This window comes from Pedobacter cryoconitis, assembly GCF_014200605.1.
GTDB classification, from domain to species: Bacteria; Bacteroidota; Bacteroidia; order Sphingobacteriales; family Sphingobacteriaceae; genus Pedobacter; species Pedobacter cryoconitis_B.
The window spans coordinates 346,029-461,371 of record NZ_JACHCE010000001.1 but is presented as its reverse complement, the minus strand read 5'-3'; the positions used below and the strand labels follow the sequence as shown (position 1 = coordinate 461,371).

At 38.3% G+C, this 115,343-nt stretch carries 101 protein-coding genes (1 of these 101 only partly in view); 28 read left to right on the top strand and 73 right to left on the bottom strand.

Going from position 1 to position 115,343, the window contains the following annotated elements:
* Positions 1 to 293 precede the first annotated feature (293 nt).
* The 4 genes from HDE68_RS02185 to HDE68_RS02170 all read left to right on the top strand — a co-directional run bounded on the left by HDE68_RS02185 (position 294) and on the right by HDE68_RS02170 (position 7,299).
* The gene (locus HDE68_RS02185; protein WP_183878458.1) at positions 294 to 1,028 is read left to right on the top strand and encodes a GntR family transcriptional regulator; all 735 of its coding nucleotides are present in this window, start codon (positions 294 to 296) and stop codon (positions 1,026 to 1,028) included.
* 87 nt (positions 1,029 to 1,115) lie between these two features.
* A complete protein-coding gene (locus HDE68_RS02180) occupies positions 1,116 to 2,924 on the top strand; it encodes a class I mannose-6-phosphate isomerase (RefSeq protein WP_183878456.1) in 1,809 nt (602 codons plus the stop codon).
* Between the two features lie 17 nt (positions 2,925 to 2,941).
* Positions 2,942 to 5,872 carry a glycoside hydrolase family 38 C-terminal domain-containing protein gene (locus HDE68_RS02175; protein WP_183878454.1) on the top strand — a complete coding sequence of 977 codons (2,931 nt, stop codon included), beginning with the start codon at positions 2,942 to 2,944 and terminating at the stop codon, positions 5,870 to 5,872.
* Between the two features lie 17 nt (positions 5,873 to 5,889).
* Positions 5,890 to 7,299, top strand: coding sequence for a sugar porter family MFS transporter (locus tag HDE68_RS02170; protein WP_183878453.1), 1,410 nt, complete (start codon positions 5,890 to 5,892; stop codon positions 7,297 to 7,299).
* An 89-nt stretch (positions 7,300 to 7,388) separates the two neighbouring features.
* Here the strand turns inward: HDE68_RS02170 and HDE68_RS02165 are convergent, their stop codons facing one another.
* On the bottom strand, positions 7,389 to 8,756 hold the full coding sequence (locus HDE68_RS02165) for an alpha-L-fucosidase (protein ID WP_260171582.1): 1,368 nt from the start codon (positions 8,754 to 8,756) through the stop codon (positions 7,389 to 7,391).
* 124 nt (positions 8,757 to 8,880) lie between these two features.
* On the opposite strand from HDE68_RS02165, the gene HDE68_RS02160 reads away from it, so the two are divergent.
* Positions 8,881 to 9,465 (top strand): GyrI-like domain-containing protein, encoded by a 585-nt coding sequence (locus HDE68_RS02160; RefSeq protein ID WP_183878451.1) that lies wholly within the window; start codon positions 8,881 to 8,883, stop codon positions 9,463 to 9,465.
* Between the two features lie 4 nt (positions 9,466 to 9,469).
* Here the strand turns inward: HDE68_RS02160 and HDE68_RS02155 are convergent, their stop codons facing one another.
* The 6 genes from HDE68_RS02155 to HDE68_RS02130 all read right to left on the bottom strand — a co-directional run bounded on the left by HDE68_RS02155 (position 9,470) and on the right by HDE68_RS02130 (position 18,218).
* Entirely contained in the window at positions 9,470 to 9,709 is a 240-nt protein-coding gene (locus tag HDE68_RS02155; protein WP_183878449.1) for a hypothetical protein, read from the bottom strand.
* Positions 9,710 to 9,932: 223 nt separating this feature from the next.
* Positions 9,933 to 10,853, bottom strand: coding sequence for a response regulator transcription factor (locus HDE68_RS02150; RefSeq protein ID WP_183878447.1), 921 nt, complete (start codon positions 10,851 to 10,853; stop codon positions 9,933 to 9,935).
* Between the two features lie 31 nt (positions 10,854 to 10,884).
* Positions 10,885 to 11,976 (bottom strand): Gfo/Idh/MocA family protein, encoded by a 1,092-nt coding sequence (locus tag HDE68_RS02145; RefSeq protein WP_183878445.1) that lies wholly within the window; start codon positions 11,974 to 11,976, stop codon positions 10,885 to 10,887.
* 10 nt (positions 11,977 to 11,986) lie between these two features.
* A complete protein-coding gene (locus HDE68_RS02140; protein WP_183878443.1) occupies positions 11,987 to 13,444 on the bottom strand; it encodes a Gfo/Idh/MocA family protein in 1,458 nt (485 codons plus the stop codon).
* A 39-nt stretch (positions 13,445 to 13,483) separates the two neighbouring features.
* Positions 13,484 to 16,903: a family 16 glycoside hydrolase gene (locus HDE68_RS02135; protein WP_183878441.1), complete on the bottom strand. Its 3,420-nt coding sequence runs from the start codon at positions 16,901 to 16,903 to the stop codon at positions 13,484 to 13,486.
* Positions 16,904 to 16,946: 43 nt separating this feature from the next.
* Entirely contained in the window at positions 16,947 to 18,218 is a 1,272-nt protein-coding gene (locus HDE68_RS02130) for a Gfo/Idh/MocA family oxidoreductase (RefSeq protein ID WP_183878439.1), read from the bottom strand.
* A 322-nt stretch (positions 18,219 to 18,540) separates the two neighbouring features.
* Between HDE68_RS02130 and HDE68_RS02125 the strand changes: the two genes are divergently transcribed.
* Positions 18,541 to 18,987, top strand: a complete 447-nt coding sequence (locus HDE68_RS02125; RefSeq protein ID WP_183878436.1) for a DUF2059 domain-containing protein — start codon at positions 18,541 to 18,543, stop codon at positions 18,985 to 18,987.
* Here HDE68_RS02125 and HDE68_RS02120 read toward each other — a convergent pair whose 3' ends face one another.
* Positions 18,988 to 19,524, bottom strand: a complete 537-nt coding sequence (locus HDE68_RS02120) for a hypothetical protein (RefSeq protein ID WP_183878434.1) — start codon at positions 19,522 to 19,524, stop codon at positions 18,988 to 18,990.
* Between the two features lie 118 nt (positions 19,525 to 19,642).
* Here HDE68_RS02120 and HDE68_RS02115 point away from each other — a divergent pair, with 118 nt between their 5' ends.
* The 3 genes from HDE68_RS02115 (at position 19,643) to HDE68_RS02105 (ending at position 21,844) form a co-directional block, all read left to right on the top strand.
* Entirely contained in the window at positions 19,643 to 20,080 is a 438-nt protein-coding gene (locus HDE68_RS02115) for a MarR family winged helix-turn-helix transcriptional regulator (protein ID WP_183878432.1), read from the top strand.
* Positions 20,081 to 20,156: 76 nt separating this feature from the next.
* The gene (locus HDE68_RS02110; RefSeq protein WP_183879907.1) at positions 20,157 to 21,152 is read left to right on the top strand and encodes an MDR family NADP-dependent oxidoreductase; all 996 of its coding nucleotides are present in this window, start codon (positions 20,157 to 20,159) and stop codon (positions 21,150 to 21,152) included.
* 11 nt (positions 21,153 to 21,163) lie between these two features.
* Positions 21,164 to 21,844 carry a type 1 glutamine amidotransferase domain-containing protein gene (locus HDE68_RS02105; protein WP_183878431.1) on the top strand — a complete coding sequence of 227 codons (681 nt, stop codon included), beginning with the start codon at positions 21,164 to 21,166 and terminating at the stop codon, positions 21,842 to 21,844.
* Positions 21,845 to 21,932: 88 nt separating this feature from the next.
* On the opposite strand, the gene HDE68_RS02100 is transcribed toward HDE68_RS02105, so the two are convergent.
* Positions 21,933 to 24,884, bottom strand: a complete 2,952-nt coding sequence (locus HDE68_RS02100) for a VIT domain-containing protein (RefSeq protein WP_183878429.1) — start codon at positions 24,882 to 24,884, stop codon at positions 21,933 to 21,935.
* A gap of 204 nt (positions 24,885 to 25,088) precedes the next feature.
* Here HDE68_RS02100 and HDE68_RS02095 point away from each other — a divergent pair, with 204 nt between their 5' ends.
* Positions 25,089 to 25,295 carry a YtxH domain-containing protein gene (locus tag HDE68_RS02095; RefSeq protein WP_183878427.1) on the top strand — a complete coding sequence of 69 codons (207 nt, stop codon included), beginning with the start codon at positions 25,089 to 25,091 and terminating at the stop codon, positions 25,293 to 25,295.
* Between the two features lie 72 nt (positions 25,296 to 25,367).
* Here the strand turns inward: HDE68_RS02095 and HDE68_RS02090 are convergent, their stop codons facing one another.
* The 6 genes from HDE68_RS02090 to HDE68_RS02065 form a co-directional block, all read right to left on the bottom strand.
* Positions 25,368 to 26,111 carry a M949_RS01915 family surface polysaccharide biosynthesis protein gene (locus HDE68_RS02090; protein ID WP_183878425.1) on the bottom strand — a complete coding sequence of 248 codons (744 nt, stop codon included), beginning with the start codon at positions 26,109 to 26,111 and terminating at the stop codon, positions 25,368 to 25,370.
* Between the two features lie 83 nt (positions 26,112 to 26,194).
* Positions 26,195 to 28,723: an outer membrane beta-barrel family protein gene (locus tag HDE68_RS02085; protein WP_183878423.1), complete on the bottom strand. Its 2,529-nt coding sequence runs from the start codon at positions 28,721 to 28,723 to the stop codon at positions 26,195 to 26,197.
* A gap of 3 nt (positions 28,724 to 28,726) precedes the next feature.
* A complete protein-coding gene (locus tag HDE68_RS02080; protein WP_183878421.1) occupies positions 28,727 to 29,755 on the bottom strand; it encodes a FecR family protein in 1,029 nt (342 codons plus the stop codon).
* Between the two features lie 93 nt (positions 29,756 to 29,848).
* Positions 29,849 to 30,463, bottom strand: coding sequence for an RNA polymerase sigma factor (locus HDE68_RS02075; protein WP_183878420.1), 615 nt, complete (start codon positions 30,461 to 30,463; stop codon positions 29,849 to 29,851).
* Between the two features lie 235 nt (positions 30,464 to 30,698).
* Positions 30,699 to 30,950: a hypothetical protein gene (locus HDE68_RS02070; protein WP_183878419.1), complete on the bottom strand. Its 252-nt coding sequence runs from the start codon at positions 30,948 to 30,950 to the stop codon at positions 30,699 to 30,701.
* 130 nt (positions 30,951 to 31,080) lie between these two features.
* Complete coding sequence (locus tag HDE68_RS02065) at positions 31,081 to 32,103, bottom strand: alpha/beta hydrolase (RefSeq protein WP_183878418.1); 1,023 nt, start codon at positions 32,101 to 32,103, stop codon at positions 31,081 to 31,083.
* 109 nt (positions 32,104 to 32,212) lie between these two features.
* Here HDE68_RS02065 and yiaA point away from each other — a divergent pair, with 109 nt between their 5' ends.
* Entirely contained in the window at positions 32,213 to 32,632 is a 420-nt protein-coding gene (yiaA, locus tag HDE68_RS02060; RefSeq protein ID WP_183878416.1) for an inner membrane protein YiaA, read from the top strand.
* 91 nt (positions 32,633 to 32,723) lie between these two features.
* Here yiaA and HDE68_RS02055 read toward each other — a convergent pair whose 3' ends face one another.
* The 7 genes from HDE68_RS02055 to HDE68_RS02025 form a co-directional block, all read right to left on the bottom strand.
* Positions 32,724 to 33,191, bottom strand: coding sequence for a DUF1572 family protein (locus HDE68_RS02055; protein WP_183878414.1), 468 nt, complete (start codon positions 33,189 to 33,191; stop codon positions 32,724 to 32,726).
* A gap of 11 nt (positions 33,192 to 33,202) precedes the next feature.
* Positions 33,203 to 33,484, bottom strand: a complete 282-nt coding sequence (locus HDE68_RS02050; RefSeq protein ID WP_183878412.1) for a GNAT family N-acetyltransferase — start codon at positions 33,482 to 33,484, stop codon at positions 33,203 to 33,205.
* A 39-nt stretch (positions 33,485 to 33,523) separates the two neighbouring features.
* The gene (locus tag HDE68_RS02045) at positions 33,524 to 34,411 is read right to left on the bottom strand and encodes a pirin family protein (RefSeq protein WP_183878409.1); all 888 of its coding nucleotides are present in this window, start codon (positions 34,409 to 34,411) and stop codon (positions 33,524 to 33,526) included.
* A gap of 118 nt (positions 34,412 to 34,529) precedes the next feature.
* The gene (locus tag HDE68_RS02040) at positions 34,530 to 35,099 is read right to left on the bottom strand and encodes a Crp/Fnr family transcriptional regulator (protein ID WP_183878407.1); all 570 of its coding nucleotides are present in this window, start codon (positions 35,097 to 35,099) and stop codon (positions 34,530 to 34,532) included.
* A gap of 42 nt (positions 35,100 to 35,141) precedes the next feature.
* Positions 35,142 to 35,612, bottom strand: coding sequence for a RidA family protein (locus HDE68_RS02035; protein ID WP_221300648.1), 471 nt, complete (start codon positions 35,610 to 35,612; stop codon positions 35,142 to 35,144).
* A 36-nt stretch (positions 35,613 to 35,648) separates the two neighbouring features.
* Positions 35,649 to 36,464, bottom strand: coding sequence for an alpha/beta hydrolase (locus HDE68_RS02030; RefSeq protein WP_183878405.1), 816 nt, complete (start codon positions 36,462 to 36,464; stop codon positions 35,649 to 35,651).
* A gap of 122 nt (positions 36,465 to 36,586) precedes the next feature.
* Entirely contained in the window at positions 36,587 to 36,997 is a 411-nt protein-coding gene (locus HDE68_RS02025) for a hypothetical protein (RefSeq protein ID WP_183878403.1), read from the bottom strand.
* A gap of 331 nt (positions 36,998 to 37,328) precedes the next feature.
* Between HDE68_RS02025 and HDE68_RS02020 the strand changes: the two genes are divergently transcribed.
* A complete protein-coding gene (locus HDE68_RS02020; RefSeq protein ID WP_183878401.1) occupies positions 37,329 to 38,207 on the top strand; it encodes a lysophospholipid acyltransferase family protein in 879 nt (292 codons plus the stop codon).
* A 2-nt stretch (positions 38,208 to 38,209) separates the two neighbouring features.
* On the opposite strand, the gene HDE68_RS02015 is transcribed toward HDE68_RS02020, so the two are convergent.
* From HDE68_RS02015 to HDE68_RS02000, 4 genes are all read right to left on the bottom strand, one after another.
* Positions 38,210 to 39,592, bottom strand: a complete 1,383-nt coding sequence (locus tag HDE68_RS02015; protein WP_183878400.1) for an efflux transporter outer membrane subunit — start codon at positions 39,590 to 39,592, stop codon at positions 38,210 to 38,212.
* Positions 39,593 to 39,615: 23 nt separating this feature from the next.
* The gene (locus HDE68_RS02010) at positions 39,616 to 42,735 is read right to left on the bottom strand and encodes an efflux RND transporter permease subunit (RefSeq protein ID WP_183878398.1); all 3,120 of its coding nucleotides are present in this window, start codon (positions 42,733 to 42,735) and stop codon (positions 39,616 to 39,618) included.
* A 37-nt stretch (positions 42,736 to 42,772) separates the two neighbouring features.
* Entirely contained in the window at positions 42,773 to 43,936 is a 1,164-nt protein-coding gene (locus HDE68_RS02005) for an efflux RND transporter periplasmic adaptor subunit (protein WP_260171579.1), read from the bottom strand.
* Between the two features lie 105 nt (positions 43,937 to 44,041).
* A complete protein-coding gene (locus HDE68_RS02000) occupies positions 44,042 to 44,395 on the bottom strand; it encodes a hypothetical protein (RefSeq protein ID WP_183878396.1) in 354 nt (117 codons plus the stop codon).
* Positions 44,396 to 44,599: 204 nt separating this feature from the next.
* Here HDE68_RS02000 and HDE68_RS01995 point away from each other — a divergent pair, with 204 nt between their 5' ends.
* The gene (locus tag HDE68_RS01995; protein WP_183878394.1) at positions 44,600 to 44,977 is read left to right on the top strand and encodes a DoxX family protein; all 378 of its coding nucleotides are present in this window, start codon (positions 44,600 to 44,602) and stop codon (positions 44,975 to 44,977) included.
* A gap of 56 nt (positions 44,978 to 45,033) precedes the next feature.
* Here HDE68_RS01995 and HDE68_RS01990 read toward each other — a convergent pair whose 3' ends face one another.
* On the bottom strand, positions 45,034 to 45,522 hold the full coding sequence (locus tag HDE68_RS01990; RefSeq protein WP_183878392.1) for an Lrp/AsnC family transcriptional regulator: 489 nt from the start codon (positions 45,520 to 45,522) through the stop codon (positions 45,034 to 45,036).
* A gap of 127 nt (positions 45,523 to 45,649) precedes the next feature.
* On the opposite strand from HDE68_RS01990, the gene HDE68_RS01985 reads away from it, so the two are divergent.
* Entirely contained in the window at positions 45,650 to 47,035 is a 1,386-nt protein-coding gene (locus tag HDE68_RS01985; RefSeq protein WP_183878390.1) for an MFS transporter, read from the top strand.
* A gap of 1,054 nt (positions 47,036 to 48,089) precedes the next feature.
* Here HDE68_RS01985 and HDE68_RS01980 read toward each other — a convergent pair.
* The 3 genes from HDE68_RS01980 to HDE68_RS01970 all read right to left on the bottom strand — a co-directional run bounded on the left by HDE68_RS01980 (position 48,090) and on the right by HDE68_RS01970 (position 49,937).
* Entirely contained in the window at positions 48,090 to 48,845 is a 756-nt protein-coding gene (locus tag HDE68_RS01980; RefSeq protein WP_183878388.1) for a M57 family metalloprotease, read from the bottom strand.
* 160 nt (positions 48,846 to 49,005) lie between these two features.
* Positions 49,006 to 49,545, bottom strand: coding sequence for a hypothetical protein (locus HDE68_RS01975; protein WP_183878386.1), 540 nt, complete (start codon positions 49,543 to 49,545; stop codon positions 49,006 to 49,008).
* A 53-nt stretch (positions 49,546 to 49,598) separates the two neighbouring features.
* Positions 49,599 to 49,937: a winged helix-turn-helix transcriptional regulator gene (locus HDE68_RS01970; RefSeq protein ID WP_183878384.1), complete on the bottom strand. Its 339-nt coding sequence runs from the start codon at positions 49,935 to 49,937 to the stop codon at positions 49,599 to 49,601.
* 124 nt (positions 49,938 to 50,061) lie between these two features.
* Here HDE68_RS01970 and HDE68_RS01965 point away from each other — a divergent pair, with 124 nt between their 5' ends.
* Positions 50,062 to 51,033 carry an NADP-dependent oxidoreductase gene (locus tag HDE68_RS01965; RefSeq protein WP_183878383.1) on the top strand — a complete coding sequence of 324 codons (972 nt, stop codon included), beginning with the start codon at positions 50,062 to 50,064 and terminating at the stop codon, positions 51,031 to 51,033.
* Between the two features lie 16 nt (positions 51,034 to 51,049).
* On the opposite strand, the gene HDE68_RS01960 is transcribed toward HDE68_RS01965, so the two are convergent.
* The 3 genes from HDE68_RS01960 to HDE68_RS01950 form a co-directional block, all read right to left on the bottom strand.
* Entirely contained in the window at positions 51,050 to 51,991 is a 942-nt protein-coding gene (locus HDE68_RS01960; RefSeq protein WP_183878381.1) for an ion channel, read from the bottom strand.
* A 328-nt stretch (positions 51,992 to 52,319) separates the two neighbouring features.
* On the bottom strand, positions 52,320 to 52,811 hold the full coding sequence (locus HDE68_RS01955) for an FKBP-type peptidyl-prolyl cis-trans isomerase (protein ID WP_183878379.1): 492 nt from the start codon (positions 52,809 to 52,811) through the stop codon (positions 52,320 to 52,322).
* A gap of 83 nt (positions 52,812 to 52,894) precedes the next feature.
* Positions 52,895 to 53,467, bottom strand: coding sequence for a GNAT family N-acetyltransferase (locus tag HDE68_RS01950; RefSeq protein ID WP_183878377.1), 573 nt, complete (start codon positions 53,465 to 53,467; stop codon positions 52,895 to 52,897).
* A gap of 89 nt (positions 53,468 to 53,556) precedes the next feature.
* On the opposite strand from HDE68_RS01950, the gene HDE68_RS01945 reads away from it, so the two are divergent.
* Positions 53,557 to 54,981 (top strand): PLP-dependent aminotransferase family protein, encoded by a 1,425-nt coding sequence (locus HDE68_RS01945; RefSeq protein ID WP_183878375.1) that lies wholly within the window; start codon positions 53,557 to 53,559, stop codon positions 54,979 to 54,981.
* A 13-nt stretch (positions 54,982 to 54,994) separates the two neighbouring features.
* Here the strand turns inward: HDE68_RS01945 and HDE68_RS01940 are convergent, their stop codons facing one another.
* The 3 genes from HDE68_RS01940 to HDE68_RS01930 all read right to left on the bottom strand — a co-directional run bounded on the left by HDE68_RS01940 (position 54,995) and on the right by HDE68_RS01930 (position 57,341).
* On the bottom strand, positions 54,995 to 55,531 hold the full coding sequence (locus HDE68_RS01940) for a GNAT family N-acetyltransferase (RefSeq protein WP_183878373.1): 537 nt from the start codon (positions 55,529 to 55,531) through the stop codon (positions 54,995 to 54,997).
* A gap of 30 nt (positions 55,532 to 55,561) precedes the next feature.
* Positions 55,562 to 56,104 carry a hypothetical protein gene (locus HDE68_RS01935; protein WP_183878371.1) on the bottom strand — a complete coding sequence of 181 codons (543 nt, stop codon included), beginning with the start codon at positions 56,102 to 56,104 and terminating at the stop codon, positions 55,562 to 55,564.
* Positions 56,105 to 56,351: 247 nt separating this feature from the next.
* Positions 56,352 to 57,341, bottom strand: a complete 990-nt coding sequence (locus HDE68_RS01930; protein ID WP_183878369.1) for an alpha/beta fold hydrolase — start codon at positions 57,339 to 57,341, stop codon at positions 56,352 to 56,354.
* Positions 57,342 to 57,549: 208 nt separating this feature from the next.
* On the opposite strand from HDE68_RS01930, the gene HDE68_RS01925 reads away from it, so the two are divergent.
* From HDE68_RS01925 to HDE68_RS01910, 4 genes are all read left to right on the top strand, one after another.
* A complete protein-coding gene (locus tag HDE68_RS01925) occupies positions 57,550 to 60,396 on the top strand; it encodes a TonB-dependent receptor domain-containing protein (protein WP_183878367.1) in 2,847 nt (948 codons plus the stop codon).
* A 37-nt stretch (positions 60,397 to 60,433) separates the two neighbouring features.
* Positions 60,434 to 61,672, top strand: coding sequence for a hypothetical protein (locus tag HDE68_RS01920; RefSeq protein WP_183878365.1), 1,239 nt, complete (start codon positions 60,434 to 60,436; stop codon positions 61,670 to 61,672).
* Between the two features lie 151 nt (positions 61,673 to 61,823).
* A complete protein-coding gene (locus tag HDE68_RS01915; protein ID WP_183878364.1) occupies positions 61,824 to 62,663 on the top strand; it encodes a siderophore-interacting protein in 840 nt (279 codons plus the stop codon).
* 109 nt (positions 62,664 to 62,772) lie between these two features.
* Positions 62,773 to 63,969 carry an alginate lyase family protein gene (locus HDE68_RS01910; RefSeq protein ID WP_183878362.1) on the top strand — a complete coding sequence of 399 codons (1,197 nt, stop codon included), beginning with the start codon at positions 62,773 to 62,775 and terminating at the stop codon, positions 63,967 to 63,969.
* A gap of 81 nt (positions 63,970 to 64,050) precedes the next feature.
* On the opposite strand, the gene HDE68_RS01905 is transcribed toward HDE68_RS01910, so the two are convergent.
* From HDE68_RS01905 to HDE68_RS01875, 7 genes are all read right to left on the bottom strand, one after another.
* A complete protein-coding gene (locus HDE68_RS01905) occupies positions 64,051 to 65,301 on the bottom strand; it encodes a DUF2264 domain-containing protein (protein ID WP_183878360.1) in 1,251 nt (416 codons plus the stop codon).
* 46 nt (positions 65,302 to 65,347) lie between these two features.
* The gene (locus tag HDE68_RS01900; protein WP_260171576.1) at positions 65,348 to 66,553 is read right to left on the bottom strand and encodes a glycoside hydrolase family 88 protein; all 1,206 of its coding nucleotides are present in this window, start codon (positions 66,551 to 66,553) and stop codon (positions 65,348 to 65,350) included.
* A 69-nt stretch (positions 66,554 to 66,622) separates the two neighbouring features.
* Positions 66,623 to 68,749 carry a polysaccharide lyase family 8 super-sandwich domain-containing protein gene (locus HDE68_RS01895; RefSeq protein ID WP_183878358.1) on the bottom strand — a complete coding sequence of 709 codons (2,127 nt, stop codon included), beginning with the start codon at positions 68,747 to 68,749 and terminating at the stop codon, positions 66,623 to 66,625.
* Positions 68,730 to 69,512, bottom strand: coding sequence for a family 16 glycosylhydrolase (locus tag HDE68_RS01890; protein WP_183878356.1), 783 nt, complete (start codon positions 69,510 to 69,512; stop codon positions 68,730 to 68,732). The genes HDE68_RS01895 and HDE68_RS01890 overlap by 20 nt, the downstream gene beginning before the upstream one ends.
* Complete coding sequence (locus tag HDE68_RS01885; RefSeq protein WP_183878354.1) at positions 69,513 to 71,273, bottom strand: RagB/SusD family nutrient uptake outer membrane protein; 1,761 nt, start codon at positions 71,271 to 71,273, stop codon at positions 69,513 to 69,515.
* 11 nt (positions 71,274 to 71,284) lie between these two features.
* Complete coding sequence (locus HDE68_RS01880) at positions 71,285 to 74,602, bottom strand: SusC/RagA family TonB-linked outer membrane protein (protein WP_260171575.1); 3,318 nt, start codon at positions 74,600 to 74,602, stop codon at positions 71,285 to 71,287.
* A 143-nt stretch (positions 74,603 to 74,745) separates the two neighbouring features.
* Positions 74,746 to 74,895, bottom strand: coding sequence for a hypothetical protein (locus tag HDE68_RS01875; protein WP_183878352.1), 150 nt, complete (start codon positions 74,893 to 74,895; stop codon positions 74,746 to 74,748).
* On the opposite strand from HDE68_RS01875, the gene HDE68_RS01870 reads away from it, so the two are divergent.
* Positions 74,884 to 78,948, top strand: coding sequence for a hybrid sensor histidine kinase/response regulator transcription factor (locus HDE68_RS01870; protein WP_183878350.1), 4,065 nt, complete (start codon positions 74,884 to 74,886; stop codon positions 78,946 to 78,948). The two genes, HDE68_RS01875 and HDE68_RS01870, sit on opposite strands and share 12 nt — an antisense overlap.
* Here HDE68_RS01870 and HDE68_RS01865 read toward each other — a convergent pair whose 3' ends face one another.
* The 6 genes from HDE68_RS01865 to HDE68_RS01840 form a co-directional block, all read right to left on the bottom strand.
* Complete coding sequence (locus HDE68_RS01865; protein ID WP_183878348.1) at positions 78,949 to 80,322, bottom strand: MFS transporter; 1,374 nt, start codon at positions 80,320 to 80,322, stop codon at positions 78,949 to 78,951.
* A gap of 87 nt (positions 80,323 to 80,409) precedes the next feature.
* Complete coding sequence (locus HDE68_RS01860; RefSeq protein ID WP_183878346.1) at positions 80,410 to 81,069, bottom strand: bifunctional 4-hydroxy-2-oxoglutarate aldolase/2-dehydro-3-deoxy-phosphogluconate aldolase; 660 nt, start codon at positions 81,067 to 81,069, stop codon at positions 80,410 to 80,412.
* Positions 81,059 to 82,081, bottom strand: coding sequence for a sugar kinase (locus HDE68_RS01855; RefSeq protein ID WP_183878344.1), 1,023 nt, complete (start codon positions 82,079 to 82,081; stop codon positions 81,059 to 81,061). Before HDE68_RS01855 ends, HDE68_RS01860 begins: the two co-directional genes overlap by 11 nt.
* Positions 82,082 to 82,103: 22 nt before the next feature.
* Positions 82,104 to 82,919, bottom strand: coding sequence for an SDR family oxidoreductase (locus tag HDE68_RS01850; protein WP_183878342.1), 816 nt, complete (start codon positions 82,917 to 82,919; stop codon positions 82,104 to 82,106).
* Entirely contained in the window at positions 82,919 to 83,749 is an 831-nt protein-coding gene (kduI, locus tag HDE68_RS01845; protein WP_183878340.1) for a 5-dehydro-4-deoxy-D-glucuronate isomerase, read from the bottom strand. The genes HDE68_RS01850 and kduI overlap by 1 nt, the downstream gene beginning before the upstream one ends.
* 68 nt (positions 83,750 to 83,817) lie before the next feature.
* On the bottom strand, positions 83,818 to 84,633 hold the full coding sequence (locus tag HDE68_RS01840) for a DUF4350 domain-containing protein (RefSeq protein WP_183878338.1): 816 nt from the start codon (positions 84,631 to 84,633) through the stop codon (positions 83,818 to 83,820).
* Between the two features lie 158 nt (positions 84,634 to 84,791).
* Here HDE68_RS01840 and HDE68_RS01835 point away from each other — a divergent pair, with 158 nt between their 5' ends.
* The gene (locus HDE68_RS01835) at positions 84,792 to 85,808 is read left to right on the top strand and encodes a LacI family DNA-binding transcriptional regulator (RefSeq protein ID WP_183878336.1); all 1,017 of its coding nucleotides are present in this window, start codon (positions 84,792 to 84,794) and stop codon (positions 85,806 to 85,808) included.
* 31 nt (positions 85,809 to 85,839) lie between these two features.
* Here the strand turns inward: HDE68_RS01835 and HDE68_RS01830 are convergent, their stop codons facing one another.
* Complete coding sequence (locus HDE68_RS01830) at positions 85,840 to 86,286, bottom strand: nuclear transport factor 2 family protein (protein WP_183878335.1); 447 nt, start codon at positions 86,284 to 86,286, stop codon at positions 85,840 to 85,842.
* A 131-nt stretch (positions 86,287 to 86,417) separates the two neighbouring features.
* Between HDE68_RS01830 and HDE68_RS01825 the strand changes: the two genes are divergently transcribed.
* A complete protein-coding gene (locus HDE68_RS01825; protein ID WP_183878333.1) occupies positions 86,418 to 86,804 on the top strand; it encodes a hypothetical protein in 387 nt (128 codons plus the stop codon).
* Between the two features lie 79 nt (positions 86,805 to 86,883).
* On the opposite strand, the gene HDE68_RS01820 is transcribed toward HDE68_RS01825, so the two are convergent.
* The 7 genes from HDE68_RS01820 to HDE68_RS01790 all read right to left on the bottom strand — a co-directional run bounded on the left by HDE68_RS01820 (position 86,884) and on the right by HDE68_RS01790 (position 96,509).
* Positions 86,884 to 87,624 (bottom strand): GLPGLI family protein, encoded by a 741-nt coding sequence (locus HDE68_RS01820; RefSeq protein WP_183878331.1) that lies wholly within the window; start codon positions 87,622 to 87,624, stop codon positions 86,884 to 86,886.
* A 15-nt stretch (positions 87,625 to 87,639) separates the two neighbouring features.
* The gene (locus HDE68_RS01815; RefSeq protein ID WP_183878329.1) at positions 87,640 to 90,204 is read right to left on the bottom strand and encodes a carboxypeptidase-like regulatory domain-containing protein; all 2,565 of its coding nucleotides are present in this window, start codon (positions 90,202 to 90,204) and stop codon (positions 87,640 to 87,642) included.
* A 47-nt stretch (positions 90,205 to 90,251) separates the two neighbouring features.
* Positions 90,252 to 90,821, bottom strand: a complete 570-nt coding sequence (locus HDE68_RS01810; protein WP_183878327.1) for a hypothetical protein — start codon at positions 90,819 to 90,821, stop codon at positions 90,252 to 90,254.
* A 39-nt stretch (positions 90,822 to 90,860) separates the two neighbouring features.
* Entirely contained in the window at positions 90,861 to 91,190 is a 330-nt protein-coding gene (locus tag HDE68_RS01805; RefSeq protein ID WP_183878325.1) for a PadR family transcriptional regulator, read from the bottom strand.
* Between the two features lie 387 nt (positions 91,191 to 91,577).
* Positions 91,578 to 94,694 carry a lantibiotic dehydratase gene (locus HDE68_RS01800; RefSeq protein ID WP_183878323.1) on the bottom strand — a complete coding sequence of 1,039 codons (3,117 nt, stop codon included), beginning with the start codon at positions 94,692 to 94,694 and terminating at the stop codon, positions 91,578 to 91,580.
* A 44-nt stretch (positions 94,695 to 94,738) separates the two neighbouring features.
* Complete coding sequence (locus tag HDE68_RS01795; protein ID WP_183878321.1) at positions 94,739 to 95,464, bottom strand: LytR/AlgR family response regulator transcription factor; 726 nt, start codon at positions 95,462 to 95,464, stop codon at positions 94,739 to 94,741.
* 4 nt (positions 95,465 to 95,468) lie between these two features.
* Entirely contained in the window at positions 95,469 to 96,509 is a 1,041-nt protein-coding gene (locus HDE68_RS01790) for a sensor histidine kinase (protein WP_183878319.1), read from the bottom strand.
* Positions 96,510 to 96,959: 450 nt separating this feature from the next.
* Between HDE68_RS01790 and HDE68_RS01785 the strand changes: the two genes are divergently transcribed.
* Positions 96,960 to 98,114, top strand: a complete 1,155-nt coding sequence (locus HDE68_RS01785) for a lanthionine synthetase LanC family protein (protein ID WP_183878317.1) — start codon at positions 96,960 to 96,962, stop codon at positions 98,112 to 98,114.
* A 73-nt stretch (positions 98,115 to 98,187) separates the two neighbouring features.
* Here the strand turns inward: HDE68_RS01785 and HDE68_RS01780 are convergent, their stop codons facing one another.
* The 11 genes from HDE68_RS01780 to HDE68_RS01730 all read right to left on the bottom strand — a co-directional run bounded on the left by HDE68_RS01780 (position 98,188) and on the right by HDE68_RS01730 (position 104,890).
* Positions 98,188 to 99,972, bottom strand: coding sequence for an ABC transporter ATP-binding protein (locus HDE68_RS01780; RefSeq protein ID WP_183878315.1), 1,785 nt, complete (start codon positions 99,970 to 99,972; stop codon positions 98,188 to 98,190).
* Positions 99,969 to 101,045 carry a M48 family metallopeptidase gene (locus HDE68_RS01775; RefSeq protein WP_183878313.1) on the bottom strand — a complete coding sequence of 359 codons (1,077 nt, stop codon included), beginning with the start codon at positions 101,043 to 101,045 and terminating at the stop codon, positions 99,969 to 99,971. Before HDE68_RS01775 ends, HDE68_RS01780 begins: the two co-directional genes overlap by 4 nt.
* Positions 101,029 to 101,817: a hypothetical protein gene (locus HDE68_RS01770; RefSeq protein WP_183878311.1), complete on the bottom strand. Its 789-nt coding sequence runs from the start codon at positions 101,815 to 101,817 to the stop codon at positions 101,029 to 101,031. The genes HDE68_RS01775 and HDE68_RS01770 overlap by 17 nt, the downstream gene beginning before the upstream one ends.
* A gap of 1 nt (position 101,818) precedes the next feature.
* Positions 101,819 to 102,763: a DUF6895 family protein gene (locus HDE68_RS01765; RefSeq protein WP_183878309.1), complete on the bottom strand. Its 945-nt coding sequence runs from the start codon at positions 102,761 to 102,763 to the stop codon at positions 101,819 to 101,821.
* Between the two features lie 48 nt (positions 102,764 to 102,811).
* On the bottom strand, positions 102,812 to 102,982 hold the full coding sequence (locus tag HDE68_RS01760) for a hypothetical protein (RefSeq protein WP_183878307.1): 171 nt from the start codon (positions 102,980 to 102,982) through the stop codon (positions 102,812 to 102,814).
* A gap of 85 nt (positions 102,983 to 103,067) precedes the next feature.
* Positions 103,068 to 103,217 (bottom strand): hypothetical protein, encoded by a 150-nt coding sequence (locus HDE68_RS01755; RefSeq protein ID WP_183878305.1) that lies wholly within the window; start codon positions 103,215 to 103,217, stop codon positions 103,068 to 103,070.
* Between the two features lie 50 nt (positions 103,218 to 103,267).
* Positions 103,268 to 103,417 carry a hypothetical protein gene (locus tag HDE68_RS01750; protein ID WP_183878303.1) on the bottom strand — a complete coding sequence of 50 codons (150 nt, stop codon included), beginning with the start codon at positions 103,415 to 103,417 and terminating at the stop codon, positions 103,268 to 103,270.
* Positions 103,418 to 103,468: 51 nt separating this feature from the next.
* Positions 103,469 to 103,618 (bottom strand): hypothetical protein, encoded by a 150-nt coding sequence (locus tag HDE68_RS01745; RefSeq protein ID WP_183878301.1) that lies wholly within the window; start codon positions 103,616 to 103,618, stop codon positions 103,469 to 103,471.
* A gap of 51 nt (positions 103,619 to 103,669) precedes the next feature.
* Positions 103,670 to 103,819, bottom strand: a complete 150-nt coding sequence (locus HDE68_RS01740) for a hypothetical protein (protein WP_183878299.1) — start codon at positions 103,817 to 103,819, stop codon at positions 103,670 to 103,672.
* Between the two features lie 55 nt (positions 103,820 to 103,874).
* Entirely contained in the window at positions 103,875 to 104,024 is a 150-nt protein-coding gene (locus tag HDE68_RS01735; RefSeq protein WP_183878297.1) for a hypothetical protein, read from the bottom strand.
* Positions 104,025 to 104,308: 284 nt separating this feature from the next.
* On the bottom strand, positions 104,309 to 104,890 hold the full coding sequence (locus tag HDE68_RS01730) for a tRNA-(ms[2]io[6]A)-hydroxylase (protein WP_183878295.1): 582 nt from the start codon (positions 104,888 to 104,890) through the stop codon (positions 104,309 to 104,311).
* Between the two features lie 118 nt (positions 104,891 to 105,008).
* Between HDE68_RS01730 and HDE68_RS01725 the strand changes: the two genes are divergently transcribed.
* Positions 105,009 to 106,235, top strand: coding sequence for a glycosyltransferase (locus HDE68_RS01725; protein ID WP_183878293.1), 1,227 nt, complete (start codon positions 105,009 to 105,011; stop codon positions 106,233 to 106,235).
* A gap of 38 nt (positions 106,236 to 106,273) precedes the next feature.
* On the opposite strand, the gene HDE68_RS01720 is transcribed toward HDE68_RS01725, so the two are convergent.
* Positions 106,274 to 107,278: a zinc-dependent alcohol dehydrogenase family protein gene (locus HDE68_RS01720; protein ID WP_221300647.1), complete on the bottom strand. Its 1,005-nt coding sequence runs from the start codon at positions 107,276 to 107,278 to the stop codon at positions 106,274 to 106,276.
* Between the two features lie 92 nt (positions 107,279 to 107,370).
* On the opposite strand from HDE68_RS01720, the gene HDE68_RS01715 reads away from it, so the two are divergent.
* Positions 107,371 to 108,222, top strand: a complete 852-nt coding sequence (locus HDE68_RS01715; protein ID WP_183878291.1) for an AraC family transcriptional regulator — start codon at positions 107,371 to 107,373, stop codon at positions 108,220 to 108,222.
* On the opposite strand, the gene HDE68_RS01710 is transcribed toward HDE68_RS01715, so the two are convergent.
* Complete coding sequence (locus HDE68_RS01710; protein ID WP_183878289.1) at positions 108,203 to 108,568, bottom strand: winged helix-turn-helix transcriptional regulator; 366 nt, start codon at positions 108,566 to 108,568, stop codon at positions 108,203 to 108,205. The genes HDE68_RS01715 and HDE68_RS01710 overlap by 20 nt on opposite strands.
* Before the next feature lie 127 nt (positions 108,569 to 108,695).
* Between HDE68_RS01710 and HDE68_RS01705 the strand changes: the two genes are divergently transcribed.
* Positions 108,696 to 109,478 carry an SDR family oxidoreductase gene (locus HDE68_RS01705; protein ID WP_183878287.1) on the top strand — a complete coding sequence of 261 codons (783 nt, stop codon included), beginning with the start codon at positions 108,696 to 108,698 and terminating at the stop codon, positions 109,476 to 109,478.
* A 106-nt stretch (positions 109,479 to 109,584) separates the two neighbouring features.
* On the opposite strand, the gene HDE68_RS01700 is transcribed toward HDE68_RS01705, so the two are convergent.
* From HDE68_RS01700 to HDE68_RS01690, 3 genes are all read right to left on the bottom strand, one after another.
* On the bottom strand, positions 109,585 to 109,851 hold the full coding sequence (locus HDE68_RS01700) for a hypothetical protein (protein ID WP_183878285.1): 267 nt from the start codon (positions 109,849 to 109,851) through the stop codon (positions 109,585 to 109,587).
* A 214-nt stretch (positions 109,852 to 110,065) separates the two neighbouring features.
* Positions 110,066 to 111,436 carry a RagB/SusD family nutrient uptake outer membrane protein gene (locus tag HDE68_RS01695; RefSeq protein WP_183878283.1) on the bottom strand — a complete coding sequence of 457 codons (1,371 nt, stop codon included), beginning with the start codon at positions 111,434 to 111,436 and terminating at the stop codon, positions 110,066 to 110,068.
* A gap of 21 nt (positions 111,437 to 111,457) precedes the next feature.
* Positions 111,458 to 114,718 carry a SusC/RagA family TonB-linked outer membrane protein gene (locus HDE68_RS01690; RefSeq protein ID WP_183878281.1) on the bottom strand — a complete coding sequence of 1,087 codons (3,261 nt, stop codon included), beginning with the start codon at positions 114,716 to 114,718 and terminating at the stop codon, positions 111,458 to 111,460.
* Between the two features lie 347 nt (positions 114,719 to 115,065).
* Here HDE68_RS01690 and HDE68_RS01685 point away from each other — a divergent pair, with 347 nt between their 5' ends.
* Positions 115,066 to 115,343, top strand: partial view of a DUF6268 family outer membrane beta-barrel protein gene (locus HDE68_RS01685; protein ID WP_183878279.1) — the beginning only. 622 nt of this gene lie beyond the right edge of the window; only the first 278 of its 900 coding nucleotides appear in the window; it begins with the start codon at positions 115,066 to 115,068; its stop codon lies beyond the right edge, outside the window.

Here is a 115,343-nt window from a genome sequence, read left to right as displayed (position 1 = left end):
TCTAGTTATTTCCAAATTTTAAATGACATTTTTTTGATGTGGTAAAACGATTATTCTTTATAGCTATTTTTTGATTTTTATCTATTATTCAAATAATAGCCGACAAAACAATTCACATCACACACATTTTTTCGTTCATGTAACATTTCTGTTCATTAGTATTAATTCAGGGTCAATCTCAAATCTGAAGGTATGCAAATCATCTAAACATATATACCTACATTCCTATTTGCTATGTATGTACTAAAAAGCGTATTTTTGTCTTCGATAATCGAATAATTATTAAATCCATCATGAATATTTCTATTGACCATAAAAGTCATATCCCACTGCATATACAGGCTGAACTACTGCTTAGAGAACTCATCAAAGACCCGGCTTACCAGGCTGGTAAATTGCTGCCTAATGAAGTGGAGCTTGCAAAGAAACTAGCCATCTCCAGAACTACACTAAGACAGGCATTGAACAAATTGGTATACGAGGAATTACTGGTTAGAAAAAAAGGCTATGGAACAAAGGTAGCCCCCTCTAAAATAAGCTCTAAATCAATGAATTGGTTAAGTTTTTCGCAAGAAATGAAAGCTAGGGGAATACCTGTAAAAAATTATGAGCTGCATGTAAGCTGGGTATATCCCGATGAACACATTGCCAATTTTTTTGATATAAAAACAGATAAAAAGATCCTGAAACTAGAGCGTTTACGTGGTGGATCTGAAGGTGCTTTTGTGTATTTCATCTCTTATTTCCATCCCCGGATCGGGCTTACAGGAGAAGAAGATTTTAAACAGCCTTTATACGAAATGCTGGAAACAGAACATTCTGTGATAGCCAATTTATCTAAAGAAGAGATCAGCGCAATAACTGCAAGTAAATTCATTGCCGGCAAATTAGAAGTAGAAACCGGGAGCCCTATCCTGTCCAGAAAAAGATTTGTATATGACCAGGGAGACCGTGCAATGGAGTATAATCTAGGTTATTACAAAGCTGAAAGCTTTATTTACACCGTAGAAAGCCGTAGAAACAGTTAAATTTTAACAGCATCATTAAAAGGTCTTTGAATATTTAAATGAAATGTCATATGTTTGGACATTATAACATATAACTAATCAAATTTCATGACTGCCTACAACAAAGACGGAATCAATACAGACATCACTAAGCTGAGAAATACAGCACAGTTTATTATTCCAGAAAAAAGAGTACCAACAACTCAGCAGGGATATGATATCTACCCTGCTTTTAAAATTAAAGGAACTATTCATCATGACTTCAATAGTCTGGCTAAATGGATCACTGATCAGAAAAAAGATGTAGTAATTGATGGTTATTCTGGTGTTTACTGGGATCAGTTTATTTCAAAGCTCGATCAGCATTTAACTGCAAATGGCCAACAGGTAAACTGGATTGCTATTGATGCTGCCTTAAAACCAGCAATTGTTATTGATGAAATGATACAGGATCACCTCCGGCAGCATGATCCTGTATTTGGCAAACAATATCAGGGGCAGCTGAAAGACTTTTTCGATTCCGGGAAACTCGACTTCATTGGCCAGGGTATACATCAGGAATTCACTATTTTCTATGGCTGCGGGGCTGCACTGGCAAAACCGGATGCAAAGCTCATTTATATTGATGTCCCGAAAAATGAGATTCAATTTCGTTCAAGGGCCGGTCTTCTTTTTAATCTTGGCGCCGCAAATTTTTCCGATCCTAAAACCCAATATAAACGCTTCTATTTTATTGACTGGCCTGTTTTAAACAAACATAAACAACAGTTATTAGCACGCATCGATATCATCATCGATGAACAAAGGGTTACGGAAATCTCCTGGATCAGTGGCCAGGACCTTCGTACTGCATTAAATGAAATGTCAAAACATGCTTTTAGGGCAAGACCGTGGTTTGAGCCTGGTGTTTGGGGAGGACAATGGATTAAAAACAACATCAGTGGCTTAAACCAGGAAGTAGTCAACTATGCCTGGTCATTCGAACTGATCACTCCGGAAAACGGGATTATCTTAGAAAACGAAGGCAGCATGCTGGAGGTTTCCTTTGATCTGCTTCTTTTTCATAATAATAAAGCTATTCTGGGTAAAGCCGCTGAACGCTTCGGTTATAATTTCCCTATACGCTTTGATTTTCTGGATACGATGGATGGCGGTAAATTATCGCTGCAATGCCATCCTTCTGTAGCTTATACTAAAGAACATTTTGGTGAGGATTTTACGCAGGATGAGACTTATTATATCCTGGATCATCAAAAGGATGCGAAGGTATACCTGGGTTTTCAGGAAAACATTGACAGAGAAGAATTTAAACAGGTAATAGAAGATAGTTTTAAACATCAAATCCCTGTAGTTGTAGAAGACTATGTACAGACATTTAAATCTAAAAAACATGACTTGTTTTTGATTCCCAATGGTACAGTTCACAGCTCTGGTAAAAATAATCTGGTGCTGGAAATCAGTGCAACCCCTTATATCTTCACCTTTAAAATGTACGACTGGTTACGTCCTGATTTAAACGGGAAACCCCGTCCGTTAAATATTGAACGCGCTTTTGCCAACCTGAACTTTGAAAGAAAGGGCAAAACAGTGCTTGATACGCTGATTGCTAAACAGACTGTAATAGAACAGGGTACTGACTGGCAGCTGATTAACCTGGCTACCCATCCTGATCATTTTTATGCTGTACAGCGTTTTGAATTTGATACCGTCATCAAAGCAGCTACAAATGGCCAGTGTCATATCCTCAGCCTGGTAGAAGGTGATTGTATCATTGTTAAAACGGGTGAGCTGGAACTGGAGATCCATTATGCAGAAACCCTGATCATTCCGGCAGATGCCATCCGATATGAACTGATCAATCAAAGTAAAAACCGTGCAAAAGTTATTGCTGCTTTTGTAAAAGAAGAATGTTGTTAATTAATTATCCCCCGCTCATGAAAATGACTCCTAACAGGTACTTTAATGCTCTTTTGCTCCTTTTGCTGAGCAGTATCAGTTTGAACACGCTGGCTCAGAAAAATGGAACCGCCTTTAATGATGTACAACTTCAACCTACTATAGCTTATCTGAAATATCATGGAGAAAGCAGAAGAATGGTCCGGCTGATTTTTATAAATGGTAAGAATTATCAGCAGACAAAAATCGCCGTCTCCTTCAATGGCCTGGAAGAGAATAGTGTCATTCCGGCTAATAAAAATGGGATTGAAACACTTGAAATTCCTTTACCAGGCCCTGCTGTGACTAAAGCGACTCAGTTAACTGTTTCTATTTTAACCGGTAACCAAACCTATAAAACACGTTGTATTGTCGAACCTGCAAGAACATGGACCATCTATGTCCTGCCACATTCGCATGTGGATATTGGCTATACCAATACGCAGGCTAAAGTTCTCCAATTACATGAAGATAATATTGATGAGTCAATTGCTCTTGCAGAAAAGACACAGTATTACCCTGAGGCTGCCCGTTTTAAATGGACTACAGAAGCGATATGGGTAGTTGATAATTATCTTGCTACTGCCAGCCAGCAGAAGAAAGACAGGTTCTGGAATGCAGTAAAAAAAGGATGGATTAACCTGGATGGGGCTTACGGCAATATCAATACCAGCCTGACGGATTCCAGACAGTTAATGCAAATGTTTTCCAAATCTCAAAAACTGGCTAAAGAACAGGGAATTGAGATCAATACACTTTTTCAGGGGGATGTACCGGGAGCGTCCTGGGGTTTAGCTGCGCAGGTTGAACAAACAGGCATCAGATATTTTTTATCAGGCCCGAATGCTTCTGACCGGATAGGTAATTTAGCGCAATGGCAGGATAAACCTTTTTACTGGCTTTCGCCTTCCGGCAAACAAAAATTACTTTTCTGGCAATGCCAGCCTTATTCTCTTGGTTACCAGTTAAAAGGGGATAAAATACCTAATTTTTTCACGATAGATGAGCCGAAGCCTTTTTATACAGGCCATCCTTCTCAAAATTTCCTGAACCCTTATTTGTTTGGGTACCTGGATGAACTGGCACAAAAAGGTTTTCCCTATAATATGTCCATATTGACCTGGGCGATGAGTGATAATGCCCCGATTGACCCGGAGTTACCGGATGCAGTTAAAGCATGGAATGAGAAATATGCTTCACCTCAACTGGTGATCACCTCAACTCAACAGTTTTTTACTGATTTTGAGAAAAAGTATGCAGATAAAATCCCTTCTTTTGCAGGAGATTATACAGAATACTGGACGGATGGTGTATCGTCTGCAGCCAGAGAAACCGCTTTGAGCCGCAGGTTATCAGATCAGCTGAAGCAAGCTGACGCGGTTTGGGCTATCCGTAACAAAACAGCTTACCCTGTCAAAGCTTTTGAGGAAAGCTGGAAAAACTTATTGCTGTTTAATGAACATACCTGGGGCGCATTCAATAGTGTTTCTCATCCTGATGATGAAAAGGTAAAAAGTGAATGGGCAGTGAAACAATCTTATGTATGGAAAGCTAAAGAGCTTGTCGATAATTTAACTGCCGAATCTTTACAGCAACCTGTTGAGCAAGATAATGCGGCAAAGAATAGTAATCAGATAGCTGTTTACAATACGGTTTCCTGGCCGCGTACAGATGTCGTTTATGTGCCTGCTGCTTTAAGTAAAGCTGGTGACCTGGTGAAAGATCCTGCAGGCAAGCCTGTTCCTTCTCAGCGTTTAAGTACCGGTGAACTCGCTTTTATAGCAGAACAAATCCCACAGATGGGGAAAAGTACTTTTAGCATTCATCAGGGGAAAGCTTATACGAAAGGACAGGTTAAAGGCCCGGCCCAAATTTCTGCAAATTCACTGAGCAACGGGATTTATAAATTAGAGATTTCCTCAAAAACAGGGAATATTAAGAAATTAATTAAGATAGCGGCCAACAGGGATTATGTGAACGCAGATTCTGCCGGTCTTAACCAATATTTGTATATGCCTGGCGATTCTATTGAGAAAATCCAGACCAGTACGGATGCCCGGATTATAATTAAAGAAAAAGGCCCATTGGTAGTCAGTCTGTTAGTTAGCTCTGCCGCGCCTGGTACAGCGGGATTAACCAGGGAAATACGTCTGGTCAATGGTCTTGATAAAATTGAACTGATCAATACCATTGATAAAAAGGCGATCAGAAAAAAGGAAAGTGTTCATTTCGCATTTCCATTTCATGTACCGGATGCAAAGGTGCGTTATAGTATTCCCTGGGCAAGTGCAGCTGCAGAAACTGATCAGTTACCTTATGCAAACAGAAACTGGTATACGATGCAGCGATGGGTAGATTTATCCAATAGTTCTTACGGGATTACCTGGTCAAGCCCGGATGCGCCACTATTTGAAATCGGAAAGATCACTACAGCCAATTTACTTGGAGGATTGCCCCATGCACCGCTTTGGTTAGCATTTACGCCCCAATCTTCCCATATTTATTCGTGGGTGATGAATAATTTATGGCATACTAATTTCAGGGCCGATCAGCAGGGGCAGGTCACTTTTCACTATTTTATACAGACGCATGAGCATGGATACAATAGTTTCCAGGCTAACCAGTCTGGATTGAATACGCATCAGCCATTGCTTGTCGCCAGAGCTGTACCAGATGAAAAGGGCTTACCCTTTACTATCCAGGGAGAGAATGTCTATGTCGAAACATTCAAAAAAGCCGATGACGGAAAAAGCACGATAGTACAACTGGTAAATTGTGGTGATCAGGATAGTAAAATGACGGTCAACCCGAAAGATAATTCATCCTTAAAAATCTGGGAAAGTGATCTTTTAGAAACACACAAAAAACCATTAGAGAACCACTTTAACCTTCCTGCAAAAGGGATAATGACTATTTGTATTGAAAACTAAATCAACCTTAAGCAATCATGAACCTAAAAAATAAACCACTGGCACCTCCGTCTCAATCAAAGCTTTTCCTCATAGCGATTACCATAGTTGCCACCTTAGGCGGTTTGCTTTTTGGTTTTGATATGGCTGTCATTTCAGGTGTATTACCTTTTGTAAAACAGCAGTTTAGCTTATCCCCGGCAGCAGAAGGCTGGTTTGTTTCTTCTGCCCTGGTCGGCTGTATTATCGGGGTTGCCTTTGCCGGCGAACTAAGCGACCGCTTTGGAAGAAAAAAGATGCTGATGTTATCAGCTATGCTGTTTTTATGCTCTGCCATTGGTACGGCTGCTGCTGCTGATTATACCTTATTGATTTTAGCAAGAATGCTGGGTGGCATGGGTGTCGGTGTGGCGTCCATTGTCGCCCCCTTGTATATCTCTGAGATCGCACCGGCTTCAATCCGCGGCCGCCTGGTTACTTTTTATCAATTAGCGATTACCGCAGGGATACTGATCGCTTACCTGACCAATGCTGGTTTGCTGAACTTGTCTTTTACCTATCATCATCAATCACTGGGCAGTCTTTTAGATTATATACTGATCAAAGAGGTCTGGAGAGCCATGCTTGGTCTTGGTTTTGTCCCTTCATTATTATTTTTAACTGGTTTGTTGTTTGTGCCGGAAAGCCCAAGATGGTTAATTCAACAAGGCAAAGAGCAGGAAGGGATCAAAATCTTAAACAGGATCAATGGTACTGCAAGCACAAATGAAGAGTTGCACCTGATCAGCAAAACATCAGGACAGGAATCAGGTTCCTATAAAGATTTGTTCGCAAAAGAGATGAGAAGACCGTTATTGATAGGTTTACTATTGCCTCTGTTCTCTCAGTTTAGCGGCATCAACGCAATTATTTATTATGGTCCCCGTATTTTAAATGACGCAGGGATCAACATCAGCAATGCGCTCTTAAGTCAGGTTATTTTTGGACTGGCCAATTTTCTTTTCACCTTGATTGCAGTCTGGAAAGTTGACAAAATGGGGCGCAGACCACTTTATATTATCGGTTCAATTGGTGCTACGATAGCCTTGTTTTTCACAGGCTGGTGCTTTTACAGTGGTGCAACAAATAATATGGGACTGGTGATCAGTATTATTTTGTTTCTAGCCTGTTTTGCTTTTTCTATCGGGCCTCTGAAATTTGTCATCGCAGCAGAGATTTTCCCAACAAGGATCCGTGGAAGAGCCATGGGTTTAAGTATCATGGTCATGTGGATTGCGGATACTATTGTAGGGCAGCTGACCCCTGTGTTATTAGGTTCTGCCGGACCAGCACTTACCTTCTGTTTTTTTGCTTCCTGCTGCCTGATTTCGTTCTTTGTGGTTTTCAAAATGGTTCCTGAGACCAAAGGTAAATCATTGGAAGAGGTCCAGGATATCTTTGTACATTAAGCAGTTAATATAATTTACACCCCAATATATTTATACAAAGATATATTGAGGTGTAAATATATTGATATCTATAAATATTTATCATAAGGCTATTTCAACCCACCCTGCCCCTGATACAGACTAACAGGTTTATCCAGTTCCAATGCCAGTACAGACATATATTCATCCTGTGTATCTGCAGGAACATCAATAAATACCAAACCTGGAACCGGGCTCCATGAAATTTTACCAACAACCTTTGGTTCGATAGTTGTGGAAGTACCAACAACACGGATTTTTTTGATTGTATTCTTCAGCCCTTTGACTACAATATTTCCAGAGACCTTTCCTGGCAGAAATAAATAAAGCACAGTAGAGTCTTTTGATAAAGTAGTAGGTCCATAAAAATGACCTTGCGGTAAACCGCCTACCGTATTAAATATAGCTTCTGCATGTTTCTTATTCCATTTGCCCAGTTCTTTTAAAAGATGAACTTCCTGCGCTGGAATTGTTCCATCTTCTTTTGGACCAATATCCAAAAGCATATTGCCACCATTGCTGATCGCATCTGCAAAAATAGAGATGATCTCAACCGGTGTTTTCCATGCGGTATCCTGAGGCTGATATCCCCAGTTATTATTGATCGTCATACAAAGTTCCCACCAATTGAATTTAGGTCTGCTTACCGGAAAATTTTGCTCGGGTGTATCATAATCACCATAACCCTGTAAACGTCCGTTCAGGATAGCATCTGGTTTTAAACTTAAAATATTTTTACGGATTGAAGGTGCTTTCCATTCTTCAGCAGAATGCTCCCAATCTCCGTCAAACCACCATAAATCGGGTTTGAAAGATTTATTCAGTTCATCAATCTGTGCCTGGTTAAAGGTAAGGAAACGCTGCCAGCGGGCTGGATCTTCACTAATTTTATAACGGGTACTGTCTTTTGTAAAAGCCGGATAATCCACAGAACTCCAGTCTATTAAAGAATAATAAGCACCGCGCTTAATCCCCTGTTTATCTAAAGCGGCGTAAAAAGGAGTCAGCAGATCCCGCTTTGCAGGTGTATTTTTAACTACATTATAATGTTTCTGCCTGGTATTCCAAAGGGCTACACCATCATGATGTTTTGTGGTCATTACTGCATATTTAGCCCCGCTCTCTTTGATTAGTGCTGCCCACTCTTCTGGATTATACCCGGAGGCAGTAAACCCTTTTAGCTGTTTCATGTAATCAGCATGGCTAATCTTTTTATTATAAAAACTCCAGCTTTCGTCGATTCCGTTGACCGAATAGATACCCCAATGAATGAATATACCCAGTTTTGCATCAGCAAACCATTGCATTTTAGTCTTAATGGAGTCAGGATTAATCTTTGATTGCGCATTTGCTGTATGAACCAGCAAAACAGCAGTTATAAAAATATAACTTAATTTAAAAAGGAACCGTTTGATCATATTATTTATTATTTGGTTCATAAACTTAAGCTTATCTATGTTTTTAACTGCATCTCTTTCAAAAAAATTACCTTAAAAAATTCTCTCTCCTGCTGACATAGGGTTGTCACTACCGATCTGTTTCTTAGCAATTCAAAAAAATAACATGGAAAAATTAGATCTGACAAAACTGTTTAAAACTTATTATTCTGCTGGTAAAGCACCTGCGCTATTGGGTATGGGACGTGCAAAATACATAGCAATTTCAGGCATAGGAGATCCAAATGAACAACATTTTGCCGATAAGGTTCAAGCCTTATATGCAACGGCTTTTACCATTAAATTTTTACATAAATCAATCAGGCAGGACTTTGTTGTGTCAAAATTAGAGGGGCTTTGGGAGATGGATGAATCCGCTCCGCGCAATCAATGGAAATACAGATTATTAATCCGTATACCTGAATATATTAAGCAGGAATCATTATGTACTGCAATTGAACATGTAGTATCAGGAAAACAATTGCTTTTAGCCAAAGAAGTCGAGCTATACACTATGCTGGAGAAAGATGTAGTCCAGGTCATGCATACCGGCCCTTTTAGTACAGAGACAAAAACTATTAAACAACTGCATGATTTTATAGCTCAAAAAGGATTACAGAAAACCGGGCTGCACCATGAAATTTATCTGAGTGATTTCCGTACAACCCCACCCGAAAAATTTAAAACCATATTACGGCAGCCAGTAGAGTGAGTTATCAGGATTCTATCAGTTCAGGCTTTATATCTTCTACCTGATGGGCAATGAGCCAGCTTCTGAAACGGTTAGTATCTGCTGCCCTGTAATGAACAATTTTACCATCTTGAAGTAAAATGGTGAAGATGTCTACCGCACATATAAATTTACGTAATAGGTGTACTGGATATTCAAATCCCGGATAGCTGTCTATAGCCTTACTTCCCCGTCTCTCTATTTCCGAAACTAAACTTTTTATCATCTTATAAATAGTCAATTGATTAAATATAAATACAGGTTTTAATTATAAAAGCTATAAGCAGCTATAATCAAACCTGTATTCTAAAACACACCCGGGAGGTTAATACCCTATTCACAAAACTCGTCACATCACAGCGTAAACCCAATACGTAAAAACAAGTAAATTGAATACGTAAAACAACGTATTTTATAGATTTATGCCCTTTAAACAGGGTTTTTAAATTTTACTCATTGAGTTTATTGATCAGCTCAACTTTATTAGAGACACCAACTTTTATAAAAATATTCTGGACATGTTTGGATACTGTTCTCTCAGAAATAAAGAGTTCTTCGGCGATAGATTTATATTTTAATCCCTTATCGATTAATTTTACGATTCCGGTTTCTCTTGTGGTCAGATTATAAAACTTACAATTCTGCTCATACCTTTCCTCCTGTATAAGATTGGCCTTGTTCATTTCCTGTAATAATTTGTATTCAGCTTTTGATTCTATGATAGACTGCCTGATAAAAATGATAGTCATTATACAGAAGCCGGTATTACAGACCAGGACCTCTATGGTCTGGCTGCTATCCATATAAACTACAACAGGTAAAATTGACCAGGGTAAAACAGCACAGCAAACAATGACGGTACTAATTATATTTTCACTGTTTATATTTTCACGGAGCTTCTTAAATAATTCTTTAAAAATGGCAAAGACAAAATATGCCCCGTATAACATCGGTATAAAAAGTCCGCGCTCACTGGCTTTGTCTATATCTCCATCAAGAGAATAACCAATCAGAAAAAAGGCTACAAATGGCAATGCGACAAATAAAAGTACCCCATAAAGTGCAAGAAAACGCAGTTTTTGCAAATTATAAACTTTATAAAAGTAATAGGGAAGATAACAAGCCATCAAAAAACCACTGCTGTAAGCAATTATATTCTGAAAAATGATTGGTAAAGGAATGTGCTGATCAGGAAAAATGTTAGCACCAACATTATAAAACAGCAATAAAAACAGTAATATTAAATACAACAGTCTTTTTTTATCCTGCGGCCTGCACAAATAATAGATAAACTGAAAAAAGAATATCAGACATTCGAATAACACAAAAATGAAGGTGATCAGCTCCATTTCTGTACCAAAGACAAGCATATAAAAAACGGATTTATGTAATAAATTTTAGCTAAGCTAATGAAAGCATTATCATTTTTCCAGTTTTTACTGATTCATCGCATGCAAAAGCAATTTTAAGACTATTTATCGCATCATTTGTAGAATTAGCCAGATCAATATTTTCCCGGATTGATTTCAGGAAATAACGTTGTTCACGGTTACAGAGTTCCTGATGATCGGGCTCATCCGTCAGATCAACCCAGGTGTCTTGTTTTGCAAAACGGTCATGACTATCTAAATCGGCATAATGTACTTTAATAGATTCCGTTTTTGTATGTGCAGCTATAGAATCAGATTTACCTGCACTGCCAGCATCCTTAGCCACAATTGATACAGATCCCTTTGGTCCGATCACATCTTTGATAAAAAAGGCGGTTTCACTAATCATAGGGCCCCAGCCAGACTCATACCAGCCTACTGAGCCATCTTCAAAACGGATTTGCAGCTGTCCGTAATTATAGCTGTCCCTGTGAATATCATCCGTAAGCCTTGCCCCTATAGCACTGACCTGAACAGGCTTTGACCGGGTCATCTGACACATGACATCGATATAATGCACACCACAATCCACTATGGGGCTTAAACTCTTCAGCAAATTACGGTGGACTGTCCATTTAGCACCCTGACTTTGCTGATTTAAATTCATCCGCATCACTAATGGTTTACCCATTTGGGCAGAGAGTTCTATAAATTTCTGCCATGAAGGGTGATAGCGTAAAATATAACCTATTAACAATTTCTTCCCAAACTTCTTTGCTGCCTCCGCAACCCGTTCCGCGCCTTCAATAGAATCTGCCAGTGGCTTTTCTATAAAGACATGACAGCCATGCTCCATTGCTCTAATTGCAAAAGCCTCATGGGTATCAGGATAAGTCGAGATACAGACCGCATCCGGAGCAGTTGTTTTCAGTGCCTGTTCATAGTCACTGAAAAGTGGATAATTACCACCCAGTTTTTCATTCAATACGACTTTGCTGTTACCGGTTGAAACCAGACCACATATTTCAAAACCGTCCAGGGTATGGTAAGCGGTAGCATGGGAAGACCCCATGTTACCGCAACCTACTACAAGGACCCGCAGATTCTTTTTTTCTAAATACATTTCTTATAAATTATACGCCTAAACTCCACCCTTTACGATATTCTCTTTTCACATACTGGTTGACTTCATCAAAATTTGTAACTCTTAAATTTTGTTTGTCCCATACTAATTTAATATCCCTTCCCGGATAATCAAAACCATTTCCGCCTGCTTTTGCTTTCTGTATTTCTGTACCCCTGATAGCCAGGTTTGCGATCAAAAGTGTTTCAGTCAGTGGGCCTGCAATATCAAATGGAGAGCTTAACTGTATTTTACCATAACCAGCAATGGCGGCTTCCACCCATTGCCAGTAGTGCCCGTCTACCCCACCTTTTACTCTCTCTATTCTCTGTTTGGTATGCACTTCGTTATTTCGGGATAAAGGTAAAAGCCTTGGATTAGATCCATAAACATCGCACATCATTTTCCCTTTCGTCCCTTCAAATAAAACGCCATTGGTTCCAAAGCTTTCATTTGCACCGAGCTCTTCGGGACGTGCAGGTTTAATCCCCCCGTCCATCCAGTGTATCTGCAAATTGTCTTTTGTTTTCTTCGTTTTTTCAAAGGTCATAATTACATGACTTGAAGGAGGACAGCTATCCGGGAAGTATCCGCGTTTGAATTCATCTACATAAACACTCCCAACACTGCATTGCACATCAATTGGTGTACTTAACCCTAAAACCCGGAATGGAGGTTCAACCAAATGACAGCCCATATCCCCGATTGCACCTGTCCCAAAATCCCACCAGCCTCTCCAGTTAAAAGGAACCAGTTTTTCAATATAGGGTTTGTTTTGGGCACTGCCTAACCAAAGGTCCCAGTCCAGTTCTTTTGGGACTATCCCCCCATTAGCCGGCCAGGGAATTCCCTGAGGCCATATCGGACGGTCAGTCCAGCAATAAACTTTCTGTACTTTACCAATAACACCATCATCACACCAGTCCTGTAATTGTCTCACTCCATCACCCGAAGCACCCTGATTACCCATTTGTGTAACTACGCGGTAACGGCTTGCGGCCTCTGTTAACTGGCGTGCCTCATAAATATCATGTGACAAAGGTTTCTCTACATAAACATGTTTTCCTAATTGCATGGCAGCCATTGCAATCATTGCATGGTTATGATCTGGTGTAGAAACTACTACCCCATCAATGTTTTTCCCTTCTTTATCGAGCATTTCACGATAATCTTTATAGTATTTTGCCTTAGGAAAGTTTTTTACTGAAACCGCAGCACGCCTGTCATCCACATCGCACAGGAAAGCAATATCTGCTTTGCCTCCTTTGTATATATTATATAGGTTACTCTCTCCTTTTCCGCCAACACCAACACCTGCAACCATTAAACGGTCACTCGGTGCTAAAAATCCTTTTCCTCCTAAAACATACCGCGGTACGATCATAAATGCAGCCGCAGCAATAGCAGAATTTTTAATAAAGTCTCTTCTTGAATTATCAGGAGCTGAGTCTTTTTTTTCTTCGATCATAAATTATCCTTTTAAATGTCTTTTGAAACAGACTGTTAATTATTTTCCTAAATCTTTGATTCTTATATTTCTGAACTGTACCGGAGAGCCATGTCCAAGAAAACCAATATGACCGCTATCACGCATTAAACCGGGATGTTTCTGCCCATCGGCAGCCCCATTTTTACGGGCATCTGTGAGATCAGCATCTAAAATTGATGTACCATTCAGGATCACTTTAACTTTTGGCCCTTTCACAATTACTTCTTCATAGTTCCATTCTCCAACAGGCTTCAGAAAACCTCTTTTTGCTGGTATAGTTCCATAAATTGATCCATGATACTGATATACATGCAGATCTTTATAAATTGGTGCATCGTCATCCAGGATTTGTAATTCCATCCCTTCATAAGCAGCATCACCGGTAAGCGGTGCCCTGATGCCCAACCCATTGTTTGCACCCGGAGTCAGCTGAAACTCAAAACGGAATATGAAATTGCTGTATTCATCTTTAGTGAATAAATTACCTCCTGAACCTTTTCCTGGTTTCGGACGGATAGCAATATTTCCATCTTCAATCACATAATCAGTGGTATTTCCCATCCAGTTATACATATTAGTACCATCGAACAGAACTTTAAACCCTTCCTTTTTCTCTGCTGCACTTAATTCAAATGGTTTTGCACGGGGGATTTCTCTGATATAAACATCACGGTAAGCCACCGGAGATCCATGTGCCTGCAATTCAATCTGTTCTTCTGAGAATATTGGCAGCTTTCTATCCCAGTAATTTTCAAGAATTACATTGTCAGTAACCAGTTCTCCGTTCAGATGAACCGTTACCCGGTCTCCTTTCATTAAAATACGGAAGGTATTCCACTCATCAAGTTTATTGTCAGCAACTTTTAAAGGTTTGCTTTCATTAACCTGGTTGTTATACAAGCCACCGGAGCCAACCTGTGCACCATCACTTATACGTGCATTATCCCAAATCTGAACCTGTGGTGAGCCACGCAAATAAATCCCGGCATCCCCTTTTTGTTTATGATCATCAATAATTTTCCAGTCTACCAGCATCTCAAAATCACCATATTTTTTAATCGTAGCCAGGTTATTTCCATGACTCATAAACAGCAGCTCACCATTTACTACATGCCAGCTATCCAGCATTTCGATATTTGCTTTTTCCTGTGCTGCCGCTAAAGCTTTCGGGTCCATTTTAGACCTTTTGATTGGATCTTCAACTAAACCCTGCCAGCCAGTCAGATCTTTACCATTAAACATGGTCACAAAACCTTCTTCTTTTGGCATCTCTGCAAGATATTTTCTGATCGCCTGTTTCTGATACTCACCGTCTGCCCCTTTTAGCTTAAGCATGGTCTTATCCAATAAACTCTTTACCAGTGTCCCATGATAAGATTTATCTGCTAATGCAATATTCATCACAGTATTCGCGGCAGTGGCCTGTAATGCCGGATCATCCAGATATTTCCCGGCAAAAATCAATGAATTAAATGATTTCGCATTTTCCAGATCTTTTAAGATTTCCTGTTGCTGTGCAGTTGTTTTTGCCAGGCTCATCGCCTCACGCAATAACAGTAATTTCTGCTCCGCAGGATAATCAGCTTTTCTGATTAAGCCCAGATAGCCTTCAATAGCCTGGTTAGCAAAGTCACTATTTTTTGTTTGTCCTGCCAGCTGAATCAGCGGTCTGGCTGCTTCGCTGTCAGTCCAAAAAGCCAGTGCTGCTATTGCAGCTTTCTGATTGAGCTCATTTCCTGTCTTGAAACCATTCTGAACTGCTTCTAATGACTTTTTACCTCCCAGACCAGCCAGCATTTTATAAAACAAAGGCTTTTTATCTTCAGTTGCAGTGCTCATTTGTTGTAATAACTGATCTGCCTGCTGATCTCTGTTCGCTGTCCCTTTATTCGCAGCAATAATTGCATCCTGTACAGCGGTTAAAGAAGTCTGATCGCTGGTCGTATTTAATAATGTAAATAACTGCGGAAGATCGGCACTGGTTACCAGCTGTTTTAAGGAAGCAAAAGCTGCCTGTCTGACCTTCTCATTCTTACTTTTAAGTAAAACAGACACTGCAGCAAGCTGATCATTTGCTGCGCGGCAGGCCAGTAAGTCAACTAAAGCAATCTGAAAAGCAGGATTTGCCTTCGGTATAGCCTGTGCTAAAGTGGCAGGGATACCCTCACCTTTCATTCTTTGAATTGCGCCTGAGACCACTTCTGCAGTCTTTGCATCGCCTTTACCCATCACCTGCAAAAGTTCATTCAAAACCTGGCTCTGACCAATATTTGCAGCTGCAACGATAGCCCCAAATTTAACCTGCTCATCTTTGCTGTTCAATAATTTAAGTATAGCAGGCAAAGCTTCTTTTGTTCGGTTTGCCCCTAACATAGTTACGATTTCTGCTTTAATGACCGCGTCAGATTTCTCCATTTTATCAATCCAGAGTGCTGCAGAAGCAGGGTTCAGATAGGGAGCTGAAAATTTTAATGCAGCAGCACGGTACTGGATATTTTTATCGCCGGCTGCAGTAATCAGAATGTTTGAGCTTTCATTTTTACGGCTATCCACCAATATTTTCAGTGCAGCAGAACGAATACCTACCTGGTTATCTGCCGTAGCTTGTTTTAAAAAGGATTCAGCAATCTGACCAGACAAGGTGTTGTTCCCGTCTTTAAGCAACATTTCTGTATAAAGTAATGCAGACGCAGTTGCGTTCGTATTTTCATATTGAAAGCCACTTTTTTCGGCTTCTGCAGTCATTATTTTTTCGGACGAAGGATCAGCAATATTCGCCAGTGCATATAAAGCTACTTTTTTCAAATCCTGATCTGCTGTAGCGACCAAAGCATTAACAGGCCCTGCAGCTTCTTTTAAACGGCTATCACCTAAGGCATTTACAATTGCCTGTTGCGCCTGGCCGTTTGCTTTACCTAAACCATTTAATAAAGCACTTTTTGAAGCCGGGGAATTGATTTTCACTAAAGCCCTTGCTGCAGGATCTGCCAGCTGAACATCGGTCAGAAATCCTTGTAGACAGGAAATAGCACTATCATCGCCAACTAATTCCAGCTGACTGATAATAAATGATTTATTCTGGTTATCAGATAATTTACCTAAAGCTTTACAATAGGCATTAATACTCATTTTTTTCGCCTCTTCACGGCCTGCTTTACTCACATAAGCTGAGTAACCGCCTACTGCATATTCCAGTAAAGCATTATTCCCTTTACCTTCGGCAGCCATACCACCGATCATAGTCGCATAACCATCTTCTCCCATACTGGAGATTTCCTTCATCCCTGCGTTTAACAGTTCAGAATTCTGAGCTGGTAATTGCGCATACAGATCAGCTATTCGGGTTGTAATGGTACGCTGGTCGGCCTTTTCCTGAGCAGAAATGCTATTTTGTAACAGGACGGCAGCCAGCAGTATAAAAAATATCTTTTTTATCATCAGATGAAATAATTAGGAAGTTTGTTAAGAAAGAATGAATTCGTTAAATAGTCCAGGGTGCACGTAAAACAGGGTTCAGCAACCTGTTAGCTGCATCATCGTCTATAAACACCTGTTTTACGGGATCAAACTTTAAAGAGCGCCCCAATCGCAAAGCAACCAATCCCATATTAATGATATTGCATGATCTGTAACCGTTCTGCTCATTTAAAGCAAATTGCTGTCTGGTTTTAACCGCTTGTGAAAAATCGGTTACCTGCGGTGCAGGCTCAGGGAAACCAGCCAGTTTCCTATCCAGATCAGGGATATCCGACTTAAATCCCGGATATAATTTGCCTTTTGGCCCCTCTATATAAGGTACATTCGTATCTTTTCCTTCACCATCTAAAATGATCTGGCATCCATCTTCATAAGTATAAGTAATTCTCCTCCAGGCACCAACGGCATCACTATGTTGTTGTGGTGCATCTATTTCGACCGAAACGGGATTGGTATCATCCTTACCTAAAAAGTATTGAATCGGGTCAATATAGTGTTGCCCCATATCACTTAACCCACCCCCATCATAATCCCAGTAACCACGGAAAGTCTGATGTACACGGTGTGCACTGTATGGTTTATATTGTGCCGGCCCCAGCCATGCTTCATAATCTAATTCTGCAGGTACAGATTCAACAGGTAAATTGTCTTTTCCTACCCAGTAAAATTTCCAGTCAAATCCAGTATGCTTTCCTACGGTAACCTTTAAAGGCCAGCCCAGCAATCCGCTATCAACCAGTTTTTTAATAGGTTTCACAGGTGTACCCATTCCATAGAAGTCATCTTTAAACCTAAACCAGGTATTGAGACGAAAGATCCTTCCATGCTGCTGTACTGCCTCCATTACCCTTTTCCCCTCACCGATACTATGGGTCATTGGCTTTTCACACCAGATATCTTTACCAGCATTTGCAGCATCCACAGACATAATACCATGCCAGTGCGGTGGCGTAGCAATATGCACGATATCTACTTCAGGAAGTTTAATCAGTTCTCTGTAATCACTAAAAGTTTTAACCCCTTTATCCAGCATAGGCAAAGCCAGCGCCAGATGTCTTTTATCCACGTCGCAAATCGCAACTACCTGTGTACCATCATAAGGAAAATGGTTCCGGCCCATTCCACCGACACCGATAACAGCTTTAGTTAATTTGTCACTTGGTGCTATAAATCCGTTTCCACCAAGGACATACCTAGGGACAATAGAAAATACGGCCAGTCCCACAGCCGTTTTTTTAATGAAGTTTCTTCTTGAATTTGGTTCTTCAGGTTGCATATATATATTATTTGGTTAGGTTTCATATATAATTGTATAGGTATTAATTTTCAGTTTTTTTATTTAATACGTTTCCCACCAACCTTCTAAACAGCGTCTTACTCTATTCCAAATATAATATTATTGCTGAAATACAGATGTATCATTATTGATAAAAAAATATTATTAACATAAAATTAAACCCAATTACAGCCCTTATACAGCAATGGTATCAACAAGGACCTTCATATAACCTATTGGGCGCTTACTATTTTTTCGTTAACATTGCATCAACTAATTACTTCATTAAATACATAGACGAAACAATTAAATATTACCTGAAATGAAGACCATCATCCTGTTATTTTCTCTGATCTTACTTACAGCCACTTTATCATTTGGCCAGGACAATACCGCCTACAGGGAAAGTGTTAAGCAAATGATGATTGCCAATGGAACCGAGAATACATTTAAAGCTATTATCAGCCAGATGATGACCACCTTTAAAGCCCAAAAGACAGAGGTAAAAGCAGAGGTCTGGACTGAGTTTGAAACAAGCTTTCAGAAAGTCGGAATAGAAGATTTACTGGACCTGCTTTCCCCGATCTATCAAAAGCATTTATCAAAGGAAGATATTGATAGTATTACCGCTTTCTATAAAACTCCGGCGGGAAAGAAATTTGCCGAAAAGACACCAGTTATTATGCAAGAGTCGATGCAGGCAGGAAGGATGTGGGGTGAAAAAATCGGAGCGGATATTATGAACAGGCTCACGGAAAAAGGATATTAATTAATTTGCGCAGATCTTAGTTTTGTTGAAATCAAAATTCACCTTATTCAGGTATAACAGACTCAGCATATAACTAATCATCTCTGCCTGTTCGACACGGACGGGCAAAGAAAATTCATATACATTTTCGGGTACGTTGTTTACATTACAAGCCTCGAATACGATATTAACCATTCTTACCTTCCCCTGTCCATATAGCTCATAAGGAACTACTGTTAATCTTTTCCCGATTCTTTTGGTATGCAGATGAGTTTTAAAAAAAAGACAGCTGTGGCTATAGCTTACCAATCTCTTATTGATGGTCAGTTTTTCCCTGCCATACAAATTCCATAAGGTATATCTTAAAGAAAACAATAAAAGCATCACAATGGCTAAAGTAAACGCGGGCATAGACAAAACTATAGCGAGTATAATCATCCCTGCTAAAACTAAATTAGAGCTGATCAGAAAAATCCGGAATATTAAACTCACCTTGCTTTTAATGGTAATACAGACATTATTCCCATCATAATCTAGATTTAAATCATTTAGGCCCATCTTTTTTAATTCCTCTTTTGATCTCTAAATTAGTTATTTGGCCTGCCCTTAACATCAATAAAATGTAAAAAACAGAAGATTTCTGAAAATTACCATCCATGGAATATATATTTGCAGTATGAAAATAGAAGATGAATTACAGCATCAGTTTTTAACCCCTCAGCAAAGAGTAAGTACCAACATTATTTTTACTGCGAACTGGATTTCAAACAAAATTGCTGTTTCTTTAAAACCTACCGGACTGTCATTACAGCAGTTTAATGTTTTAAGCATCTTGAATGGGCAACCTCAGCATACAGCTACTGTTAACTTAATCAAAGACCGTTTAATTGACCGGATGCCAAATGTATCACGCCTGCTCAATAAACTTATGGAAAAAGGATTAATTCAAAAGGAACGAAACCTTTCTGATCAGCGTGTTGTTTATGTTAAACTTACTCCCGAAGGAGAAAGATTAAGAATACAGGGCAGAAAAATTTTAAATCAGATCCCTGTTCAAATGAATGACGAACAAGCTAATTTATTAAATGATCTTTTAGATAAAATGAGAGATTAAAAAAATTTGACTAAATATAATCCATGGACTATAAATCCAGGGAAATAACAAGGATTACTTATAAAAACAATTAATGATGAATAATATAATCACCTTAGATAGCAGGCCTGTTGGAAAACCACAGCTTAGCAACTTTAAATTTATCACTGAGGTTATGCCTCAGGCTGGCGAAAATGAAGTTTTACTTAAAACACTATATGTGTCTGTTGATCCTTATCTGAGAGGAAGAATGAATGATTCAAAATCATATATACCCCCCTTTCAATTACATGAGCCCATACAATCTGGCATCATTGCCGAAGTCATTGAATCTAACCATCCAAAATTCAGTAAAGGCGATTTTGTTTCCGGAGGTTTACAATGGAAAGAATATCAAACTTCAAATGGAACAGGACTTTCCATAGTGGATGCAAAAGCGGCTCCGCTTAGTGCTTACCTGGGTGCATTAGGCATGACTGGTTTGACTGCTTACCTGGGTTTAACAGAAATAGGTAAACCAAAAGCAGGCGAGACTATTGTTGTTTCGGGGGCAGCAGGTGCTGTAGGGAGTATTGTTGGCCAGATTGGCAAGATTCTGGGTTGCCGTGTAGTAGGGATTGCTGGTACTGACGAAAAAACAGAACTTCTGAAAAACCGCTTTGGGTTTGATGAAGCTATCAATTATAAAACAACTAAGAATATGAAAGAAGCCATCAAGGAGGCTTGTCCTGATGGTGTTGACGTCTATTTTGATAACGTTGGCGGTGATATTTCTGATGCGGTTATGTTAAACCTGAACAGATATGCACGTGTACCAGTTTGTGGTGCAATCTCTTTATACAATAATACAGAAGCACAGAAAGGTATGAGATTAGATACTATACTGGTTACAAAAAGTGTATTAATGCGCGGGTTTATTGTATCAGAATTTGCAGCTAAAGCTCCTGAAGCACTTGCACAATTAACCAGCTGGCTTAAAGAGGACAAATTAAATTATTCGGAAACTATAGTCGATGGCTTCAATAATATCCCGGCAGCATTTATGAATCTGTTTGAAGGTAAAAATGAAGGCAAAATGGTTGTAAAAATCTAAAACAAATAAATATGAAAGTACTGATTGTATTAACCTCACATAGTGAGTTAGGTAACACTGGTGAAAAAACAGGTTTTTGGGTAGAAGAATTCGCTGCACCTTATTATGTATTGGCCGATGCAGGCGCTGAACTGACCTTAGCATCACCTAAAGGCGGACAGCCTCCAATTGATCCTAAAAGTGAGCTCCCTGATTTCCAGACAGAAGCTACACATCGTTTTGATAAAGATGCCGCTTTGCAGGAAAAACTAGCTAAAACTGTAAAATTAAGTGGGGTAAACGCAGCTGATTATGATGCTGTATTTTATCCGGGCGGCCATGGCCCGATGTGGGACCTTGCCAATGATACAACTTCTATTCAATTGATAGAAACCTTTTATCGGCAGCAAAAACCAATTGCACTGGTATGTCATGCACCAGCTGCTTTAGTTAAAGTTAAAGCTGAAAACGGCGAGCCTTTAGTCAAAGGTAAAGAAGTAACTGGTTTTTCAAATACTGAAGAAGAAGCTGTTCAACTAACAGATGTTGTCCCTTTTTTACTGGAAGATGAATTAAAAAATCTGGGTGGAATTTATAGCAAAGGGGCAGATTGGGGCCCTTATGTTAAAAAAGATGGTTTATTAATCACCGGTCAGAACCCAGGTTCTTCGGAAAATGCAGCTTTAGAGCTATTAAAAGCATTGAAAGGATAATTATTAAAAGAGAAAAGCCGGCTTACATTAAAGGAGCCGGCTTCTTTTGAACTCATAATCTTCTTAAAATTTTGAGATTGGCCCCTTCTTAAAAGGTAAATTCTCCAATAAAAACCCCGCCTTTATGCGCAGCAGATAATTGCAGCGCGATTATTTTGCATTCCTGTTTTACAGTTCCATAGTGGGTATAAATTTCGGCCATTACTGTAGTTGGACCACTGATACTTAATTGATTGTCTCCATAATAATTGACCTCAATTTTATATCTCCCCTTAACTGCTTTTTTAATCATAAACTGCTCAGGACCATAACCATTGGTAAAATCATCGCTGATCCTCCCCCCTGCTTTAGTACGCTGATTACTGTAAAAACACTTTTCACCAGTCGGATCTGTTACCCAGAGATCTATATCCGTATCTTTTTTGTTCCAGTTCATCACGACTCTCACATCAACAGGGAAATCAAAGATTAACTTTTTATCAATTTTACTGACATTTAGCTTTGAACGGTGAAGATGGATCAGATTATTGATTTCTGCCAGAATAATTTCTTCAATACCATGATCACGCACAGCATTATCCATGCTGTAACTTTGATTCAAAACTGAATACAGTGTGTCCAATGCACTTTGATATTGACCGCAATCCACCAAAGCTAATGCATAGTCACGATAACTTTGTGCATCCATCGGCCTCCATTCCAGTACTTTATGACTGGTGAACGATTCAGTTTTCACGTTACCTGTTTCCCTGAGTTTATAAGTTAAGGTTTTATAGATTTCTGCATTTTCCAGTTCCAGCTCTGTCAGATTACTTAAGATCATTAATGCCCTTTCGGTGTCTTTATGCTGCTGAAACCAGTTTGATATATCAAGATAAAAAGAAGGTGTCGTCTGATAGTCTTTTCTGATAGCAAGATATTCCTGATAGGCATTTTCTACGGTGCCATTTATCTTTTTCATATAATCTTTATCACTCTTAAATTCGGGAACAATAATTACAGGCTGATCTGCTGCCTGCCTGGTCATATTAACTCCTGCAATTTTCGAATTTAACCTGCCCATAGCTGCTGTCCGACTGACAACAATTTCAGATAAAGCATATCGATCGGCCTGAACACTTCCTCTTCTCTGTTCACTTTCAGGCGCAATAACCACCGCATCCGCAGTTTGTCTGGACATTGCAGGTACAGGCTGTGCAAAACCAATACTTTCCACACTTTTATCAGGTTTAGGAAAAAACTTCTCAGGCTTAAAAACTTTATTCCACCAGCTCTTTAATTCTGCTGCCATTGCTACAGCCTCTTTCATTAAACCATTTTTTCTTTCTTCTTTATCACGTACCCTGCCTTTCTGCAAACTATTATATTCAGCTCTTAATTCATCAGGAGGTTCAATTCCATAACGGATATAATCATCTACTGATTCGAGTACTAATAAACTTGTATTCCTTGTCACCAAACCAAATTGTTTACCGAGCTCACTGATTTTCTCTTTATTCTGCTCATAATTTACATCCATATCAGCCAGTTTTTTTTGTGCCCAGATCTTGCTTACATCAATCACACCTGCACTTTGAGCGGCTGCATCCAGGTTAATTTTCCGTTCCAGCATCACCTGCTGACCATAGCCAAATTTCAATACCAGATTTTCTGCTCCCGATGCTGACAAACCTGCAATAGACAAATAACCGTTTACCCGAACTGGTAAAGCCGGATAAAGCTCGCTGATATCCGGATTATCTTTGATACCGATAAACTGCATTTCATCTTTAGAAATCTGCATTAAGGCTTCTTTAGCAGAAACAATATTCAGATTAACAAACTGTCCGCCTGTTCTGGCACTGATATATTTGAGCTTGCTAAAATCGGCTGTAAGCGAAGAATTTATCGTATAAACAGGTTTTTTCAAGGCTATAGCAGAAGGACCAAAACCAGAAAAACCGTCTGTAAAGAATAAGTATTCATCAGCTTTTAGCAGCTCAGAATTAATCCTGCTATAGTCAGTTCCACCATCATATACCAGCCTGGTCAATTTTTCTTTTAATTCACCCCAGTTTCCATCTCTTATCACAAATATCCCGGCTTTATTAAAGGTATTATTTAGCAGCCCCAAATGAATTGTCAGGTTTTTACGTGCTTTGATAAATGCATCCAGCAAAGCCAGATCTTTAGTTTGATCCCGTTTCAGACCACCTAAAGATACATCCCAGATCAACCCTATCTGATTACTCCATTTATGTGTACGTGATGGTGCGTTTACTAAAACATTTGCCAAAAAATAATAGCTCCGTCCGGCCTTCTGCATCAATGCACTTTTCTGATCACCTGCCGCAGGAAGATTAATAACTAAACCATGTTCAGGAAGAAAGTCTTTTTTTTGCATTTCTGCAATGAAAACTGTGCCTTTATTTTTAAAACTAAAGCTGCCATCGGGCTGTTCGGCAAGTAAAGGTTCCTGACTGCTTTCCAATACGCTTACCTTTAAAGAGAATTCAGGAATAGCAGCTTTATAATCCAATGGTAAACGATAACTAAGCTGCTGCTGAGCGGACGGATGAAGTTCTTCTTCATAGCTAATTTTTACAGTCCTTGAACCTCCGGCAGGGAAGGGATAAATGCGGGTACGAAAATTATTCCCCTCTACCTTTTCCAATAATCCGGGATCAACCCTTCGATGTTCAACGCTTTCAAATACTTCGGCTGCCCTTGTTTTTTCTACCGGCACTGCTGCTCTCATTTTACCATTGATATCCAATGCATAACTACTAATGCTAACTCCATCGGGCATAGGAAAAGTAAGTTCTCCTTCTAGTATCCCTGAACCTTTATTTATAAAGGACATGGTCATCACGGTGGTAGCAATGTTCCCGTAGACCTGTACTTCGATATGAAGCGATTTAAGACTGACGGCTTTTTGTTCAGCAGAATTTGTTGTTCCCAAAACTTTGATCTGAGGGGTCTGAGCGTTACTGATACAGGATTGAGTGAAAAGAATCAACAATAGCAATACCAGCGTCTGTAAAATAGGTCTTAGTTTCATAAAGCAGTTTTAGTCCAGATGCAAACAGAATTGATATTCCATAAAATAACCTGTAGGTACCCGAAATAATAACGCTTAGTTTTTAGATCAAATCTGAAAAATGTTGATCTGATCAGGTCTTAAACCTAAATAAGAACAGGTTATTTTTTTTCTAAACATTTCGGATAGTATACTGTTACTTAGATACATCAATAAATAAATGGAATGGGATTATTAAAAACAGCATTAATTGGGGCCGCAGTTTACGGTGCAATTAAATACATAACAAAAAAAGATGTCAATGGCAGATCTATAGTTGATGACCTGCAGAATAAAGCTCCGGAATGGGCAGATAAGGCAAGGCGCTTTAAAGATGACCTGGAGCAGAAATATAACTCAGAACTTGATCCTTATACAGAGGTCAAACCATAAAAATAAAAAGGTGCTTCAATTGAAGCACCTTTTTATTTTTAATAAATATCAGGATAAAATATAAAATGATTTCTAGTGTAAATGCTCTGTTTCAAAAGCTTTCCACTGTTTAATCATAAAAATCTTAAAGGCTGCTGGTATTTCTGCTTCATATTTCATAGTTCCCGGGATCTTTTCCCCCATATCTACTGTAGTAGTCCCTCTGATCACATATTTCTTTTTATTTTCAAGCATAATCAGTTTCATTACCTTATTGTCAACGCCTCCTGTGCAGGTTAATTGATAAGCAAAGGTAGCTTCAGCGATCCCATTGCCATCCAGATCGGTAATAAATAAAGCACCAGGAACAAATCGCGTTACAATATCTACGGGACATGAATTGATCTGATCATTGATAGTTGCAATCTTTTGCCACGCTGAACCAGCTTTCACATAATGATAAACATGTAGTTCGGCATCTCTGTTATCCGGGTATTCTGTCGAATCTGCTGATGCAAATTCGCCTGTTTCTGTAAGTAGCAAAAGGTTATCTCCTAATTTATCGTTCCAGCTCATCACCTTAACAGGCTTGCCTTTGTAAGTAATAGAAGCAGGCAAATCAGCAGTCCCCAAAGTATCACTTATAATTTCACCCGAACCAGTCTGACCAGCTGCTGTAACAGGATGCCCAGCACTATCCCCATTCTTAGTACCATAGCCCCTGTTCTTATTTTCAATAGTATTTGGATGACTACAAGAAAACAAAATCATAGCCAGCACTAAAACAATCCCGGTAGGCAAACCAGAAATAAAAACTGAAGAAAGCGTTTTATTCATAGACAGTAAAGCTATAATTTAATCTGCATTTCAGAAAAAACAACGTACAGTACCGCAGCTGTTCCCAATCCCGGATTATAGTTTTAATTCTTACCCGCTCTGTTCTTTTCCTCCTCAGCTCCATTACTGATATTCATTTTTCTGACTATTGATTTTCCAAATTTATAGCTAAAATTCACCTTTACCGACCTTGAATCTGTTCTGACAATTCTGGACTCTATAATACGTCCTGTATTTGAAGTCCAGATAAAATTCTGATCCCGGAAAATATCATTTACATTCAGCGATAATGATGCCTTGTTATTAAACAGCGTAGTTTTTACACCGATACTCAGATTAGAATTAGCCTTATAAATTGCTGATCCATTTTGAGATTTTCCCGAATAACGGAAATTAGTTTCTGCAGAAATCCGGTCGTTAATCACAAAAGCCTGGTTAGTCGATAAAAAGAAAGATGGTTTACCCTGATTATTCAGCTTATACTGATTAATATCCCCGCTAAATAAATTATAATTAAATGTGAGGTTATTATTCATTGTCCACCATGAATTTAATCTTTTGATATGTACAAACGACGCACTATAAGCACTGGCTTTATCAATATTAACTGGTTTGGAGACAACAGTTTCCTGTTTCTGATCTTTGATGTTTTTTTCCGGGAATACCCAGTAAATAATATAATCAGTGTATTGACTATAACCAAGACTGAAAAATAATGTCCTGTTATAAGCATATCTGATTTCATGATTAAAGGAAAGCTGTGGTTTTAAATCCGGATCACCCTGAACATAAGCTGTAGCATTGACAAAACGGAGCAAAGGGTTTAAATCACCATATGCAGGACGGTCAATTTTCCTGCCCGAATTCATACTGATCGTATTTTTATCATTGATATTATATTCCAGATAAACAGAAGGAAATAACCGAAAATAGTTTTGTCTGAATTGTTCTGCAGTCAGTAACTGGGTTCCTTTACCATTGGTATGTTCTACGCGCATACCTGCCTGATAATTAAATTTCCCTGATTTTTCATGTAAAGAGAGATAGGCAGCATTAACATTCTCTGTGTAATTAAAGTAGTTACTTCTGTTCAGGTCAGGAGTTTCCGCCCCGTTAACCACATCATAAAATTTACTGCCATTTTTAGTCGTTACATAACTCGATTTCAAACCAAATTCTAATTTCGAATTCCGGCTCAATGGATGAACATAATCTGATTTGGCCGAATAGATATTTAAACGGCTCTGCTGATCCAGGAATATTCCTGAGAGATCCAGCAAATTACCATGCAGGTCGTCTATCTTATTTGCAATACGCTGTGCGGAAGAATTATCATAATTAGAGTAATCCAGATCTGCAGTTAGTTCTCTTCCGTTGGTGTCTAGCTGATTCACCAGATGTAAGCCTGAAGAATAATTATTTCCTGTCTCCCCGATTTTATTGATAAACCCAAGGTTACTTGTCAAAACCTTATTCTGATCATAAACAGCAGTATAAGAATTAGATAAGTTTTTAAATAAACGTATTTGTCCGCTACCAGAAATGGTCAAAACAGTTTTTTTAGAAAGGTAAAGTTCCAGACCAAGATCCGGACTGTAAGTTTGAGCATCTCTTACATGAAAATTGTCTGAAACATAGCTTCCTGTGAACTGATCTCCATTATAAAAATCGGACGTAGCACTTGAATTAAGGAATGTCCGTTCAGAGATAAAAGAATTATTCACCATCAGATTATATCTGCTATTCTTAAAACTCAGATTAAGTCCTCCATTATACCTGTTGTATTTTCCTTTGCCATAACTAATGACTGCATTTCCATTAAATCCGTCCTTACGATTTTTTTTCCTGATAATATTAATTATCCCGCCGCTCCCCGCTGCATCATATTTTGCAGATGGGTTATTAATCAGTTCAATCTTTTCTACATTAGCAGTAAACATTCCCTTCAAAAAACTATTGACATCAGCAGCAGATAAAAGGATAGCCTTTCCGTCAATAAAAATACTTACTGCTGATTTACCGCCAAGCGTTAATTGTCCATCCTGATTTACCTGTACATCCGGTGATTTATCCATTAATTCAAATACCGATGAACCTTCACCCAGAATACTTTTTTCAACGTTTATAATATACCGGTCACTTCTTCTTTCTATTAAAGGCCTGTCTGACGTGATTTTTACTTCCTGAAGTGTCCTGGATTTAAGCGCAATAATTAAAGGTGCTGTAAGTAGACTATCATGCTTTGTTATACTCATCGTATCCAGGCTACGGGTAACAAAGCTATTTTTCTTCTTATCTTTAACAGAAGCCGGAAAAACAGCGTAGTTTCTGGCATCAACACCCGACCAGCTCAATTCAAACGGGGTTAATAATTCAGTTAGAACCTGTTCTATCTTTTTCCCTTTTAATGTTTTCACATTAAATACGACATTTTTTTTACTGACATTAATTTCTTCATATAAAAAATTGACCCCATAGTATATAGCAATTTGTTTTAATGCGGCTGCAAGGGGCATTGGATTTTGAATACGTCCGGGTTTGGCTGCAAAGGCGAAAAAAAAAGACAGGACGCAAATAGCCAGCAGGTTTAATCTCAAACTCAATAATCTCATCTGCTACTTGATTATCAATTGATGCTTATTGCTATCTTTTTCTATAGAAACACCCAGAGAAACAGCTATTGCTTTAAATAATGCGTCCTCAGTACTGAAAGAGAATGTACCCGAAAGTTTCTTATTGCCTATAGCCGGATCTTTTAAGATAGCCTTATAACCATAGTTATCTTCGATAAGTAATAAAACTTTGGTAAGTGGTGTGTTATCAAAGTGCAGTTCTCCATTTTTCCATGAGGCATAGTCTTTGGCATAAACCTTCATTTTAATCAGTGAAGTCTGACCTTCCTGGTATTCACCTAACTCACCGGGCTGCAGATTAACCGGAGATTTTTCATCATCCTTCACCTCAAGTCTTACCTTACCCGTAAGCAAGGCTACTTTAACCAGCCCTCTTCTGTTGTTTACATTAAACGAAGTTCCTAATACCTCTACATTCAGTTTTTCTGCATGTACAACAAACCTTTCTGCCTCTTTAATTTTTCCGGACCGATGTAAATGATTAACCTTAAAGAAGCCTTCACCTTCAATCCATACTTCTCTGAGCTTTGTTTTATCCCAGTTTTTGGCGTATTCCAGTTTAGAATTAGCATTTAAAGTAACGATAGTACCATCTGGTAATGCAATAGACCTTACCTGTCCATAGGAAGTACTGATTTCCAGCTTTTGATACTTAGAATAATAGAATAATGATAAAATAGAGATCGTACCGATGAGCAGAACTGCCGCAGCGGCACGTAACCATAATGATATAGTTCTGCTTTGCTTTTTCTGATGTAATCCAGCCTTCAATTCAATTGTTTTCCAAAGGGCCCCTTGTTCCTGAAGGCTCATGTTTTCAGTCTGAATCGTGATAGATAGAACGATATTTCTTGCCTCACTGATTAAGGATTTTGTCTGGGGATAATCCTCCTGAACCTGTTTCCAGAATAAATCAAGGGCATCATCTGGTAAAGTGACCCATGATATAAATTTAGGATCATCTATATAATCTTCAAGTTTATAGCTACTAAAATCTACGGATTGCTTCATAATCTTATCTTTCAACTCCTATTAGCCAGGGTTTTCACTTTTTACCCCATGTAGCATATAAATTCTACCATAAAAAAAACAAAGAACTGAATATCAATTATATAATTTCATATAAAACAATGTAAGCAGAACCAGCAGTTCATCTTTTGTCAGGTTTTCTCTCAAAAAATTAAGTGATCTGGCCATAATTTTATAAGTGGCTTTTACAGAAATACCCATTACTTCTGCAATTTCATCATAGGAAAGATTTTCATAGAACTTAAGAAAGATAGCCTCCTTCTGTCTGTCGGTTAAGCCTTGCAAAGAAAGTTCAAGTTTTCTTTTCAATGAATCCTTTGCTTCACCTTCAATAATAACATCCTCTATACTCAGACTTACTGAAAACGGATAATCCTCTGTTTCCTCATATTCCTGATTTTTCTGAAGTAAGCTGGTTTTTTTAAATACAGACAGTCTGAATGATTTAAAGAGATAATTTTTAACATCTGCCGGATGGCTGATAAACTCTCTTCTAATCCAGATATTTACAAATAGTTCCTGAATACTCTCTTTGATCAGGTCTTTATCAATACTGAATTTTGAGCCATAATTGTATAAAGCATTTGAATATAATTTATATAAAGATTCCAGTGCATCTGCATCTCCGTTTTTTAATAATAACCAATATTGTTTTGCTGATGCTGAATGTTTACTATGCTGAATATTCAAGTTTTTTTTCCGCTATGTTACAAATTTTATTTTATTAAATCACAGGTATCCACTGCCAATTAACAGATAAATCCAATATGATTAATTTTAACTGTAATCCGTCAATCAGGAAATCACAACCGGGAAATGAATAAAAGATACTAAAGGAATAGAAGATATTTTTGCCTCAGCAAGGCAATTTTAAATCTTTTGATTTGATTATCTATTTAATCTGACAGGACGCAGGGTATGCGGCTTACATTACCTGATTAATATAATCCAGGCTATGCGTACAGGAATCAACTTTCAGGCTATCTTTTTTTATTTTGAATAATTGAAGGTCCTTTGTCTTTTTAGCCTTGCAGTTAGTAGAATCAGGTGAGTTTAGCGTCATTATATTTGAATAGGCCAAACCGACTATAGTATCAAATTCAAGTGAATCGGCCTGTTGCTTGCATCCAAAATTAGTTAAAATAATTAAACAAAATAATGCCAGTAAAACTCTCATGTTTATTATGTAAATATTTATTGATTGTTAAATATTTACATAATAAACAGTAATAGGAAATTTACTACGCCAACTCCCATTTAACTTACATCAACATAGTATTCTTACCTGTAAAAATTCATTTTTCAACTTATTTCGCTGAAATTTCAGAACCTTTCAAAGGTACCATTCCCAGTATACCTGTAGCAAATTTTAAAGTTTCTTTTTCCACAGCAGGCACGTCTTTACTTAATAAAGGAGAAGCAATGACATGATTTCCAGCATTAGGAATTGCCTGTTTTACTTTAAGCGCAGCTGGTGTCCCTAACTCGCCGAACATTTTCAGCATCGCATCTACTTTGACTGTAGCGTCCTGATGCTGTTCATCTTTATAATAATAAAGCATTAATACGGGCTGCTTTACCTTTTCATAGCTTTCTTTTGTATTCGAGGTCTCCATGAACTCCTGTAATTGAGGAACGGCTTCTAAACGATATTGGCTATACCAATACTGAAGCACTTTCGGGTCAGTATCAGCACTTTTTTTAGAGTACATTCCGCCCATTACCTTCCTGACAAGCTGTAGTCCCCATGGTTTATTGGTTAACCAGGCTGAGCCATTATTAATTTCAATATTAGGAGAATAAAGAATAATCCCTTTTATTTCCGGAAAATTTGCAGCTAGTTTAACAGCTAGTGCACCTCCGGTTGATGTCCCCATGATGATTACCTTTTTGCCCAGTTTTTTACCGATTGCATAAGCCTCCAGTGTAGATGCCCATAAATTTTCTGGTGTAAATTCAAGCATGGCATCTTTCCCCTTTAATCCATGACCTGCCAGACGGGCAAGATAAAGATTACACCCAAAGGTTTTGGCAAAGTTGCGGTGAACAGGTTCTCCCTCTCCCTGGCTGGCAGTAAATCCATGAAGATAAACTAAAGCATATTCTGTTTGCTGCTGATGTGTGCTGTCTGCCCAGACAATCTTTGCTTCATTTTCTGGCTTTACCGGAAGTTTAGCTTCCCTTTCATTAATGAATGAATCTAATTGCGTCAGCTTATCCGGCACAACAGGCAGTGCTGTAGCATAAACAGGCGTAGCAGGCTTAGGGCCTGAAAAATAAACAACAACGAGCAGAAGTATAAGAACTCCCAGACCTATCAGAATTTTCATGATCAAAATTAACATTATTATTCAAATTAACCCACAGGATATCAGGCAGATTAATTATACTTGTCTTAATTAACTGAATCAGTATCAAATTTACTTACCTCTAAAATCAATGAACCAAAAACCATCAAGTGCATTTATCGGAGCGTCCTGGGTTGCTTTAATGGCAGGATTTGCTGCTTATAATATCGGACTTTTCAATGCAACAATGCAATTGAACGAAAAGGGATATTATTTTACAATACTAATTTTCGGTGTATTTGCTGCCATATCTGTGCAAAAATGCGTCCGTGACCGTCTGGAAGGGATTCCGGTAACTAATATTTACTATGGAATAGCGTGGTTCTGTACCATACTTTCGCTGGTACTGTTAACTGTAGGCCTATGGAATGCTACACTTGCACTAAGTGAAAAAGGATTCTATGCGATGTCTTTCGTATTGACAATCTTCGCTTCTATCGCAGTGCAAAAGAATACCAGAGATAGTATTGGTTCAGAACCCAAGACACCAAACGATCCCACTAATTTTTAATAAAATAACCTGAGTCAAAGAAGATATGCCAGAGCAAATGCTGCTTTGATTCAGGTTTATACTGTTTAAGCTTTATCAGTTATTTCAAAGATTAAACTGACTCTTTCTGAGCGGTGACATAACGTCTGTGATAATTAATCTGTCCTGTATGGTAAGATAAATGTGCAAGCAGATGAATCAAAACATATTCAACAGACTGATCCTCATTAACCACCTTTATTTCAGTTGGATAATCACTATTCAACCCTTCATCTGTTAGCGTCGCAATGGCATCAGTAATAATTTCTGATAACTGTCCAAATTCCGTAATCAATTCTTCTTTTGTAAACAGGCGGGCATTAAACTCAGCATCTCTGTTTCTTTCATAACCAATATGGCCAAAAGGATTACCTACAAAAGTTTTTAAATTACCAATCAGGTGCTGTAATAAATTACCTCCGGAATTAGTTGTGCCAGGCAAAACTTCCCATAAGGAATTATCATCCGGATATTTTTTCAGTTCTTCAGTAACCCTGCTGAGGTCACGTTTATATAATTGGGTATAAAATTCAGTATTCATTTGTTTTATTTCTAAAAAAGGACGTCTTGTAAATCTGGGTTTTTATCAAATACACTTTTGGCAAAAGGACATAAAGGAAGAATCTTCACTTTGTTATCCCTGGCATATTTTATCGCCTCAAGTACTAATTTTTTCCCTACACCTTTGCCCGAAAAATCAGGGTTCACTTCGGTATGGTCAATAATGATTTTACCGGGGCCTGCCCAGACGTAAGTCATCTCACCGGCTGTCTTTCCATCTTCTATAGCTTTAAAACTACCTTTTTTTTCATCGTTGACCTGCTCAATATTCATAGTTGTGATTTACTTAAATGTATAGATAAGTGTTGCTGGTTATTTAATCTGTTTTCCCTGTGGTGGCAGTGGCACAAACTCCGTTTCTCCAGGGACCCGGGGAAATGCCTGTTCCAGCCATTTGTTTTTTGCCTGCTCAATTATTTCTCTGCTGGAAGCAACAAAATTCCAGTAAATAAACCGCTCTTCGGGAAATGGTTCACCACCAAATATGTAAACCGTAGTATTTTCTTGCATTTCAAATTCACAGAGCTGACTGTCTTTAGCAATAAGGATCTGTTTTGGCCCATACACATTCCCTTCGCTTTCTATAGCCCCTTCGAGAATATACAGTGCACTTTCACCATATAAATGTTCCCCTATTTTTATGGTCTGACGGTCTGTGGTTTTCAATTCCACAAAGTAAAGCGGGCTAAAAACGGGTACAGGGGATTTTTTTCCGAATGCTTCTCCTGCAATCAGTTTAAATGAAGTACCTTCTGATTCCCAGACTGGCATTTCATGCTCTTCAATATGCCAAAATTCAGGATCCATTTCTTCTTTATCCTTTGGCAAGGCAACCCAGATCTGCAATCCGTGCAATAGCTTATCCGAATGACGTAAATATTCGGGAGTGCGTTCAGAATGGACGATCCCGCTCCCTGCTGTCATCCAGTTTACCTGGCCGGGTTTAATCTCTATTTCATTCCCTAAACTATCTTTATGCATGATACTGCCTTTAAAAAGATAGGTCAGTGTAGAAAGACCAATATGCGGATGCGGTGGTACATCAAGGTTCTCATGATCATTCAGGCTAACCGGGCCCATATGGTCAATGAAAGAAAATGGGCCTACCATTCTTTTCTCCCGGAACGGTAAAAGCCTGCCCACTATAAAATTGCCAATATTGCTTGCTCTTTCTTCTATAATCAGTTTAATATTTGACATCCTGAATTGTATTTATATAAAAATAATCCGGTAAGAACTTATCGATAAGTTCCTGTTCAAACCAGGCCTAAGGTAAACATAAACAAATTATCTGATGCATTTTAAACAGGCTCTTAAACTATAATTCTCTTCTGATCCTGCTAAGCTGAGTTGGGGTTATGCCCAAATAGGAAGCAATATGATGTTGTTTAAGCCGGTCAGTCAGTTCCGGATAAGTAAGCAGAAACGTTTGATAACGTTGTGTTGCATTTTGATATTTCGCAGTAATTTCCAGGACCTCTTTATCTGCAATCCAGTGTTTTTCCATATATTTTATATGAAACATGGCGAGATCAGGAAATTGTTCTATTAAACGCCAGAATAAAAAAGAATCATACTCCAGTACTTCTGTATCTTCAAGGGCACAGATATTAAACAGGCCTGGCTCCTTTTTGATCATTGCAGAGGTCGATGCCACAAAAGAATTTTCGGCGAAGAATTTTTTGATCACAATATTCCCCTCTTCCGTAGTATAATAATAAGAAAAAAGACCTTTTTTGACAAAGGCAATAGTCCGGGGGATACTGCCTTGTCTGAGTAGAAAATCGTGCCTGGCAACTGTTCTCGGCCGCACAATTTTTAAGATTTCATTGATACATGCTGTAGATAATGGTGCGTATCTGTTTAATGCTTTAATAAATGAATCCATCTTTACCCCCCCTTTTATGGAGGTAAAGATCGGATTATTTCATTATTTATTACTATGCATTACTGCAGTCGCATCAATCTCGATTAACATGCCATCTAAGGCAAGTCTTGGTACAGGAATAAGTGTATTTACTGGAAACTTCTCATCAGGCCATACCTTTTTTCCCTCTTCAATCAGTATTTTATGTTTTTCTGCATCATAATCTACGACCAGTGTTGTAAGTTTAGCAATATGCTTCATTTGCAGCCCCTTACTTTTAAGGGCTATGGCCAGATTTTCAAAAGTAAAACGTACCTGGGTTCTGAAATCATCACTTAGCTTTCCTTCAGCATCTGTTCCTGCCTGTCCGGCAACAAAAACCAGTATACTGTTAGCCGGGACTGTCGCCACATGCGAATAGCCATGCTGACGGGGATCGTATAAACCTTTAGGATTAGTAATTTCCTGTGCAAGGCCTTTTTGAGTTAACAAACCTAATATGGTCATAATTAATAAAAGTTGAATAGTTTTCATAAACGCTCTGAAATATTTAATGATCGGAACTGATGATCAGGACTGTGTGAAATAATTATGGATGAATAACAACTGGAAAGCAGAAGCCTTTGACCAGTATGCGGTATCATGCGCACCGGGACGTTCAATATAATCATGAGCGATTTTAAGTCCTGTCAATTTCTGGTGCAATGACCTGTTAATTTCCAATAAAGGATCATCAAGACCACAGTCAATGATCAGCTTTAATACATTGTTTTTGAGCAATGAAACCTGGTAAGCTACTGTATGAGTTTCCCAGTCTCTTTCATGTCCGGTATAATCACCCAGGTTTTTCTCAATACCGTAAGCTTTTACAAAAGGCCTGAAATCAACTGCCCCGCAAATACTTCCTGCTGCTCCAAATAATTCCTGATGACGAATGGCAATAAATAATGCTCCATGCCCTCCCATACTCCAGCCGTATATTGCCCTTTTCTCTCTTTTAGCTATTGAAGGATAGTTTTTATCAGTATAACTAATGAGGTCTTTACTGATAAAACTTTCGTAGCGTATCTTATCATTTACCGGACTATCAAAATACCAGCTGTCATAACCTCCATCTGCAAGGACAAAGATCATTTTATAAGTTTCTGCCTGTAAGGCCAGATCTGGAATATCCTGTTTGATCGTTCTGATTGCATTACCGCTATAACCATGCAATACATATACTACCGGAAACTGTTTGGTATCTTTTGTCTGATCCGGAGTTATAAAAACACAGCGGATTTCTTTTTTCATAGCCTGACTGTATACCGCTACTGTATCTACTTTTGCTGCAAAAGCAGATACAGTAAAAAATATACCAGCCAAAAGGCTGAATAATCGTTTCATATCTAAATATTTTGTCAGACAAAGTACAGCGTAATTAATCTGCAAAACATTTACATATGTTGATGAAACCGGAAAACATTAAAACTGGTCTATTCTCAAATCAGAATCCCAGTTTAAATTGATTAATCTTCAGTAATTGGAGACCATGTTTCCTGTAAATGGTGCCATTTCAGCTGTCCGTCCTCTCCTTTAACAAATAAAGCGCTGGCAATTCTTTTATTATCACCTTCTTCTCTATACTGTAATTCAGTATAAGTCATCAATACACTATCAGCTTGTACATAATGTGCCTTGATATCTTCAACTTCTATAAGAATATCAGGTTTAATTCCATATACCGTAGGCAGCCATGCTGATAACTCTGTAAAATTTACCGCAAGGCCACCAGGAGTAATCATGATAAAATCCTGATGAAAGCTCTTTAGGATCAGCTCTTCTCCTGCCTTATTTCCTTCCACATCACTGCGAAACCATTCTCCGATATTTTGTAAAAAAATATTAATCTCTGCTGTTGCCTGTTCTATAATATCCATATATAAATTAATTGTTCCTGATTCCGGGATTAAGCTTCATGCTTAAGCTGGCGTAAATTATGTATTATTTAATAAAAGGGAGTAAGGGTAAAAGCAAATTATGTTGTCACATGACAAACAAGCATATAAAATGATTCATCTACCCGGAAAGGCCATTCGTCAATTTCCATTCTCAACTGGTCAATTGTTTTATGGCGACAAAAGTTCAAAACCTAATTTAGTAATCTTATGACAGGTCAAGCTCATTCTATTTGTTTCATGTTCAGCGGTTTTCTATCTATTGCGCTGGTTCTGGCCATTATCGTAATAATTTATCTATTAAAACTTGTCCATGAATCTTGTGAGGAATAAATTTTTCAATCAGCTTTACTATCTTATCTTTTTCCCCATTTACCTGATTAGTTTACTGCCACATGCTGTAGCTGAGCTAACGATTGGAAGATTTCTTTACTTTATTTCTTACAGGATATTCAGGTATCGCTATAGCGTTGTCCTGCAAAACCTGTCCAGGTCTTTACCAACTAAGTCTTATCATGAAATCCAGCAGATTGCAAAAGATTTCTATAAACACCTGGCCTGTATGGTAGTCGAAATTATTCAGCTTTTTTCTGTCAGCAGTGATTCTTTACACCAGAAAGTAAAACTGGTCAATACTGAACTATTATTGCATTATCACAGGCAAAACAGAAATATCATCGCTATTTTAGGCCATTATGGAAATTGGGAATACCTGAATATTTTGCCAGAACAACTTCCTTTTAAGGTAAATGCAATTTACAAACCACTCTCCAACCCCATGATGAATAGATTAGTCCATCATGTACGGGGGCGTTTTGGCATGCAGCTTCTTCCTGCAAATCAGGCACTCAGATACCTGCTTAAACAAAAGAACAACCCAACTTTGTCAATTTTCTTAGCCGATCAGTTTCCTGGTGTGAATGAACATGAAAAATTTGATTTTCTGCATCAATCTACCAATATGTTTAATGGTGCAGAAAAACTGGCTATCGCAACTAATGCTGTAGTGGTTTATCTGGAAATGAAAAAGAAACCTGATAACTGCTGGGAAATTGGCTTTTCTCTGATTACAGCGTCTCCAAAGGAAACCTGTAATCAGGAAATCACCAAATCTTTTGCGGGTAAACTACAGCAGACCATCAAGGTTAACCCTTCTTACTGGTTGTGGTCACACAAAAGATGGAAACACTAATTTTACTTCCATCCTCCTCCCAAAGCGCGGTATAATGATACAGTAGCCTGCAATTGCTGCAATTGATCATTAACCTGGCTAAGCTGTGCAGCCAGAAAACTCTGCTGAGCGGTCAATACTTCGGTATAATTTGCAGAACCATATCGAACCAGTGCCTGTGTATACTGCACTGATTTTTCCAGATTTTCCAATTGGCTTGTTCTTGTAATTTTCTTTTCCGAAGCACGCTGATAAGAATAAATGGCGTTCGAAACCTCCTGACCAGCAGTAAGAACTACTGTCTGAAAACTCAATACAGCTTGCTGTTGCTGTTCCAAAGCCACTTTCAACCTGGTTTTATTTGCCCCTTTGTTAAATATCGGCTGTGTTAATCCGGCAGTAAGACTGCTTACCCATGATCCCGGACCAAAAAAGCTGCTGTAACTGGAATATCCGCCCGATGCTGAAATAGTCAGTGAAGGATAAAAATAAGTTCTGGCTACATTACTCAGTTCAAAAGCATTTTTAAAATTATACTCCGCAGCCTGTACATCCGGACGGTTGGCCAGTAATTGTACAGGAACACCGGTTTGTAAAAGTGTAATCGGATGGATCAGCTCAAATTTGCTTCGCTCTACCGGCCCCGGAACTCTGCCTAATAATAAGTTTAACGCGTTTTCAGTTTCTCTGATAGATTGCATCAGATCGGGAATGGTAACTGCTACAGCATATTTACTGGATTCACTTTGCACTACTGCTGCTCCTGTAACTACATCTGCCATTTTCAGTTTTTTCATAATATCGACCGTTGTCTGCCAGTTTTTCAAACTCTGCCGGGTGATCACTAATTGATCGTCCAAAGCAAGTAAACGATAATAATTGGTCGCAATATTAGCAACCAGTTCAGTTTGAACAGCTCTTGCACTCGCTTCCGCCTGCAATAAGGAAGCTAGATTTGCGCGTTTTGCACTACTAAGTTTACCCCATAAATCAGCTTCCCAGCTTGTAGTCAGTTCTCCCTGATACTGATAAGGGAGAACTGTTTTAGTGACCCCCTGATTAGAAGATCCTGTGGCTATTGCACTGGCATCACTGCTTAAAGAAGGTAAAAAAGCAAGCTTGCTTTGCTCCAGATAAGCTTTAGACTGACGGATGCGGGAATAAGCAGCCTTGAGGTTTAAATTCTGCTGTATTCCTTCACCGATGATCTTTTGTAATAAGGTATCTGTGAACATTTCTTTCCAGTGGAGATTAGCGATGGTTACGGTATCTGTACCTACATTGTCCCTGTATAACCCTTCCATATCCACAACCGGCTTCAGGTAAGGCTTCGTTATTTTGCAAGATGCCAATAACAATATAATCAATCCTATGACAGGTGGATAAATTTTCAAGTATCGTCTCATAATTACTATTTGCTGTAATTAAATTATAATTTGTGATCGGGTTTCTTCTTCATCTTCTCCTGAAGAGTCTGAAACACAATAAATAAAGTCGGTGTAATGAACAGGCCGAAAACTGTTCCTACCAGCATCCCTCCTACAGCGCCAACACCAATAGAACGGTTACCATTTGCACCAGCCCCTGTGGCCAGCATTAAAGGAACAAGCCCGAGAATAAAAGCAAATGAAGTCATCAGGATCGGTCTGAGCCTTGCCTGCGCCCCTTTTACTGCAGCCTCTACAATTTCCATCCCCGAACGCCTTCTTTCTACAGCAAACTCTACGATAAGAATCGCATTTTTTGCCAGCAGCCCGATCAGCATGACCAGGGTGATCTGTACGTAAATATTATTACTGATCCCAAACAAATGGGCGAAGATAAAAGCCCCTGCTGTACCTACGGGTATAGTGAGCAAAATTGATAAAGGCAGTAAATAACTTTCATACTGCGCACTGAGCAACAGGTAAACAAAGACCAGGCAAAGCAAAAAGATAAAAATTGTCTGACTGTTTCCTGCAAGCTCTTCCCTGGTAATTCCCGAAAACTCATAACTATACCCTGCCGGTAACGTTTTTGCGGCAACTTCCTGAATCGCAGCAATTGCCTGCCCCGAACTATAAGCAGCGTTAGGTGTACCGTTAATACTGATCGAATTATATAAGTTAAAACGGGTTATCGCCTGTGGCCCATAAATTTGTGTCAGTGTGAAAAATTCTGTAACCGGTACCATCTGCCCATCGGGTGTACGTACAAAAATACCATTCAGACTTTCGGGTGTCATCCGGTATTCTGGTGATGACTGTACCATTACCCTGAACTGCTGTCCGAACTGGTTAAAGTTTGAAGCATAAACCCCTCCAAAATAACCTTGCATAGCTGAAGTAATATCTACAACATTTAAGCCTGCTTCTTTAATCTTAGGGACGTTCATATTCATCAGGTACTGAGGAAAATTAGGGTCAAAAGAGGTAGTTGCAAATTGTATTTCCGGTCTTTCGGACAGGGCCGATAAAAAGTCTTTACTCGCCTTATAAAATACCGGTATTGATCCGCCTGTTTTATCCTGCAATTGAAAAGCAAAACCATTTGTTGTTCCAAACCCCTGTATGGTAGCAGGGGCAAAAAACTTAACCTCAGCTTCTGTAATATTCGCTGATTTTTTAATCAGTTCACTGATAATTGCCTGAACATCTCTTTTTCTCTGATTCCATGGAATCAAACGCATCACTACTGTCGCATAGTTACTTCCGGTTCCGGAAAGCTGTCCGCGACCGGTAATAGCCAGTACATTATTGATTTCAGGAATCGTATGGGCCAGCTTCTCTATTTTACGCGTCACGACATCTGTCCGCTCCAGTGAAGCATCAGCAGGCAGAGCGATATTACAATTCACTGCTCCAAGATCTTCGTTAGGTACAAATCCCGTTGCTGTATTTTTAGCCATAAAAAAGAGTACAACCATAAAAAATCCAAGAATAGAAAGCGGTATCCATTTCCTGTGACTGAAGAAAGCGATGGTATTTGCATACTTATTGCTCATCCGCTCAAAAGAGGTATTAAAAGCAGTATAGAATTTCTCCATGAAACTCATCTTTGCCTCTCCTTTTTCATGATGACTCTTTAAAAATAAGGCGCAGAGTGCCGGACTGAGCGTCAGTGCATTAATTGCTGATAAGATAATCGCTATAGCCAGCGTGAGTCCAAATTGCTTATAAAAAACACCCGATGACCCGCCAATGAAACTGACGGGAATAAATACCGCAGACATGACCAGTGTAATAGAAACAATTGCACTCGATATTTCTCCCAGCGCATCAATACTTGCCTGCCTGGCCGAAGTATAACCACTGTCCAGCTTTGCGTGGACGGCTTCGACGACGACAATGGCATCATCGACGACAATACCAATAGCGAGAATAAGCGCAAAAAGTGTCAGCAAATTGATCGTAAACCCGAATAGCTTTAAGAAGAAAAATGTCCCTATGATAGCTACGGGCACAGAAATGGCCGGAATAAGGGTTGACCGGAAATCCTGAAGGAAGACGAATACCACTATAAAAACCAGGATAAATGCCTCAAATAAAGTATGTAATACCTTCTCAATAGAGGCCGTGAGGAAATCATCTACACTTTGCAGCACGACATAATGTATGCCCTTAGGGAAAGTTTTAGATGCTTTATCCATTACTTTAAGCGTCTGCTGAATCACATCACGCGCGTTGGACCCCGCAACCTGTGATACGTTAATGGATACCGCAGGGTGACCGTTTGTTCTGGTACTGTTAAAATAACTTAATGCACCAAGTTGAATACGTGCAATATCTTTAAGTCTTAACAGCCGGCTGCGATCATTGGAACGGATGACGATATTTCCAAACTGAGCGGTATCTACCAGGGTACCGGGATATTGGATTACATACTGAAAAGCCTGCCCTCCACGTTCTCCAAACTGGCCCGGAGCTGCCTGTATATTCTGGTCTGCCAATGCTGCTGTAACATCTGCCGGTACCAATCCATAAGAGGCCATAGCTTGTGGGTTAAGCCAGATACGCATAGAATAATCCATTTGTCCGGAAGCAGAAGCATCCCCAACTCCCTGAATCCTTTTAACTTCGGGAGCAATGTTAATGTCCACATAATTCTGTAAAAAGGTCTGATCGTAAGCAGGATTATCACTGTAAACTGAAAAGATCAAAAGGGTACTGGTTTGTTTTTTCTGTACAGTTACACCTGCCTTGGTTACTTCCTGAGGTAGTAAAGGGGTAGCACGGGAAACTGCATTCTGCACGTTTACTGCCGCCATATTGGGATCGCTCCCGATTTTAAAACTCACGGTTATATTCCCTGATCCGTCATTACCGGCTGTAGAGGTAATATAATCCATATTTTCAACCCCGTTGATTTGCTGTTCAAGGGGAACAATTACACTTTTTAAAACTACATCGGCACTTGCACCGCTATAGTTGGCTGATACTTGTACGGTTGGTGGTGCAATATCAGGATACTGGGAAATTGGAAGAGAAACCAGGCCCAGTATGCCCAGGGTAACTATGATAATAGATACCACGGTTGATAACACCGGACGTTCAATAAATAGCTTTAACATATGCTGATATTCTTAAATTAATTTGTTGAAAGGGCTTTTAAGGATTTTTGTAAACGCTATCAGCATTCACTTTTGCCGGTTTAATTTCCAGACCTTCCCTCAGGTTCGAAATACCATCTGTTACGATCTTATCGCCTGCTTTCAGCCCCTTTTGAACGACATAAGAATCGCCGCTGCTGGCCATTGTTGTAATTTCTATAGAGTTCACTTTATTCGCAGCATCCAGTACATACACAAAGAGTTTTCCCTGTATCTGATAAGTTGCCTTTTGTGGAACAAGTAAAGCTGAACTGATTGTCCTTGGGATTCTGACTACAGCACTGCTTCCACTGCGTACCAGTCCGTCATGGTTTGGGAAAGTGGCCCGCATATTAATAGACCCTGTTTGAGCATTAATTAAACCACTGGCGGTCTCTACTTTCCCAACTGTTGGAAGAATATTTCCATTGGCCAGCACCAGGTTAACCGGAGGCAATGTAGTTAGTTTTTGCTGCATGGTTACCCCTTTTGCTGCAAGGAAAAAGTCAAGCCCCTGTTTTTCATTAATAGAGAAATAAGCATAGATATTTTCTATGTTTGAAACGGTAGTCAGCGGGTTAACAGTAGTACTGCTAACCAGACTTCCAATTTTATAAGGCAGCGTACCGATTACGCCATCTACCGGACTATAAATCTGGGTATAACTCAGATTCGTTTTAGCATTATTTAAGGCTGCATTAGCTTGTGCCAGTTCACCTTGTTTTGATTCCAGGGTATATTTTGCCGATTCCAGCTGATAAGGGCTTACAATATCGCCATCTACCAGCGGTTTTACTTTGTCAACATTCATTCTTGCCGCGTTTACATCGGCCTGGGCTATTTTGATATTAGCTTCTGTTGTTTTTACATTCTGTTCATATTGAGGGGCATTAATCCGGAAAAGTAATTGTCCTTTTTTTACAGATGCGCCTTCATCCACAAAGATGTCTGCCACATATCCATCTATTTTTGGACGGATCTCAATATTCTGTATCCCTTGTATGGTAGCAGGATAATCCGAATAAATATTCGCAGTTTGTGGAGAGAGTGTAATTACAGGATAGGTTTTAACCTGATCAGTAGTTTTATCTTTTTTGTTTCCGCATGAGGAAAAGATAATAAGGGAAGCCAAAATGGCTAAAGGAGTTTTGAAAGTGTTCATGGTATCTTCAAAAAGTATCATAACCAATTAAATAGCTATATACAAGTTAACCATATTAACCTTTAATAGGTTATTATGGATTAAAAAAAAGGAAAAGCAAAAAGACTCCGCTTTTAAATACTATAATTAGCAATAAGGGGGTGCACGCAGTGGAAGCAGCCGAAGTTCATGGCCGCTGAGACTTTTGGTTGTATATCGTACCTGAAAAGCACTTACAACGACAAGAGATGGTGGTACTAAATCAATTCTGAAGGCAACAGGTATTTCTGAGACCTGAAAATCCTGCTCAAAACAAAGCAATCTGCAATGCACAACTTTAGCTCTGCACATCGGGGTTTTTAAATTTCCAATTTCTGTTGAAGCACCTTTATGAAAAAAAGCATCGGCATACCTGGCAATCACTCTTCCCTGTAAGCCAAAAACAATGACCAGGATGAGTTGAAATTTTATTAAGGTACTTAACACTTTTAGCATCTTCATTATAAGAGTAGACTGCGTTATATCAGAATGGTTCAAATGTATTTATAAATTCTGATTGAATTCTGAAGATTACAACGGAAAATAAATTATTTTGTTTTAGGACAACAGGAATTATTATTGTCGCAAATCCCCCCTCAGATTGTCTTTAAAAACTACTTTATTAAAAAAAATTGGTCGTAATTTTATTTGTAAACTTAACCAACTATGAATCTCAAAAGTATTAAAATCATTTATTGGATCACTACAGTGCTTTTGGCACTATTTATCTTACCGGGAATATTCTTCATGAACAGCCCTATGGCATTGGAAGGAACACAGCATTTAGGCCTGCCCCACTGGTTTCACGAAGAGGTAAGTATCGGTTCTTTTATTGGCGGATTAATTCTGATCCTGCCTAAATTGCCACCACGCCTTAAAGAATGGGCTTATGTGGCATTAGGTATTGTATACATTTCTGCTTTCATTGCCCACCTTTCTGTCGACGGAGTAATTCCGATGTCGTTTATGCCAGTTGTCGTTTTTATCGTACTGCTGATTTCTTATTTATGCTATCATAAATTATTAAAACACGCGAATTCTTAAGCCTGTTTCTATTCATTTGTTTATTAAACACACCCATATCATTAAGAAACCTATAACTAGAGTACGTTATGGGTTTCTTTAACTGCATCCATCACAAAAATGCTCTTTGTCTGTCCTATGCCTTTCACTTCCCCCAGTTTATTGACAAAGAAATTATGATAATCTTCCATACTTTCAGTCACAATTTTGACCATAAAATCAAAATCACCTGAAATATTATAACATTCCACAATTTCTTTAAATTCAAGCATCGCCTTGATAAATACCGCACCTGCTTTCTTATTGTGTTCTCTTAAAGTAATCATACAAAGGACAATCATTCCTTTACCTATCATCTGTCTGTTTAGAATTGCGGCATATTGTTTAATCACCCCACTCTTTTCCATTCTTTTAATCCGTTCATGAGTTGGTGTTGGGCTCAAATGAATCAGAGTAGCAATTTCTCTAACGGTAAGCTTTGCATTTTCTTCCAGTAACCTAAGGATTTCATAGTCCTTCTGGTCTAACGGGGTAACTGACTTATTTGACTGTTCTGTATATGGCATGATTAATACTCCCTTATAGCACTTTTGTTCTTATTAATACACAAAAATAATACATATGTTCTAAATATTTATTATTATTTCTATAATCTATTCTATATAAATACATTTGATAGAACAGCATTAATTTATGATATCAAAAAAGAACCTGATTTTAACCATTGCTTCAATGGGTATTTTCGTCGAAGCGCTGGATATAGCAATTATTAACCTGACTATCCCTTCTATACAATCCCAGTTTAAGATCAGTAACGACCAGGTACAATGGCTGCAAACCCTTTATGTATTACTTTATGGTGGTTTTTTGATTATTGGAGGAAAATTATCTGATATTATTGGCAGAAGAACCATTTTTATGATTGGTGCTACTTTGTTTTTACTCACCTCTCTGGGTGCCGGACTTTCAGGGTCATTTGGAATCTTAGCTTTTTACCGTGCGGTACAGGGATTAGCCGCAGCCCTGATTATGCCCTCTGCACTATCCATAGTTACCCATACTTTTACAGAAAAACATGAGCGCAGTAAAGCTATAGGTATTTTCAGTTCTTTTGCTGCCATTGGCTCAGGAAGTGGTTTATCTATTGGAGGTATTATCAGTACCTATTGGGGTTGGCACTGGGTTTTTCTGATTAATGTTCCTATTCTGGCCCTGGTAATTATCATGTCATGGTATTACCTTGATGCCGACCCTGCCAGGAAAACAAAAAAATCTCCCGATCTTATTTCGGGCTTTTTATTGGTAGCAGCATTGCTGATGCTAAGTTATGGTGTACATGAACTAGGGAATTTCCAAAAACATTATCTATTGTTACCAGGTCTTGTTGCTGGTATATTACTTTGTATAAGGCTGTTATTCAAGAGGCTTACCACACTGGATGAGCCCTTAATAGATTTATCAATTTTCCGTTCTCCGACCGTGGTTACTGCAAACGGCGTATTCTTTTTACTGGGTTCTTTCTTTACGGGTTATCTGTTTATCATTTCTTTGTTATTACAAAAAGATATGGGTTTCAGTGCAGCAAAATCCGGCCTGCTTTTAGTCCCTTTCAGTATTTTATCAGCTGTGGTTGCAAAATTTGCCTTACCAGGATTGATGAAAAGATTTCATACCGGCCAGACTGGATTTATCGGAATGACTATGATGCTGATTGGCGCAATTCTGCTGATTGGCTCTATATTGACCGGGCACTCTATATTTTTGATATTACTCTCCGCAGCATTTGTTTCAGGATTGGGAATGACAATCAGCTATACCAGCCTGTCCGTACTTTCCATTCAGGATATTCCAAGTCAGCATTACGGCCTGGCTTCAAGCCTTGCAACTACATCTTATTTCCTGGGTGCTGGAATAGGCCTGTCTATCCTGACACTTTTTATGACTACAAAAAATGTAAATGCTTCGGTTACGCCTTTATCTATAATTATCCTTGGCATATATGCTTTTATAGGAATGACGTGGTTAGTTATATTTATCAGGAATTATAATTCTGCTCAGAAAAGAACAGCTATCTTATAAAATTATATTACTGCACTGACTGGAAATCTGTCTGGTACCTTTAAACAGACTGAACAGATTTCCGGATAGTACAACAACATTAGGAGATAATACACGAAGCCCCGTAATTCTGCAATGATCTTTGTGGTGTTGATTCTACAAGGGATCACATGGAATCAGGATCATGGGAAAACTATCAAAAACGGGCATTTCTGTTCTTCTTTTAGCCAGCAGCCTTACCATTATGGCAGGTACTGTTATTGCACCTTCTTTAACAGAAACAGCCATGCTTATGGGATTCGCTGGGAATCCAGCCTGGCAAATCACTTTACCCACTCTGGGAGTTGTATTATTTGCCCCGCTGATGGGGGAAACTAACAGACAAAAAAGGTTCCTATCTGATGATGTGCCGGGGACTTATCCCTTATGCAGGATTTGGTATTCCTGGGGGCTTTTAAGCAATCCATATATTGTCATTGCAGACCGGCATACTTCTCGGCGCAGCGACTGCAGCCATTCAAACAGCGGGTACTCGTTTATTCGCTGATTTTTTTGAGGGAGAATCCCGTATGAAAATGATCGCCTGGCAAGGTATGGCCATTAAATTTGGCGGCGTCATTTTCCTGAGTCTGGGTGGTATCATGGACGAGGTTGGCTGGCGATGATCTATTAGCTTTTCTACTTCCCAAACGGGTTATTTCATGGCTTTCATTTAATTGACCGCCGTTATTGCAGCGAGTGTCATGGCCTGCGGTAGTTAAAAAAATCAGTGCAAAGTATACTGCCCCTCTAGGTTTTGCATATTTTATGTCAGGACAACTCTTATTTGCTTTTTCAGGCCATATCACAGGACTGCCGACTGCAGCTATTGCAACCGGAAGAAAGGGCTTATTTCAGCAGGTTCTTTAAAAAACAAACGGGTTTAACTGCCGAGCAATTCAGAATTTCAAGCGCCGAATTTTCCTCTTAAATAGATTGGTACAAAGACTGTTTTCTTAAGCAGGACAGATACCCCTGTTTGACAAGGGCCATCTATCCTGAATAAGTTACGATCTGTGATTATTTTTTTTAATTACTATGGATATAATGCAACAGTAGCCTGTATATCTTTAGCCGATAATACAGTTGCTCCTGAATTACACTGACCGCCATTCATCAATGACGCTGCATCAGTTCCGCCAACTCCCGGTACAGGTGTAGCAGTACCTTCACCGATTGAAGACCAGTTGGTATGTCTCAATGAAATATTATGGCCCAGCTCATGCGTAATTGTTCTTTGACGCTGAGCAAAACTATTCGCAGCGATATAGGCTTTGTTAATTTTGATCAGGTTACCTGCGGCACCGCCAGAAGGAAATGTTCCCTGGCCGCAAACACCATTACCAAGATTTTCATCTTTGATCAGGATATCATATGTACCAGTGGTCACTATTGAAAAGCGAACCGTTGATGCAGCAATACCATTCCATTGATTAACCGCAGAGGTTACTTCCGCGTTCATACTTGTCATTGAAGGATCGACTTTTACACGGATATTTCTTTTATTAGTCGCATTAACCAGGCTTCCGGTATAAAACTGTTCAGTTTTTGGCTGACCAGCAGGAATTACCATGTTTTTAGAGAAGATAATATCTTCTTCTACAACATAATGATCACCATTGTCAACAATAGCTGAAGCAGGAAATCCAAGGCTCTCAATGTAAGCGATTACTTTGTCAGATTTCTGAGTTTGAGGATCAGGGTTTACAGGTGTTTCTTTGGTTTTAGAACACGATGCAATCATTATTGCGGCAAGCGCAATAAAAGTGAAGTTTTTCAAGTTTTTGTTCATAGGGTTGAATGTTAGGTAGATCGTAACACCCTAATATACAGAACACAAATTTATTATTGTAACTTTTTTGACATTTATTTTAAATTATTATTAAATATACATCCAATAAAACAGGCTATATTAAATTCATTTTTTAATTAATATAGCCTGTCAAAAAATATTACTTAATTATTTTACCATTTATTTTGATACTTGTCCAGCCGTCATCCAGTCCAATACCTTTAACATAACTCACCTGATGTGTACTGCCTTTTAAATTAGGGTGATACACCATATCAAATTCAAAAGTTCTTCTGTCAGGGGTCTTTTTTACCAGCTTAACCTGATAATCATTTGTACTCTTATCATTCAGCGTAAAAAACACATCATTTAAGCTGGCGTTAAATTTTGCATGGACATAAACCACATTGGGCTGATCAGGATAGGATTCCAGCAATTGATTATTTTCATCTATTCTGAGATATTTTGTATCACTTGCATCTCCACCAACCAGAGAATAGAATTTGTAATAAAGCTGTTTGCCAATTCTTACAGTATCCTGAATTTCAGTATAAGAGTGTGCACCATGTGACCATTTGTTTCCAATCTGCATGGGCATAAAGGAATCCGCAGCTGCAAGAGGCTGCATAGCTGTTTTTTTCATTTTACAAGCGGGGATTGTTAAAATGATGATTAAATACATTAGATAAGAAGTTTTCATAGGGTTATATTTTTTAACTAATTTATGAATTTAATCGTTAAAAAACATTTTTATCAGCTCATTCCTTCTTTGGCAAGCTGCGCTTCACCCCACTCTCTCAGGTAATTAATAAAAGGAATAAGTTCTTGACCTGCTTCTTTCAGTGAATACTCTACTTTTGGTGGCACTTCATGATATACCTCACGATGAATAAGCCCGTCATTTTCCAGCTCCCTTAAAGTTTGAGTCAGCATTTTTGGCGTAATGTCCCAGACAATTCTACGAAGTTCACCATATCTCAATATCTTTTCTTCGCTCAGGTGCCATAAAATACGTCCTTTATATTTCCCACCCACTCTTTGAAAAGCATAATCCAGACTGCATACATATCCGGAATGTTTTATTTTCGTCATAACAATATTCATTACCTACTGTATACCAGCTTAGTATCTTTTTAGTACGTAGGATACTTAAAAGTGCATACTTGCCGCAAATATATTCATCCGATAGCTTTGTTTTTTATCAACTAATTAAAATATGAAAGCTTATCTATTAAAAGAACCTGGCAGTACCGAAAACCTAATACTAACCGAACTCCCTATACCTGTACCAGCAGACAATGAGGTATTAATTAAAGTAAAGGCGATCAGCATCAATCCTGTAGATGTAAAAACCAGGGCTGGTAAAGCACTCTATAGTACATTACAGCATCTAAAGCCATTCATATTAGGCTGGGACATTTCCGGGACAGTCATTGCCACTGGAAAAGATGTGGTTAATTTTCAAATAGATGATGATGTTTTTGGAATGGTTAATTTTGTAGGCCATGGACAGGCTTATGCAGCATATGTAGCTGCTCCTGAAAATCATCTGGCTTTAAAACCTTCAAATATATCTTTCGAAGAAGCTGCCGCAGCTACATTAGCCGCATTAACAGCATGGCAGGCCTTAACTACACATGTGAATGTAAAACCCGCCGATAAGATCTTAATACATGCAGCCTCAGGTGGTGTAGGCCATTATGCTGTACAAATTGCGCATTATCTGGGTGCACATGTAACAGGCACATCATCGTCAACAAATAAGAACTTTGTTCTGGAGCTTGGAGCTGATGTCCATATTGATTATAATCAGCAGAAATTTGAAGAAACAACCAATGGTTTTGACATTATACTGGAAACCATTGGCGGAGAAAATTTTATCCGGTCTCTTGATATCTTAAATGAAAAAGGAACGATTATTAATCTGATCCCTGATCAGGAATCAGAAGGTCCGGCCGGATCAACTCCTCAAAAGTCTACATTGGAACTGGCAGGAGAAAGAGGTCTGAACGCACTTTATTTCCCGGTTACTTCCAATGGTTCCGATATGCATCAGATAGCCATTTTACTTGAAAAAGGGATACTCAGATCACATATATTCAAGACTTATAGCTTTGAGGCCTTACCAGAAGCACATCTTCAGATAGAAAGTGGAAGAACAGCTGGAAAAGTAGTTGTACTAATTTAATAATGTCCATCGGAACTTAGTCCAGTTTTTCCAGGCTTCCTATTTTAGAGAGGTCAAGGATTAACTGGCCATTGTTATGTCTGGAGAAGATCGTTGTAAACCTGGCATTATGGATAATATCTTCATCCTTATAAGAAGTCCTGGTGTGCACGGTTTGAGAAAATGTATCATCAAAAGCTTTCAATAATACTAATATTTCTACCTCGGCCTCTGCTAATTCTTTTGGTGTTTTCTCATACAAAGGGCTATTTTCGTCAATAGGATGAACTACCGTCCAGCTCATCGTGAGCAAACCAATTTTTTCCCGCTCGAGATCCAAAGGATAAAATCTTCTTTTTTTCTTACCTTCAATAGTCTCGTTATAAGACATAACTACCTGAACTTCTATCTCTATCAGCTGATTGTTTCTTAAATTAGCCAGCCTGAACATCAATCCTTTGATCTCCTTATAAGGGGCAATCACCATGTTTTCACTGTAGACAATTTTAGCTGTCGGTCTGGAAAAACGGCCATATAATAACCCTGTTGCCAATGCAAAAGCAAGTAAGCCTAACATAGATTCAAATGCAGCCAGACAACTCGTCAAAAAGCCATCCGGACTGATATGTCCATATCCAACAGTAGAAATAGTTTGTGCTGAAAAGAAGAATGCATCAAAGAAATGATCTCTGGGGGTAATTCCATCTGCACCCTTAAGATGAGCTGTACCAATCCAGACATATAAAGAGGCGAAAAATATATTGACAACCAGATAAGCAATGAGCAATATGAAGAGAAATTTCTTCCAGCTCATAGAGATCAGCCAGTTGTAAGTATCGGATGTTCTGATCAATGGCAGACCAATGCGTCTTATATTAGAAGACCCATCTGTATTCATCATTCTCTGATCTCCGGTTATAGGTTGAGTACCAAAACCAAGATCATCATCAATCTGTGATTTACGTTTAAATAGCACCATAATTTCAGCTAATTTTACTGAAAATTCAGCGCATTATAAAACCTATTTTTTCCTTACAGACTAACCGCCTATTAAAATAACCATTGATGCAATGATTACACCTGCAAGAATGATAAATAATGCGTTTTTACTTGATTCTACTATCATGGTATTTTTTATTTATGTCTATTATTCCCTTAAGACGTCCAGACTAACCAATACCCCTATTTTTTATCAGAAAAAATTTCCAGCCTGTTTTTCGTTCAAATTTCAGGAACTTTTTACCCGAAAAATTCAGATAAAAAAAAGACGGCCTTTCAGGGCCGTCTTTTTTTTATATCAGCATTGCTTATTTAGCGCTAATCACATCAATAGTAAAGTCAAGATTTGAATTTTGAGGAAAAGGCATTCCTCCACGGTTTCCATAGCCTAATCCGGAAGGTACAAATAATCTTATCCTGCCACCCGGCTGAACCAGAGGAATTCCAATCTGCCATCCCAGAATAAGCTGGTTCAAAGAGTCAAATGTGATAGGCTTTCCGTTAGTAGTATCGAAAACAGCTCCTCCCAATACACTTCCTGTGTAATTAACCGTCACAGAAGAATTGGTCTGATAAACAAAATTTCCTGGAGCAGCTGTTATAACCTGATAAAATAACCCGGTTTTAGGATCTTTAATTGCAGGAATTTTATTAGCAACTACAAAAGCCCTGATTGCTGTGGTATCTTTTGTAAATTGTGCTGCAGCATCAAAGTTGTCTGCTTCTTCTTTTTTACTACAGGCTGTAAACGCGGTTACTGCACAAACCATTAATAGTACAAGGTGTTTAATCTTAATCATAGTCCACAAATGTAATTTTAATTTAGAAAACAACTAAAAGGTTTTTAAAAGATTAAGAAAAATAACTGTTACATGATTTCGTTTTACAATTGCCAGACTACAACATTCCACAGCTCCTTTTCGTCCCTGTAAGTACCGATCACTTCGAATCCCATTCTTTGGTGAACCTTTAAAGAATTAATGTTTCTGGTGGAGATTTCCGTCACACATAACTGATACTGACCAGCTAATCTGTTTCTGGTTTCATGATATAACTTACGGAGTAGTCCCTGTCCCCTAAAATCATGGTGCACACAAACCTGTCCACCAACCATATAGTTATAACTACCCAATAATTTCCCCTGATAATAACAGCGTTCAAACTCATTAAACATCGGCAGCAGACTTTCCAGCTCATTTTTCAAAGAAACATGCATTGCCAGATTATAACCAATTACCTGGTCATTACAGGTTGCAATAACCTGAGGTAAATAACCCGCCATCTTTTTTAATAGCATCAAACTATGTTCAGCAAACACAAAACCCTGCTTTTCTTGCTCAGCCACCCCTATCGAACTGTACAGATTCTCCTTTTGCAAGGCCAGAATCTGATTAAAATGAAGGTCAGTAGCAGCGATCTCTAAAACTATAGCTTCGGATATAAATTCTTTCTTCATACAAATTCATCTTTTAATCAAATTTCCTACTTTTAACCAGACCAGTACAGATACAGTTTTAGCTAATTTAACCATAACAGTTTATAGCCATGAGAAATCCGGAACAACAGCGCAACACCTACTTATATGAAACTATTGCCGGTAACTTAACACATCAGATCCTTTCAGGTGTACTTATTTCAGGAGATAAATTACCGTCAATAAGAGAAATCTGTCAGCAATACAAAGTAAGTATGAGTACGGCTTTACAAGCTTATTATCTTCTGGAAAGTAAAAGCCTTATCCGTTCTGTACCTAAATCAGGTTATTATGTTTGTTATATCAATCCAACCAATGCGCTTCCAAATAAGAGCAATCCATCCCTGTACCTTGGAAATGAAGATACATCAAACATTGTCAGCAAGGTTTATGACAGCATCAGTTCTGATCATATCATGCTTTCACTGGGTGTACCTGCGGCTGAACTTTTACCACTTTCCAAATTAAATAAAGCATTCAGTCATACTTTACATCATCATGCAGCGCATGGATCAGGTTATGAACATGTAATGGGCAATCCAAAACTCCGCAGACAGATTGCCCGCTTATCGGCTAACTGGGATGGGAAACTTACAGAAAATGATATTATGACGACAGCAGGCTGCACTGGCGCAATGCTTCAGGCAATTATAGCGCTTACAAAAAGAGGTGATACCATAGCTATTGAAAGTCCTGTTTATTTTGGTATTTTACAACTCGCGTTAAGTTTAGGATTAAAAGTTCTTGAGCTTCCGACACATCCTGAAACGGGTATAGAGATAGATGCCTTAAAAATTGCGTTAAGCAAAAACAAGGTTAAGCTTTGTTTGCTCATTAGTAATTTCAGTAATCCGATGGGTGGTACAATTCCTTCTGAAAATAAAAAAGAGATTGTCAGACTAATTGAACATTACCAAATCCCTTTGATAGAAAATGATATGTATGGCGATTTGTATTTTGGTACCGAAAGACCAGAAAACTGCAAAACTTACGATGAAAGTGGCCTGGTACTTTTATGTAGTTCTTTCTCTAAAACACTTGCTCCGGGTTATCGCGTAGGCTGGTTAACACCCGGTAAATTTGCCGAGCAGATCAGACGGGTAAAATTTGCTACAGCCATATCTTCTACTACACTCACACAAGAAGCAGTAGCCTGTTTTCTTGAAAAAGGACGTTATGAAAGTCATCTGAAGAAATTAAGGATAACTTTAAATAATAACTGTTTGAATTATATGGAGGCAATCAGTAATTATTTCCCTAAAGGGACAAAGATCAGCAGGCCGCAGGGTGGTTTCATGTTATGGGTCGAACTGGACCCTAAAATTAATACTGCCGGACTATACGATAAAACTATAAAAATGAAAATCAGTATTGCGCCAGGCCGTATGTTTACCTTACAGAATCAATATAACAATTGTTTACGCCTCAGCTATGGCCTGCCCTGGACAAATCAGATCAACAATGCTATTAAAACAATTGGAAACTTAATCCGCTAGGACCTGATCAGGATTAGTTTAAATCAAGTTTCATCACCATATGTATATCCCTGGGTTCTTTATTAAAAAGAATTTCATCGACAACCCGGGTAACTGCACTTCCATTTTTACTGTAAAAAGAAACAGCAGATTTTGTTTCTGTAGAAGAGACGTACAGATATCCTGCCCCTCTATTTTTTGCTTCTGCACTCAACATTTTTAAAATCTCAGATCCAATCCCCTGTCTCCTGAAATTTCTTGATACATACATCAAATCCACAGGTAACTGATCAAAATTCTCCCCCATAAACCGGTGTCCTAAAACACCAAATCCGACCAGGAGATCATTTTCAAATGCTCCTACGGCCATTCCACCACTAGTCAGCTCAAAAATATATTGTTGCTGGATTTCCTTTAACTCTTCAGTAGTCCAGCCAGCATATTCATAGTGTGCCGGGGTCTCATTTAGTTTATCTTCATCTAAATGATATAAAACATCAATAAATTCTGACCGATCAATTTCATTGAGCTTGCTGACCACATCTGCAGTGATCACCTGATAAGTAATCATTGTTTTTATTTTAAAGATAATATTACCTGTTCATAATTTCTTATAATAGGTATATGGTAATAATTTTAACGCCGTCATTTTAAGTTCAGCACGATCAGAGGCAGTTAATCTACCTCCTTTAACCGTTGCACCAATTACAATACCACCAGAAAGCAGGACAATATTTTTAATGATATATTGTCCCAGTAAAGTCGGAATCAGCAAACTCCGGACAAAAGTCTCGTCAGGGAAGAAAACCAAAGGCAAAAACGTACCAGCCATTTGAAAATAAAGCAATAACAAGGTAAGTCCCAGCCATTTTTTTGAAATTAACCCAAGTCCTATAATACATTCCCATACGGCTAATAAGGGTAAGGAAACAGGCGGTAGTATAATTCCAAAAGTTAATTTCTCTATGGTACGGCCAGCGATAACTTCGGCTGCACTCACACCAGGAAAAAACTTAAGTATACCAAACCAGATGAAAATAAGACCCAGCGAGATTCGCAGAATATTTAGTCCGTTACGAGCTTTCCATTCTACAGCTTTATTTTCTGTTTTAATCAGGAATGACATGATGTGATATGCTTTCATAGGGTTTGGGTTAATGGTTCAACCCATTTACGTCAAATGATATTTTGCAGATGTACGCAGCCTTCTATTCAGCAAAACCAGAAGGAATAACCCTCTTTTAAACCCAACCAGAATCTTATATCATGTAAAAAAAATAAATTACCGGCAAGGTTCTGGAAAGTTGAAAGTGCATATACAATTGGAGTAACTGATTTTGGTCGTATAGCTTTTAAAAAACCTTCTATGTGATGCACTGGATGAGTGGCCTCTATTTATTTTTACGAAGTATTTCAGTGATGATAACTTCCTGCAATTTTTCAGGTTCAGTATTGAATATCGTATGCCCCGAATTACTAAACCAGAAAAAATCCTTTTTTGGTGCTTTCAAAAACTTATAATAGTCTTCCACTATGGCATGAGCAGCTAAGCCATCAGCATTCCCTTCAATAAAATAAACCGGGCATTTAACCGATGGTAAATCTTTAAAAAGGTTACCCCCGATTGATTCTTTCCAGACTGGAAACCAGACTGACATCCATGCATAGTATTTTGATTTGAAATCATCTTTTTTAGCAAATTCAACACCATTCCGGATAAATAACCACTTCTGCGAATAAAACAAATCTTCTTCTTGCTGAAATGGAATTTTAACCAGTGCAAGTTCTTTTAACGCCTGTTCATTCTTGTTTTTCAATGCCCATTCTTTCAGTGTCTTTTCGGTAAGCTTTGCACTTTTCAACTGATCTATGATCGGACTGATTGCAATATAAGCGGATAATAATTCAGGATATTTATCAGCAATATTAAAAGCCAGAACTGATCCCCATGAATGAGAAGCCAGGTAAAGTTTTTTATGGTTAAACTTCTTTAGCAACAGTTTTACAACTTCATAGGTATCATCCTGCATCAGTTTAACCGTCAGTTTTTTGGGAGAAGGGTTTAATTTCAAAGTCCCCCCCGTCTCTCTCTGATCCCACTGTACAACCACAAATTCTTTTTGCAGCCGGTCTGTAAACTTATCTGCAGGTTCCATAAGCGAACTTCCAGGGCCGCCATGTAAAAAAAGTAAAATAGGATTCTCTTTATTCTCTCCTTTGATACTGATCAACTGTTTGATCCCGCCAATGGAGATAATTTCAGTAGTATCAATTGCCGTGATAACCCTAAGATCAACAGGCAAACCAGTACACCCACACACTTCAGCTCTGTTTATAACAAATATTAAAATTAAAACAGCAATCAGGAATATCTTCTTCATTCCCGAAACTACTATTTATTTCTAATTTATCTCTTGCCTCTTTTAAAGTAATTATTATCTTTGCGGCCGCTAATTATTATTTAGACTAACACTAAACAAGAAGTCTAAAACCAACACCATCAGCTGATTCAGCTTAATCTGCAGACACATGAATTTGAAACCTGTTAGCCCCTAAAGGCTAGCTTATACTCACTATTAAACACACCATATGATTAAATTCTTTACCATTTTAGGAGTATCCATGATGCTCTGTTCCACAATCAAAGCGCAGGTCATCAGAGGTACTGTATATGATAAAAGTACAAAAGAGACCATTATAGGCGCTAGTATTTCCGTCAAAGAACATCCGGGAAAAGGTGTAATGGCAGATGCTCAGGGCAAATTTAGTCTGCAACTGCAATCAGGCGAAACACTAATCGTCAAAATGATTGGTTACAAGCATTTTCAAAAACAATACACCGCAATTAAAGAAGGTCAGCAAATTGATATATTCATGGAACCAGGTGTAGAACTGCAGGAAGTCATGGTAACCGCCAGTTTAGCGAATTCAAGAAGCAAAAAAGCAATTGGAACAAATATAGATCATATTAATGCGGCTGCGGTAGTGGCAACAAGTAACCCTTCTTCTCTTGCAGACATTGTTAACGGAAGGATCAGCGGAGCGCAGGTCTACAATACAAATGGTAAAGTTGGTATGCCAATCCGTTTTGATATCCGTTCTTCTGCTACATTCAGCATGGAACGTGATCCATTAATCTTTATTGATGGTGTGCGTTATGGCAGTACGAATACCTCAGATATTAACTCTTCGCAAGAAGCAATGAGTGCATTAAACGATTTGCCTTTAAATGATATTGAATCGATAGATGTGATTAAAGGGCCAGCCGCCGCCGCATCTTATGGTGCAGAAGCAGCTAATGGTGTCGTTGTTATTCAGACTAAACGTGGTCTGAATGGTCAGAAAGGGATTGCTATTAATGTAAAATATACAGCAGGATTTAGTGAACTGGCCAGAAAATATGATCAGTTTGTCAATAATGACCCTTTAAATGATTTTTTCAGAAAAGGGACAGAACAGCAATTATACGCTAATATCACCTCACAAATCGATCAGAACAACAGCATTTTCTTTTCTGCAAACACCAATAAAAATGCAGGTATTGTCCCTGGAAATCAGGATAACAGACAAACGGTACGTACCGGCTATGATTTTGTTAAAGACCGTTTCAAATTATCATTAACAGCAGGTTATGTGAAAGGGAAATTAAGTATTCCTCAATCTGCTTCAGGACGCGATGATGCGATCTGGAACCTGATGCGTGACCGCACACCATGGCCATTTATTGCAGAAGAAAGCTGGCGTGCAATCCAGAAAGAATATGAAAATGACCGTTTTACCGGGAGTTTAAAATTAGCCTATACCTTCCCCTTTGAAATTAAAGCAGAAAGTTTAGTTGGTTTAGACCTCAATCGTATTGATGGCCTTAACTACCTTCCTTACGGCTTTTTACAGGGAACAAATAACACGGGAAGCAAACAAATCAGTAACCGCCGTAACCAAAATATGAACTGGGATTTTAAGTTATCCCGTAATTTTGTGTTTAACCCGAAATGGCAGTTAAACCTGTCTTTCCTTTCTCAGATTACACAAGCATCAGAAAGGGTTACCGGAATCAGTGTCCGCAATTTTGCAGTTCCTGGAATCAGTAACATCGCTTCCGCAGCAGAGATTTTAGGTACAACTGACAACACTTTTGAAAAGCGTACACATGGACTATATGGCGAGGCTTTTTTAAGTTATGACAACAAACTATTTATTAATGCAGGTCTGAGACGTGATGTTTCAAACATGATCGGAAGAAACGTAGCCAGTATATGGTACCCTACAATAAGTGTTGCCTACAATGTAGCTGATATGGACTTTTTGAAAGGAAAAGTAGATGAATGGAAATTCCGGGCAGCTTATGGAGAATCAGGCCGTTTGCCTTATCCAGGTGATGCACAAACTGCTTATCTGGTTGAAAATTCTTCTTTTGGAACGATAGTAAAACCTTTAAGGAAAGGAAATCCGGATATTAAACCAGAACGCACCGGTGAATTTGAAATTGGAACTGATATCAGATTATTTAATCAGAAACTGAGCTTTACCTATTACAGACAATATACACGTGATGCAATTGTATATACGACATTATTGCCTTCTCTAGGCTGGCCATCCAGTTTAAGCGGCGATTATCCTGAAAATATCGGAAAAATACAGGGACAGGGATTAGAGATCTCTTACAATAGCAGAGTATTCACGAGTGCGAATAAAAAACACAGCCTGGATATTTATGCTATTTTTAATCAGCAATCCAATAAAGTTATCAATTCTGGTGATAAAGATATCCTGAGTTCAGTGAACCTGATCCGTGCAGGGTTACCAGCATTTGCCTTTTATTCCAATCTTTCTGCCGGACCGGTATTTGATGCGAAAGGTGTCTATACAGGAGCAAAAGAAGGCCCGCTTCAGGAATTGGGAAAACCCTTCCCTACTTATAACGGCTCAGTTGGATTTGGTCTGCAATTGTTCAGTAACTTCCGTTTACAAACACTTTTCACCTACTCCAAAGGAGCAAAAGTTTATAATATCTCTGCAAGGAACGTAGCCTCACAAGGTAATAATTATGAGCCTAAAGAGACTTTAAAAGCACAATTAGCCACATTAACACCAGGCACAGCCGATTATATTTCAACGGCTACAGCTTTATCTAAAGTTGATGGCGTAAGGGGTGATTTTATTCAGAAAGCAGATTTCATCAGGCTAAGTAACCTGACCTTGTCTTATGACCTGGGCGATTGGGCAAAAAAACAGACTAAGGGTGTCTTGAAACGCTGTGTAGTGTCAGTAACAGGAAACAACCTGTGGCTTACCACAAATTATGGCGGTGCAGAACCTCAGATCGACTCTCAGGGTGGTAGCAAAAGAACCAAAGGTATCAGCTATTTATCTTCAGACTGGACTGCTGTTCCTGCGCCCCGCACTTATGCATTTAGTTTAAATATTGGATTTTAACCAGGGCTGATTTTCAGTCTGTTTATATCAAAGCATTATGTCAAAGAATACAAAATATTTTTTTAGAATCGCAGCGGTACTCACTATCGCATTAGCCTTTTCATCCTGCAATAAATGGGTAAATGACCCGAAATCACCAGATAGCACTGTTGATGAATCTCAATTAACGAGTCTGGAAATGTTAGGCCGTATAGATAAAGGGATTTATGTAAACGGACCTGTCATAGCTGGCGTATGGCGTGCGGGAGCAAGCGCATCTTCAGATCTTTTAGTTGCATCAGGTGCAATTGCCGATGAAATCACTTCTACGGCAGTACCTAACTCTCCTTTTTATAAAGAACTGGATGAAGATAAACTAAGCCCGGATAACCCTTCTCTTTTTAGCAGCTGGTCAAATGTCCAAAACTACAGGGCCCGTGCAGAAGACGCTATCAATCTTGCCAATCAGCAAAACCCGGCAGAGCCCGATAAAATAAAAGTTAAACAAGGTGCATTAATCAATGCCCGTTTACATGCAGGTTATGCCTGGATGCTACTGGCAGATTACTTCACTGTAAGTGAATCCAATCATGCTATTTATGCCGATCATAAGCTGGTTACTCATGAACAGGCTTATGCCAATGCACAACGTTACTGGGAAGAAGCTTTGCCTTTAGCTAATGAGCAGGAAAAAAGATTATTACATGCTTTGCTGACCAAACTAGGTATACATACACAGAATTATACTTTGGCAACAGCACATATCAATCAGTCATTCACCCCACTGGAAAACTTCGCTTTCTTAAATACTGTGGGTACTGTAAGTAATGCTTTTTTCTCTGCGATGAGTATCAATAGCAGAGATGCAGCTGTTGATCCTACACTGGTAGCCGTATTAAAAACCACAGCCGATAAAACCCGTAATCCGGTAGTCAAAGCTGCTAAAGGACACTGGTCATTAACTTATTTTAAAGAGAGAGACCCTTTACTGGTTACAGACTTTGATGAGATGCAGCTGATCAGGGCAGAATTGGCTGTTCGCGGATTAATAGCAGGAAATCCTGCAGATTTTGTCAATACAGTGATTGTAAAATATGATCCTACAGGTCAGTCTAACCTTCCAGCACAGAACACGCTTACTTTAACCGATATCACGGCAATACGCAGGATATTCTTATCCTGGAGAGGAACGCGTTTAATCGATTTGAGAAGGTTTAACATAGACGGGGACCTGAACCCCGGGTTTACCAAAAGAAAATGGCACTGGATCGGAGTTCCCGAAATTGAAACCAGGTAATCAAAATCAGTATACTTAAAAAGCTTTTCCTGTCAGACCCGGAAAAGCTTTTTTGTTTATTGTAATTCCATTGTCATAGCTCAATTCTTTTATTTAGAAAGATTATAAATAAATTATATTTACCATCAGAGTCAAAACGAAGACATTTACGATGAGCGAAATAAAAAACGAAAGACCAGCAACTGTACGCGGGGTATTAGAAGTAAAAAGCAAGGTGTACCATACACCTCATTATATACGGATTACTTTTACAGGTAATGACGTACCTCTCTTCGCAGAGACCACACCAGGTGTAAACAATAAAATACTTATTCCACCAGCGGGAGTTAATGAAATCCATTTTCCTGATTTCAATTATGAGACTGGAGAATGGATACATCCACCAGAACATTTAAAACCTACGATACGTACTTACACACACAGAGCCTTTGATCCTGAAAAAAATGAGATGACAATTGACTTTGTTGCACATGGAGAAAATGGTCCGGCATCTGCATGGGCAATTCATGCGCAGCCAGGAGACCGGCTGGGTGTATTAATGAAAGCAAAAGGAACAGTTCTTTATCCTAAAGCTGACTGGTATCTGCTGGCTGCGGATGCAACCGGAATACCTGTTATTGCCGCTATACTCGAAACGCTTCCTGCTACAGCAACAGGGGTTGCTTATCTTGAAATACCCGGAAAAGAAGACGAACAGGAATTGAAAACTGAGGCAGATATCCAGATCAACTGGATTTATAATACAACTCCGGGAGAGAATAAATTATTAGCAGATGCTGTACGTACAGTAAAGATACCTGGTCAGGACAATACTACCCGTTTTGGCTATGTTGCCGCAGAATTCTCTTCAGTAAAAGACATCCGGCAGTTTCTGCGTAAAGAACAAGCATGGGATCAAACTGAACTGAATGCCTATTCTTACTGGAAATACGGAGCAAGTGAAGATGGCTCTGTGAAAGTACGCCGTGAAGAATATCAGGAAGAAAGATAATAATTATTCCGCCCGCAAAAGGCGGAATATCATCACACATAAAATACAGAATCCCCTTCTGTTCCGGAAATTTCATGGTTATATTTGATTCCACAGAAATCAATCGACTATGAGAACTAAATTTTTATGCGTTATGCTCGTTCTTCTTTATAACCAGCTATCTTTTGCGCAAAATCCAAAACTATTTTTAATCAATGCTGATGATCTCCAGGCAAAAAAAGAAGCCTGGCAACAAAATGATAAAGAGATAAAAAGTCTGGCAGACCTGGTGATCAGCAAAGCTGATGCCCTTCTTTCTGTAAAGCCAAAATCTGTGATGGATAAATCATCAACGCCACCAAGCGGATCAAAACATGATTATATGAGTCAGGCGCCCTATTTCTGGCCTGATCCTTCTCAACCAAACGGAACTCCCTATATTAGAAAAGATGGAGAACGCAACCCGGATATCAGGAAAATAACGGACGCTGTATTTTTACATGACCTGACCGATAAGTGTCAGTTTTTATCACTCGCCTACTATTTTACAGGTCAGGAAAAATATGCATCAAAAGCCGCCGAACTAATTAATGTATGGTTTATTGCACCTGAAACAAAAATGAATCCCAATCTTAATTATGGACAGGCTATACCAGGTGTTAATGATGGCCGCGGGATAGGTATTATTGAAAGTCGTTCTCTGGTTGAATTAGCAGACTGGGCAGGTCTGCTTGCAGGATCAAAATCATTCTCTGATCAGCAGCTCAACGGTCTTAAAGACTGGTACAAACAATACCTGAATTGGTTGTTAACCAGTAAAAATGGAAAAGACGAACATAAATCTAAAAACAATCATGGTACTATTTACGATACACAGGTTGTCTCATTCGCATTGTTTACAGGCAATAAAGAGCTGGCAAAAAAGACCTTAACAGAGAGTCTTCAGAGAATAACCGTACAAATTACCCCCGAAGGTGAACAGCCACTGGAACTTGCCAGAACAAAAGCATATAGCTATAGTACCATGAACCTGAATGACGGCTGGTTTAATCTTGCCTTATTAGGAAAACACGCAGGTATTGATCTCTGGAATTATCAAACCGCCGACGGAAGAAGTATTCATAAAGCACTGGACTGGCTTATTCCTTATGCACTTGGAGAAAAACAGAAAGATCATAAACAAATCGTCTCTTATAATACCAGTGAATTATACAGATTGCTAATCATTGCCGGAAAAGCTTACCACAATACTGCTTATCTCAAACAGGCTGCATCTATTACAAAAGATAAAGACACGCAGTTAACTGACCTGCTTTACAAACCATAACTGATCAGTATCCTATAAGCGTCCTGATAAGGAAGGCAACAGTCAGACTGTTGCCTTCCTTATCAGGACGCTTTTTATGTACTAATACTCTACTTTATAATCCTTCACTACCTCTTCGCCAGTCCACGCTTTTAAAGAAGTCCATGGAGCAGCAGCATCTGTCCAGAACTCATTGTCAGCAGGAAGCCCAAGTGTTAAAAAGCCTAAAGTAGCCATATACAAACTTCCGGTCGAAGTGTAATAATCGGCAATAGCAGGCTGATGCCCGTTAAACCCTAAAACCAACCAGCCTTTATCATCAAAATTCTGATCACCTGTATACATATTCTGTATCACCTTAGTCAAAGCACAACGTACCTGCGCCGGTTTTACGTAATCCGGTAATTTCTCCATTAACGCTGTTTGAGCCAGGGCCTGAAAAGCTGCAGTCCTGTAAGTCACAGATCTTCCATAAGCCGGGTATGTCCCTTCGGGAGAAATAATCCGCTCTAAGTATTCAGAATATCTAACCATCCGTTTCAAAGCCTGATCATAATCACTAACAGGCGCCTTTTTTTGATCAGACAGAATTTTCAGCAGATCTACCAGCATAGGGTGAATTACATAAGAATTATAATAATCCATACTGAATTTTGCTCCATCACTATACCAGCTATCCCCTACATACCATTCTTTCATTTTATTAACAGCAAACTGAACCCTTGCAGGATCATATTCTTCACCGATACTTAATAAAAACCCTTCAGTCAAACCTGAAAATAAAAGCCAGTTATTGTAGGCGCCACTCCTGTTTCTCAATGCTTTAAATTCTTCAACAAAGCGGGCTTTAGTTTCCTTGTCCAAAGGCTCCCATAAAGCTTTTGGTGCACGGATAAAAGCCTGGGCAACATAAGCAGCATCTACTATAGGCTGGCTTTCAGTTCTGAAATTCAAATAATCAGGGTTTTTAGGATCAACTGCATTCTTTAATCCTTTCAGCAGCATAGACCGCAGCTCTTTACGCATTTTACCTTCGTCAGTACGATCATCCGGCAGGGCCAGCCATGGAGCTATTCCTGCCATTGTCCTGCCTACAGCTTCCAGATAGGTCACACTTTTAAGCCCTAAACCATATTTTGGCCCCGTTTCCAAAGGCATATTTTTTTTCAGTGTTCCCTTAGCCAGATTGGAGACTACCGGATAAGCAATTTTATATAAAGCTTTAACCCAGACCTTTCTGTCCTGCGCACCTGAAACCGGTTTATCTTTTTTGAACTGCTGCGCAGCAGCCGAAGTGCAAATGACCAATAGGAAAGACCATAATAAAATTGTTTTTGTATGGAAAGAAATCATAAAGCTGTATTAATTAGTATTTAATGATAAAATCAGGGTTCGGTAATTATAAATACCATTTTTTATATCTGCCCAATGCCTCCAGAAAGTAATAATCGGCATAAACTAAAGGTACATCAATTTCACTGTTCAAAGGAAGTGCTCCGGTACTGTGCAGCAATAAAAACCCGCCATTCTCCCCTAATTTAGCGCGATATACAGGAGTTGCCAGTGACCTGATCATTGTCTCTGCCGAAGAGACAAACTCTTTTTTTTCAGTAGCTGCATTGGTATACTGAGCTAATTCAAGCAAAGCTGATGCAGTAACAGCTCCGGCAGAAGCATCCCGTTCAGCGTAAGGGATTTTTGGTGCATCAAAATCCCAGAAAGGAATTTTATCAACCGGCAAATTCGGGTGGTTCAGTATAAAATGGGCAATCCCCTTTGCCTGATCCAGATATTTCTGATCTTTAGTATCTCTGTACATCATCGTATAACCATACAATGCCCAGGCTTGTCCCCTTGCCCATGCAGAGCAGTTAGCCGCCCCCTGCCAGGTCGCTTTACGGTTAACCTTTCCTGTTGTCAAATCATAATCTACTACATGATAGGAACTAAAGTCTGGTCTGAAATGGTTCTTTAAAGTGGTATTGGCATGTTTAACAGCAATCTCTTTATACTTTGCATCCCCGCCCTGATCACTCACCCAGTTTAACATTTCCAGATTCATCATATTGTCTATAATTACCGGGCACTTCCAGTACTTGTTTTTATCCCAAGACTGAATAGACTCGATTGCAGGACGATAGCGTTTGGCTAAAGATGCCGCAGACCTGTCAATTACTGCTTTATAGACTGGGTTTTTAGTCAGGCGATACGCATTTCCAAAACTGCAAAACATCATAAAACCAAGATCATGGTTACCGCTATAGTTCTGGTTAGGTTCAATTACTTTCAATGCTTTTTCGGCAGTTTTTTTCACCGATGCATCTTTAGTTTGTTCATAGATATACCATAGCGAACCACTATAAAATCCACTGCACCACCATTTAATATCATAGGCTACCAGTTTATTATTTTTAGCATCATAACTCTGTGGCGTTAAACCAGCAGGAATATTCCTGTCCAGAACTTTATATTGTTTTACAGCAAAATCAAATTGTTCATCAATTAATTGCCCCATATTTTGTAATTGTGTATCTGATTTCTGCGCAAAAGAGGCAGATCCCGCCAGTAAAAGTAACCCTGCAATTAAATTGATTCTTTTCATCATTCGTTTTTTCTTAAATATTTATTCTATTATTATTCCTGGCTTAAATACAAAGTTCTTGCTGAATTTAACTTATTGTACCCTAACCGTAGCACCCCGCTGTGCGCCATCCGGTAAATCACAATTCAGTTTCTTTATTCCTTTTAGCCCCGGTAATTTAAGTTCCAGCTGTATCCGGGTATTTTGCTGCGCAGGATCAGCGATATCAATTATTGGATTTTCAGTATGTAAACCCTGAATCAGAATCGCACAGGCCTGATCTGATTTAATACTCAAATCTCCGGCTTTTAATACTCCTGCCTTATAAAAGATTACCTGCAAAACATCCAGCCCCTGATGTTCTACCACCTGCAAATCTTCTGTATTACTCAAAATTTTAATTGTCGAAAGTTTATAATTCTTCATCGCATCAGCACTGCTGATCCCCGGGACAACAATATATTCATATTGCCCATCAACGGGTCGATGTCCATGACTTAAAGAGAGCCGGAATACCTTCCCGCTGACCTCTTCTTTTGGCTGAAACTGGTTAATCCGATACCAGCTGCCATTCTGTGTTTGATTGCTCACACTTAAATTTCCACCTTCCGGGAGGAAATAACCAATATGATCATGCCATACCCAATCTGCTCCAGATTTTTCCAGTTTGGTTTCTGGTGATAAAACTGCTGGCTTATCACCTTGCGAAGACTGTCCATTTGAAACTTTAGCAGCCAGAATAACATCCCCCTTTAACCAGTTCTGATTCAGAGTTGTTGTGACCTCTTGCGCAGCCGCACTTTTGATTCCGGCACCCAAACACACAATCTCCTGATCAAAAAAGAACCACCCTTTTTTTGCCTGCACCTCATCATAGTTTTGCGCGTACACAGCCAGGCCATACAGGCCATTACTCACTCCGCCCGCAAAAGCTGTAGTTCCTGGAATACCCCAATCCTGTTTGATCGTTGCCCCTTCATCATCCGGATAAGCTCTGCTGGTTACTCCAGGAATTTTATCCCATTCCCATACAGGCATCACATTCAGGTATTCGTCCCCGCGAAGCTGGATATTTGTTGCTCCATCGGCCAGAAATTTACCCAGTATATTTTCATTGTTTCCTCTTTCAGTTCTCAGTGTTCTTGAAGAAGCTGCCTGCACACTGAATGTATATCCGGCACGTGTATGCAGGGTATAACCACTTTTCCAATATGACCTGTTACTGGCAGAGACACCATAAGCAGGAGGTTCTTTACCCGACATCCGCTGAGCTGCCGCAAGCCAGTAATCTGCATATTCCGGACTGAGAATTTTCACTTTAGCTAACATGCCTGCAAAACTTCCCTTTAAAATATCTTTCCTGCTAATCCCGCGTCCGCGCACGTTAAAATCAAAAAAGCTACCTCTGATCGTTTTGAAGAAAGTATCTTTCAGATAAGTGATCAGAATATTCAGCTGATCCTTAGGCATCGCATAAGCCGTGCCTCTTAAATAAAATGCTGCATTGACAGAGTTATCTGCAAAGACAGCACCATAACTCGCAATGGCCTGCTGTTTTCCATGCTGAAAATAACTATTGTCCACCTGTACCCCTTCTTTTCCATCCGTTATAGAAACGGGTTCAAATAAATATTTCGAAGCAGAATCCAGTGTAGTTTTACGCTGTGTCAGACAAGCCCTGTACAGGTAATGCAAAGCCTCATCAGAGGTATTCGCCCCATCGCCAGTCTTTAATTTCCTGGTCATCCTGACCAGCAAAGATTTTTCTAAATCTGCCGGCAAAGGCATTTTTGCATAACGCATCAGGATCAATATTTCGCCTATGGTCTTTGGATAAAAGATCTCATTATACCACCAGTTCTTATTTTTAGGATTCAATTCCAGCCAATGTCCCAGAGATTTAACAATCGCATCATAAGCTTTAGCATCACCATATAATTGATGACCTGACCCACTGTAAACTATGGCAATAGTCTTCATTCTTTGTAAAGGATCATAATCCGGATTGGTATAATTTATATCTGCCCAGCTGCCATCTTTTTTAATAGCGGCTATACTTTTTAAAGCCTGTCCATCCAGTGAATGGCTGTCATCCTGCAAGCCCATATTAATCCGGTCCATAATGGTCTGATAAGGCTCAGTCTGAGCATTCACCAAATGACTGCTGCCTAAAAACAGCAGTACAGCAAAAATTTTTAATCTATTTGTAAACCCTAACATAATCAACATTATATTTTAAAGGTAAGATGTTATCATCCAGCCGCCCACCTAATGTACCTTCCCTACCTAAAGCCAAATTTAATAACAAATAAAAAGGTCTTTTAAAAATTTTTCCCGGACGATAAGCCCTCTTTTTATACTCAAAGACAAAATATTTCAAATCGTCATAGTAAAAAGAAATACTTTTCTTATTCCATTCTATCGCATATATATGATAGTCTTCATTCGGTTCACCTACTTTAGGTTTCTCTCCTGCATAATGATACTTTGCTGCAGAATCAGCGTAATGAACTGTACCATAAACCTGCGTGGAATCTTTACCTACATATTCCAGAATATCAATTTCACCACAGTTTGGCCATTTAACCTGTTGCCGGTTTTTACCGAGCATCCAGATTGCCGGCCAGCTTCCCAAACCTTTAGGAACTTTAGCCCGCACTTCTATCCTGCCATATTTAAAGTGCTTTTTACCAAGTGTAATTAAACTTGCTGAAGTATATTTTGCCCCTTTATAATCCTCTTTTTTCGCTTCAATAACCAGATTTCCATTTTCTACCCTTGCATTCTCCATTCTTTTTGAAGTATAATACTGAGGTTCTTTATTGCGCACCAATCCTACTTCATAAGTCCATTTTGAACTGTCAGGCAATCCCTGATAATTGAATTCATCCGAGAAGATAAGCTTGCGTTTTTTCGCTTCCTGGCCAGCTGCTGCCAGGTTTACACCCAGCAGCAACAAGACAACTAATTGATATCCCTTCATCTAATTTATCCAGCCAGTATTTTGTTTCAGATTAGGATTTCTTTCAATTTCTACCTGGGGAACAGGCCAGCTATAGATATAATCCCCTTTAAATGTATAGGGATATACGGTGTTTCCCCAGATCTGTTTTACCCCATTGCCTGCATAAAAAACTTTATCTTTCCAGCTTTTCCAGCGCAATTCGTCAAAGTAATTAATCCCTTCATTTGGAAATTCTACACGGCGTTCGTTACGGATACGCTCCCTTAAATTAACCTGATCGCTCACAAAAGTAGGTAAAGAGCCATTTCCCATTTGCAGGACAGCAGCACCGGCACGGCTTCTTACTTCATTAACTTTCGCAATAGCATCACCGGTTGATCCCTGTTCGTTTAAGGCTTCTGCCCACATCAGCAATACATCTGCATATCTGATAATTGGAAAATCTGTAGGCCCGTAAGACCTGTTCAGTGTTTCAGAAGCTCCTTCATAAACAAATTTCCTGTACAAATAGTAAAAATAACTCTGTGTATCTGTGCGCAAATCACCATTCAAAGCTGCTTCTGAACGATATGGCCACCTTGAAGTCACCGTTGCATTGATGCCGCTATACACCCCTGCATAAGTTGAATAAGGAGTAATTACATTGGCAGCTAATCTTGGATCACGGTTTGTGTAAGCCTGTAAAATACGTGCCTCATTGCCCGTTGGCAGATAAAGGCTCATTTTTGCCCCCCTGGTTGTTGCCGCAGTAATTTCAGCAGCGGTCAGGTTGTTTCTTAAAAAATACACTTCCCTTTCAGCAACAGATAAAGCAGAATAACCCGGAATGACCGACTCCCAGCTAAATTTAGAACCATCTGCATTTTCATACAGGTCTACCAGGTTTGGTGATACATGATAGGTATTCCAGCAAGAACCAAAAGACGACCTGGTACCGCAGAAAAATTGCGTTGTAGAACCCGAATTCGCTATTCCAATATTCTGAATAGAGAAGATCATTTCATTACTCTGTTCATTTGCGGTTTTAAATAAAGTGGTATAATTATTAAATAATCCATAACCAGCATCCTTAACTTTACTAAAATCGGCCGCTGCCAAAGCCCACTTTTGCTGATATAAATATGCTTTTCCACGCAGTGCATAAGCTGCCCCTTTAGTAATATGGCCGTAAGCAGCATTTCCGGCAGCATATCTGTCCGGCAGGTTAGGTTCAGCGATACAAGCCGTCAGATCGGTAATAACCTGCGTCCAGACATCTTCTTCAGTAGCTCGCCCTTTAGTCGCATCATCCGCTAAAAATGGTTCAAGATAAATAGGTACACCTTTATACAATTGATTGAGTCTTAAATAGAAATAAGCTCTTAAAAACTTAGCTTCGGCTACATATCGGCTCTTTTTCGCATCGGCAGATGGAGACTTCAACGGAATATTTTTAATCGCATCATTGGCACGCTGAATACCTTCGTACATATTTTTCCAGTTGTCACTGAACATAGAATTGCCGGTAGTTACTGTTCCTGCCATCAGCACTTCCGAACCGCTGGTCTGTCCGCTAAAACTAAAGCGGTCTAACTGATAAAGTTCCAGCCCTGATGCACCGTCGGTCTTAATTCCCAGACGGAGCGCGTTGTAAACCCCACTCATCCCCAGATCAGTCAGGTTATCTGTAGTCCACATCTTTTCTGCATCCACTGCCGAATAAGGTGCAGTTTCCAGCAGGTTTTTTTTACAACCCGACAATACAGCCAGGGTTAATATAATTGATAAAATCTTTTTCATTTCTTTCTCCCTTAAAATGTAACATTTAAACCCAGTGAATACTGACGCATGGTTGGATAACTCACCCCGGCATATTGTCCGCCAGAAACCCCAAGCTCAGGGTCCAGTCCGGGGAATTTGGTGATCGTAAACAGGTTTTCTCCAGAAACATATAACCTTAACCTGCTCATGCCCGCCTTTCTGGATAATTTTTCAGAAAGTGTATAACCCAGCTGCAGGTTTTTCAGTTTTACGTACGAAGCGTTGTACAGGTAAAAGTCACTGGCTACACCCGAATTCTGAACATCTGTGGTATTTTTAAGTCTTGGATAATGTGCATTGATATTATTGGCCGGATCAGTTGGATTAGCAGGATTATAATAATAGTGATCATTCGCAATCAATGTGCTTACTGCATTTCCCAGTGACACAATTGAACTGTTATAACCTGTAGCGTTCCAATAGTATTTCATCCCTGCACTGCCTGCCCATAACATAGACAGATCAAAACCTTTATAAGCAAAATTAAGCTGTAAACCGAAGTTGTATTTTGGTGTAGCAGAAACATTCGAGAAAGTCTGGTCGTAAGTATTTCCGTAAATACCATCTCCATTATTATCTGCATAAATCAGATCACCATAAGTAATATTTGTTTTACCTGCTACATTTCCTGTTGGCTGAAAAGTATAACCCGCAGCGACCATGCTTTGTAACCAGGCCAGATCCTGAGGTGTCCTGATCATTCCATCCTTTGGCCCGCCTTTGATATTGACACTTCCGTCTGCATTGTTATAAGTTCCGTTTCCTTTATAAACATTATACAGATAGTACTGGTTAGCCTGCTGACCTTCCAGAATACGGATGATCGTACCATTTGACACACTTCCTATATTTGAAGTATAGACCTGGTTGCCATTCGCATCAGTGGTATATCCTTGCTGTAAAGCCCCTTTATATTTTTTAACCCTGTTGAAGTTATAAGCAAAATTTCCTGACACCCCATATTTGAAGTCGCCTGATTTACCAGTATAACCCAAGGTCAGCTCGATACCTTTATTTGAAATTTCAGCTATATTTTTAGTGGCCGCTGTAGCATTCCCTACAGTCAAAGGAATAGTCGGCACATATAAAATCCCTTCAGTGAATTTATTGTAAAGATCAACTTCGAAGTTAACTGCCCCTTTGAAAAGCGTTCCATCCAGACCAAGGTTCGTTACCGTGGTGGTTTCCCATTTCAAATCTCCATTTGCAAATTTTGACTGGATCAAACCCGTAACCGGCAATCCATTAAAAGAATAAGGAGTAGAACCATAAACAGCCTTATAATCATAATTGCCCAGAGATGCGTCTGCATTCATCACGTTATTTCCGGTCTTACCATAGGATGCACGTAATTTCAGATTACCTACATAGTCATTGATACTTTTCATAAAGGGTTCCTGAGAGATACGCCATCCGGCAGAGAAAGCCGGGAAAAAGCCCCAGCGATTATTTGGGGCAAATTTTGAAGATCCATCATAACGGAAAACCCCTTCCAGTAAATACTTGCTCTTGTAAGCATAATTTAAACGGCCAAAGAAAGAACGGATCGCATAATCATAAGCATCACCGTTAATAGAAGTCATGGTTGTGGCCGATCCTAAGGTGGTGATTGATTCATCAATCAGACCAGTCTTGGTCGCATCCCAGTTGTAATAATTATAATAGTTTTGATTGTATCCCAATAAAACACCCAGATCATGTTTTTCGGCAATTGTAGTATTATACCTTAAAACGTTATCTATCGTGGTACTATAGTTTTTATTAAAAAAATAAGAAGTACTCAGCTGATCGGGGGTGGTTGCTGCAACTTTTAACGTATTGGTTGCAAAATTCCATTTTTCGAAGGTGTTGCTGTAAGAATTCTTCTCTTCAAAGCGGGTCTGATAATTGAAACGGGTTTCGAAACTCAATCCTTTATAGATTGCAAAATTTGCAAATACAGTGGTATTGAACCTTGATTCCTGATCTTTCCCACCTGTACTGTACAAATAAGTTAAAATGTTGTTTGCAGTAGCAGATTCTTCAGCAGCTGAAGGAAAGCCATATAATCCATTATAAACCGGGTATACCCCCGGCGTAGTCTGACGAAGAAAGTTAAAGGCATTAGCCGTGCTCGCCATTCCGAAAGTTTGCAAAGAAGCAAAAGTCTGTGTGCCTAAAGTCAGGAACTTATTGATTTTGCTTTGTAAATTGATCCTCAACTGAAAACGGTCAGAACCTGTATTGGCCATAGTTCCGGGATTATTCAAATAACCCGCAGAAAGCAGGTACTGCGTATTTTCTGTTCCCCCATTGAGCGAAAGATTATGCTGCTGCACCAGGTTGTGTTCAAAAATAGCTTTTGCCCAATCTGTATTCGGATAAGCAACCTGATTAGGAATTCCCTGTGCAGTGAGGCCATCCGGATCAGCATTGGCAGCTGCCCATAATGCTTTCGTTGCCTCTGTATATACGGGAGTTTGTCCAAGATTACGGTACCCTTCATTCACCAGGTTCATATGGGTAATATAATCGGTTACAAACTTTGGCATATTTGCAGGCTCTGCAATAGAAAACATACTGGTATAATTAACGCTGAGCCTGCCTTGAGCCCCCTTTTTAGTCGTGATCAGGATAACTCCGTTTGCTGCCAGGGAACCATAAATTGATGCAGCGGCCGCATCCTTCAATAAAGACATACTTTCTACATCGTTCGGATTAACAGCATCCATAGAACCTGCAATACCATCAATAATCACTAATGGGTTATTGTTATTTAAAGTTCCCGCCCCCCTGATTCTGATTGTAGCCCCATCACTTCCTGGTTTACCGGAACTCTGGTTCACAGCAATACCCGCACTCAAACCTGCCAAACCTGAAGATAAATTGGTAATCGGACGGTTTTCAAGTGATTTGGCATTGATTGTAGCAATAGATCCAATTACGTTCACTTTCTTTTGTGTGCCGTAACCAACAACTACAACCTCATTTAAACCGGTACTTGTTGCACGCAAATTTACATTGAGTATGCCGTTACTGCCAGCAGATAAGATTTGTGTTGTAAAACCGATTGCTGTAAATACAATTCCGGCCTTTCCATCTGCCTGAATTTTATATTGACCATTGCCATCTGTTTGTGTAGATTTTGCCGTTCCTTTGACTTGAATGGAAACACCCGGTATAGGTAGTTGCTGTTCATCAGTCACAGTACCTGAAATTACTTTGCTTTGCGCAAATAAAGATAAAGGTGATACCAAAGTCAGTGCACTCAATAAAAGCACAGTAAACATTAAGCTACACCTAATTACATTAAGGTATAATTTCTTCATAATTGATTTTTATTTGGTTAGGTTTTTAGCTGCTGCCACTAACAATTTGCAGTGGTAACATCATAGAGCAAACATATAGTCAAGGGGGGATGCGGAGGGGGTAATTTTCTAAATTTATAGGGGTAATTTTCTAATAATTTAGCTTATAATTGCGTAACAGGCTGTTTATTATCTATTGTTGCTGAAAAAACAAAACCATGCTCTTCAAACCAAATTACTTCATTTTCTGTTGTTTGTTTTTTTGTTTTACTTTCAGTTTTACCAGCGCACAGCAGCCTATCTTGTTCGATCATTTAAACATAGAGAAAGGACTCTCTCAAAATGCAGTATTGGCTATTGCACAAGATCAGGACGGTTTTATCTGGCTGGGGACAAGACGCGGTTTAAACCGTTATGACGGTTACCGTTTTAAAATTTACCTGAACAATCCTGCTGACAGCACTTCTTTGCAAAATGATTATATCAATGCATTATATCGTGACCGTAACGGTTTATTATGGGTGGGCAGTGATGCTGGTTTACAAAAATATAAGCGTAAAACAGAGTCTTTTGAGCTTGTAAAGGACCAGAATAAGGTGAGCAATAACCCGGAAGGTAAAAAGGTAACTTGTATAGCCGAAGACCGGGCCGGTGATTTATGGATAGGTACAGAATTTGGGTTGAAACTCTTATCAGGAAAAAACAGACAGGCTTATACGGAGTATTTTTACGCAGCACAACAAGGGCTTCCTTCCAATAGTATCAAAAGTATCTATGAAGATTACCAGGGGGTAATCTGGATTGGTACAGCTAACGGCTTATCCAGACTTACAAAGCACAAGGGTAATTATCAGTTTCAAAACTTTAAAAATAATGGCCGGCAGGGCGATATCAGTGATAATTTTATAACCAGCATTATTGAAGACAAAGAAAAGAACCTTTGGATTGGTACACAAAATGGAGGGTTGAACCGTTATGACCGCTCATTAAACAAATTTGCAGCCTATAAGCATACCAGTAATCCCAACAGCCCGATAAGTAATGTCGTTCGCAAAATCATCACAGATCAGTCCGGAAACCTCTGGATTGGTAGTCTTGAAGGAATCAGCATTATGAATCCTAAAACTTTTTCCTGTGTCTCTTACCAAAATGCTTCTGAGAATAAAAAGAGTTTGAGTCAAAACTCAGTTTACAGTTTATTCAAAGACAAAAACGAATCGATCTGGATCGGGACCTATTTTGGCGGGGTCAATATTGCTTATCCTTATATTACGCATTTCATTGGCTATCAGAAAAACAAATATGAATCCAGTATCAGCAATAACGTAGTCAGTTCTCTTGTAGAAGACGAACAAAAAAATCTATGGATAGGAACTGAGGGCGGCGGACTCAATTATTATAACCGGAAAACAGGCAAATACAAGGCTTATTTAAACTCCTCCTCTCCTTCCAGTTTGGGTTCAAATCTGGTAAAATCTATCTATGAGGATAAAAAAAAGAATATCTGGATAGGTACACATGGCGGAGGTTTAAACCTTTTTAATCCAGCCACACAAACCTTCAAACGTTTTTTATATCATCCTGAAGATCCGCTGATTGATGAGATGAATACTTTCATAGAAGATCAGCAGCAAAGATTATGGGTTGGCACACAGAAAAATGGGATACTTTATTCCAATCCTGAGAAAACACAATTTAAGCCCCTTCATCTTCCAGCAGTCAACGAAAAGCTCAAAAACAAATCAGTTTATGTTTTGCTCAGAGATCAGGATCAGCGTACCTGGATAGGTACATCGGACGGGCTGTTCCTGTTAAACAAAAACCAGGACTTGCTGATAAGTTTTAAAATGGGACTTCAAAAGAGCCTGAAATCCAGTAATATCAATTGTATCATTCAGCGTAAAAACGGAGAAATCTGGATAGGTACCTATTATGGCGGATTAAGTTATTATGATCAGAAAAATAACCGCTTTATCAATTATACCGAAGAAAATGGTTTACCCAACAACAATGTATTTGGTTTGATGGAAGACGATTCAGGAAATCTGTGGATCAGTACCAGTAATGGCGTATCCATGTTCAACCCGGTATTGAAGACCTTTAAAAACTATAATTCCAGCGATGGTTTACCAGGTAATGAGTTCAATAAAAATGCTTATTTGAAAAGTTCCGGAGGAGAACTGTTTTTTGGCGGATACAATGGCTTCACGGGCTTTTTCACTACTAAGATACAAACCAATACCAAACCTTCGGCAATTGTACTGACAGCTCTCAAATTAGACAACAGGCCTTTAAAAATAAATGGCGAAGACGGGCTGTTGAAAGAAAATATCTCTCAGACAGATGAGCTAACTCTTCATCATAATCAAAACACGATCACGATTGATTTTGCTTTGCTCAATTACGTGAAGCCCGAAAAAAACAAATACAGCTATAAACTGGCTGGTTTTGAAAAGAACTGGAATACGGTGAATATACCTACGGCTACTTATACGAACCTGCCGCCGGGCGATTATGTATTTCAGGTTAAAGGGATGAACAATGATGGCATACAGAGCCTGAATATCAAAAAATTAAGGATCAATATTCTGCCCCCATTTTATTTAACCTGGTGGGCCTATTTATTTTATGTTTGCCTGGCTACGGGGATAATTATCCTGTTGCTGCGTTATTTACTGATCAGAGCTGTACTGAAGAACGAGAAAGAAACCAATGCGCATAAACTTGAGTTTTTCACCAATATCTCTCACGAAATAAGAACACCATTAACCCTGATTGTAGCTCCTTTAGAGAAAATTATAGCAGAAACAAGAGAACAACCCGGTTTGCATAAAGAACTGTCTTTAATTAAAAATAATGCAGACCGCCTGATGCGCCTGACCACAGAATTGCTGGATTTTAGAAAGGCAGAAAGTGGTAAGATGATCTTACAGGTTAGTCCGGGCAATGTGGCTAAATTTTGCCATGAGATATTCCTGGTCTTTCAGAATATGGCTGGAATACAGCAGATCGGTTATGATTTTTATACAGAACAAGAGGAAATGCAATTATACTTTGATAAGATACAATTAGAGAAAGTATTGTTTAACCTGCTTTCCAATGCTTTTAAATTTACCCCCGAAAACGGACAGATCAGTCTTTATCTTAAAGTAGAAAAGGAAATTGTTAAAATTGAGATCGCCAATAGTGGAAAAGGCATACCTCTGGAAAACCAGTCAGAATTGTTTAACAGTTTTTACCAGGTTAACCCGGTTAGCAATATAGGTACTGGTCTTGGGCTCTCTTTTTCAAAAAGCATCGTAGAACTTCATCACGGAAAAATCTATTTCGAAAGTACCCCTGACCCTATCGGCATAAATGGATATACTTGTTTTACGATTGAGCTACAAACGGGTAAAGACCATTTTAAACCCGCAGAACTGCTTACTGATTATGTCTATTATGACGATGCTTCAAATTATAATAAAATTGGAAACCTGAATGATGTTTCCAATCCGAACACCGATCCTGCTTTAAATGTGAACGATGTCTCTGCTACAAATGACAGCACACTTATTCTTGCAGATGAGACAGCTGCTTCAGAAGATTTGCCTTTCCCGGTTAAAAAATATACGATTCTTTTAGCGGAGGACAATGCAGAGATCAGAAGATTTGTCAAAGATGCATTATCAGATAATTACCAGGTACAGGAATGTGAGGACGGATTAGCCGGATGGGAAACTGCAACTGATTTAATCCCTGACCTGATTATCAGCGATGTCATGATGCCAAATATGGATGGACTGGAGTTTTGCCGGAGAATCAAAACAGATGAAAGGACCAGCCATATTCCTGTGATCTTACTGACAGCGCGATCTGCCTATATCCACCAGATCAACGGTCTGGAAACCGGTGCGGATGCCTATATCATTAAACCATTCCATATAAAACTGCTACAGCTGAATATAGAAAATCTGCTCAGCGCAAGAGAGAAATTACGTTTAAAATATGGGCAGACCATTACACTGGAACCAAAAAATCTGATTATTAATACGACAGAACAAGCATTTTTGCATCACCTGATCACAATCATTGAAAAACATATCAGTGATACTGATTTTGATGTACCTGCCCTTGCAGCCGAAATAGGAATGAGCCAGCCTGTATTGTATAAAAAGATCAGGTCTCTGACTGACCAGTCTGTGAATGATTTCATCAAATCATTCAGACTTAAGCAAGCTGCAAGGTTGCTTAAAACGGGTGGGTTATCGATTTCGGAAATTGCTTATAGTGTTGGCTTCAATGATAGAAAGTATTTCAGCCTGGAATTTAAAAAGCAGTTTGGCATCAGTCCTACAGAATATATCCAGAAGGGTGTAAATGATTGATTATAAATCGTTGATTGGTCTGTACTTCGGTACCAGCACTTTCATCACCGTCCAGGCAACAATATAAGCTACAGCACAGATTGTGAACATAATCGTATAACCGGTTTGTGTATGTCCCAATGCTTTGTAATGATCAAAAAGTCCGCCCCCCAGCTTAGACATAAATACTCCGCCTAAACCACCTGCCATACCACCAATCCCAATAACTGAACCGATTGCTTTTTTAGGGAACATATCTGAAACTGTGGTGAATATATTAGCAGACCAGGCCTGGTGGGCCGAAGCGCCTATACCGATTAAAATCACAGGTATCCAGACACTAATATGCCCTAAGGGTTGTGCAGCGAGTACGACTAGAGGAAAAAGTGCGATAATCAGCATGGCTTTCATCCTGCCATCATAGGGCGCATATCCTTTTTTCATAAAGTACATAGGGAACCAGCCCCCGCCTACACTTCCAATCATGGTCATGCTGTATAATACTGCTAAAGGTATCATGATTGCAGTATCGTCCATTCCATACTGGACTTTTAGATAAGAGGGTAACCAGAATAAAAAGAACCACCAAACCCCATCTGTCATAAACTTCCCTAAGCTGAAGGCCCAGGTCTGTCTGTATTTCAATAGTTTTACCCAGGATACTTTTTCAGCGGCCGCTGTTGTTGGAGAAGGAACAATAGCCTGCTGATCAGGATCACATAAAATATAATCCAGTTCGGCTTTAGACAAACGTTTTTGTTTTTCTGGTTTTTCATAAAAGATGAACCAAAAAATCAGCCATAAAAAACCAACTGCACCAATAATTATAAATGCAGCTTCCCAGCCCCAGGTATGCGCTATCCAGGGCACGGTCAGCGGAGCTAACACAGCCCCCACATTAGCTCCAGAATTAAAGATTCCTGTAGCCAGTGACCGTTCTTTTTTAGGAAAATATTCTGCAGTAGCTTTAATAGCAGCAGGAAAATTCCCGGATTCACCAAAACCCAGCACCGCCCTGGAGAAAATAAAACCCAGCACAGAAACAGAAACACCTGTAATACCGATTAAACCTAACATAGAAGCCAGTCCTTGTCCAACAGGAATAGCTTTGGCATGAAGAATAGCACCTAATGACCAGACAATTAAAGCAACCGCATATCCCCATTTGGTCCCCAGCCGATCTACTATTCTACCCGCAAATAACATAGATATAGCATAGACCAGCTGAAAGGCCGAAGTAATGTTAGCGTAGTCACTGTTAGTCCAGTTGAACTCTGCTTCCAGCCTGGAATGCAGCAAGCTAAGAACTTGACGGTCAAGGTAATTTACTGTTGTCGCAAAAAACAACAGGGCACAGACCGTCCAGCGGTAATTGCTCATTCTGTTCTCAGTCATTATATTTGGTTTTGGTTGGTTTGGTTGATCAGGCGTGGTGGCTTACGCCACCTTAATGTTTATGCTTTGGCTCCCGCCAACCCATATTTATCTGGTGGCTTTCACCATTTCAATTGTTTTTTGTGTACGTATAGCTAATTCTTGATAATCTCTGGTTTCCAGGATCTCTTTACTGATTAATTTGCTGCCCATGCCAACTGCACAAACACCAGATTTAAACCATTTGGTCATATTTTCTTCTTCGATTTCTACCCCACCGGTAGGGATGAAAAGCTGTCCGGGAAATACCTCTTTAACCGAAGACAAATAAACAGGCCCCAGTACGTTTGCCGGGAAAAGTTTAATGATCCCCGCTTTTAACTGATGTGCAATATTAATCTCTGTAGGTGTAAAGCAACCAGGAATCCATAATAATCCTGCATCATGAGCTATTTTTCCTACCTCAGGATCAACTACCGGACAAACCAGGAAGTGTGCACCCGCTTTGATAAAATCATGCGCTTCAGCTGTATTTTTGATCGTTCCAATCCCCAGATGCAGATCTTTCATTTCAATTTCAACTGCATTGATCAGGAAACGAAAATTTGCCAGTGCGGCAGCTCCTCTGTTGGTATATTCCAATACTCTGATCCCTGATTGATATAAGGTACGGATGATCTCTAAACTTACTTCTGCATCCTCATAAAAAAACAAAGGCAATAAACCCTGGTCTGTTATCGCTTTTAAAGAGCTCTCTTTAGTTTTCATAATTACTTACATTTTCTATAATGTCTTCTGCTTTTACTGTGGTTGCATCTCCCTCTACAAAGAGCTTAGAGAATGCTGCAGCCGTTGCAAACTCTATTACCGCTGCCGTTGGCCGGTTCTGGTAAAAACCATAGATCAACCCCGCCATATAACAGTCACCACTACCTACTTTATTTATAATTTTTTCTGCTGAATACTGCTTTGATACTGTTAATTTATCCTCCGTAAACAGTGTAGAATAGTATTTTACGCCTATCTCATTTTCATCAAAACGAAAGGTATTTGCAACTATCTTACACCGGGGAAATCTGTAAATCAATTCTTTAGAACTCAGCTCTGCCTGTTGTAAATAAAGGTCTTTCTGATCAGCATCAGCCAGACCTTCGGGCACAGGAATACCCAGCATCTTTTCAGCAGCCCAAAGGTTTCCCATCACCACATCACAGTACTGAACTAAACCTGGTAAAATATCAATTGGTTCTTTACCATATTTCCATAGTTTAGCTCTATAATTTAAGTCAATAGAGATTCTGATCTGCCTTGCTGATGCTTCTTTTAAAGCTTCTTCACAAACTTCGGCCGCTGCTAAACTTACTGCAGGGCATATCGCACTCAAATGAAACCAGGAAACATCTTTGAAGACTTCGTCCCAGTTGATTGTACCTGTTTTTAAAGTTGCAAAAGAGGAGCCGCTTCTGTCATAAATAACACCCGCATTTTTAAGGTCTTTACCCTGATGTAAATAGTATAAGCCTACTCTCTCTCCCGTATATTGAATTGCAGTCGTATCTATATTTAAATCCTGAATATAGCCAACCAATTGTTCAGTTAATGAATTAGGAGGTAAAGCCGTCAGATAAGCCGAAGGGATTCCCCATAGGGCTAATGCTGTAGCTACATTTAATTCTGCACCCCCAACGTAAAAAGGCAGCTCATTTTTCCTGAGCCAGTCTCCTGCTGCATCAGGACAGATCCGCAATAATAGCTCTCCAAAGTTTAATACTTTTCCCATTTTTTAAACCTGATTATTAGGGTTAAACACCTCCAAATACCGAGAAACCACCATCAACACAAATCATAGCTCCCGTTACAAATTGCGAAGCATCACTCAGCAGCCAGATTAAAGCACCTTTTAATTCATCCGGATGTCCGAAACGTTTAAATGGGGTTTGCTGAATAGCCAGCCCCCCACGATTGGTATAACTTCCGTCGGTATTGGTTAACAGTGTACGGTTTTGTTCAGTAAGAAAAAATCCTGGTGCAATTGCATTCATCCGGATTGCCCCACCATAACGGTTAGCCAATTCTACAGCAAACCACTGATTATAATAATCAACGCCTGCTTTACCCAGATTATAACCCAAAACTTTAGTGATTACTCTTTTGGAGTTCATAGAAGAGATATTGACTATGCTTCCTTTACCTCCTTTAGCAATGAATTGTCCAAAAACCTGCGTAGGAATGATTGTCCCCCATAAGTTCAGATCCATAACCTGTTTCATTCCATCCAGGTTCATTTGGAAAATATCTTCTTCTGGCTGTAAAACACCTTCGGGCTGATTGCCACCCGCTGCATTCACTAAACCATCTATTTTACCGAATTTTTCTAATATCTGAGCCCTGCAATTCAATAACTGACTTTTGTCCATCACATCTGCTACCAGTGCAATAGCCCTGCCACCCGCTTTATTAATTGCATCCGCACGTTCATTGGCGATCTGAGCATTCCGGCCTAAAATCCCTACTGCTCCCCCTGCTTCAACTATTGCATCGACAAAAGCACCGCCTAAAATTCCAGTACCGCCGGTCACAATAATGACCTTATCTTTTAATGAGAATGTGTTTTCCATTAACGTATATCTTGAATTGCAACCGGGTCCATATCTGCATAATCAAGGTTTTCACCTCCCATACCCCAGATAAAACTGTAATTCTGCGTACCGCTTCCCGAATGGATACTCCATGGCGGGGAAACAATAGCATCATGGTTACCCATTAAAACATGACGGGTTTCCTGCGGTTGTCCCATTAAATGGAATACACGCTGATCTGCAGCTACATCAAAATAGAAATATGCTTCCATTCTTCTGTCATGGGTATGTGCCGGCATCGTATTCCAGACACTGCCATTGGCCAGTATAGTTAAGCCCATCACCAATTGACTGCTTTGAATTCCGTCTTTGTGGATATATTTAATGATTCTGCGTTCATTTGCCGTACTTAAACTACCTAATTCTGTAGAAATTGCATCTGCATGAACTAATAATGTTACAGGATAAACCTGATGTGCAGGAGTCGAAAGACAATAAAAAACTGCCGGATTTGCAGCATCAGTACTTTTAAAGTTTACTTCTTTTACCCCTTTTCCAAGGTAAAGTGCATCCAGTTTATTTACTTCAAATGTTTTCCCGTCTGCTTCAATACGACCTGCCCCGCCAACATTGATAATTCCTATTTCTCTTCTTTCCAGAAAATAATCAGCACGAAGATTTGAATAGTTGCCCAATACCACTGTTTCAGAAACAGGATGTACTAGTCCAACAATCATTCTGTCATAGTGTGTATAGGCAAAATTGGCCTTATTTTCTTCTTTCAAATCAGCAAGTAAAAACCTTGATCTGATTTTTTCAGTATCATACGATTTAAAGTCATCCGGATGTACCGCATGTAATACTTTCATATCTTTCATTGTAATAATTGTTATGAGGCTTTAAAGCCCATTGAAATACATTTTTTTTAAAGCGCAAATTATTTTTTAGCTGCTGAAATCTGGTTTGAAATCCAATGAACCAGATCAGTACCTGCTTTCAGGTTATCATATTCGGCAGGAAGTTTTTTACCGTCCACATACTCATTATATAACCAGGGATCACCTACGATGATCACTGAGCCTTTACCATATTTTGATAAAGCAATCACATCATTACCGTCTCTGTCTTTCAAAATAGATTTTGCCGGGGCTGTGATAGCTAAACTACTGAATTCTTTGATAAACAATTGTTTTGCTGTTTTAAATACAGGATTACCGGCAGGTACATTTATCTTTCCCATTTCAAACTGGTCACCGGTTACTTTTCCTTTACAGTCCATATTAAACTGAACCCCAAATACTTTGGTCAGTGTATTAAAATGTTCCAGTTCAGCATTGCCAATATCGTTGCCCATCAGGATGAGTATCCCTCCCTTTTTAACCCATTCAGAAATCGTTTTAACATGAGCTGCCTGAATAAATTCAGGATCACTGCTTTCTTGTTCCGTATCCGGATCTACAATAATATAAACAGATGATCCCTTTAGGTTTTGCGCAGTTGGGGCTGCATAAAGTGTGGAAGTCCGGAAGCCCGATTTTCTGAATTCATCTCCCCACAAAGAAAAACCTCCATTTGTATGTTCTTCCCATTTATAATGCCAGGAAACAAGATTGCCAGCCTGATCTTTTTTCGTTTCATTATTGAAATACGAGTCCAGCATTACTGTGAGTGAATCTGTTTTTTTGTTTTGTGCATTACCATTTAAAGCAGTAAAAACAAGGATACTGGAAATTATTAAGTGGAATTTATTCATAAATATCTGGTTTAATATTTTATTTGCAATGACAACAAGTCTACATAGTTTTAGGCGCAGAATGAAACAAAACGATATAAATTATTGTGCAATCGTTCCCGGCACAACCAGAAATTATTTGTAGACTTGTATGATTTACAATATCCGCAACGGATTTTATGTTTGAGCCCTTTACTTTAAAAGACATAGCCAAGGCATTAGGCCTTTCAACCTCCACTGTTTCGAGAGCTTTGCGTGATACGCATGAAATCAGTCCGGAGACCAAAAAACTTGTTCTTGACTATGCGCAAAAAATCAATTACCGTCCAAATCCTATTGCATTAAGTTTAAAAGAACGCAGAAGTAAATCGATTGGGGTTTCACTGAGTGAAGTAGCTAACCAGTATTTTGCACAGGTGGTCAATGGTATTGAATCCATTGCTTATGATCGTGGTTATCATGTAATTATTACTCAGACCCATGAATTCTATGCACGTGAAAAGGTTAACATACAACATCTGGCATCCAGGTCGGTAGATGGTTTACTGGTCTCTTTATCTTCAGAAACTACGGATACCTCTTATCTTCAGAACTTACATCAGCGGGGTTTGCCTATTGTGTTTTTTGACCGGGTAACGGATCAGATAAAAACGCATCAAATCATAGCAAATAATGAAAAAGGTGCATTTGAAGCCACAGAATATCTGATTAGCCAGGGTTGCAAACGCATTGCTCATTTAACAAGTTCAGACCATTTATCTATTAGTGTAGAACGATTAAATGGTTATAAACAGGCTTTAGCAAAACATGGCCTTCTTTTGAATGAGGCTTATATTAAGTATTGTGCACATGGAGGTATGTTTCAGGAAGAAACTGAAATGGCCATCAAAGAATTGATGAATATGAAGGAAAAACCTGATGGTATTTTCGTAGCCAGTGACCGTTTAAGTATAGGTGCCCTGGTCGTATTTAAAGAGTTGAAAGTTAAAGTACCACAAGAAATGGTCATTGCAGGTTTTTGTAATTCTGATGTGCTTAACCTGATGTGTCCTACCCTGACATCTGTTCGTCAGCCAGCCTTTGAAATGGGACAAATTGCAACCGATATGCTGCTTAATTTAATAGAAAGCAAGTATCCGGTTCATGATTTTGAGAAAAAGATCCTGGATACAAGCTTATCAATACGTAATCATTAAGATCTCAAAAGATTAGCGTTTTGTAAAAATATTAATCTACATGGAATGCGCGTCTGGCAATTATTTTCCAGTCTTCCTTTTCTTTCTTTAAAACCAGGACTATTCCAAGACTGATATGTGCAGGCTTCCCCCCATCATTAGTATCTGCGACTAAAACATGGCGTACTATAGCGATATTATTCTGGATTGTAATCGATTGTTTGGTCAATTCAATAGTTTTAAAATCTGATCTTTTTGAAGTAATATCATCTATAAAAGCAGCTTTATTCTGAATTTTACCACCAGAATGTCCATAAGTTAAATCGGCAGAGGTCACACTTTCCAGATCAGACTTGTTTCCACTGATCATTGCTGCTCTTAATTTTTCGACTACCGCAGCGACTTCAGTTTCTTCTTTAGTGGTAGGATTTGTGGCTTCCTGAGCTTTTACAAGCATACAGGATGTAATCAGAAATAGAGCAAGAATTAATTTTTTCATTGTTTATAAATTTGGTTTTCAGGTTTTAAGGAGCTACTTAAATTCAATTCGCAAATTGTTTAAGCACCTCATATTGATCGGCTTAAATTACTCGTTAATTATCATTAATATTATATATAAAAACAAAACTTATGAAAAAGTTACTTTTAGCATTCACATTTGCAGCTGCAGGACTTACTGCTGCCGCACAAACAGCTCCTGTTGCTGCCGGACAAAAACAACAGGTAACAGCTCAAAAAATGGTTCAGAAGACGCAGGTTCCTGCAGCACAGCGTGCCATTCCATATTCCAAAGAATTGAAGCAAAAACTTTCTTTGAACGATGATCAGTACAATAAAATTTTAGCTGTGAATACAGAATGTATCAATAAAAAAGATGCATTGAAGCAGGCTGATCAGAAAAAAAACGCAGGATCTAAAGAAATTGCTCAATATCGTATGGAGCAATATAAGACTATTCTTACACCAGATCAGCTGACTAAATTGAAAGCTATGAATACACAGGTCGCTAAACCATAATCATCAATAAAAAGAGCCGTATCATTAGAAAATGATACGACTTTTTCCCAGAGAACTCTAACTCTGTTTTTTTAAGCCCTTAGTCTTTACTAGTCTTACTTTCAATCATACGCATAAAATTTGATTTTGCCACAACAATTTCACTGAGTGAGACTATTTTTGTTGATTTTGATTTTGCCATTATATTTTCAGCATCCGTGTTGAATACATTAACATCACCCTGATAAGCCACCCTGGTTGCTATAGTTTCTTCAAAGTTGTTCTGCATTTTCATCACCAGCCCTGGTAAACCATGGAACATATAAGGGCCGCTGCTCACCGGGATATCAGGAGTGAACCAGACAATAACATCAGGCATTTGTTTCAATGTAGCTTTAACACATTTATATCCGCCCAGCGTCAGTGTGTCTTCTTTGATCTCCCATTGCAAATCTTTTACCGATCCCTTTATTGTATAATTTGAACTCATAAAATTCTCATTGCACAGATAGCCATTATCCTTATTCCTGAAGCCATATTCTCCATTTCCAACTACTTTTACTTTCTCAACTTTAGTCACAGAATCCAGCTTAAAAACAGATTCACTGGTCTGTAAATTGACATTTAATGTGAAATAATATTTATACTTATCGATCAGGTTTACAGTCTTTTGAAGAAGTACAGGGTCCTTAATCTGTAACCTGATAATCTCCAGTAATTTTGGTGAACCGGGATTGGTTGTATAGTCTACTCTTAAAATCTGCTTTTTAGCAGTCTGGGCTTTAAGCTGCATACCAGTCAAAGCCAATAACATAAATAAAGTTGCAATTGATGTTTTCATAAAACAGGATTTAAATTAAAAATTTTGTTTAATAGTGAACATGATATAGCTTATTGCCATATTTCTAACAGTAACTGTATTGATTCCGTTCTGGAAATTTAAGATGGAATTGTAAGCTGTATTATCAAATATTTTGAAGATATCATCAAAGTTCTCAGCCTCCACTCCTAGTATTGTTTTACCTATGGTACGTTTAAGGCTCAGGTTAAAATTCCTTCTGATATATTTTTTACCAATGATATGATCATTGTTATATAAAAATGTCAATGTGGCCTCATTCTTTTTAGTCCGGTATTTTAAGAGAAAATTATTAGTTGAATAGGATGATGAGTACCTGTTTCCATCTACGTTTATATTAGAAAACGTATTTTTCGTATTAATTTCTATGTTTATAGGCGATGAGGTATTACTTTCGAGCCCTGCCCTGATGATCTTATCTTTATTCTTAACAGATGATAGATTTCCCATAATATATACCGGTGAGTTATTCGCCAGGTACTTGAAATTCAAATCTAGTTTTATTGGAAATCCGGCACTGAAAATTGTTTTTGCCCCATAAGCTTCTACCGAATACTGTTCACCCGAAGGAATAGCGTATAATTGGTATTGCTGTAACCCATTCCCTATTACCTTCACAAAAGCATCTTTCAACTGATCTATATTTTTGACATAATTTGCGCTGCCACCATACGATAACATCTTTAAAAAGTCATTATGTGCATATTTAAGCCCCATTATTCTTGTTTTCGACTGGTTCAAAGGATATGCCGTACTTCCCTGAATAACTCTGTTGTAAGATTGAAGAACTACTGTCCCTGATTGTAAATCGTAAGGAGTGAATTTATTTGCTGCATTAAACTCAATTAAATCCAGTTTATTCTCGAACCTGATTTTAGCATCGAACGGAAAATTCAGGTAATTCCTTTTTCCATTACCCATTTTATAGTCGCCATGATCAATACCAAATACAGCATCATATCTTATCCGTTTGAGTATTCTCTCCCCAAAGACTTTAAAATTAGCTTTATAGGTCATGATACTTCTGTCCAGATCTCTGGCGTTTAAATTATGCTGTCCATTCAGCTCTTCTGAAACTCTTCCGGCATTCAGCTCTAAAGACGGGGAGAAAAATTCAGACTGCTTATATCTTAAGAAAATTGACTGGCCAATATTATTTTTTCTATAAACCAGGTCCTGATTAAAAATAGTCTGCTGATCGGTTGAGGCACTCACCGGAATAGCTGAACGTTCAGTATACCAGAAAGTCCTTGAACCTAAAATCAGGTTTTTAGCTACTTTATAATCATAATTGACTTTGTTGATCATAGATCCGATAGAAGTCTTTTGGGCAGAGAAAATATGAATACTATCTACCCCGCCATAAACCGATTCCTGAGGACTAAACCCTTTATCTCTTAATAAATTCCCTCCAAACTGATAACTTAAGATCTGGTTTGTCTTCATCTTAAAGTCTACGATGATATTGGATAAAAGTGTATTTCCTTTAGTATGAATAGTCTGGTTAGTTTTAAAAATTTCTGAGCCATCATAATTAGTCGACTGACTAAAAAGACTGCTTGTCCTGTCGGTATTGAAATAATATACCGTTGCATTGATCCTGTTTGCCGGGGTCTCTTTTCTGAAGGTATAATTGGTAGAAGAACTGAAATCCGACAACCTGTTTTTATTGGGGATAAGCAATTCATTCAATACATTTTGCTGATAGACAGACAGTGATTCCTGTGATCTGAGCAGTACATCTATTTCCCTCAGGTTGACATTCATCTTTCCGATGTTATTGGTATGAGTAGTCAGAAAGGAATTTAGCTGATTGCCAAAATACAGGGCTTCACCTTGAAAATTATATTTGTTATCATATCCATATCCGGCCTGAAAGGATGGTTTAATGATATTTTTGAAACCCTCTTTGGTATCAATATTCAGGACAGTCTCTTCAACTTCATCAAAGTTAAGACTGAAGTTATTTTTGTAATTATTGATAATCTTAATTCCTTCAATCATCCTTTTCTCGATAGACTCCAGGGCTACACTATTTTGATTAACAAAGCCAGGTCTGTTATTTAATAAAATCTTATCAATAGGTTTTCCCTTATAGAAGATTGATCCATCATCTTCTAAACGAAAATTAGGAGACTTACTTAAAATTTCACGGAACTTGCTGTTCTCCGTCAAATTCATTTTATCAAGATTTAAGGCTACAGTATCCCGTTCTTTTTTACCGTCACCTTGAATAACAATGCCTTTTAATTCAAAAGCATCTTCTTGCAAAGTAACATCAAGACTGGCATGTTTCTGGTCAGTAATTTTCAATGTCTTTATATTAACCTCGGTAGTTTTGTATCCAATAGATTTGAATAAAAGCAGGTTAGCATTTCCAGAAGGCATTTTAAATTTATAACTCCCATCGGACATTGTCGAATGATAAGACAACATTTTCTCATTCTCTTTGATAACGATGGTCACACCTGGTGCAACTCCTCCATCAGAGAAGCTAACCATACCCGAGACTTCAATATCCTGAGCTTTAACAGCCCAAAAATTAAGACATAGGATTAGCATCAGCACGATTTTTTTTAACGGCATACGAGGGTACTAAAAGATAAATACTAGGACTTTTTGATAATATCTGTGATCAATTTATTGTAGACCACATGACTTTGGCAGCGTTCTTTTTTGATATAATAAATCAGATATCCGACTATTAAATTGAAGAGAAAACCATAGATCAGAATACTATAGCCAAGTACTTCTCTCAGGTTACTATTCTTGTATTTAAAATATCCAAGACCAAAGAGACGGTCGTTTTTAAAGAATAAGCCCGTATTGGCCGGATATAGTATTTTTAAAATTAATACGACCGCAGCCAATGTTAATACAAGATATAAACAAGTTAGTAATAGCTTTTTAAAAGAAGATTTGATCTGATCTAAAACAGATTTATCTCTACGGGCCCTGTATTTATTTCCGGATATAATTTCCTGGGCGCCCAGGTTATCCAGCACTTTATGGACATCCACTGTCTGACCACTTTCTTTTTGAGATTTTAAAGATTCATAGATGTGACTTTGCAGTTCTGCCACCATTTCATATTTAGAAGCTTCAGGCACACCTTTCATAGAGCCATTGACTGATTTAATATAGGATTGGTAAGCTTTATACATTGTAGAATTTTTCATAGGAATATAATTTGAGTTTTAAGGCTAATGATGCAATTGTTATGAAATCTGTTTCATTTGTTTTACATAACCCTCTATTAAGAATTCCATATGTTCTATGGTCTTCATCCCATTTTCAGAGAGTTCATAATATTTTCTTGGTATTCCTGATTTTCTTTCTACCCATTCAGAATTGATCAGCCCAATTTCATTCAGGCGAATAAGAATAGGATAGATTGTTCCTTCAGAGACGTTCAGGCCCATCTGATCATTAATTGAAACAATCAGAGAATAACCGTACTGTTTTCTGGAGATTAAAGATTTAAGAATTATATAAGGATAAAAACCCTTATTTATTTGTACCTGCCAGTTTTTTAATAACTCTTCCATTGCGAAAATTTAAGTATTGGGTGAGAATTTAGGTTCATTGATATAAAAAACAGGAAAGATCTATCAGATAATATTAGATACCCTGCTGCTAGAACTTGTCATTAAAGTTTCCGGCCCACCAGGAAAGTCAGGACCGTCCCCTTTTATCTCTGTTCTGACTTTGGTAATTCTTGTTTTATTGATTACCAATCTTTTTGTGCTATTAAGTTTGTTAAGGTTTTCCATAGCTGTAACTTGTTAATTTGATTATGAATCTAATATCAAAGTATAGAAGCGATTTGGAAAAACTGTTACACCAAGCCGGGGTTTATAGGTATAAACCCGGTAAAAATACATGAATGAACAGGCCTGACTTGTATAAGAAAGAGGATGGGAGCTTTAAAAAGACTATAAAACCTGGACCAACGGGCTTTGAACTCTTTTATTTTCAGCACTAAGAAATTTGGTTAACAGTTCATAAACTACCAATTCTATTTTTCTTTGATTAGAATTAAAAAGTCTGTTCACAAACATATGAATATGACTGGTGATGAAATTATTCCGGTCAGCAAGTTTGCCAGACCATGATATATTGTCAAATGCTGCATTCAGAGCGGCAAATCTTTCATTCAGAACAAGATGAAGCGGAGCATCGGTTAGCCTGCTCTGCTTAAAAAAAGCTTCTATTTCGGGTCTTAATGTTCTATATTTTGAATCGAGTTCCTGCTTTGTTTTTTTCAGGCCATTGAACTCTTTAAAATAAGCATCTCTCATTTCTCCGGTAATGGCTATTTTATCTTCCACAGACAAACCGAAACAATTCAGCATATCGGCTGCTCCTTTTACACAAGCCATTAATTTCAGCAGTTCATCCTCCTGATCAGCAACCTCTTCAAGAATTCTCAGTACGTATTTACTATCCTGGTAAAAGGCTTCTTCAGAAGGGTAAATTAATTGATAACCGTATCGCTTTAATTCACGCTTATAAGTCTCAGTCTGTGTATTCCATATATATTTTTCCTGTTGAAAAAAGCAGATGTGTTTTTGTATAACTGAAATTACAGCACCTAAATGCTGTACATGTTTTAAATGGAACCGGACTCTCAGATGATTATTCGGGTCTTTATACCTGATAAAAAACCATTGATCAATCCATTCATTTTTGCCTAGCTCATCTACTAATAAGGAAATTGCCTGAAGCAATATGGTATCCGAGGTCTTTTCTCCGCAATAGAATTTATAATACAGCCACTCTGAGCCAAGCGAAAATTCATTTTGAATCAGATTGACCGTCTCTGCTGATAAAGTATGCGGCAATGCCCGCTCTTTATTGATTACAGATAAAATCATCTGATTATAAAACCCATTCCCCTCATTATCTTTTACAGGAGACGACCTTTCATCGAAAATGAATTCTCTCAATATAATACTGTCCCTGTTTTTAATAGCTGAGATAAAAGCATGCACTGTATAAATATTATGGATATCAACCAATAACTCATTATCACCATCCTTTAATAAAAACAATGGTGGCAACTGCAGATGAGCTGCAAATGCAACGAGCACTTCAGACAGCTCATGATTTGCCGTACTGCTCAGTTGGGCATATTGTTTTTTAAATACCTTCCAGGTTGATGGATAAATAATTACATTTTTGTAGACCACCCTGGGATAAAACCCTAAATCCGGAAGCAAATCATCCCAGCTGAAATGAATTGAATCCTGCACACCCTGAGTCTGTAAATCTGCCAGGAAATTATATAAAGGCAAAGAATCCTTACTGAAATTATGTGCATTACTGAGCCTTGGGATCAATTCATGCTGAAGATCTTTATGTCTTAAAATAATTCTGTCATTTTCAACTGATAAAAGAAGATCTGACAAATACAGCGTTTTTCCTTCTTCGGCAGTACTCTGACTGAGATAAGGAATTTCATGTTTTAAAAGAGGGGGATGCATTAAGATATTGGCCACACGGTCTTGTGGCAGATGTACGATTTCACAGAAAACTATATCCCGATTGTTTTGCTCCTCGGCATTTACAATTTCTTCTGCAAGGCTATAAATATTTGGATCGGCTGCTGTAAACCTGCCTATTAAATTTACCGCACTGCTACCCCCGATACTTTCAATAACCATTTGCGCTTTCACACTTCTGAATAGAATAGAAAAAGATTGAGGATAATTATTTTTGGCCCTATCCTGGAGCAGTCCGGAGATTTCATCCTCGGTGATCTCAAGCTGAGGACTATTTTCCTGATATGCCTTTTTCCATTTTGCAAACAGAAATTTCTGCGCATTATTCCATGAAAAATCCTGTTTCTGTTCAGTAGTACGACCTAATGATAAACCATCAACAATTTCAGAAACCAGGCTGTCACCAGAAGAAGTTTTATAGCCTATTCCATAATCTACATCCAATGCTTCCAGCAGCGGAACCTGCAAATCACCATAGCGATCCGTAAATTTGTTTTTGAAACTTTGTAAGAAAGAATTTTCAGCAGTAGCAGTGAAGACAGAGATAACATTGGCTGCCTCCAGAAGTGACTCTTCAAATGAAGAAGATATTGCTCCCGAAAAATGTGCAGCATAATCTACCTGAAACTTATTAGGTTCCTTTTCAGTGTCATAGACTACCCTTTCATTAAAGATAGAAATAACATGTTCATAGTCAGAAACTGATCCACTCTCTTTGTTTAATAAAGAAATATAATGATTTAACCCGATGAGCCAATTTCTCAGCTTTAGCATCTCCGTATTTCCGGGATCTTCCAGCACCAGTGTTTTTATCTTTTCTATTAAAGATAACATTGGGTCTTGTCCGGTAATTGCTGGTTCAAATTCATCCACCAGAAACTGTATTTCAATTAATTCAGCTATAAAAGCTTCAACACTGGCCGTATCCAGATATTCATCCAGGATAACCGGAACAAGCGCAGAAAGTGTATAGCTCTGATTTCTGCAGAGATCCAGGACTTTTAATAAATAAGGGTTCTTTTGAATAGAAGAAAGCTCATATATCCTTTTGCCATCTACGTATTTGTATTCCAGATAACGGATTTCCTCACCAAGGAGATATGCAGATGAATTAGTATGGTATTTTATATGCCCGCTAACATACGGCAATGAAGTAATATAGTCTGATAAACACTTAAAAAAACCCATATCCAGACGTGTTTTTCTTGATATCTGCTGGTTAAGAATAACATGATCATGACCATTTGCTGTATCTATGTCTACTGTCGAACAACCTGCAAAAAGACCAAAAGGAGTACTTCTGGACATCATTCGAACATAATACTTAGTAACAGTATTCAATAATTTTTCTGTCTGTACAGAATTTAACTTCCCCTGTTTCCACTTTTGGTATGTTTTATAGAGGCTATTTGAGGCCAGATATAAAGCTTCAAGAAACTGTTCATCATGAAGCAGATTTAAAATATCTTTTTCGCCGAATGATGTTTTAAAAGGTAACCTTGCTACACGAACTACTAATTTCTGGCATATACTGTAATGTTCAATCATTCATTTCTCTGTTAAAATGTACTCAGAATAACTTATGGCTGAGACTACTTTTTTAATCCAACGACTTTTGAGCGGAGTGTTTCAAAGAATTTAGGTCTGTAGGTCTCCCCCAACGGGATTTTTTCAACCGAATTCTTGAGAATGATCTGATTTCCGTCAATTGCTTTTATCTTTTCAACCGAAATAATATAAGATTTATGCACCCTCATAAAATCTGAATCCGGCAAAATCCCCTCTAAATCTTTTATATTTAAAAGAGCGATTATTCGTTCTGTATCGGTAAAAATTGAGACATAGTTTTTTAATCCCTCGATATAGTGAATATCCTTGAAAGCCACTTTCAGTATCTTACCTTTGGCCTCGGTTTTAACGAACATGTAATCATCTTCTGTTTTCCATTTCTCTATATAAGATGGTATAGACAAGTTCATAGCCCGCTGAGCAGCTTTTAAAAAGCGTTCAAACGAAATTGGCTTTAATAAATAATCTATTACTTCGTTTTCAAATCCAGCCAGTGCATATTCACTGTATGCAGTAGTCAGTATAATTTTACATTTCCCCTGAATCAGCTTAATGAAGTCAATTCCAGAGATTTGAGGCATATGAATATCCAAAAAAATCAGATCAATTTTCCCTTCATTTATCTCGTTCATTACCTCTATGGGATTATTGGTTACACCACATAGTTTTAAAAATGGAATCTGATCAACATACGCTCTTAGTATCTCGACTGCATGTGGTTCATCATCAATTATCAGACATGATATCATAGTGTTATATTTTTAGTTGCAATTTCAGGGCATAAGAGTTCTCATCTTCCTCTATTTGCCATACATAATCGCTTTTGTAAATTATATTTAGTCTTTGTTTAATATTCACTAATCCAATTCCGCTAGGCTCAGGTTTAGTCAGGTGGTTCTTTTTATTGATAATATAAAAATCAAACAGGTTATCATAAACACTGATATTGATCAGACATGGAAAATCAGGATCATTCAGATCCCCATGTTTAAATGCATTCTCTATAATTGTAATCAGAATAAGTGAAGGAACTTTACGAAATTCAAACTGTCCGTTCAGTGTCAGAACTATATGTAGTTTATTATCAAATCTCAATTGATTAATCGCGATATAGCTTTTCAAATGATTGATCTCTTCATTTAAATAGCTCTTTCCATCTTCGTCAGGATTCTGCAGCCCATAACGCATAATGTCTGAAAGCAAAAGTATAGATCCGGCAGTTTCCCTGGAAAGTCCATAAACCTGGGAATACAAAAAATTCAGCGTATTAAATAAGAAGTGAGGATTAATCTGGGATTTCAGAAAAGACAACTGGGTAAGAACAATTTCATTCTGCAGATTGAGTTCCTCAGACTGTTTAATCCTGATTTTTTTTTCGTTTTCAATTGCAGACCTGGCAAACCAATATCCATAACTCAGTCCTATAAAATACATCCCTCTCCATATGCCCTGTATAATAAAAGTATAGTATGAAGTTATAGGATAGCTTATCGGTATATTAAGTTTGGTGGACGTCGTCTTCAGCAGATATAAAAGCAAAGTATATATAGCTAAAAGCAAAAGACACAATAAAATATAATAAGGTATTTTATATTTTTTTAATAACAAATAACCAATTACTATATAATTTCCATAAAACAACCCTATATTCAATGCGAAATGTAATAAAGTATCCCAAAAGTAAGGCATCTTATCTCCAAGCAAACTTACTATGGTCACCTCGTATAATACATAAGCTACCCAAACAGCAGTATGAAGAAGAAAAAGGTTGATTTTAGCGTTATTAGATTCCATTGGCATTATTGAGAGAGGACAATTTATAAAAAAAATACAATTCTACAATGCTCATGGGATGTAATATTTTCTTCCGGCATACGTTGCCCGTAAATTTCCAATATAGAAAACAGCAAAACACACTAAAAACAATAGCTGTAACTCCTAATTATAATTTACACCGATTAATTAAAATGAACGGGTTTATACCTTGAAACCCCGGCTTGGTGTAACAATTTTTCTAAAAAGTCAGCATTCATAGATATTAGATTCATAATCAATTAGCGGATCACAATTATGGAAAATCTTATCAAAACTAATCAGACAAACAGACTTGCAATTAATAAAACAAAGATTACGAGGGTAAGAACTGAGATAACCGGATCTGGATATGACTTTCCACTACCAGAAACTTTAATGACCAGTTCTAGTAGTAAAGTATCTAATATCATTTAATATTAAATAAACAGGATGAAATCGGAAATTTTAGGATTACTTGAAAAAATAAATATCTTTCTTGTCAGCAAAAGCAATGAGAGTGATATAGCATATAGCACTGTTCCACTAGTGAAAGAGATCATTTCATCAATTTTTAAGAATTACATTGATGAAACTGAATACTTAAAAGCAAATAATACATTTTCCAACGGAGGTATGGCAGACTTCTATGCTACACCATTAATCATTGGTCAGTTGCAAAAAAGGAATATAATTGACACAAATTACTCTCCGCCAGACCGGTATACGGATGAGGAACCAGAAGAAAAATTATTCAATAAGAACGATGACTTCTTATTTAACAGGGCGATGGTCCTTTTAAAAGAAAGATCACCAGGTTTTCTCAATGAAATATCAGTGATGATGAATTACTTTGGCAAACGTGATTCAGATTTATCTAAAAGACATCTTTTATGTTTAACCAAAGAGTTAAAGTCCGAATTTAATAAACATGGGATACTAGCCACTGTCACGCACAGCATTGAAACCCCTAATATCCTGGCATTTGGAAATTCTTTCGGAATTCTATCACTGACACTCACTTTAATTAAAGTGCAGCAGATTTTAGAGTTGAAAAATTATTTCAATCCAGAAATAGAAATAGTGATCAAATGGATCTTTAAATTTTATAAAGAGGCCGATTTCGGGTCAGATACTTATTCTGTTTTTCCGCAAACTGTCGATTCAATTACTCAAAAGCCATTTTTTAACAATCAGCTTTTCTGGAGCCAGGGCGATACATTAATTGCCATTATATTATATCATGCCAGTGATGTGCTTGATGATGGGAATCTTTCCAGGGTCGCAGATCTGGTAGGTTTAAATACACTTTTAAGAAAGGATTTCAATTCTACACAGATCACCAATTCATCTATATTAAACGGGACAAGCGGACTGGCTGAATCTTATAAATATCTTTATAAGTTAAGTAGTAATACGGATTACCTTGATGGCTATCACCATTGGATAAAAGAAACTGTTAAAATGCTGAACAATGAATTACTTACTGCCGACTCAAAAAGTAATCATATTTCCATTTATCAGGGGATATACGGTACAATACTAAGTCTGGTATCTTTTATGGAGCATAATAACTCTTTAATAAGTATCGATCCGCTCCTTTTTTAAAAGAAAAATATATAACCTATCAGTTTATAGCTGATAGGTTATATGCCGGAACTTTTGAAGATTCCAAATTTAATTAAGCTACTTTTTTAATTGTAACAGGTCTGTTTTGCAGGTGATAAAGTGTAGCATATGTTTTATTTAACTGCAATAATTGCTGATGTGTACCTATTGCAGAAATCTTTCCGCTATCCAGAACGATGATCTTATCAAAGTTCTCAATCAATGAGAATTTATGCGTTACAAATATCAGTGTTTTATCACTCAGCGCTGAATCCAGGTTAGCTTTAATTGACTCTTCCAGGCTGGAATCCAGCGCACTTGTCGCTTCATCCAAAATCATAATATCTGCATTTTTATACAATGCCCTGGCAAGAGAGACTCTTTGCTTTTGACCACCAGATAAGCAGCTTCCGTTTTTTCCTACTTTTGTATGTTCTTTCTCTGGCAGATCATTGATAAAATCTATCACATTGCTATGTGCTAAAACCGACTCCAGACGGGAATCATCAATAGTTTCAGTACCATACCTGATATTGTCTATTACTGATCTGTTAAATAATTCCAGGTCCTGCGATACCACACCAAATTTTGATCTGTAATTGGCTAATCCTATCTGATTGATATTTACTCCATCAATTTCAACTGTACCACCAGTAGGTGTATAAAGTCTTAACAACAGATTCAGAAGAGATGATTTCCCAGAACCATTTGGACCTACTATGGCTACCTTTTCACCTTTTTTGATTTCTAAGTTCAAGCCATCAAGCACTTTAACATCTGCTTCACCGTAACTTAGAGAAATATTTTTGAACTCAATAGTATGCTGAAAGTCCATTGGACTTGAATTCACGAAATCTTCAGTTTCTACTTTTTCATTCAGTAGTTCAACAAGTCTAACTGTAGCCCCTCTTGATCGCTCCAGGTTACCAAAGAACTGGGTAATCGTAGAGAATGAGTTAATAATAAAGATCATATTGACGATGAAAGTAACCAGGTCGGCTATAACTATTTCATTCTTAACAACCATAATACAGGCATACCATAAGATCACGATAAGGGCAGCAATGATAATAAAAGAAGAAGATAAAGAAAAGAAAGAACGGAACAGGGAGTTATGGATTGTCTTTTGTATAATATCTTCAGTAAGTCTGGCAAATAAAGAAACCTCTTTTCTTTCTTTACCGAAAATTTTAATAGACCGTATCTGGTGCAGATCTTCTTCAATTACAGAGTTAGAACCCGCATAAAGACTTTGCGTTTCCTTCGATGTTTTTCTTATTTTTTTCCCGAAGAATGAGGCAAGATAAATGATAGCCGGAAAAACAATAAGCAAAATCAGTGATAACTTCAAATTGATACTGATCAGGATCCCGGTACAGAAGATCAGAATAAATGTGCTGTAAAGCAAGTCTGAAAACTGTGAAGAGTAAAGCTCTCTGACCACCATGACATCATTAGTAATTACACTCAGCATATCCCCTACTTTATTCTTGTTATGGAAAGGTAAAGGATAGCTTAAATACTTATGAAACAAATCCTTTTTTAGCGTACCTACAGATTTCTCTGAAAAAAGCAGGAAGTAATAATTTCTTACAAAAGTGAAACTGAATTGCAAAATTAGCATCCCTATTAAAATCCCCAGATGTTTCATCAGCGTGTTTGTATCTGTAAATGTGCCCGGATTAAAAGATAAGTTAACAGACTTACCTAATAACAATGGCAGCGAAAGCTGTAATGAACCTGACAGGACCAGAAATAACATCCCGTAAACAAAATACTTCCGATAAGGTAAAAAGTACGCATAGATCTCATCTATGAACAGTGCTTTAACCTTGTTTTTTATAAAATCTGTTTTCATAGTATTGATTTTTTTAAATTGTGAATTCTGGCCTCGTTTGAGGGATGCGTGCTATATAATAAGCTTGCAATTAATTTATGATGGTTAGGTTTATGGTATGCTTTGAGTTTAACAAGTGCGCTGATGAGCATCCGGGCAGAATAAGATCTGGCCGAGAACCGATCTGCCTGAAATTCCTGTTGCCGGGTCAGAAAGCTGATTAAGATATTCTTTAAGGTACTCAGCGGAGATGCTGCACTCAATATTAAGATAGCTTTAATTGGTAAATCGAGTCCTGCAGCTGTTCCTGTTTTCAAAATAGTATAACCAATCAGAATTAATGCGATATCAAAAGATAGCTTGATAAACTTGTTTATAGGGGTATGCAGACGCTTTTCATGTCCTATTTCATGAGAGACTACCGAAATAATCTCTTTGACAGTAAAATCATGGATAAGACGGGTAGATAAAATAAGGCTCGTTCCTTCTTTGTTAGAGACCACATGTGCATTAGGCTCATCATTATAATATTGAAAAATCTTTATATGACCTGCATTAGCCTGAACAGTATAAGCATTGATCGCATTGCGCAATTCGGAGTCCATTAAAGGGGAAAGATCGGTTCCGGTAAAACCTTGATTTTTCTTGCTGATCAATTGTATCAGAAAGCTTCCGCAAGTGGTCAGTAATACTCCATAAAACAGATAAGGGGTCCATAAAGCAGGCACCAGTAACAATCCGGATAACATCACAGCGGTCTTTAATTGCTGTTTAAAATTCACCTTGTATTTGATCTTTACCACAAAATTGGCAACAGTATACTTCAGTAATTCTTTAACGGCCAGTGTACAAACAACCACAGCAATTGAACTCAGCTGATCAGCCCCTGTCAGTGCGGAAACCATTAGTTTTAACTGATCAAAAATGCCCGGGTACAAGATTAAAGAAAGAAAGAAAACCTGGGTGATCAGAATTTTTATATTCTCAGTAACCTTGACTGAGGCTAATTCTTTTCTGTTTTCATAAGAGAATCCAAGAAGGATCAGAATATCTATGAAATAAAAAGCGACTATAATTTTATAATACAAATCCATATTCTTGTCTGATTGATTCCATTAATGAGAAATTTTGATTTCCAGCTTCATTTAAGCTCCATAAACAATCGAATTGAAGATCTAAAAAAGCAAGGAAGTCGTCAGCTGAATTCATTTCCTGGTCATGGAGTGTCTGGCCAAAGTATCCGATGATATTCTGCTGGGCAAGTAAATAATTGATAGCGGCATCCGCTGCCAGATTAACTTTACCCAAATAGCATAGAGTTCTTAAGAGTGAGTTGCCCATTGGCAGATCATACTTTTCATAGGCCTCCAGCATAGCTGTCTGTAAATACAAAACATCGATATCTGACAAATCTCTAAGCAGCGGGAGATTCAGTAAATCAGTACTTAGATGAGCTGATTCTATAATTTCAGCAATAATTTCATCTCTTCCCTCTTCATCCATACTAAACAAGTCTTTTCTATCTGCAACATGATCATTGGTATTACCGGTGAATTCAAAGTCCTGTCTCAGAGAAGTAAAGAAATTGCAGAGTGGGGACTCCTCAAATAACTGACTTGAAGAGAGTTTAAGGCACTGGATAACTGGTAAACTCTCCAGGTCTGATAATTCCAAATACTTTAATTTATGCTCCAAAAACTGCATTACCTTTCCATGCTCCCTGTCAGCAAAAAATGTCTGAATAATATTATAAAGGATAACACTGCTCTGATTGTCTATTTTCGACTGGTTATTTTTGATGAGGTCTGTGATCCAGGAATAAAATTCCCCGTTAATATGCTGAAGTTGATTTTTTAAGTTTTTCATGTTAGTTATACTTGTCTAAATAAGTGAACGAAGCCATTAGACCTACAAAAGTTGTATGATAATGAAGGATTAAATCAGTTTTATAAGGATCCATATTTTTAAAGATCTCAGCCCCCAGCTTGCTTTCGTAAGTATAGGCTGCTGCTGCAAATACCCCATCTTCTCTCTGACTCTCCATCAACCGGGCATAAGCGAGCTCCAGTACTGCATGATCCATGTTTAAATCACACATATTCATAATATATTCTGATAGCAGATCATTATTTTTCAAAAGCAGATTTTTACCGGTAAGTAAAACCAATGCTTCTTTAACTAGCTTAAGCCTATCTTGAGAGATAAAGCGGGATATATCGTCCTTACCCCAGTCTGAAAGATAAAAGAGGATATGTGTAAGTTCATATTCTTCTGGTCTGTTCATACTCACCATGTTCAGAAATTCACCTCCCAAAACGGTTTTCATTGCAATTGCCGTTTTTTCTTCATCCGGAAATTCTTTGATCCCGCACAGCGCCAATAAATAGTCACTTTCGTAAACCCTGAAAGTAGAAGCAACAACTGGTGTAAACAAACCTCTGTCATAGGCCTTTCTGAGCATCTTTTTCAACAACAAATCATCTGGATTAACTAAAGAACATAAAATCAATGCGACATCCAAAGGCTTAAACTGAGCTGGGTTTATAAAGAAGTCTTCATAAAAAAGCGGGTTTTTAACTACTTCCAGGACTTTTTCATTTAACTTTTCTAAAACTGCAGTGACCTGCTCCGGAATAGACGTTTTATATTTCAGCCCAAGTAAAATGACAAGAGTTAATTCCGCAAAACTTTTGTTTTTAATTTTTACTGGAAATGGATCTTTGTTTAATGGGTTAAAATAGTCCCAGTTTTCAGCAACCCAATCCACGCTTTTCACGATAGCGGAATTATAAACCATTTTATTTGCAATCATTTTTTTTTTTTAGAATCCTTGATAAATCCGGTTAATTATTGAATAAGATTACCAGCATTGAGATGATGATCTATCTTTCTTTATTCCTGGTTTTTCACCAGAATTTTGTGGCGTTAACACCATACCTGCACTCATTTCCAGCTCTGCTGCCAAAGTTGATTTTCTTGAGAATGAATCCGATAATCTGTTCATATCCATGTTATAAATTTGTTTCATCATTTTATATTTTCTGTGATTAAAACTTATGATAAAGCTTGCAGGACCAGTCAAAGGCTCGTTGCGCCTGCAAGCTTCATCATATAGACTACCAAGAAACTACTACATACCACTCGTCTGTGCCTACAATAACACCACCTTCCAGTTGATTCTGATCTGGTGCTGCTGCTGCTGAAAAGTTGCGCACGTTTTTATTAGTTTTATTTTTTGCTGTTTTGAATAAGCTGAACTTTGCCATTTTTTTATTTTTTAAGATTGTGATTGAATGATTGATTTTTTAATTATTGACTACCAGGAAACTACTACATACCATTCGTCTGTGCCTACAATAACACCACCTTCCAGTTGATTCTGATCTGGTGCTGCTGCTGCTGAAAAGTTGCGTACGTTTTTATTAGCGCTGTTTTTTGCTGTTTTGAATAAGTTTAATTTTGACATCTTTCTAATTTTTTAAGGTTATGATTGAATGATTGATTTTTTAATTATTGACTACCAGGAAACTACTACATAGAAATCATCGTTTCCGAATACGATACCGCCTTCTAATTGATTTTGATCTGGTGCAGCCTCAGCTGAAAAGTTGCGAACGTTTTTGTTAGTGCTGTTTTTTACTGTTTTGAATAAGTTTAATTTTGACATCTTTTTAATTTTTTAAGGTTGTGATTGAATGATTGATTTTTTAATTATTGACTACCAGGAAACTACTACATAGAAATCATCGTTTCCGAATATGATACCGCCTTCTAGTTGATTCGGCGCTGGTGAAGCCTCAGCTGAAAAATTGCGTACGTTTTTGTTAGTGCTGTTTTTTGCTGTTTTGAATAGGTTTAATTTTGACATCTTTTTAATTTTTTAAGGTTGTGATTGAATGATTGATTTTTCTTACAATTATTAACTACCAAGAAACTACTACATACCACTCGTCTGTGCCTACGATAACACCACCTTCCAATTGATTCTGATCTGGTGCTGCTGTCGCTGAAAAGTTGCGTACGTTTTTGTTAGCGCTGTTTTTTGCTGTTTTGAATAAGTTTAATTTTGACATCTTTTTAATTTTTAAGGTTGTTTATTTATTGAATTTGTCTTTTGTTAATTGTTTAACAAGAGCTAATGTAGGGGCATTTTTCAGAAATAAAAATTCTTTTAGTTAAAACACATTGATTTAAAATATACATTGTTAATCTATATATTCTGCACCCCGATGTATTTTGAAACTACATCAATAAGCCTGAGCAGGCCTTAAAGGCCGAAAAATGAAAACAAAAAAAAACCGTACTGTTATTTACAGTACGGTTTCCTCAGGAATTAAAATTTACAGATTAATAGTTCTTATCCATGAATAGCCTCTTTATTGCCAAAACTTTGAATCAGCTCACCTTCAAACTCCAGCCACTCTTTCCATCTTTTATCTACATCAACATCAATAGTATATTTACGGGCAAAATTTAAAAATGTAGTATAATGACCAGCTTCAGAGACCATTAAGTCGTGATAAAACTTAGCTAACTCCTGATCTTTAATATTTAAAGACAATACACGGAAACGCTCACAGCTTCTTGCCTCAATCATTGCAGCAAATAAAAGCCGGTCAATGAATGCATTATTTCTACTGCCATCCCTGCGGCTAAATTTCACTAAACGTCCTACATAATCATCTTTACGTTCACGTCCTAAAGTATAACCACGTTTTTTAATAATCTCAACAACCATTTGAAAATGCTGCATCTCTTCAATAGCAATGGCTGTTAATTCTTCCACTAAATCCATGTGCTCAGAATTATTTGCGATCAAAGTAATGGCATTTGTTGCTGCTTTCTGTTCACACCAGGCATGATCAGTTAATATCTCTTCTAAATTTGATTCAGCAATATTTGCCCAACGCGGGTCTGTTAATAATTTTAATCCAAGCATGAGTTTATTAGTAAATTCTTCCGGACAAAATTACGAATAAGAATTTGTTTAAGATCCTGTTTAATGATACTGCATTAAAAACCCCTATTTTTGTGGCAATAATAAGATTGATAAAGAAATGAGTAAAAATAGAATCCTGATTATTGGACCAGTATGGCCAGAACCTACTTCATCGGCAGCTGGGACAAGAATGATTCAGTTAATCAATTTTTTTATTTCTGAAGGATACGAAGTACTCTTTGCCTCGGCAGCTGCGAAAAGTGATTTCAGTTTTGAGCTGACAGGCTTAGGTGTAAAGGAATATGAAATCAAACTAAATGATAACAGTTTTAATCTTTTTTTGAATGAGGTAAATCCAGATATTGTATTATTCGATCGTTTTATGATGGAAGAACAATACGGATGGAGAGTACAGCAGGAATGTCCGGACGCGCTCAGACTATTAGATACGGTAGATCTCCATTGTTTACGTTTAGCACGTCAGCAATCCATTAAAACCGGTCATCCAATTGATCTGTTTACTGATACCGCCAAACGCGAGATTGCTTCCATTTTAAGATGTGATATCTCATTGCTCATTTCTGAAGTAGAAATGAATATTTTACAGGAACAATTTCATCTAGATCCATCTCTGATTTATTATTTACCATTTTTAGAAGAAGAACTTACAGATAAAGATATTCAAAAGTGGAAGACATTTGAAGAACGCGAAGGATTTGTATTCATTGGCAATTATCTGCATGAACCTAACTGGAACACGCTGCAAATATTAAAAACAAAAATATGGCCTGTGTTAAGAAAGAAAATTCCCACAGCAAAAATAAATATCTATGGTGCTTATTCATCACAAAAAGTAATGCAGCTGCACAATGAAAAAGAGAAATTCTATGTTCATGGACGTGCAGATAGTGCGCTCGAAGTCATCGCAAATAACAGAATATTACTTGCTCCTATTCAGTTTGGCGCAGGTATGAAAGGAAAATTTATTGATGCGATGATTGTTGGTACCCCATCTGTCACCACATCAATAGGTGCAGAAGCAATGAAAGGTGAACTGGACTGGAACGGAATCATCGAAGATGACGCTGAACTTTTCATTGACCAGGCAGTAAGGCTTTATCAGGATAAAACCTTGTGGCTGGCTGCACAGAAAAATGGAGTACGTATCATTAATGAGCGCTATGGAAAAATACAGTTCACAAAGGCATTGATCACAACAATCAGTACTTTGAATTTATCGGCACACCGTCAGCATAATTTCTTCGGACAGATCTTAATGCACCATACTACAAATAGCACCAAATATATGTCCTTGTGGATTGCAGAAAAGAATGCGAAAAATTAATACGTGATTAAATTCCGGAAACTATATTACAACTATTTCTAAATGGAGATCACCACCTTACCCTGGTTAGTTTTTTGTTCCATAGCGTGGTAAGCATCTGTAATAGTTTCCATGTTATAAGAAATGGTATCCAGTAAAGGTTTCAGTTTCCCTGCTTCTGCCAGTCTTGCTGCTTCTTTTAAAATTTCACCATGATGTGATCTGTTTTTACCAGTTATTAAAGGCAGGAGTGTAAATACTCCAGAATAAGTTGCCCCACGAAATGATAAAGGTGCAAGACTATGTGTTCCCCAGCCTAATATGCTGACCAGGTGTCCTTCATATATTTTCAGCGCCTTGAAAGAGGCGTCAAGCGTATCCCCTCCAATGGTATCAAATATCACATCAAACCCCTCCTCACTAGTATACTCTTTCACATATTCTGCTACAGACATCCTGTTAAAATCAATAGCTATAGCCCCATAAGCTTCAATAATTGATTTTTTACCCGCACTCCCTGTTGCAAACACAGTTGCCCCCTTTGCCATTGCCAGTTGTATTGCCATATGACCAACACCTCCTGTACCGCCCTGTATCAATACAGTTTTATCCTTTTTCACCCGGGCACGATCCATTAACCCTTCCCAGGCAGTAATAAATGATAAGGGAATTGCAGCGGCTTCTCTCATAGATAAATTAGCAGGTTTTATAGCAATCAAACGTGAATCTACAGCTGTATATTGAGCCAGGGAGCCTTGAATACCAGCTACACCGCCAGTCAGGCCATAGACTTCATCACCAATTTTGAAATCAGTTACTTCTTTACCCGTTTCTACAATTATTCCGGCCATATCTACTCCTAATATTGCAGGAAGTCTAGTTTGCGCATGTGCGGCCTGCCCCGATTTGATTTTCAGGTCGAGTGGATTCACACCGCTGGCTATAATTTGTACCAGAACTTCACCTTTTCCCGGAACAGGGCGGGAAATTTCTTTTAAAATATAAGGTGATCCATAATTTTCAAGGATCAGCGCTTTCATTACTGGACTGCTCAGAGTTGACATATCTAAATTGTTTAAAATTAACAATGCAAATTTATACAACAAAACCAACCAATAAGTTGTATAAATAAAGCCTTTTATGGTATCTTTAGGTTATGGTACGAGATAATTTATATGAGCCTTTTGAATTGGTTTTAAAAGATATTTTGGATGAATGCCCGCGCGGACCTCATGTACATAGCTTTTTTGAACTGGTATATATTGTTTCAGGTACAGGCAAACAGTCGATTAATGAAATAAAATTTAACTATCTACCAAATCATTTATTCCTGCTTACTCCGGGAGATTCTCATTATTTTGAGATTAGCAAACCTACCCAATTTTTCTTTATTCGCTTCAATAACAACTACATACAATCTCAAAACAAGCAGAATGAATTTGTCCAGCAACTAGAAATGATCCTGAGAAATGCTGCTAATGATCCTGGCTGTATTATCAAAAATCAATCTGATAAAATAGTGTTAAAGCCAATGATGGAGGCTGTCATTACAGAGCATCAGGGAAATGATCTTTTCCATAAAGAGTTAATCACATCTTATATACGCACACTGCTGACTATTGTTGCCAGAAATATCAGCCAGTATATGCCAGAAAAAATAGTTCAGCATAGTGATGAAAAGGTAGTCAGTATCCTTCAATATATACAAACCAATATTTGTAATCCTGATCATTTAAGAATCGGGCATATCAGTAAAGAATTTGGTATTTCAGAAACTTACCTGAGCCGTTATTTTAAGAAACATGTCAATGAAGGTATTCAGGATTATATTATCAATTACAAACTAGGGTTAATTGATAATCGTTTGTTACATTCTAACAAGAGGATTAGTGAAATTGCTGATGAGTTTGGTTTTACGGATAAAAGTCACCTAAGCCGGATTTTCAAGAAATACAGAGGGGTAAATCCTTCTGATTTTAAAAAAGGTCTTACTGCCTCTGTTCATTAGTTTTTTTAAGTATTTCCCTTAATCTCTCTTCATGTTTATCGCCCCAGAGTCCTATGGAGAGGATCAGAGGGATTAATGTCTGACCAAGTTCAGTCAGCCTGTATTCCACTTTAGGTGGAAGAACAGGGAAAATGGTCTTTAAGATCAGTTCGTGATTTTCTAATTCATTTAACTGGACATTCAAAACCCGGCGTGTTGCCTCAGGAATTTTCTTTTGTAACTGACCAGGACGTATGTGACCTTCGTTAATAAAATAGAGCAACCGTATTTTCCATTTCCCATATAAAATCTCGCCAACTAAATCAAGTCCGCAATCATAAGTCTGTGCTCTCTTTTTATGATACATGCCATAAAGATAAAGTATTGTATAAAATCTATCAATACGGATAAATTTAGCCCTATATGAATAGTTTATCCGTGATTGTATGTTCTAATTATCCTCCTGATTTTTGTATCTGTAAATAAGGATAAAAATGAATATAGACAACGAATTATCAGGTAAAATAGCTTTAGTAACAGGTGGGACTAAAGGAACAGGAAAGGCAATCGCAGAAAGGCTGGCTATTGCCGGGGCAAAAGTAATCATCGCCGCAAGAAGCAAACCTAAGGATGCTAATCCTGACTTTCATTTTATTTCTGCAGATTTAACCCATCCTGAAGGGACCGGGAAAGTGATTACAGAAATATTAGACAACTTTGATGGTGTAGATATTCTAATCAATAACCTGGGTGGTTCTGAAACACCGGGCGGTGGATTTTCAGTCTTATCTGACAACGATTGGCTACAAACTCTTCAAACTAATCTCATGGCCCCGGTAAGGCTGGACAGGGGTTTAATCCCACCTATGCTTAAAAAGGGAGCAGGAGTCATTATTCATATCGCCTCGATACAAGGCAGACTCCCACTGCATGATTCTACTTTACCTTATGCAGCAGCTAAAGCGGGTTTAATAAACTACAGCAAAGGATTATCTAAAGAGATTTCTCCTAAAGGTGTGCGTGTACTCACTGTATCACCTGGTTGGATACAAACTGATGCTGCAACTAGAATGATGGAACGCCTTGCAGAGAACTCTGGCGACAGTATAGAAAATACTATAAAAAAGGTCATGAATTCATTAGGAGGAATTCCGATGGGAAGACCTGCCAGACCGGAAGAAATTGCCGAGTTTGTAGGGTTCCTTGTTTCTCCGCGCGCGAACTATTTATCCGGAACAGAATATATTGTTGATGGAGGTACTATACCAACAGTTTAATATATCATTTCATTTAACGCGGATGCTGAAAACCATCATCATATTGGGATTTTCAGCATCCGTTTTCGAATTGTTTATTCTGAAAAATGGCAAGGCTCATCAAAGTTTAAAAATCTATATCAATCAGGCTTGTCAAAGGAATATGTATTCCGTTCTTCAGCTGAATGTATTTTTCTGTAACTGACCATACTGTCGTATTCACAGTCTTTGGGCCAAATTTTGTATTAAATGTAATGTCTGCTTTTGATTTAAATTCATTGCCTAAACGCTGAGCACCATTGAGCTTATCTTTTAATTCTTCAATATGGTTTTGGTCTGCGGCTATAATTTCACTAACGTCGATTGACTCCTTTTCGATTAATTCTCCTAACATAGTATAATGGCTAAATAATGGCTAATTCTTTCTTAAATATGCATTTAATCTGTTTAAACACCAATAGCGTCTTAAAAGAGTTACAATTCTATGAGTTTCGTCACGCTGCATGAAAATCAGATGACACTAGTTCTCAGCCCAATAGTATTTTTGTTATAAAATGAAGAAAGAGGCTTTAGGCCTCATTCTTCATTTTATAACATTGTCAACCAGTTTAATATCCCTTATTTTGTGTTAATGAAGGATTATTTCTGCGTTCAGCATCCGGAATCGGATAGAAGAAGTAATTCGCATCGGCTTTGCTCATCATATCTGTCAAAGCGAGCCCGGTTCTGCAATAGTCAAACCAGGCCTCTCCTTCGAACATCATCTCCAGTCGTTTTTCTTTCTGTATTGCAGTAACAAACGTGGCTACCGAAGTGAAGCTGGAAATATCAGGAGTCGTAATACCAGCTCTGTCACGTACCTTTTTATAAGAATCATAACTTGCAGCACTCACAGTACCATCTACACGTGCCTGAGCTTCTGCATGAATCAGATAGATTTCTGCTAAACGGATAACCGGGAAGTTTTGAAGCGCCGGACTAAATATTCTATACTTACCGATATAATATCTTGCATCCTCCGGCGTATTCTTATAAACAGTAAATTTTCCTCTTTTGTCTGCTGCATCATATAAATCAGCAATGGACTTTCCTTCTGCATAAAATAAGACAGATGGATTTGGATTACTTACTGAGGCTAGTGAATTTGTTGCCTGTGCATCAAACTGAAGCTCAAAAATTGACTCTGAGGTATTTTTTGTCGTCCAAATAGATCCAAAATCAACTGGCATAGAAGTTCCGCCTGAAGAAATAACTTCCTGCGCCAGTCTTGCTGCCTCTGTATAGTTATTCGTCACACTACCGTTATACAGATAAACTTTAGCCAGCAATGCTTTTGCTGCATTACCGGTTGCCCTGCCTTTAGTTTCTGCAATATTAGCATAGCTATTTGGCAAATTAGCAGCTTCCTTAAGATCTGTAATAATTTGAGCATAAATTTCAGCTACGGCATTACGGGGCACTTTAAGATTATCATTCTCACCTGTAGGTGTCAGAATTAAAGGGACATCACCAAATGCCCTAACCAGGTTAAAATAGCTTAAAGCCCTGATAAAACGTCCCTCTCTGACAAATTGCTGTCTTTTCTCTGAAGTAATCGCACCATCTGGCATAGCGGCTACTTTGACTACCACATTGTTTGCCGCATTGATTGCGGCATAAGCTGCTGTCCAGATATTCTGTACCCAGGGATTGTCAATACGTACAGTATTCGTTTTAAAGTCAACATATTCAGGGTAACTGGAAACATGATTTACCTGTCTTGCAGAGAATTCAGGAACAATCACTAAAGATTGTCCGTAGGAGAAAGCCCCCAGCTGCGTTCTGTATACACCCATTACTGCAGATTGAGCCCCTTGTTCTGAAGTGAAAATATTCTCTGGTGTAATCTGTGCAATCGGCTCTCTGTCGAGAAATTTCTTACAGGATGAAAAGCTTAATAAAACTGCTGCTGTTAAAATATATTTTGAAATCGTCTTCATGTGCTTTTTATAGTCTTGTTCTTAGAAAGTTAAATTGATACCTGCAGTAATAATTCTTGGCTGTGGGTAACTGCCATAGTCGTAGCCATAAATCAATCCCTGATTAGCACCACCCTGGTTAGAACTTACTTCAGGATCGTATCCTTTGTATTTTGTAAATACGAAAGCATTCTGTACTGTGGTATAAACACGTAAGCTTTTGATCTTTAATTTTTCGGCTACTTTATCACTTAAGGTATAACCAAACGTGATATTCCTCAATCTAAAGAAAGAACCATCTTCTACAAAACGATCAGAGATTGCGGTATTGTCAAAGTTTCCAGGTGTTGGACGCGGTATATCAGTAATATCCCCCGGATTTCTCCAGCGTCTGTTCCAGTCCACAAAACCATTGCTTGTTTTATTACTTCCATCCAGTCCGGAAGCCAGGTTATAATTGAAGATATCATTTCCATAAGAAAACTGCCCCATAATACTCAGGTCAAAGTTTTTATACTGGAAAGTATTCGTAATACCGCCATAAAAATCAGGGTTTGGATTACCAATGATCCCACGGTCTTTCGGATCGTTTGGCGCACCAAGTGTACCATCCTGTTTGTAATAATCAATCATTCCGGTCTGAGAATTTACACCAGCCATTTTCCATCCGTAGAATGAACCTAATGGTAAACCTTCTCTGGCAATATTCAGACTTCCGGCACCGCCATAAAGTTCACCACCTGGTAAGGATACAACTTTGTTCCTGTTAAAGGACATGTTAAAAGAGGTATTCCACTTCAATGCACCTACCAGATTCTGGGTAGACAGCTCAAATTCAAATCCTTTATTCTGAATCTTACCTACATTAGTAAAACGGGTTTGAAAACCTGAACTCGATGGGATAGAAATACCCACAAGCAGATCAGAAGTGTTTTTAATATAATAATCGGCCAGTAAGGAGATCCGGTTATTCAGCAATCCAAGATCCAATCCGAAATTCAATTGCTGGGTAGTTTCCCATTTCAGGTTTTTATCTCCCAGTACGTTTGGTAGATAACCAGGGTTTCCAAGATAATTGTTACTGCCGCTGTATAAAGAGTAACTGGCATAATTAGGGATGTTCTGATTTCCTGTGATCCCCCAGCTGGTTCTGATTTTCAGATTGCTGATGACTTTATTAGTCTTCAAAAAGTCTTCATCAGATACACGCCATGCAGCTCCAAATGAAGGAAAAGTACCATAACGACTGTTTACACCGAAACGTGAAGAGCCATCCACTCTGAAATTTGCCGTTAAAAGATATTTTCCTTTATAGTCATAGTTTACTCTTGAAAATGCCGAAGCAATACTCCATTCTTCAGGAAAAGCATTTGCACCGGTAACTGTACCACCGGCAGAAATATATTCAATATCATTAGAAGGGAAATTAGAACGTCTTGCATCCACAAACTGGATTCGTGATTGTTGTACTGAAGCACCTGCAAGTGCGTCTATATGATGCTCTCCAAAAGATTTCTGATAGCTTAATGTGGTTTCATTGACCCATAACTGATCTCTTGTATTTCTTTGTGCCCCGATTCCACCTTGCGCAGCAAATGAGCGGATACCATTGGGTGGCATAAAGAAAGTTTCATCAATAAAACTCAAATCTGCACCAAAACTAGTTTTTAAAGTCAGCTCAGGAAGAAATTTATACTCCGCAGAAGCACTGGCCAGTACCCTGAATGTTTCTGAATTGTTTACCGGCAGCAACAGCATGGCTACAGGATTTTCACGATTGGTATTGACCTGATCATAAGCATAACTTCCATCAGGATTGTAAACAGGAAGGTTAGGTGGTGCAAAAATACCGTTTTTAGTAGACCCTTCTTTAGAGTTCTCTTCCTGGATACGGTCATTCAGTGCCCTTGTTAAATTCACACGGGTAGAGAATTTCAGTTTATCGCTATGCTGATGATCCAGATTCAGCCTTGCACTTAAACGGCTGAAATTAGAATTTAAAATCACACCCCCCTGACGCATATAACCTATGGAAGTATAATATTGTGTTTTCTCTGATCCGCCGCGTGCTGACAACTCATAATTTCTTGTTGGTGCAGTTCTGAAAATCTGATCCTGCCAATCTGTATTTGTACCTGGATTTGCCAGAACTCCTGCCGGAACAGGTGTTGGATTACCATTGGCATCTAAAAGATATTTATAATAATCCTTCATGTAATCCTGGTATTCCGTGGTATTCATCATTTTATATTTTCTCTCATTTGGAACCTGAGAGAATCCTTCATAAGCATTAAAGCTGAAAGTACTCAAACCTGGCTGGCCTTTTTTGGTCGTAATCAATACGACACCATTGGCGGCCCTTGCTCCATAAATCGAAGAAGAGGCTGCATCTTTCAGAATCTCAACAGACTGTACATCAGAGGGGTTAATGGAAGCAAGGATATTGATTCCCTGTGTACCACCACCAAAGTTAAAGTCACTCCCGCCTGTAAAATTTGTTGTGCTGTTTACCGGGATACCATCCACAACATACAAAGGATCAGAACCAGCATTAATGGAAGTTGTACCCCTGATACGGATATTTAATCCACCACCCGGAGAACCAGATTTCTGGGTAACCTGTACCCCTCCTGCCTTACCCTGAATAGCCTGGGTTATAGTAGGCAACACATCATTTTTAAGCTGATCGGCCTGGATACTTGAAACTGAACTGGTTAGTTTAGCCCGGTTCACAGTCCCGTATCCGGTAGCAACAACCTGCACTTCAGAAAGTGCTTTTGATTCTGTCTGCATAACTACACTTACGGTAGTACGCTTATTTACAGGCTCTTGTTTCGTTTTATAACCCATATAGGCAAATAACAAAATGGCATCGGCCGATGCGGCAATCCTATAGTTTCCTTTAGCATCGGTCAGGGTTTTATCTTTGCTACCTTTGACAGTCACAACTACCCCAATCAATGGTCCGCCTGCATCTGAAACTTTACCACTAATAGAATCCCGGACTGTTTTTCCACCTACGGTGTCCTGCATTGTTTTTTTAATGGCAGTATCCTGGACTACTTTTTTAACAGCAGTATCCTGTATAGCTTGAATTGCCGGAATAACAGGGTCTGAGATAGCTTTTACTGAATCCTTTTTAATGGAATCTTTTTTTATAGAATCTTTAGGGATCGTATCTGTTTGGAACAGAACTGCGCTGAATCGGGACAGGTTTTTTTCATGGACAGCGCCATGAGCAAAACTGGTAATGAACACCAGTGCGAGTAAAAATACAAAATACGGTAAAGGGTTTCTTTTCATCTGATACAAAATCTTTAAGTAATGAGCAAGTTATTAAAGATGCACAATAGCAATTTTCACTCCAGAGATTAAAAAGAGATTAAAATCCTAATTTCAAGCCATTTATAGAATCAGGACTGTTTTTAATTGTAGACATTGTCCACAGCTTGTACTAAGAAGCAACATCATTTTGATCTGTTTAATACAGGTTATTTCCGGGTATTTGAAAAAAATCGTTTTATACGTAAGGGTAGAACCAAATCATGTTGTCCTAAACCCGAACTCATAGAAAGTTCAGCACACCTCATTTATTAATTTCAATCACAAAATTTATGCTGAATAAAACCAGTCTGATAAAAAAAACAATCTTGATTCTTTTAGTTTTAACAGGGAAAGGTGCTTTTGCCCAATTCACACCTGTAAACAATCTTGACATCAACACTATCTACATTCCGGATAGTAAGTACAAACAGAAAGATGGAAATGTAGAAAATACAGAAAAAGTTCAAAAAAGAATTGACCTGGGATATAGTTTTCTAATCTCCAATAAATTCGATACAGTCACCAAAAAGGTAAATCAATGGACAGGAATGATCAGTGGCAGTTATACGCAGATGAGCGATAAATCGGGAGAAAAAGATCTGAT

Coding starts and splice junctions, on each gene's coding strand:
- HDE68_RS02175 (WP_183878454.1), top strand. CDS start 2,942: ATGAAAATGACTCCTAACAGGTACTTTAATGCTCTTTTGCTCCTTTTG.
- HDE68_RS01920 (WP_183878365.1), top strand. CDS start 60,434: ATGTCAAAGAATACAAAATATTTTTTTAGAATCGCAGCGGTACTCACT.
- HDE68_RS02085 (WP_183878423.1), bottom strand. CDS start 28,723: ATGAGATTATTGAGTTTGAGATTAAACCTGCTGGCTATTTGCGTCCTG.
- HDE68_RS02010 (WP_183878398.1), bottom strand. CDS start 42,735: ATGTTAAAGCTATTTATTGAACGTCCGGTGTTATCAACCGTGGTATCT.
- HDE68_RS01820 (WP_183878331.1), bottom strand. CDS start 87,624: ATGAAAACATCAATTGCAACTTTATTTATGTTATTGGCTTTGACTGGT.
- HDE68_RS01740 (WP_183878299.1), bottom strand. CDS start 103,819: ATGTCAAAATTAAACCTATTCAAAACAGCAAAAAACAGCACTAACAAA.
- HDE68_RS01745 (WP_183878301.1), bottom strand. CDS start 103,618: ATGTCAAAATTAAACTTATTCAAAACAGTAAAAAACAGCACTAACAAA.
- HDE68_RS02035 (WP_221300648.1), bottom strand. CDS start 35,612: ATGAAAACTATTCAACTTTTATTAATTATGACCATATTAGGTTTGTTA.
- HDE68_RS02135 (WP_183878441.1), bottom strand. CDS start 16,903: ATGATAAAAAAGATATTTTTTATACTGCTGGCTGCCGTCCTGTTACAA.
- HDE68_RS02155 (WP_183878449.1), bottom strand. CDS start 9,709: ATGATAAAAAGTTTAGTTTCGGAAATAGAGAGACGGGGAAGTAAGGCT.
- HDE68_RS01970 (WP_183878384.1), bottom strand. CDS start 49,937: ATGACGAAAATAAAACATTCCGGATATGTATGCAGTCTGGATTATGCT.
- HDE68_RS02170 (WP_183878453.1), top strand. CDS start 5,890: ATGAACCTAAAAAATAAACCACTGGCACCTCCGTCTCAATCAAAGCTT.
- HDE68_RS01710 (WP_183878289.1), bottom strand. CDS start 108,568: ATGTATCATAAAAAGAGAGCACAGACTTATGATTGCGGACTTGATTTA.
- kduI (WP_183878340.1), bottom strand. CDS start 83,749: ATGAAAGTATTACATGCGGTACATCCGGATGACTTTAAATCGTATGAT.
- HDE68_RS02050 (WP_183878412.1), bottom strand. CDS start 33,484: ATGAATATTGAGCAGGTCAACGATGAAAAAAAAGGTAGTTTTAAAGCT.
- HDE68_RS01705 (WP_183878287.1), top strand. CDS start 108,696: ATGAATATAGACAACGAATTATCAGGTAAAATAGCTTTAGTAACAGGT.
- HDE68_RS01975 (WP_183878386.1), bottom strand. CDS start 49,545: ATGAAAACTTCTTATCTAATGTATTTAATCATCATTTTAACAATCCCC.
- HDE68_RS01810 (WP_183878327.1), bottom strand. CDS start 90,821: ATGAAAAATTCTACAATGTATAAAGCTTACCAATCCTATATTAAATCA.
- HDE68_RS02095 (WP_183878427.1), top strand. CDS start 25,089: ATGGGATTATTAAAAACAGCATTAATTGGGGCCGCAGTTTACGGTGCA.
- HDE68_RS02185 (WP_183878458.1), top strand. CDS start 294: ATGAATATTTCTATTGACCATAAAAGTCATATCCCACTGCATATACAG.
- HDE68_RS01925 (WP_183878367.1), top strand. CDS start 57,550: ATGATTAAATTCTTTACCATTTTAGGAGTATCCATGATGCTCTGTTCC.
- HDE68_RS02025 (WP_183878403.1), bottom strand. CDS start 36,997: ATGGATATTATAGAACAGGCAACAGCAGAGATTAATATTTTTTTACAA.
- HDE68_RS01940 (WP_183878373.1), bottom strand. CDS start 55,531: ATGATTACTTATCAGGTGATCACTGCAGATGTGGTCAGCAAGCTCAAT.
- HDE68_RS01715 (WP_183878291.1), top strand. CDS start 107,371: ATGGTACGAGATAATTTATATGAGCCTTTTGAATTGGTTTTAAAAGAT.
- HDE68_RS02105 (WP_183878431.1), top strand. CDS start 21,164: ATGAAAGTACTGATTGTATTAACCTCACATAGTGAGTTAGGTAACACT.
- HDE68_RS01900 (WP_260171576.1), bottom strand. CDS start 66,553: ATGATGAAAAGAATCAATTTAATTGCAGGGTTACTTTTACTGGCGGGA.
- HDE68_RS01750 (WP_183878303.1), bottom strand. CDS start 103,417: ATGTCAAAATTAAACTTATTCAAAACAGCAAAAAACAGCGCTAATAAA.
- HDE68_RS01775 (WP_183878313.1), bottom strand. CDS start 101,045: ATGGATTTGTATTATAAAATTATAGTCGCTTTTTATTTCATAGATATT.
- HDE68_RS01860 (WP_183878346.1), bottom strand. CDS start 81,069: ATGAAAACTAAAGAGAGCTCTTTAAAAGCGATAACAGACCAGGGTTTA.
- HDE68_RS01730 (WP_183878295.1), bottom strand. CDS start 104,890: ATGCTTGGATTAAAATTATTAACAGACCCGCGTTGGGCAAATATTGCT.
- HDE68_RS01725 (WP_183878293.1), top strand. CDS start 105,009: ATGAGTAAAAATAGAATCCTGATTATTGGACCAGTATGGCCAGAACCT.
- HDE68_RS02040 (WP_183878407.1), bottom strand. CDS start 35,099: ATGGATTCATTTATTAAAGCATTAAACAGATACGCACCATTATCTACA.
- HDE68_RS01945 (WP_183878375.1), top strand. CDS start 53,557: ATGAGAAATCCGGAACAACAGCGCAACACCTACTTATATGAAACTATT.
- HDE68_RS02100 (WP_183878429.1), bottom strand. CDS start 24,884: ATGAAACTAAGACCTATTTTACAGACGCTGGTATTGCTATTGTTGATT.
- HDE68_RS01720 (WP_221300647.1), bottom strand. CDS start 107,278: ATGTCAACTCTGAGCAGTCCAGTAATGAAAGCGCTGATCCTTGAAAAT.
- HDE68_RS01855 (WP_183878344.1), bottom strand. CDS start 82,081: ATGGGAAAAGTATTAAACTTTGGAGAGCTATTATTGCGGATCTGTCCT.
- HDE68_RS01960 (WP_183878381.1), bottom strand. CDS start 51,991: ATGGTGCTATTTAAACGTAAATCACAGATTGATGATGATCTTGGTTTT.
- HDE68_RS02070 (WP_183878419.1), bottom strand. CDS start 30,950: ATGAGAGTTTTACTGGCATTATTTTGTTTAATTATTTTAACTAATTTT.
- HDE68_RS02045 (WP_183878409.1), bottom strand. CDS start 34,411: ATGTCAAATATTAAACTGATTATAGAAGAAAGAGCAAGCAATATTGGC.
- HDE68_RS01980 (WP_183878388.1), bottom strand. CDS start 48,845: ATGAACAAAAACTTGAAAAACTTCACTTTTATTGCGCTTGCCGCAATA.
- HDE68_RS02005 (WP_260171579.1), bottom strand. CDS start 43,936: ATGATACTTTTTGAAGATACCATGAACACTTTCAAAACTCCTTTAGCC.
- HDE68_RS01880 (WP_260171575.1), bottom strand. CDS start 74,602: ATGAAGAAATTATACCTTAATGTAATTAGGTGTAGCTTAATGTTTACT.
- HDE68_RS01795 (WP_183878321.1), bottom strand. CDS start 95,464: ATGATATCATGTCTGATAATTGATGATGAACCACATGCAGTCGAGATA.
- HDE68_RS01965 (WP_183878383.1), top strand. CDS start 50,062: ATGAAAGCTTATCTATTAAAAGAACCTGGCAGTACCGAAAACCTAATA.
- HDE68_RS01815 (WP_183878329.1), bottom strand. CDS start 90,204: ATGCTAATCCTATGTCTTAATTTTTGGGCTGTTAAAGCTCAGGATATT.
- HDE68_RS02090 (WP_183878425.1), bottom strand. CDS start 26,111: ATGAATAAAACGCTTTCTTCAGTTTTTATTTCTGGTTTGCCTACCGGG.
- HDE68_RS01885 (WP_183878354.1), bottom strand. CDS start 71,273: ATGAAAAAGATTTTATCAATTATATTAACCCTGGCTGTATTGTCGGGT.
- HDE68_RS02145 (WP_183878445.1), bottom strand. CDS start 11,976: ATGTATTTAGAAAAAAAGAATCTGCGGGTCCTTGTAGTAGGTTGCGGT.
- HDE68_RS02110 (WP_183879907.1), top strand. CDS start 20,157: ATGAATAATATAATCACCTTAGATAGCAGGCCTGTTGGAAAACCACAG.
- HDE68_RS01825 (WP_183878333.1), top strand. CDS start 86,418: ATGAAAAAGTTACTTTTAGCATTCACATTTGCAGCTGCAGGACTTACT.
- HDE68_RS01930 (WP_183878369.1), bottom strand. CDS start 57,341: ATGAAGAAGATATTCCTGATTGCTGTTTTAATTTTAATATTTGTTATA.
- HDE68_RS01700 (WP_183878285.1), bottom strand. CDS start 109,851: ATGTTAGGAGAATTAATCGAAAAGGAGTCAATCGACGTTAGTGAAATT.
- HDE68_RS01780 (WP_183878315.1), bottom strand. CDS start 99,972: ATGAAAACAGATTTTATAAAAAACAAGGTTAAAGCACTGTTCATAGAT.
- HDE68_RS02115 (WP_183878432.1), top strand. CDS start 19,643: ATGAAAATAGAAGATGAATTACAGCATCAGTTTTTAACCCCTCAGCAA.
- HDE68_RS01905 (WP_183878360.1), bottom strand. CDS start 65,301: ATGATTTCTTTCCATACAAAAACAATTTTATTATGGTCTTTCCTATTG.
- HDE68_RS02080 (WP_183878421.1), bottom strand. CDS start 29,755: ATGAAGCAATCCGTAGATTTTAGTAGCTATAAACTTGAAGATTATATA.
- HDE68_RS01955 (WP_183878379.1), bottom strand. CDS start 52,811: ATGATTAAGATTAAACACCTTGTACTATTAATGGTTTGTGCAGTAACC.
- HDE68_RS01695 (WP_183878283.1), bottom strand. CDS start 111,436: ATGAAGACGATTTCAAAATATATTTTAACAGCAGCAGTTTTATTAAGC.
- HDE68_RS01805 (WP_183878325.1), bottom strand. CDS start 91,190: ATGGAAGAGTTATTAAAAAACTGGCAGGTACAAATAAATAAGGGTTTT.
- HDE68_RS01840 (WP_183878338.1), bottom strand. CDS start 84,633: ATGAATAAATTCCACTTAATAATTTCCAGTATCCTTGTTTTTACTGCT.
- HDE68_RS02065 (WP_183878418.1), bottom strand. CDS start 32,103: ATGAAAATTCTGATAGGTCTGGGAGTTCTTATACTTCTGCTCGTTGTT.
- HDE68_RS01800 (WP_183878323.1), bottom strand. CDS start 94,694: ATGATTGAACATTACAGTATATGCCAGAAATTAGTAGTTCGTGTAGCA.
- HDE68_RS02015 (WP_183878400.1), bottom strand. CDS start 39,592: ATGAGACGATACTTGAAAATTTATCCACCTGTCATAGGATTGATTATA.
- HDE68_RS01835 (WP_183878336.1), top strand. CDS start 84,792: ATGTTTGAGCCCTTTACTTTAAAAGACATAGCCAAGGCATTAGGCCTT.
- HDE68_RS01895 (WP_183878358.1), bottom strand. CDS start 68,749: ATGTTAGGGTTTACAAATAGATTAAAAATTTTTGCTGTACTGCTGTTT.
- HDE68_RS01790 (WP_183878319.1), bottom strand. CDS start 96,509: ATGGAATCTAATAACGCTAAAATCAACCTTTTTCTTCTTCATACTGCT.
- yiaA (WP_183878416.1), top strand. CDS start 32,213: ATGAACCAAAAACCATCAAGTGCATTTATCGGAGCGTCCTGGGTTGCT.
- HDE68_RS01950 (WP_183878377.1), bottom strand. CDS start 53,467: ATGAAGAAAGAATTTATATCCGAAGCTATAGTTTTAGAGATCGCTGCT.
- HDE68_RS01865 (WP_183878348.1), bottom strand. CDS start 80,322: ATGACTGAGAACAGAATGAGCAATTACCGCTGGACGGTCTGTGCCCTG.
- HDE68_RS01935 (WP_183878371.1), bottom strand. CDS start 56,104: ATGAAAGCATATCACATCATGTCATTCCTGATTAAAACAGAAAATAAA.
- HDE68_RS01890 (WP_183878356.1), bottom strand. CDS start 69,512: ATGAAGGGATATCAATTAGTTGTCTTGTTGCTGCTGGGTGTAAACCTG.
- HDE68_RS01760 (WP_183878307.1), bottom strand. CDS start 102,982: ATGATGAAACAAATTTATAACATGGATATGAACAGATTATCGGATTCA.
- HDE68_RS01985 (WP_183878390.1), top strand. CDS start 45,650: ATGATATCAAAAAAGAACCTGATTTTAACCATTGCTTCAATGGGTATT.
- HDE68_RS01915 (WP_183878364.1), top strand. CDS start 61,824: ATGAGCGAAATAAAAAACGAAAGACCAGCAACTGTACGCGGGGTATTA.
- HDE68_RS02130 (WP_183878439.1), bottom strand. CDS start 18,218: ATGCAACCTGAAGAACCAAATTCAAGAAGAAACTTCATTAAAAAAACG.
- HDE68_RS01770 (WP_183878311.1), bottom strand. CDS start 101,817: ATGAAAAACTTAAAAAATCAACTTCAGCATATTAACGGGGAATTTTAT.
- HDE68_RS01765 (WP_183878309.1), bottom strand. CDS start 102,763: ATGATTGCAAATAAAATGGTTTATAATTCCGCTATCGTGAAAAGCGTG.
- HDE68_RS01910 (WP_183878362.1), top strand. CDS start 62,773: ATGAGAACTAAATTTTTATGCGTTATGCTCGTTCTTCTTTATAACCAG.
- HDE68_RS02000 (WP_183878396.1), bottom strand. CDS start 44,395: ATGAAGATGCTAAAAGTGTTAAGTACCTTAATAAAATTTCAACTCATC.
- HDE68_RS02125 (WP_183878436.1), top strand. CDS start 18,541: ATGAAGACCATCATCCTGTTATTTTCTCTGATCTTACTTACAGCCACT.
- HDE68_RS01690 (WP_183878281.1), bottom strand. CDS start 114,718: ATGAAAAGAAACCCTTTACCGTATTTTGTATTTTTACTCGCACTGGTG.
- HDE68_RS01990 (WP_183878392.1), bottom strand. CDS start 45,522: ATGCCATATACAGAACAGTCAAATAAGTCAGTTACCCCGTTAGACCAG.
- HDE68_RS02160 (WP_183878451.1), top strand. CDS start 8,881: ATGGAAAAATTAGATCTGACAAAACTGTTTAAAACTTATTATTCTGCT.
- HDE68_RS02020 (WP_183878401.1), top strand. CDS start 37,329: ATGAATCTTGTGAGGAATAAATTTTTCAATCAGCTTTACTATCTTATC.
- HDE68_RS02030 (WP_183878405.1), bottom strand. CDS start 36,464: ATGAAACGATTATTCAGCCTTTTGGCTGGTATATTTTTTACTGTATCT.
- HDE68_RS02055 (WP_183878414.1), bottom strand. CDS start 33,191: ATGAATACTGAATTTTATACCCAATTATATAAACGTGACCTCAGCAGG.
- HDE68_RS01995 (WP_183878394.1), top strand. CDS start 44,600: ATGAATCTCAAAAGTATTAAAATCATTTATTGGATCACTACAGTGCTT.
- HDE68_RS02120 (WP_183878434.1), bottom strand. CDS start 19,524: ATGGGCCTAAATGATTTAAATCTAGATTATGATGGGAATAATGTCTGT.
- HDE68_RS02165 (WP_260171582.1), bottom strand. CDS start 8,756: ATGAACCAAATAATAAATAATATGATCAAACGGTTCCTTTTTAAATTA.
- HDE68_RS01850 (WP_183878342.1), bottom strand. CDS start 82,919: ATGGAAAACACATTCTCATTAAAAGATAAGGTCATTATTGTGACCGGC.
- HDE68_RS01755 (WP_183878305.1), bottom strand. CDS start 103,217: ATGGCAAAGTTCAGCTTATTCAAAACAGCAAAAAATAAAACTAATAAA.
- HDE68_RS01785 (WP_183878317.1), top strand. CDS start 96,960: ATGAAATCGGAAATTTTAGGATTACTTGAAAAAATAAATATCTTTCTT.
- HDE68_RS01875 (WP_183878352.1), bottom strand. CDS start 74,895: ATGATCGAACAAGATAGGCTGCTGTGCGCTGGTAAAACTGAAAGTAAA.
- HDE68_RS01735 (WP_183878297.1), bottom strand. CDS start 104,024: ATGTCAAAATTAAACTTATTCAAAACAGCAAAAAACAGCGCTAACAAA.
- HDE68_RS02140 (WP_183878443.1), bottom strand. CDS start 13,444: ATGATCGAAGAAAAAAAAGACTCAGCTCCTGATAATTCAAGAAGAGAC.
- HDE68_RS01830 (WP_183878335.1), bottom strand. CDS start 86,286: ATGAAAAAATTAATTCTTGCTCTATTTCTGATTACATCCTGTATGCTT.
- HDE68_RS02180 (WP_183878456.1), top strand. CDS start 1,116: ATGACTGCCTACAACAAAGACGGAATCAATACAGACATCACTAAGCTG.
- HDE68_RS02150 (WP_183878447.1), bottom strand. CDS start 10,853: ATGCTTGTCTTTGGTACAGAAATGGAGCTGATCACCTTCATTTTTGTG.